Below are 115,343 nucleotides of genomic sequence, written 5' to 3'. Positions count from 1 at the left end.
CTGCGTCTCGCCTGGGCCGCGCAGGCCAATCCCACCTTTTTGCCGCTCTAGGTGTGTCCAACCACGCACGAGGCGAGTCGACATATATTCAAGCTGAGCAAGCTCTACCTGGAGCTTACCTTCATGTGTTCTTGCTCGTTGCGCAAAGATATCGAGGATCAAACCAGTACGGTCGAGTACTCGGCACTTGAGCTCTTGCTCTACATTGCGCTCTTGAGAGGGGCTTAAGCTATGGTTGAAGATCACCAGCTCTGCCTCATGAGCCGCGAGCAGTGCTCGCAGCTCTTCCAACTTACCTGACCCAATAAAGGTGCGCGAGTCAGGTCGGTGGCGGCTAGCAGTGAGTAGAGTCGCAGGCTCTGCACCAGCAGAGCGTACGAGCTCTAAAAACTCACCCGGGTCTTCACGTTTTTGTTCATCATGAAAATCGACGTGAACAAGAACTGCCGTTTCACCGGCGTCTGGGCGTTCGAAAAACAATCAATACCTCGTGGACTCTCTTGCTTCTCCAGCGGTGTTAAATCTCCGCATCCTGCTCTGCCGGGTCTTGCGCAGGCAAGCGTACGTTGCGAGATGGAACAACCGTGGAAATAGCGTGTTTATAAACCATCTGACTGACGGTATTACGCAGCAGGATAACAAACTGGTCAAACGATTCGATCTGGCCCTGCAGCTTAATGCCATTGACCAAAAAGATAGAGACCGGAATGCGCTCCTTGCGCAGAATGTTCAAGTACGGGTCTTGAAGGGACTGCCCTTTGGACATGTTGCTCTCCCTAAAACTGTCGTTGGGGTTAATTATCAAATGGCGTGCCCTACTGGTGCTACGCCGCACTATTTTATTACTGCCCGGAAGGCCGAATGATGCCCGAAGAGCCAAGTGACAATCGAAAGGCTCAAACACCCAGCCAATCGAAAACACACTACCTAAATTACTATCTTAGCGATCTATCTTACGCTAAGCACCGCTGTCACGCACGAGTTTCAGCACTTGATCCAGCGCATCAGAGCGCTGTGAATCTACCCAGTTAAGTTCTGGCCAGCTTCTCAACCAAGTTAATTGTCGCTTGGCTAGCTGACGAGTTGCGATCACGCCTCGCTCAACGAGAGAGGCATAGTCATACTCACCTTCCAGGTACTCCCACACTTGGCGATAACCAACACTCTTCATCGCCGGCAGGCCTAAATGTAAGTCATTACGCTTTTTGAGGGCGGCGACTTCATTTATCAAGCCCTCACCCAACATTACTTCGAAACGCTGAGCAATGCGTTGATGCAGCAAGCTGCGATCACTGGGCGCTAAAGCTATCGACAACACGCGCCAGGGAAAGGTTTCCGGCTGTTGCTCCGCCCACAGCTCACTCATTGGCCGACCACTGGCGTAGTACACTTCCAGCGCGCGCATGACACGCTGCGGGTCATTGGGGTGAATGCGCTGAGCGGATACCGCATCCACCTCTGCCAAGCGTTGATGTAGCGACAATAGACCTTCGTTTTGCCACTGTGCTTCAAGCCGTTGGCGAATAGCCGGGTCGGCAGAGGGCAAGTTTGCTACCCCCTCAACCAACCGCTTGTAGTAAAGCATGGTACCGCCGACCAGCAGTGGGACTTTGCCCGCCGCGCTGATTTGTCGCATAAGCGAAAGCGCATCTACACGAAAATCGGCCGCTGAGTAGGGCTCAGCGGGATCGCGAATGTCGATCAAATGGTGAGGCGCGCGGGCAAGCTCCGCCGCGCTGGGTTTGGCACTGCCAATATCCATACCGCGATATACCATGGCCGAGTCAACGCTAATCAGCTCATGCGCCAGGCGCTCGTGTAGCGCCATCGCCGCATCGGTTTTCCCAGCGGCCGTCGGGCCCATTAAAAAAATCGCCCAGGGGCGGGTATCAGCCATGCGCGGTTCCGTTAGCTACAAAAAAAGGTGATTACTGATCGCGCAGCTGTTGTTCAAACATCTATTGGCCGCGCAAGAAGAGCCGATCAAGCGCCTTGAGTCCCATCTGCGTCCAGGTGGGACGACCGTGATTGCATTGGTCGCTGCGCTCGGTGCGCTCCATGTCACGCAGTAGCGCGTTCATCTCGTCGATAGTAAGCCGACGGTTGGCACGCACGCTGCCATGACAGGCCATTGTAGAGAGTAGTTCATGTACCCTAGCCTCGACTTGATGGGTACGCCCATAGCGCGCCAGCTCTTCCAGCATCTGACGCACCAGTGCCTCAGGATCAGCCTGAGCAAGTAACGCCGGCAGTTGACGTACCAGCAGCGTCTCTGGCCCAGCTATATCCAACTCAATACCCAGCCTGGCGATCGCCTCTTGCTCACTTTCTGCCGTGGCCACTTCGGCCCGGCTAGCGGCAATGGCGACGGGCACTAGCAGCGGCTGCGCATCCAATCCTTTGGCGGCAGCTAGCTGTGTTTTCATGCGTTCATAGACGATTCGCTCATGGGCGGCATGCATATCCACCAGCACCAATCCCTCGGCGTTCTGGGCCAGAATATAAATGCCGTGCAACTGCCCTAGCGCAAACCCTAATGGTGGTGGCGCAGTGGGGTCGTTATCAGGCATCGCCAGGGGCGCTTCACGCACCTCACTATATCGCTCACTGGGAGGGCTCGGCTGAGGCGTTAACAGCGTTTCTTCGTGATTGGGGTGCAGCGCCTGATACCCCTGCATAAAGCGGCGCACGCGCTCAGCACCGGGGTGGCGATCCGGCGAGTGGGTCAGCGCAATCCCCTGCTGCTGCCAGCGGGGCTGTTCGGCAGCCACTTCTGAAGCTTCGCCCTGTGGCGATGCGCCTGACGTATCAGCCACCTCGGCATCATGCTCCTCGGCACTCTCGGCGGGTTTAGCTGACGCCAGAGAGTGGTGGAGGCTCGAATAGAGAAAATCGTGAACCATACGACCATCACGAAAGCGCACTTCATGCTTGGTGGGGTGGACGTTGACGTCGACAACGTCTGGATCAAGCTCCAGATAGAGCACAAAGACCGGGTGACGGCCGTTAAACAGCACGTCGCGATAGGCCTGACGCACCGCGTGGGCGACCAAACGATCACGCACCACGCGCCCATTGACGAAAAAGTACTGCTGGTCAGCCTGGGAGCGCGAGTGGGTGGGCAGGCCCACCCAGCCGCTTAGTCGTATACCGCCCGCTTCACGCTCGATATAGCGGGCGTGCTCGATAAAGTTCTTGCCCAGCAGCGAGGCTATACGCCGCTCCCGGGCCGCCGCAGAATGACCGGCGGGCAACTGGTGAATGACTTTCTGGTTATGGCGCAATACCCAGGCGATGTCGTAGCGGGATAGCGCTTGACGGCGAAATGCCTCTTCTACATGGGCAAATTCGGTCTTTTCTGTGCGCAGAAACTTGCGCCGGGCGGGGGTATTAAAGAACAGATCGCGCACGCCAACACTAGTGCCACGAGGGTGTGGCGCAGGTGTCACCCGTGCCTCCATACCACGCCCTTCCGCAACCACCCGCCAGCCATGGCGGGGGTCATCTTCGGCATTGGAGATTAGCTCCAGCCGTGAGACGGAGCTGATCGATGCCAGCGCTTCGCCGCGAAAGCCTAGCGAACTAACGCCCTCTAAGTCTTCCAGGCTGCCAATCTTACTGGTGGCATGGCGAGCCAGGGCCAGCGGCAAATCCTCTTCGCCAATGCCAATCCCGTCATCGCGCACTTTGATCAGCCGCGCGCCCCCCTGCTCGATCTCTACTTCGATACGCTGGCTGCCCGCATCGATAGCGTTCTCTATCAGCTCTTTGGTGACCGATGAGGGGCGCTCAACCACCTCACCGGCGGCAATCTGGTTGGCCAACCGTGGGTCGAGTACCTGTATACGTGGTGCAGTAGTGGTCATATCAGTCAACACGGCACCTCATGAACGGGGAATCTGTAACACTTGGCCAACGCGAATCACGTCACCATTCAGGTCATTGGCCTGCCGCAACTGATTAACCGGTACGCCATGACGCACAGCAATCGCTGACAGGGTGTCTCCCGACTGTATACGATACTCGTTACCTGAAGGGCGACGCTGATTATCACGCTGCCAGGCAAGCAGGCTGGCTGGCGGTGGGAAGCGCTCGAAATGCTCGCGCAAGCCGCTGAAAATAGCTTGAGAAAGCCCCGATTGATGGACTGGGTCGCGTAGCCGACGCTCTTCGTCAGGGTTAGAGATAAAGCCAACCTCGATCAACAGCGAGGGGATATCGGGAGACTTCAGTACCATAAACCCAGCCTGCTCGACCCGCGACTTATGCAGCCGGTTAATGCGGCCTAACTGCTCCAATACCTGACCACCGATCGAGAGCGAGTCATTCAGCGTGGCAGTCATGGTCAAATCCAACAACACGCCGCGCAGCACTTGGTCTTTATCACGCAAGGAGAGATTGCCATCGACGCCGCCGATAAGGTCAGAGCGGTTCTCACTATCCGCCAGCCACTGAGCAGTTTCCGAGGTGGCGCCGCGCTGAGAAAGCGCATAGACAGAGCTCCCTTGGGGCCTTGGGCTGGTGAAAGCATCGGCGTGTATCGAGACAAAAAAGTCGGCTTTCTGCTCACGTGCCAGGGCGGTACGCTGACGCAACCCTATATAGTAGTCGCCATCCCGCACCAGCACGGCCTTAAAGCCTTCGGTACCGTTCACTTCAGCAGCTAGGCGACGGGCAATTTCCAGCACTACGTCCTTTTCCCGTGTGCCTGAAGGGCCAATAGCCCCTGGGTCTTCACCACCATGACCGGCGTCGACGGCAATAATAATATCGCGTCTTGGGTGCGGCTTGGCTTCCTGCACTTCTGCTGGCGCTGCCCCGCTAGGCGGCGCCACGTTGTCTGGCATTTGGCCTTGAGCCGATGCCCGCTGGGCTTGAATTTCCTGATCCCGAATCATCGCCTCAATGGGGTCAATCGGATTCTCGACGGCGCTCTCACCAGGATATTCAAGATCAACGACCAGTCGGTGGCCGTACTGATCGTTAGGTGTCAGGGTAAAGTGGCGCGGCTCAATTTCTCGATTAAGCTCAAGCACAACCCTCAGGCCACCCCCCTCTCGTGTGCCAGTGCGCACCGAGCTAATCGCACTGTCATGTAAAGGCAGCGTACTGGGGTCGGTATCCATCTGAGTATCATCTAGATCAATCACCAACCGCGCTGGGTTCTCCAGCGAAAATACGTTGGCATTAGTCGCAGCGGAGAGATCAAACACCAACCGGGCATGATCTGGCGCCGCCCAAAGCCGCATGCTCTCTACGCTGGACGCTTGAACATTAAGCGCCGCCAGGGCAAAAAAACTGGCGGCTAACAAGCGATATACGCGTGCCGCTATGCCCCTCATTTCCATTGAATCACACCGTTCTCCAACTGACCGGAAGCTTCTTGACCTACCTTGCTTCGCAATAATTCAAGCATACGCTGACCGTTATCACTACCCGCAGCTAATGAGACCAAACGCCCTTGCTCCACTACTTCCAAGGTTAGCCGCAGGTCAGGCGCTGGCAACCACCCTTCACCGCGGCTGGGCCACTCAATAATGGTGACTGCATCGTCGGCCAGCACGTCTCGACCACCAATAAACTCAAGCTCCTCTGGATCCGCTAAGCGGTATAAATCCAGATGATAAAGCCGCTGGTCGTTCAGCTCATAAGGCTCTACCAAGGTGTAAGTGGGACTCTTAACCGCCCCTTGATGACCATAAGCCCGCAGGATGCCACGCGTTAACGTGGTTTTACCGGCACCTAGCTCCCCCTCTAGATAGACGAGCCCACGTCCTTGCAATACATGCCCGAGCGCTTCGCCAAAAGCGACCTGGGCCTCTTCGTTGTCTAATTGCACCTGCATTTGGGCTGCCTTCACGGATTAATCAATTTTCGCGCATAGGATGCCAGATCGCTGGCCAGCAGGCCACGCTCGCCTTCTTCCGCTGCCGCGCGATCGGCCGCTAACGCATGCACCATGGCACCTAGCCAGGCACTAAACTCCACCTCACCCCGCTGAGCAATCAACGCCCCAAGCATACCGCTGAGCACATCGCCCATGCCGCCGCTGGCCATACCGGGGTTACCGTAAGGGCACACCACCAAACCGCTAGGCCCAGCAATTAGACTGCCCGCGCCTTTCAATATCACCACACCACCCCGAGCGCGTTGCAGTGCTTGAGCAGCAGCGGGCCGGTCGGATTGGATATCGGCAACGGAACAGTTTAATAGCCGCGCGGCTTCACCGGGGTGTGGAGTCAATATCCAGTTATCACGGCGAACCTCCGGCCACTGGCGCGCCAGCAGGTTAAGCCCATCGGCATCTACCACCAGCGGGGTGTCTGACTGCAGTGCACTCTGTAGCACCGCCTGCCCCCAGGCAGCCTGACCAAGCCCTGGCCCTACCACCACAACGTCAGCGTTACTGGGCAACTCAGCGGCTTCAGCCCCTCCGCGTACGCTATGAGCCATCACTTCCGGGCAACGCACCAAACTGGCGGCAATATGTTCTGGGGCGGTCGCCAGGCTTACTTTACCCGCTCCCAAACGCGCGGCGGCTTGGCAGGCCAGTAGAGCTGCACCACCAAAACCTGGAGCGCCCCCCATCACCAGCACATGCCCCATGTCACCTTTATGGTTAGTGCGCAGGCGCGGAGCAAAAGCCTCTGCCAACAGCGAATCATCCAGGCGCCAGGCCGTAGGGGGAATGTCGAAATAGGCCTGGGCTTTGACACCCAGGGGACGAAAGTCGATCTCACCGGTATAAGCCGGTGCATCGCCAGTATGCAGCCCCACCTTATCGCCAATAAAAGTCACCGTGCAGGTAGCCTTTACAGCAATACCCGGTACCGCACCGGTATCTACAACCAAACCGGAGGGAGTATCAATCGCCAGTACCGGTTGACCTGCAGCATTGATCGTTTCAATAGCGCGCTTGAAGCGCCCTTCTACTTCTCCGGTTAACCCGGTACCTAGCAGTGCATCGACTATCACTTCACCGGAGAGCTCTATACCGGCGTGCCACTCCTCACACCCCACCCCCGCGGATGTTGCTAATTCTGCGGCACGGGCCGCATCGCCGCTGAGCTCTTCAACGGGTTTAAGGGTTATGCGCTGTACTTTGAGGCCCGACTGCATGGCTAGCGCTGCCAGCACGTGACCATCGCCACCGTTGTTCCCGCTCCCACATAGCACGCTAATGCTACGTGCTTGAGGCCAACGTGAGCGGAAGCTGTGCCAGGCGCTTGATGCAGCGCGCTGCATCAACGCAAATCCATCGATGCCACCCGCAATAGTGCGGCGATCGAGCTCCCGCACCTGGGCAGCTTTATAGAGGGGGCGTAGCATGGAAGTGTTCGGGACTGTCACGATCGCTCCTTTCACATGTTTTGATGGCTGCCAATGCGTTAGCATAGCGCGCTTAATGCCTTGCTGTTGATTGACTATGTCGAATTCCACTGCCTTTGCACGTTCAGATGGTGCAATGACCGACCAGAAACTTGCTCGCCTTGCCGACCTGATTAAAATCTGGGGGCGAGAGCTGGGTTTTCAGCAAGTGGGCATCACCGATACTGAACTGTCGGCTCATGAAGACCACCTCGACGCGTGGCTGGAAAAAGGCTACCACGGCGAAATGGGCTTTATGGCCAAGCATGGCACCAAGCGCACTCGCCCTGAGGAGCTGGAACCCGGCACTCAGCGCATTATCAGCGTGCGTATGGATTACCTGCCCGCCGAGGTGGAGAGCACCAAGGTGCTCGGCCAGCCCAGCCGCGCCTATGTATCGCGCTACGCCCTTGGCCGTGATTATCACAAGCTAATACGCAAACGGTTAGCCCTATTAGCAAAAAAAATTGAGCAGGAAGTCGGCGACTTCGGTTACCGCGCTTTTGTCGATTCAGCGCCGGTGATGGAGCGTGCTCTGGCCCAGAAAGCAGGGCTTGGTTGGTTTGGCAAAAACGCCATGCTGCTCAATCCCAAAGCGGGTTCGCTATTTTTTCTTGGCGAACTGTATACCGATCTACCTCTCCCCATTGACGCACCGTTTGAACACGAACACTGCGGTAGCTGCAGTGCTTGCCGCACCGCTTGCCCCACCGGCGCCATCGTCGACGATAAAGTGGTCGACTCCCGCAAGTGCATTTCGTATCTCACCATTGAGCTTCACGGGGCGATTCCGGTTGAGTTTCGCCGCGCCATGGGCAACCGTATTTACGGCTGCGACGACTGCCAACTGGTCTGCCCTTTTACTCGCTTTACCCATATCACCCAGGAAGATGACTTTGCGCCGCGCCATGACTTAGACCGCGCATCGCTTATCAGCCTGTTTGGCTGGGGCGAAGCGGAGTTTTTGGATAAAACTGCCGGCAGCCCCATTCGGCGCATTGGCTACCAGCGCTGGCTGCGCAATATTGCCATTGGCCTGGGCAATGCGCCCTGGAGCGAGGCTGTTGAAGCCGCGCTATGGGCACGTAGAGCCTACCCAAGCGCACTGGTGCGTGAACACGTCGCCTGGGCACTTGAAGAGCAGCGCAGGAAGCACGGTGAGCGCATTGCTACCGATACCTGCTCCTCTTAACTACTCTTCTTCGTCGCTGCTCTGATCAACGCGTAAAAACGTATTGCGGTAGTGAGCCAGTTCAGCGATGGACTCTTTAATGTCATCCATGGCCAGGTGCACGTTCTGCTTACTAAAACCCGCTAGCGCGCCGGGGTTCCAGCGTTTAGCCACTTCTTTAATGCTCGACACATCAAGGTTGCGGTAGTGGAAAAAGTTAAGCAGCGCAGGCATCTCACGCTCGAGAAAACGCCGATCCTGATGGATGCTGTTGCCGCACATGGGCGACGACCCCGAAACCGCGTACTGCTGCAAAAACGCCAGGGTTTGCTGCTCGGCTTCAGCAGTTTCCACTTGGCTGGCTTTTACCCGCGCGACCAAGCCTGACTCGCCGTGTGTTTTCTGGTTCCAGTCATCCATCTGCGCCAGCAGGCTATCGGGCTGCTTTACTGCAATCACCGGCCCTTCCGCCACCACGTTTAAATCCGCATCGGTGATCAGCGTTGCCACCTCAATGATGCGCTCCTTATTAGGATCGAGACCGGTCATCTCTAGATCAATCCACACCAGCAGATCATTCCGCGGCGCCGTTTTTCCTGCCGCTGCACATGTCGTTTCGTTGCTCATTACCTGTATTCCTTTGCCCGAATGACCATTAACATCATGCAAGTGTGCCTTAAATAGGCCTGCCAAGCAGCTACAAAGGAGAGCTTGGCCACTTGATGGCATCTTTGATAAGTACAATCACACCTTTGATAGGTACAATGACCTCTATTGTAGCGATCATCAGGTGGTCATGAGCAAACGTAAATTAAGTCGCCAGCAGCAGTGGCGAGTCGAGAAAGTCCAGGCGGAACGTGCCCAGCGCGCCGAAAAGCGCGACGTGCAAGACGCTGAAAAACTCGCCGCCGGTGAATACGGGGCCGAACAGCCCGGCCGCGTTGTTGCTCACTTTGGCCGCACCCTAGAGGTGCGTAATAGCGATAATGAACCGGTGCGCTGTCACTTACGCGCCAACCTGGACGGCCTCGTTACCGGCGACAGAGTGATATGGCGCGCTGGGCAAGAAGGCTCCGGCGTAGTGGTGGCCCGTGAAGAGCGCGACAGCGTGCTTAAACGCCCTGACGCTCGCGGCCTGCTCAAACCGGTGGCTGCCAATATTGACCAGCTATTGATCGTGTTTGCAGTGGAACCCGCCCCCCACGCCAATCTTATTGACCGTTACCTGGTTGCCGCCGAAGCCACCGGCATAGCGCCAGTGCTAGTGCTCAACAAAACCGACTTACTGCCAGAAGATGGCGGCGAGTTAGGCAAATTGTTAGAACGCTATCGCGACTTGGGCTACCCCGTCGTACGCACCACCACCGCTACCGAAACCGGGCTGGATGATCTGCGCAGCCAGCTTGAAGGCCGCACCTCGGTGTTTGTCGGTCAGAGCGGCGTGGGCAAGTCATCGCTCATCGATTTGCTGCTACCCGACGAAACCCTCCGCATTGGTGCGCTCTCGGAAGACTCTCGCAAAGGCACTCACACCACCACAACGGCGCGCCTCTACACCATGAGTCGCGCGGAAGTAGCCGACGGCGATCTCATCGACTCACCGGGTATTCGCGAGTTTGGCCTGGTGCACCTCAACGAGCAGGAAGTCACCGACGGCTTTATTGAGTTTCACGACTATATTGGTCACTGCCGCTTCCGTGACTGCCGTCACCGTAATGAGCCAGGCTGCGCTTTACTCGCAGCGGTCGAGGCAGGCAAGATTCATCCAGCACGCTTTACCAGCTACCGGCGCATACTTGACAGCTTGGATAGCTAGGATTTAAAGGAGTTACTCATGAGCACCGAAAGCCAATCGTCGGAATCCAACCTGCTACCGCTAATCGTTGACCCCGAACAGCTGCAGGATCATTTGGATGACCCACAGCTGCTGATTATCGATGTACCGGTCAACGGCGATAGCTATCGCCAGGGCCATGTGCCTGGGGCTATCTTCCTCGATTTTCGCTATTTGATGCGCGGTGAAGGGCCTGTGCCCAGCGACGTTCCCAGCGTCGAGGCGCTATCAAGGCTATTCAGTGCCCTGGGCTTAACCCGCGATACTCACGTGGTCGCTTACGACGACGAAGGCGGCGGCTGGGCGGCACGCTTACTGTGGACGCTAGACCTGATCGGCCACACTCGCTACTCCTATTTAAATGGCGGCATTCACGCCTGGCGCGATGCGGGCCTGGAAGAGAGCACAGAACCGACCGCCCCAACCCCCAGCGAATACCACGCTGAGTTTCTCAACCCCCAAGCCCTGATTACCTGCGACGAAATCAAAGAGAAGCTCGACGATAAGCAGTTTGCGGTTTGGGATGCGCGCTCCAAAGATGAGTACGATGGCGTACGCGGTAATAACAAGCACCTGGGCCATATTCCAGGGGCGGTCAATATGGATTGGCTCCATGCCATGGATCGCAACCGCGCGCTACGTATACGCGATTACGCCGAGCTGATCACCGAGCTAGGCGCCCTGGGCCTCACGCCCGACATGGAAATTGCCACCCACTGCCAAAGCCACCACCGCAGCAGTTTTACCTGGCTGGTGGGCAAAGCGCTAGGCTTTAACATGCGCGGCTATGCGGGTTCCTGGGGTGAGTGGGGCAACCGCGACGATACGCCAATTGAAAAGTAAAGAACACTCAGCGTAATTGTTTAAAGTAAATGCGCGCTCGACTAAGGGCGCCGGGGACAGGTCGTAGAGGGGGGTCATTTGCCATGGCCGGAAAATGTTCCATACCATTCCGGCATTTCCGCCATCCATGGCGGTCAGATGGCAAATGTAGCGCCCAGGGAAGGGTTCACAGCGCCCCCTCGTAGACCTGTCACCGGGGTAGCCCTTAATGGCAATATCCCACTACAAGCCACTGCCAAAAAGTAACCACTGTGACTCTTTCTCAAAAAGCCTTTTCGCTACTTCAATATCCACTGCCTCACCACGCGATCTCACGCCTGACTGGCCAATTCGCCCAGTGTGACAACCCCTGGGTGAAAAACACCCTGATCAAAGCGTTTATCAAGCGCTTTAACGTTGATATGACCCAGGCGCTGGAGCCAGACCCCACCGCTTACGCCACGTTTAATGACTTTTTCACCCGTGCACTCAAAGACGATGCCCGACCACTAGGCGATGGCATCCTCAGCCCCGCCGATGGCACGCTCTCACAATTCGGACGCCTACAGGCCGGACAACTGGTGCAGGCCAAAGGCCACACCTACTCCGCGCAAACCCTACTCGGCGGCGATACGGCACTGACAGAAGAGTTCTTAGGCGGCAGCTTTGCCACCGTTTACCTCTCCCCTCGGGACTACCACCGGGTGCACATGCCTACGACGGGTACGCTTAGGGAAATGATCTACGTGCCGGGGCGACTCTTCTCGGTCAACCAGGCCACTGCCAACTACGTGCCAGGCCTCTTCGCCCGCAACGAGCGCTTAGTGTGTATTTTTGATACCGAACACGGCCCCATGGCCATGGTGTTAGTCGGGGCAATGATTGTCGCTGCTATCGAAACCGTCTGGTCGGGGCAGGTGACGCCGCTTTCCGGTTACCCACAGCGCATGCAGTTTGGGCAGCCTATCGTGCTGGAAAAAGGCGCTGAGATGGGCCGTTTCAAGCTTGGCTCCACGGTCGTCATGTGCTTCGCCAAGCCGCCCAATTTTGCAAACAATCCGCTGGGCAGCATGGTGCGGATGGGGCAAACGCTGGGAGCTTATTGATGACCTTCCCCCTGAACGACCTAGGTCGAAGCACTAGCCGCACCTGAGAGGAAGAGCTCGACACAGCGTCGAGCTCGAGCGTTGCACCGCGTCTCATCAAGACGCACATGACGACCAAGCAGAGCGTCAATGTGCCATTCACCAAGCAACATGCCCACAAACATACCGGCCGCTTCACGCGGATCGTCGAGGTCAAGACGGCCGCTATCCACCTGCTCGCTTAAGTAAGCAGCTAGCGCCTGACGGGTCTGGTCGGGACCGCGAGTGAGAAACAGCTCACCAAGCTCCGGAGCCCGTTCGGCCTCAAAGGCTAAGCCGCGAACTAAGCGGATCACGCCAGGCTCGAACACCAACGTCAGCATTCGGCGGCCTAGCTCGTACAGCACCTGCTCGAGGGCTTGGTGATCCCGTCGCCCCTCCTCCAGCACTGCCCAAGCGGTGGCGATATGCCGCTCCATCGCCGCTGTGAATAATCCCTCCTTGTTACCGAACTGCTTATACAGCGTCGCCAACGATCCGCCGGCGCGGGCAACCACTTCGTTAACGCTGGCACCGGCATAGCCCTGTTCAAGAAAAACATCCCGGGCAGCATCCAGCAGACGTTCACGGCGCGCCACGCCGCGCGACGTTACGGCATCAGTTATGTTGCGACCGAGCATATCTGGCGCGGTTGAGCGTGGCATTGACACTCCTATAGAGGTATATAAAGAAGGATTAATTATAAAGACGCGGTGCACAGAAGTAATATTTTTCGCCCTGGAAATGTAATGTAGCATTCATTACACTATTTGTCTTTTTCCCAAAGGAGGTGTGTTTGCCTCACAGGGAGCCCCTAGCAGGGGCGCTATTGTCTTAAGGAGTGGTCATGACATCGAATACTAAGCCGGGCGAGCCCCCAGATGAGCGCCAAAGCAGCCATGCCGTCGCGGGTCAAGGTGCCCACTCCAGCGGCAAAACTAGCCGCAAGTTACTCGCTGTGGTGGCGGGGCTAATCGGCCTAGCGGCGCTATTCTGGTGGGGTGTGGGCTGGTGGCAAACCGGGCGCTTCATGGAAGAGACCGACAATGCCTACGTGCGCACCGACAGCGTCGCGGTACGCGCCGAGCTATCAGCGCGGGTCGTCGAGGTGGCGGTAGATGATAACCAAACGGTCAAGCAAGGCGATCTGCTGATACGTCTAGACGCCGAGAGCTACCGCGACCAGGTGACCCAGGCCGAGGCCCAGCAGGCAGTGGCCGCAGCCTCAATCGTCCAATCACACCGCCAGGTAGATTTGCAACAGGCGGCTATCGATCAGGCCACGGCTCAGCAGCAGGCGGCCCAGGCTAATCTCGACCAGGCGCGCCAGCATCTGGAGCGCTCCTCGTCGCTTGCCGCCAACAACTATGGCTCCCGTCAGCAGCGCGAAGACGACCAGGCCGCGCTGAGTGTCGCCCAGGCAAAGCTTGCCGAAAGCCAAGCCGCCGTTGTTTCGGCCAGGCGGCAGCTAGCCGTGGCCGAGAGCGACGTGACCCGCGCTGAAGCCAATCTGGACGCCGCCAGCGCCGATCTTGACTATGCTCGCCACCAGTTAGATAAGACCCGCATCGTCGCACCCCGGGATGGCGTGATTGGCAATCTACGCGTTGAGGTCGGCACCTTAGCGCAGCCGTCGCTGACGCTTTTGCAGTTGGTACCCATCGAGTCAGCCTACGTGGCGGCCAACTTTAAGGAGACCCAGCTCGAGCGGATTCGCGTCGGCCAGCCAGTCGCGGTGCATTTGGATGCCTACCCGGATATTACCTACGAAGGCATCGTCGACAGCCTGTCGCCAGCCACCGGCACCGAGTTCAGCCTGCTGCCCCAGGACAATGCCACCGGCAACTTCAACAAAATCGTCCAGCGGGTGCCGGTCAAGATCCGCGTCACCGGCCCCACCGAAGCGCTGAGCCAACTGCGTGCCGGGCTATCGGCCGTGCCCGAGATCGATACTCGTCATCTTGAACCACAAAATGACTCCCGCCCTGCCCAGCAGTTGGCAGCGGAGCGGCCCAAGTCATGAGCGAGACGGTCGCCGCCCCGGTGACGGGCGCTAACGACATGCCACCCTGGCCACAGCGCATTGGCTTCATTGCTGCGGTGTTTGGCATGTTCATGGCAATTCTGGATATTCAGATCGTCGCCAGCTCGCTCAACGAAATCCAGGCGGGGCTCTCAGCCAGCGAGGATCAAATCTCCTGGGTGCAGACCGCTTACCTGATCGCCGAGATTGTGATGATCCCGCTTTCAGGCATGCTGATGCGCATTCTCTCCACCCGAGTAGCCTTCACCCTGTCGTGCGTCGGCTTCACCCTGGCGAGCCTGGGCTGCGCGCTGGCCACCTCGATCGAGCAACTGATCGTGCTGCGCGCTATTCAGGGCTTTATGGGCGGAGCGATGATACCCATTACCCAGGCAGTTAGCTTTTCGATCTTTCCCCGCCGGGTAATGGGCAGCGTGCAGGCGGTGATCGGCATGGTTGTCACCATGGCACCCTCGGTGGGTCCCACCGTGGGCGGCTACATCACCGAGACGCTCAGCTGGCACTGGCTGTTCCTGGCCAACGTGATCCCCGGCGTTCTGGTCTGCTGGGCCGCCTGGACATTTCTCGATATCGACAAACCCAACCACGCGGTCGCGCGCCACCTGGACTTGATCGGCCTGGTATTGATCGCGGTGTTTTTGGGCTCGCTAGAGTTTGTGCTTGAAGAAGGGCCCGGCGATGACTGGTTTGCCAGCCAGCGGATCTTGCTGTTCAGCCTGACCTGTCTGGTGGCGGGAGCCTGGTTCTTCATCCGCACCCTGCGCAGCGACCACCCAATCGTCGATCTGCGCGCCTTTACCAACCGCAACTTTGCCATCGGCGCCGGGATGGGCTTTATCATCGGCATCGCGCTCTACGGGCTGGTCTACATCATGCCGCTGTTTTTTGGCTATGTGCGCGGCTATTCGAGCCTGCAAATTGGCCAGGTGATGTTCGTCACCGGGCTGACGATGTTTCTTTGCGCGCCTATTGTCGGTCAGCTGTCCAACCGCCTCGATCTGCGCATTATGCTGTTTATGGGCCTGCTGCTGGTCGGCGTGGGCACCATAATGAACGCCAATCTTACCGTGGAGTCGGGCTTTTGGCAGTTCTGCGTGCCGCAGATCGTGCGCGGCATGGGGCTGATCTTGTGTATCATTCCAGCCTCACGTATTGCCCTGGGCACCCTGCCACCGAGCGAGGTAGGCAATGCCAGCGGGCTTTTTAACGTGATGCGCAACCTGGGAGGAGCCATGGGACTGGCGCTGATCGATACGGTGCGCGACATCCGCGAGGACTATCACTGGAATCAGCTCATCCCTGCTATCGATACTAGCCGCGAGGTCGTAGTAGCGGAGATCGCCAAATACCAAGCGATGCTCGCCGGCTCGGTGCCCGATACCTATCACGCCGCCGTCGCCATGCTGGCGCAACGAGTCTCTCAGCAGGCACAAGTGCTGGCCTTTAACGACATCTTTACCTGGATGGGGCTGATCTACATTGCCAGCGTACCGTTGGTATTCCTACTGCGAAGGATTTCGGCTTGACGGCTTGCAGCCTGTTAGCGACTAGCCGCTAACAGCTGGGCGTTGAGAATGTAAGCACGTCTTCCAGGCGTGCTTTACCCAGTGCCAACTGAATCAAGCGATCTATCCCCAGCGCCACACCGGCGCCTTCGGGAATTCCGTGCTCAAGTGCGGCCAGCAGCCGCTCATCCACATCCACTTCCGGCAAGCCTAAGCGGCGACGTTCAGCGTTGTCTTCAGCAAAGCGTGTGCGCTGCTCAGTCGCATCGGTCAGCTCATCGTAGCCGTTAGCCAGTTCAATACCGTTAAGATAGACCTCAAAGCGGGAAGCCACCCACTCACCATCTGTATCTTGATGGCGTCGCGCCAGGGCTGCTTGGCTAGCCGGATAATCAACCACCACGCTTAACTCCTGCTGGCCTAATTGCGGCTCGATCACCACGCTCATTAACAGGTCTAGGCAGGTATCGCGACCTTCATCGGCTAAGGATTGGGCAGGCATTTGTGCCCGCTCGGCAGCTATCGCCCGCAGTCTCTCCAGCGAGGTCGTGAACGGATCAACCTCTACGTAGGTATGAAACAACTCCCGGTAACGGTAATGCACAAGCGGGCCGGGAAAGCTGGGCAGCAGCGACATAATGAGCGTCGCGGCCTCACCAATCAGCTGATCCAGCGTAAACTGCGGCCGATACCACTCCAGCATGGTGAACTCAATATTGTGGCGGGCGCCGATCTCGCCATCGCGAAAACTGCGCGCAAGCTGAAAAATCGGCCCACTGCCAGCCGCTAGCAGGCGCTTCATATGGAATTCAGGAGAGGTTTGCAGCCATAGACGGCGCTGCCCTTTGTCCGTGCGCGCCAAGGTGTGTAGCGAGACCAAGTGCACATCCGTGCTGCCTCCCTGCCCCAACACTGGCGTTTCCACTTCCAGCACGTCACGCTGGGCAAAAAAAGCGCGCACTTTGGCCATTAACCGCGCCCGTTCGCGCAGCGTTTCAAAGGACGCTGAGGGTTGCCAATCAATGGCCATAACGACTCCTTGAAAAAACCACCTTAAACAATAATGGCCACGCACAAAGCGTGGCCATTAAGACATGCAAGCGCCCTGAAAAGCGATCAAGCGCGGGAGACGTAATCCCCACTGCGTGTATCGATTTTCAACACTTCACCCTGGTTAATGAAGAGCGGCACACGCACCACCGCACCAGAAGACAGGGTCGCAGGCTTAGAACCACCCTGTGCCGTATCGCCTTTCAAACCGGGATCTGTTTCCACGACTTCCAACTCGATAAAGTTAGGCGGCGTCACGGAAATGGCCTTATCATCCCAAAGCGTAATGATATAGGGCACCTGCTCTTTCAGCCACTTGACGGTATCGCCTAGCGCTTTTTTCTCTACCGCATACTGCTCAAACGAGCCATCGGTCTTCATGAAATGCCACATATCGCCATCGGTGTAGAGATACTCCATCTCTAAATCCATGACATCGGCACCTTCCAGTGAGTCACCGGATTTAAAAGTCTTCTCACCTACGCGTCCAGTCATCAAATTCCGCAGCTTAACGCGGTTAAACGCCTGGCCCTTGCCTGGCTTGACCAGCTCGTTCTCAACGATCGAACAAGGATCGCCGTCGAGCATTACTTTCAGACCGGCCTTGAATTCGTTGGTAGAATAGTTCGCCATAATGTCTCTCAATCATCCATTTCAGTTATTTGTTTCAACAGGTGATGCGCGAAGCCACACTTTACCGCCGTCAGCAGGTTTATATACCAGTAGCGTTGCAAATGGCGTCGTTAAATAAGTGCGCGCATGATAACCCGAAGGAGGGCTTTTTTGCAGGAGAACATCATTATTGCCGCGTCTGAAACGCAAAGTCATCGCGACTCACTGGCACATTCCACTTGGCAGCAGCAGCTTTCTCATGCCATTCGTGACCCGCAAACACTATGCGAACGGCTAGGACTAAGCCACGACTGGTTAGCGGGCGCCAAGGCTGGACATGCACTGTTTGACGTATGTGTGCCTGAGGCGTATCTCAACAGAATAGCCTATGCCGACAAAAACGACCCCTTGCTGCGCCAGGTTCTGCCGCTGAGCGAGGAAGCGCTCACGCCAAATGGCTATGTCGTCGACCCGCTTGAAGAAGCCGAACATCGGCCCGCCAAAGGGCTTATCCATAAGTATGCTGGCCGGGTGCTGCTTATAGCCAGCCCCAACTGCGCCATCAACTGCCGCTACTGCTTTCGCCGCCATTTCCCCTACAGCGACAACTCACCCTCCAGGGCGCAGTGGCAGGAAGCGCTGGATTACCTGCGCGCTGACACCACTATTCACGAGGCGATTCTGTCTGGCGGCGATCCACTGGCCGCCAGCGATCGCCAGTTGGCATGGCTGGTGGAGCAGCTAGAAAGCATCCCGCACCTAAAACGGCTACGCATTCATACCCGCCTGCCGGTGGTGATTCCCGATCGGGTCGATGACGCCCTGCTCGGTTGGCTCTCCGCTACACGCCTGCAAAAAGTGGTGGTGCTGCATATTAACCACGCCAACGAAATCGACCAGGCGGTGATTGATGCCTGCGCGCGCCTTAAACAAGCCGGTACAACGCTACTCAACCAGAGTGTACTTCTGCAAGGCGTTAACGATAACGTTGCTACGCTGGCCGCGCTTTCTGAACGACTATTCGAAGCGGGTATTCTGCCCTACTACCTGCACGTACTGGATCCAGTTCAGGGTGCTGCGCACTTTGATGTGTCGGATGAAGAAGCGCACGAGCTGGTAGCTCAACTACGTGATCATCTTCCTGGATTCTTAATGCCACGCCTGGTGCGGGAAATTCCTGGAAGGGGAAGTAAAACGCCGTTGTGACGCATGTTGAAGAAACAGCGGCACTGAGACGCTTGAATAGCTCAGTGCTGAAGCCTTAAGCCAAAAGTTAGCTATACCCTCCGGATAGGCCCAGCATACTGAGCCACCAGCTCATCCGCAGTAAGCAGCAAAAATCCCTCAGCTTCTGCCTGGGCCACCAAAATTCGATCAAAAGGATCTTTGTGGATGATTGGTAAATGAGCAACGTTGAGTGTATGCAATGAACTGATAGGGAGTTCTAAATAGCCGTTATCTAATAGCCCGCGACGCAACAAGTGCGGGTCAACGTGAAAATCAGGGCGTTGCAGGCTGTTCTTAATGACCACTTCCCATATGCTGGCAGCGCTAAAATAGAGCCTGTTATCTTCGTCATTAATCATAGCTCGCGCATCAGCAGAAAGCCTCTCCGGCGCTGCTGCCGCCCAGAGCAAAACATGCGTGTCCAGAAGTAGATTCACATCAACCTCCAAACATCTCAGCTATTTCCTCCTGCCCCATACGATCAAAGTCATTAGGTATCTTAAACTGGCCTGCCAGAAATCCCAGACGCTTTTGCTGGCCAGAAGCAGGGCTATCAATGGCCGTCACGCGTGCCATCGGTTTGCCTGCTTTGGCAATAATAAACCCCTCTCCCTCGGCAGCCCTCGCCACCAGCTGAGACAAACGTGTTTTAGCTTCGTGAATATTGATAGCCTCCATATAAAATCTCCTAAAAATGCGACTTGGTTAGTTAGCTTAGTTTAATAGGTTTAGTTTAGCTGAGGCGCACGCTTTTACAATGCCTCCCCTTCATTGAATAAACAGCACTAGGTGTTGCTACAGTTAATCAAGACATGTCACCCAGATCGTAAAAATATCGTTTTCTGCTAAAGTTATAGTGCTAACGATTTCCGACGTTGAATTAGCCTCAACGTTGGGCATCCCACTCAGCAGGAGGCCATAGCGTTATGTCACCATCCCTCTCGTCCAGACCGGGCGCTCTCGTCCTCTTAATAGCCTCGCTTACCGGGCTTGCCATCGCTGTATATGCCTATTTCACACCACTAACCGGAGTCACTGGAACGCTCGGGGCACTGGTCGCCATTGTGGCCTGCATCGCCCTTGCGATGATGGCGTTACTCCTCTTTAAAGTTAAAGGACGTGGCGCTTCCATCGCCCTGCGGATACTCATCCTGATGGGGCTTGCCGGTACATTTTTCGCCGGGATGCTGCTGCATCAGTGGTGGATCAGTGCAGCCATGGTAGTCGGTCTGATCGGCTTGATTGTTGATATGGTTCGCGCAACCCATCACGCCCGTCTCACCCACACCTGAGGAGCCGCCCATGCCGACACTACTATCCACCCCGTTTAAATCGATAACTCCAGGCTTAGGCGCAGTCACCGCCCTGGCGATGTGTTTTACGCCCTTGCCGTTACTGGCTCAGGATAAACCCAGTGAGCAGGAGAATCCCGAGCAAGAAGAAGCGCCCAGTCGCGCTCCCATCCCGTTGGTGCCTGGCGAGCCGACCTGGGACAGCTTCCATGGCCAGCTTAATGCCCAAAAATATAGCCCGCTTGATCAAATCAATACTGATAACGTCGGCGAGCTGGAGAAGGTATGGGAAGTGCATACCGGCGATGTCGCGGATGGCTCAGGTGAGTTGCCAGCCACCGTTTGGTCAGCTACCCCGGTGTTTGCTAACGATACTCTTTATATTGGCACCCCCTTCTACCGCATACTCGCGTTAGACCCCGGTAGTGGCGAAGAGAAATGGAGTTTCGATACTCAATCATCCCTGGAAGCACTAACTCAACCCGCTTTGAAAAACCGTGGTGTGGCCTATTGGGAAGCCGACGATCCGGTAGCAGGCGAGCCCTGTCAGAAAATTATCTATATGGGCACCATGGATGCACAGCTGTTCGCGATCGACGCCGATAGTGGCGAACAGTGTGCCGATTTTGCCAATAACGGTGTGCTCGACGTCAACCAGTGGAACGACACCAACGACCGCTGGCCGCTTTCGCTATTACAACCCCCTACCGTGGTGGGAGACCACTTGGTGCTCGGCTGGGCGGGGATGGACTGGGCCTACGAACAGGCGCCACCCGGCACCGTTTACTCAATTAATGCCCGCACTGGAGAACGTGAATGGACGTTCCAGGCACTCTCAGATGAGATGCGCGATCAAAGCGGCACTGCCAACGTTTGGACACACATGTCTGCCGACGAGGAGCGCGGCTTAGTTTACTTGCCGGTTTCCTCACCCTCACCGAACTACTGGGGAGGCAATCGCACCGAAGAAGTGCCTCTGGGCACATCCACCACCGCCCTGGATATCGAGACCGGCGAAGTGGTTTGGTCGCGGCAGTGGGTGCATCACGATATCTGGGATTATGATATCAATGCCGCACCAACGCTGATGGACATCACAGTGGATGGTGAAGAAATACCGGCACTCATCCAAGCAACCAAGATGGGCTTTCTGTTCGTGGTTAATCGCGAAACAGGCGAAGACGTTTGGCCGATTGAGGAGCGCCCGGTACCCAGCGGAGACGGCAGCGTTGAGGGCGAAGTTTACGCGCCGACCCAGCCTTTCCCGACTAAACCGGCACCGCTGTTAGATCAATCTGAAAAGCCCAATGTCTGGGCGCTGGCCGACGCGGTTAGCTTTGGGGAGTGCTCTGCGCTGTGGGACGACCTTCACTATGAAGGTATGTACACCCCGCCCACTACCCAAGGCGAAGGCACGCTCGGCTACCCGATCAGTGCGGGCGGCGTACAGTGGGGCGGCGTGGCCTTTGATCCTAAAAGCCAGACGGCGATCGTCAACACTTCGCACATTGTGCAGTACATTAAGCTCTACAATCGAGAAGAGTATGAAAAGGCAGATAGCGGCTCCGGCAACGAAAGCGGCTTCGCCCCCCAGGAAGGCGCGCCCTACGGGATGCGTCTTGAGGTAGCACTTAATCGGCTAGGCATGCCCTGCTGGGAGCCACCCTTTGGCGAGCTTGTCGCTCTGGATATGACCAGCGGTGATATCAAGTGGCGTCGTCCGGTGGGTGCATCGCAACAGTATGGCTTTTATATGCCTGAGAGCTGGGGCTCGCCCACCATCGGTGGCCCGGCTGTCACAGCAGGCGATATTATCTTTATTGGCGCTTCCATGGATGCCAAGGTGCGTGCCTACTCCCTTGAAACCGGCGAGGAGCTCTGGTCGGATCAGACCGAAGCCCCCTCCGTCTCGAACCCCGCGGTCTACGAGTACAACGGTCGCCAATATGTCGCCTTTGTTTCCGGTGGCAATACCATCCTGAAAGATCAGGTAGGTGATCAGCTTGCGGTTTATGCGCTACCAGAATAACCCTTAGCGTAGATAAAATGATAAACGGGGTGGCCTCTGAGGCCGCCCCGTTTACGTTAACAACTACTTTCTCTCACTGCTTCAGCCAAGATCACGGGTCTGAGGCTTGGTACGCCTGGCTAACTGATTGTTTGCCGCCCTAAAGCATACCCGCATCAGCGGCACCAGCAGCCACAGTATCGGCGTGAGTAGCCAGCGGTAGATAAAGCGCGCAATGAAGAGTACTGGAAGTAGCACGATGAACCAGATAAGAAATTGGCCAAACCAAATTGGCCAGCCTAGCCAGGAAGAGAGGTTGGCGCCAAGTGCGCTCACAAGGCTTGGATGGCGAACCACTACATAGGCAGTGCCCGCCACCGCGGCTACTTTGGCCATACGTGGCAACGCCGCAAAACGCCCGCCACCACTCATTAACGCGCCTTGGCGCAAACCAGCACGAGTCCCCTGGGCTTCCACACTGCCCACCCGGGCAGCACGAGCGGCCTTGCCTGCCCGCAGCACCTTCACGGTGCTGGCCATCACGAGTAGATCGACACCGGCCCAGCCTAGATCGGCGGCGCCAATGTCGTCACCCCGCCGCCACTGGCTTTCCAAATCGCGTAGCCCGCTGGTGAAGAAATCGCCTAGGCCCGCAACCAGACGCTCACCCTGTAGCCACTCCACGTCGCCTTGTTCACTGACCACAAACTGGTTGAGCAGCGCGTGACCATTGGCATCCAGCAGCACAATGCCCATCTGCCCACGTCGATAAGGAGTAAACGCTGAATCCGCCTCTCCCTCCTCATCGCTCCACCAGCGGTTGAACTGCTGATAACGCTCGCCGACCCAGTGCTGCGCCCTCAGCGTGGCCACATCGTGACTGCGAAAGTAGCTAATGGGCAGAACGGCATCAGCCCCATAGCGCACCAGTACTCGCTGAAAATCGGGCAGTAAGCCGTACTCCACCAGTACATCGCGGGCTATATCACCATGGCGCAACATCGCCAAAGAGGCGCTCATCCACAGCGCCTGATCGTCAGCATAGCTGAGAAACAGCGCATTGAGCTCCGGTGTTTCCTGCTGTAGTGACGCCTCCAGCGAAGGCAGCGCCCGCTGAGCTTCCAACCGAACCAGTTTGGACTCAAACGGCTCATGGGAAGCTAAGGTTGCTGCTAGCCCGGCGATCACTATCGCGGTTACTACCACTATCTGCCAGGGCCGCATCGCACTCCACCTCACTTAATTGGTAACCGCAGGCTTACCCCAACGTCTCCGCCGTTACGTTGGCCGCCGCAGGCTGGGTCGAGTGGTGGCGATTGATCGCGCTCAATACCCCCTTCATGGACGCGCTGGTAATGCTTTCATCGTTACCGACACCGAATACCGCTTTGCCATCGATACGCACTTCCACGTAGGCAATGGCTTCAGCGTCGGCGCCCTGGCCACGGGAGTGCTCGTGGTAGTCAATAATCTCTACATCGTGACCTGCGGCTGCCAGCGCTTTAACAAAGGCCGCTAACGGGCCGTTGCCCTCGCCCTTTAACGTTTGCCGTGTGCCGTTCTCCTCAATCACGGCGTCCAGCGTAACTTTGGGGCTGTCAGGTTCAGACGACAAACGGTGGTTAACCAACGCAAAGGGCACTCGCTGCTCCAAATACTCATCCGAGAACGCCTGATAGATCATCTGCGAGGTGATCTCACGACCGGTGCGCTCTGCCACTTCCTGCACCACTTGGCTGAACTCGATGGAAAGCCGACGCGGTAGCTCAATACCGTGTTCCTGCTCAAGCAGGTAGGAAACACCGCCTTTACCCGACTGGCTGTTAACCCGAATTACCGCTTCGTAGCTGCGGCCCACATCCAGCGGGTCGATAGGCAAATAAGGCACATCCCAAACGGCATCCGGATTGGCGCGGCGATCCGCCATACCCTTTTTGATCGCATCCTGGTGGGAGCCGGAAAAGGCGGTGAACACCAGGTCTCCCACGTAGGGGTGGCGCGGATGTACCGGCAGTTGGTTGCAGTACTCCACTTCGCGCATGATCGGGGTGATATTGGAAAAATCGAGCTGGGGGTTAACGCCCTGGGTGTACATATTCATCGCCAGGGTGACGATATCAACGTTGCCAGTGCGCTCGCCGTTCCCAAACAGCGTGCCCTCAACGCGATCAGCCCCGGCCATCAGCGTCAGCTCTGCCGCTGCTACGCCGGTACCTCGGTCGTTATGGGGGTGAACGCTGACAATCAAGTGGTCGCGGTTTTTAACGTGGCGACAGAACCACTCGATCTGGTCGGCGTAGTTGTTGGGCGTGGCGACTTCTACCGTGGCAGGCAGGTTCACGATCATGGGCTTATCGGCGCGGGTGCCGTAAGCGTCCATGACCGCTTCGACGATTTCAACGGCAAAATCCATCTCGGTGGTAGTGAAGAGCTCCGGCGAGTACTGGAACGTCCAGTTGGTCTCCGGCGCGGCGTCCATCTGGGCGCGAATCTGCTGGGTTGCTTCGACGGCGATTTGCACGCACTCGGCTTTATCGACATTGAACACCACCCGGCGAAACATAGGATCGGTGGCGTTATAGACGTGGACGATGGCGTTTTTGGCGCCTTGTAGCGCTTCGAAGGTGCGCTCAATCAAGTGCGGACGCGCCTGGGTCAGCACTTGAATGGTCACATCGTCAGGAATTTTATCCTGCTCAATCAGCGAACGTACAAAATCGAAGTCAGTCTGCGAGGCGGAGGGAAATCCCACCTCAATCTGTTTGAAACCGACACTTAACAGCATGTCGAATAAGCGCTGTTTGCGCTCCTGATCCATGGGGTCGATCAGCGACTGGTTGCCGTCGCGCAGGTCAACGCTGCACCAGATAGGCGCCGTCTCGATACGCTTGCTCGGCCACTGGCGGTCGGGCAGATCAACGGCCACAAAGGGGCGGTACTTTTTGGCAGGATCAGTCAACATCATGGCGGCTCTCCTAAAATCAGTCAGTTGTGGGCTTGTCGCTGTGCTTACCGCCCGCGTCATTCTGGTGTGTGGGGGCTGTCGAGTATGCTTGAGAGAGCGCTGACTCCATGCGATCAAGCTGCGCTTTCAGCCCGCGAACATCATTGCGCAGCGACTGCAGCTCGGCTTCTTCACCTTCGCCGTTGTCCAGCGCCATTTGCGCGCTCTCTTTCTGCATCACGTCCAGCACAATACCAATCATCATATTGAGAAAGATAAAGGCGTTCAAAAAGATAAAGGTGAGAAAATAGATCCAAGCGTATGGGTAGACCTCCATGGCCGGATACAGCACAGCGGTGGCCCAGCTCTCAAAGGTCGCCACCTGAAATAGCGTTAGCATGGCCAGGGAAATATTACCCCATAGCCCCTCGTCTACATTGTGAAACAGAAAGCTCCCAATGGCGGCGTATATATAGAAGATGATAAACATCAGCAGTACCACATAGCCCATCCGTGGCACCGACTTCACCAGGGCGCTAAGGAGCATCTGAAGCTCTGGAATCATCGACACCAGGCGCAGTACCCGGAAGATACGCAGCAGCCTAGCCAGTAGCACCATTTCCGAGTCATCCATGGGGATGAGGCTGGCAGTCACAATCAGAAAGTCAAAAACGTTCCAGCCCTTTTTAAAGAAGTCGAGCAGGGTGCGCTCTGCAGCCATTCTGATTAAAATCTCAATCAGGAAAAATATCGTTACCGCAATATCGAGATAGAGCAGCCACTGCTCAACCTGAGTGGTTTCGTCATAGGTCTTTGCCCCGATCACCAGGGCAGAAATGACGATAATGGCGATCACTACCGCTTCAAAAAACTTGTTTGACCGCAGCTTTTCAAATCGGGACTGCCAGGTAGTAAAGGGCTCGCTCATGTAACAAAAAATCTCTCAACGGTTAATCCGCACACTTTATACTAAAATTACACGCCTGCTACACAAGTGATATCCTGTTGTTTCACTTGATGTATCCTACGCCACCAGAACGCCTCTTTAGACGCCCTGTTGGTACTCTTTTGACTTTTTTTACTTTAGCCGCTGGATGATCCCCATGACACTGCTTTGGATAGCCTTATTGCCTCTGCTAGGCGTACTGGTGCCGGCACTCACCGCACGGCGCGGGCGCGGTTTCTGTTCCCTTGCAACGGCGGTGCTGCCCGCTACCGCCCTAGTAATGACGCTACTCAACGTGCCAGCTCTTTTAGATGGCGAGCAGCTACGTTTTTCGGCTACCTGGATGCCGGAGCTGGCATTGAACCTGGCGTTCCGCCTGGATGGGCTATCGCTGCTGTTCAATCTATTGATACTCGGCATCGGTCTGCTGATTATTCTTTATGCTCACTACTATTTAGCCAAAGACGAACCCTATGGCCGATTTTACGCCTTCCTGATGCTTTTTATGGCGTCAATGGTAGGTATTTCCATGTCGGACAACCTGATTCTGCTCTGGCTGTTCTGGGAGTTAACCAGCCTCTCTTCGTTTTTGCTGATCGGCTACTGGTCGCACCAATCGGATGCCCGTAAAGGCGCACGCATGGCGCTCACAGTCACCGGCGCGGGCGGCCTTGCGCTATTGGCGGGCTTACTGCTGCTGGGCGACATGGCGGGCAGCTTCAACATGGGCGATGTGCTGGCTAGCGGCGATGTGATTCTGGCGGATTCCCGCTACCCACTTATGCTCGGTTTGGTACTGCTGGGAGCGTTCACCAAATCGGCGCAGTTTCCGTTCCATTTTTGGTTACCCCACGCCATGGCAGCGCCCACGCCAGTGTCGGCGTATCTGCACTCAGCCACCATGGTTAAAGCGGGCATTTTTCTAATGGCGCGGCTGCACCCCGCTATTGCGGGTAGCGAGCTGTGGAGCGTGGTGGTCTCTCTGGTCGGCATCGTAACCATGCTGTATGGCGCCTGGTTTGCACTGATGAAGACCGACCTGAAGGGTATTCTGGCGTTCTCCACCGTTAGCCATCTAGGCTTGATCACCGTGCTGTTGGGCATCGGCAGTCCCATGGCGATCTTGGCCGCGCTGTTTCACATTCTGAATCACGCCACCTTTAAAGCCGCGCTGTTTATGAGCGCAGGCATCATAGACCACGAGACCGGCACCCGGGAGTTAAAACAGCTAGGGGGTCTGAAAAAAGCCATGCCTGTGACGGCACTACTGACCACCCTGGCTGCAGCAGCGATGGCGGGCGTACCGCTATTTAATGGCTTTTTATCCAAAGAGATGTTTTTCACCGAGACGATAGCCACACCCGTTTTAGGTGGCCTAAGTTGGTTGTTACCCGCGTTAGCGGCGCTTGGCGGCATTCTTTCCGTGGCCTATTCACTGCGTTTAGTACACGCCGTTTTCTTTAAACCGGCTCGTGAAGAACCACCGAAATCGCCCCACGAGCCGCCACACCTCATGCGTTTACCAGTAGAAATATTGGTAGCCCTGTGTGTGATAGTGGGACTTTTCCCGGCCTTTATGGCAACGGGCTTACTTGAACTCGCCAGCCAAGCGGTGATCGGTAGTCCGCTCGATTTCCACCTGGCTATTTGGCACGGCGTGAATCTACCGCTCATCATGAGCGTGATCGCCTTCGTGGTGGGGATTGCACTCTATTGGCGCCATGCCGAGGTGCGTCGATTTACCCAGCAGTTTGCCGGGGTGGATGCCCGGCGAGTGTTCGAGCGTATTCTTGTCGCTATGGGCTACCGCGCCGAACAGTTTATTGCCGCGCTGGAAGGCAATTCGCTACAGCGTTACGTGGGCTGGCTCTGGCTAGGCGCATTAGTTATGGGTGGGATCGGCCTGGTTCAGATCACCGACTTAACGGGTGCTGCCGGCAATCAGGAGCTGGATGGTATCCTTATACTCGGGGCGGGAATGCTGATGTTTGGCGGCGTGGCCACCGCTGCCACTCACCGCTACCGGCTGATTTCTCTGCTGATGCTATCGGTCGTCGGGCTCTTTGTGGCGCTCACCTTTGCTCGTTTTTCGGCGCCTGATTTGGCACTTACTCAGCTTTCGGTGGAAGTCGTCACCATGATTCTGCTGATGCTGGCGCTATTTTTCTTGCCCCAGAAAACCCCACGCGAATCCAGCCCACTGCGCAACGTTCGCGATATGTTGCTAGCCGGCACCCTTGGCTTGGTGATTGCAAGCCTTAACTATGCGGTCATGACCCGCGAGACGCTGTCGATTTCCAGTTTCTTTGTGGAGAACAGCAAGCCCGGTGGTGGTGGCTACAATGTGGTCAACGTGATTCTGGTCGACTTCCGGGGATTCGACACCTTGGGTGAAATCACCGTACTCGCCATCGCAGGCCTGGCGATCTTTAAGCTGCTGAACCGCTTACGCCTGTTTATGCCGCACAGTGACGGCGAAGGCCGGGTATGGTCACCTGACCGCTACCCAGCGGTACTCACGTCAATTTCAATGACGCTGCTGCCACTAGCGCTGTTGGTATCTGCCTTTATCTTCCTGCGCGGCCATAACCAGCCGGGGGGTGGCTTTATCGCGGGGTTGATTACTGCGGTAGCCTTGATCCTGCTGTACATGGCCCGGGGTGTGGCGTGGGCGCAAGAGCGTTTGGACTTCCCTTTCCAACCGGTAGCCGTCATTGGGGTGGCGATAGCCACTCTAACCGGGCTGGGCAGCTGGCTATTTGGTCACCCGTTCTTAACATCCGCATTTGGCTATTTCAGCCTACCGCTCATCGGTACCTTTGAATTGGCCACCGCGCTGCTCTTTGATCTGGGTGTCTACTTAGCGGTGGTGGGCGCTACGCTTATGATTCTTGCCAACCTTGGTAAGGTCACCACCGCTCACCGCCCGGTGACCGAAGCAAGCGAACAGGATGCTGATGCCAACGCCGCCGCCACCTCTGCCAAGGAGCCTCGTTAATGGAACTGCTTTATGCGATGACCACCGGTGTATTGACGGCTTCTGGCCTCTATCTAACGTTACGCGGCCGTACCTTCCCGGTCGTGGTGGGCCTTACGCTGCTCTCTTACGCAGTGAATTTGTTCCTGTTTTCAATGGGGGGACTAACCACTGATGGAGCTGCCATTGTCTCCGAGGGTGCAGGTTTCGCCGACCCGCTGCCCCAGGCACTAGTGCTCACGGCCATAGTGATCGGCTTTGCGATGACGGCGTTTGTGGTGATCCTGGCCATGCGGGCGCGGAGTGAAGTGGGGAACGACCACGTCGACGGTAAAAAGGAAGACCGAGAATGATGCAGCATCTAATTGTTTTCCCTGTCGTTCTGCCGCTAGTCGCGGGCATATTACTGCTCTATCAGCGCCAAGGATTAGTGCGTTACAAGCGCACGGTGAGTGTTGCTGCCACAGTGCTACTGCTGCTGGTCGCGATAGGCCTATTACGCCAAGCCGCCAGTGGTGAAGTCACCTACTACGCACTGGGTGACTGGCAAGCCCCGTTCGGCATAGTGTTAGTGCTGGATCGCCTCTCGGCGTTAATGCTGCTGCTGACCGCCGTATTGGCTGTTGGCGCTGTGGTGTTTGCCTGCGCCGGTGACGATGAAAAAGGCAGCAACTTCCACGGCCTTTTTCAGTGGCAATTGCTAGGCATTAACGGTGCTTTTTTAACCGGTGATTTGTTTAACCTGTTCGTCTTTTTTGAAGTGCTACTGCTGGCGTCCTACGCCCTGCTGCTTCACGGCGGCGGCAAAGCGCGCATTCAAGCCAGCGTCCACTATGTGGTGCTCAATCTGGCGGGGTCCTCGCTGTTTCTGATTGCGGTGGGGATTCTGTATGGCGCTACGGGCACGCTCAATATGGCCGATATGGCGATCCGGGTAGCCGAACTACCCGAAGAGCGTGACGGCTTAGTGAGCGCTGGGGCACTGATGCTGCTGGTGGTGTTTGGGTTAAAAGCCGCCATTCTGCCGCTCTACTTCTGGCTGCCCAAAGCTTACGCCTCGGCCCCCGCGCCAGTGGCGGCGCTGTTTGCCATCATGACCAAAGTGGGTATTTACGCCATTCTGCGCGTCTACTCGCTCATTTTTGGCGATAGCGCTGGCGGTTTGGAGGCGCTGGAACAGCCCTGGGTATGGTGGTTATCGCTTGCCACTCTGGCGGCCGCTGGCGTTGGGGTAATGGCTGCACGGGACTTACGACTGCTGGTTGCTTATTTGGTGCTGGTATCAGTGGGCACGCTGCTGGCAGGTATCGGCATGCGCTCGCCACAGGCGGTCTCTGCGCTACTCTACTATCTGATTCACACTACGTTGATCACCGGTGGTCTATTCCTGCTAGCGGAAATGATTGGCCTCCAGCGCGGCAAAGCGGGCACTCGTATAGTCAAGGGCCGCCCAATGGTGCAGGGCGCAGCACTCGCCATGCTGTTTTTTGTCGGCGCTATCGCCGTCGCAGGCGTCCCGCCGTTCTCCGGTGCTTTCGGCAAAGCATTGATGCTCAATGCTGCCGAAGGTACCCAACGACTATGGCTATGGCCGCTGCTACTGCTAACCAGTTTAGCCTCGCTGATCGCCCTTTCCCGGGCAGGCTCTACGCTGTTTTGGCGAAGCCATCGGGGCACGATCAGCGGTACGCTGCTTTCCCGTTGTCAGTGGTTTGGGGTTATTTGGCTGCTGAGTGCAGCCCCTCTATTAGTCGCCATGGCCGGGCCAGTGAGCAGCTACACTCAAGCCACGGCTGAGCAATTAGCCAACCCCCAGGTGCTGATTCGCACGCTACTACCTGATGCTGGAGATGCCCAATGATTGCTCCGCGCTCCTGGCTACCCACGCCTGTTTTATCGATACTACTGCTAGTCGTTTGGCTGCTGCTGGTACGCAGCTACGCCTTTGGTCAATTCGTACTCGGTGGCTCGTTAGCCATTTTGATCCCTCTGCTGACCCACCGCTTTTGGGATGCGCGACCGCTTATCGCCAAACCTTTCGCGCTTTTGCGGTTTATTTTCCGGGTGCTGGGCGACATTATCACTGCCAACTTTGAAGTGGCTTACTTGATCGCCAACCCGTGGCGCAAACTTAAGCCTCACTTCATTGAATATCCACTTATGCTCGAAGAGCGCTTCACCATTACGCTGCTGGCCAGCACGATCAGCCTGACACCGGGCACCGTATCGGCCAATCTACGCATGGATGGCAAGTCGCTGCTGATTCACGCCTTAAACGTGGACGATGAGGAGGCGCTGATTAACCAGATTCGTGAGCGCTACGAACGTCCGCTCAAGGAGATTTACGAATGCTGAGCATTGCGCTTTATATCACCTTAGCTCTCGTGGTGATGGCACTGTTGATGAATCTCTACCGGCTGACCATCGGCCCCAGCCTGCCCGACCGGGTACTCGCCCTGGACACTATGTACGTCAACTCGATTGCACTGATTGTGCTGCTGGGGCTATGGCTGAACAGCAAAACCTATTTCGAGTCAGCGCTGCTGATCGCTATGCTAGGTTTCATCAGTACGGTAGCGGTGTGCAAATATATTCTGCGCGGAGATATTATCGAATGATGAACGTGATCATCGCCTCCCAAAAGAGGCAGCCGCAATGCCAGAAAGGATTATGCCGGGGGGCGTTATGTCAGGAGTAATAGAGGCGGTTATTTCGCTGCTGCTGGTTGCTGGCGGCATCTTTGTGTTTATTGGTTCGCTAGGGATGGCCCACTTGCGTGACTTTTATATGCGCCTGCATGGCCCAACTAAGGCCACCACTCTGGGTATCGGCTGTATGCTGATCGCTTCGATGATGTATTTCTGGAGCGTGGAGGGCAAACCCGATATTCAGGAAATGTTGATTACGCTCTTCTTGTTCATTACCGCCCCCGTTAGTGCCCACTTGCTGGCCAAGTCCGGCTTGCACCTGCGTTTAAAGCACGCTGATAAAACCCAGGGTAAGCCGGTAGAGCTGCGTCCAGAAGAAGTCGGCGATAAACCGGTTCCCCACCCGGATAAAGGCCATGGCTAAAAACGATAACAATAAAAACGCCTGCCTAAGTGAGCGGGACTTTAGCTCACAACCAACTGGCTTCCAGCATACATAGTCCCACAGTGGGAGGTAGCTTTAGCTCGCGACCCTTTAGGCTGATAATCTTGGGGAGCATTCTGCTCCCTTCGCCCGCTGAAGCGGCCTCCCACAATTAGCTTCCAGCCGCATTACATTACGGGGTTAAATCCTGCTGGTGATAGCCCAGTAGATAGAGCACACCATCAAGGCCCGAGGTTGAAATCGCCTGGCGTGCCTGGGCCCGCACCAAGGGCTTGGCCCGAAACGCAATCCCCATCCCCGCTTTGGCAAGCATTTTGAGATCATTGGCGCCATCCCCCACCGCAACCGTTTGATCCAGAGTAAAACCTTCTCTTAGCGCAATGGACTCTAATAGCTCGGCTTTTCGCTCGGCATCGACGATCGGTTCGCTTACCTCGCCGGTTACCCTGCCATTTTCGATAACTAGTTCATTGGCATGGATCTCATCAAAGCCCAGCTTCTTCTGCAAGTGGCGAGCAAAGTAGGTAAAGCCGCCGGAGAGAATCACAGTGCGATAGCCTAGGCGTTTCAGGTTGGCCATTAAGCGCTCTACGCCTTCCATAAGCGGTAGTTCCTCAGCGATCTCCGCCAGCACGGACTCATCCAAACCATCCAGTTTGCTCATCCGCTCCCGAAAGCTTGCCTTAAAATCCAGCTCGCCACGCATGGCACGCTCTGTGACTTCAGCGACTTCATCCCCCACGCCGTGGCGGCGGGCCAGTTCGTCAATCACTTCAGCTTTGATCAGCGTAGAGTCCATATCGAAACAGACCAAACGGGGCTGAACGTGATCGCGGGTATTCGCTTGGACAACAATATCGACACTCAGGGTTTCGCTCAGTACCAATGCCGCATTGCGGACAGCTTCAATATCCACCTCACCTACCAGACGGTACTCAATACAGTCGATGCACTTATTCTGCTGTAACGAGGCGTCGGCAAGGCGCTGGGTGCTCTTTTCTTGTAGGCCAAACTGCACGATCAGTGCATCTACCTGGGATTGAATATCTGCGGATAAACGCGCCGCTAATACGGTTAGGATCAAGTCACCGCCTGCCATCATTTACTCTCCTGCCTCTAAACGGTCAACTTTTTGGAACCCTCGGGGCAGCTTGCTGCCGCGTCGGCCACGCTCGCCGCGATAATAGGCCAGATCGTCGGCTTTTAGGGTTAGCTTGCGCTTACCGGCATGAATCATCAGCGCGTCACTAGCAGCAAGCACCACAATGCCGGTAACAAACTCCTCCCGGCGGGCGGCGCGTGGGCCAGGGATATCGAGCATCTTATTGCCTTTGCCTTTGGACATTTCCGGTAGTTGATCCAAGGGGAATAGCAGTAATCGGCCCTCGTTTGAAACCGAGGCAACCCACAGCTCGTCACCCTCTGGCACTTCAACCGGCGCCATCACATTGCAGCCTTTGGGCAGGCTAAGCACCGCTTTACCGGCTTTGTTTTTACCGATGAGCGTATCGAGCCGCGCCACAAAACCATAACCGCCGTCAGTGGCAAGCACGAAGCGCCGCTCCGGCGGTGCGAACATCAGCCCCGCCATTTTAGCCCCGGCGGCAACGTTAGCACGCCCGGTGACCGGCTCACCCTGGCCCCGCGCACTGGGTAGGTTATGCGCCGACAGCGTATAGGCACGCCCGGTGTCATCCAGCAGTACCAGGGGCTGATTGGTTTTACCTTTCGCCGCCAGTTGGAAGCTATCCCCGGCTTTATAAGAGAGCCCCTCGGGATCGATATCGTGTCCCTTGGCCGCACGAATCCAGCCTTTATCGGAGAGCACCACGGTAATCGGGTCGGCGCCCAGCAGCTCAACTTCTGAAAGCGCCTTGGACTCTTCACGCTCTACCAGCGGTGAACGACGCTCGTCGCCATGCTCTTTACCCGCCGCGCGGATCTCTTTTTCGATCAGCGTAGTGAGCTTGGCTTCGCTGCCCAGCAGCCCCTCTAAATATTTGCGCTCTTTTTCCAGTTCATCCTGCTCGCCGCGAATTTTCATCTCTTCGAGCTTGGCAAGGTGACGCAGGCGCAGCTCTAAAATGGCTTCCGCTTGGCGCTCGGAGAGATTAAAGGTCGCCATCAGCGAAGCTTTCGGATCGTCCTCTTCACGAATGATGCGGATCACTTCGTCCAGATCAAGGTAGGCGATCAACAAGCCTTCCAGGATATGCAGTCGGTCTTCAACTTTGCCTAAGCGGTGCTCTAAACGACGGCGCACCGTGCTGCGACGAAACTGCAGCCACTCACCCAGCATTTCCGGCAGCGGCATGACCCTTGGACGGCCATCCAGACCGATCACGTTCATGTTCACCCGCACGTTCTTTTCCAGATCGGTGGTAGCGAACAGGTGCGCCATCAATGACTCTACGTCAATGCGGTTGGAGCGCGGCTCAATGACCAGACGCGTAGGCTCTTCGTGGGTCGACTCATCGCGCAGGTCAGCCACCATGGGCAGCTTTTTGGCCTGCATTTGCGCGGCAATCTGCTCCAATACTTTGGCACCGCTGACCTGATAGGGCACGGCGGTGATAACAATATTGGCTTCTTCGCGGATGTAGCGGGCACGCAATTTGACCGAGCCACGACCGGATTCGTAGAGCTTCCGAAGATCCGCGGGCGGGGTAATAATTTCCGCATCGGTGGGAAAATCCGGCGCGGGCACGAATTCCATTAAATCGGCAGTCGTCGCCTTGGGATTGCGCAGCAGATGACAGGTAGCTTCAACCACTTCCGACACGTTATGAGGGGGAATATCGGTGGCCATGCCAACCGCAATCCCCGTGCCGCCATTGAGCAGCACATGGGGTAACTTGGCCGGCAGTACCAGCGGCTCCTGCATGGTGCCATCAAAGTTGGGCGCCCAATCGACGGTGCCTTGGCCTAGTTCACCCAGCAGCACTTCGGCGAACTTGGAAAGCTTGGCTTCGGTGTAGCGCATGGCGGCGAAGGATTTGGGGTCGTCGGGACTACCCCAGTTGCCTTGGCCGTCTACCAGCGGGTAGCGGTAGCTAAACGGCTGCGCCATGAGCACCATGGCTTCGTAGCAGGCGCTGTCGCCATGGGGGTGGAATTTACCCAGTACGTCACCGACGGTACGCGCCGACTTTTTGTACTTGGCATTGGCGTGCAGCGCCAGCTCGCGCATGGCGTAAATGATTCGCCGCTGCACGGGTTTCATGCCGTCGCCGATATTGGGCAAGGCGCGGTCGAGAATGACGTACATCGAGTAGTCGAGGTACGCTTTTTCAGTGTAGTCGCGCAGGGAGAGACGCTCGACGTCTCCTTCCGCTACTTGAATATCCATGTCGATCATATCCTACCTTGACAACAAAACCGCCCCTGTTGGGGCGGCTGATAAGCGGACACGCGGCCACTTAACATGGCTCGCTATGTTAATTGATACCTTTCGTTTGATGCATTAGATAGCGCTGCCGTAGATGACGATTCGTGAGAACTACCGTGGAACTCATCTAACAACCCTTTTAAGCGCTGAGCCTGTAACGACAGCTCATTGGCAGCACTCGCTGCTTCGCTAACCAACCCGGCATTTTGCTGCGTCACCGTATCCATTTGCGTGACCGCCCGGTTGATCTCATCAATACCGTTGGTCTGCTCGCCAGATGCTTGGCTGATTTCGCTAATACGTGCAGTAACCTCTTCAATCGCCACCACGATATCTTTCATGGCGGATTCAGCTGCTTGGGCATAGCCACTACCGGTGGCAATCTGCTCCGAGGTGGTTTTAATCAGCCCATTAATGTTTCTGGCAGAAGCAGCACTGCGCGATGCCAGCTCACGTACTTCGCTGGCCACTACCGCAAAGCCACGCCCATGTTCACCGGCTCGCGCCGCTTCCACAGAGGCATTTAACGCTAAAATATTGGTTTGGAAGGCAATATTTTCAATCACATCGACTATCGAAGAGACCTCAGTAGAGCTTGCGTTGATGGCCTCCATGGATTGCGCCAGCCGTGATACCTGCTCTCCACCCTGTTTCACTTTTTCTGCTGACTCTTTCGCGCGCTGATCCGCCTCTTGAGCGTTATCAGCATTGCGCTTCACCGTAGCGGCCATCTCTTCCATCGTAGAAGAAGTCTCTTGCAGAGAAGCCGCTTGCTGCTCAGTGCGGCTAGAAAGCTCGGTATTGCCCGCGGCAATTTCCGTCGACTCACTGGCAATGGCATCCGCGACACCACGCACGTCACCAAACAGACGCTGTAACTTCTCCGCGTAGCGATTAACGGCACCGCGTAGCTCGCCGATTTCATCATCGCGATAAATGGTCAGTTCACGGCTGGAACCGCCCTGGCCCAGTTGATCAATCTGCCCAGTAGTACTGCGAATCTGACGTAACAGGATACGCCCGCCCCACCAGCCTAGCGCCAGCAGCAGCGCCAACAGCGGTAAAATAAACATCAATAAATCACGCGTTAAGGTGCGCGCCAAGGCCGTTACCTGTTCGCTAGGCGTTACCAAACCGAGTGTCCAGCCAGTGTCTGGCATATCAAACAAACGCACTGCCGCAGGCTCATCTAAAACGCCCGCACTTTCGACATTGGCCTCCTCGCGGCCAGCCTCAACGGCCTCTACAACGGGCTGGAGCCAAGGCATGTCCCCCACTAAATCGCCCAGGCCGCGCATTTCATCCGACGCCTGCTCAACGCCCGGCAGGTCAATCACGTTGTGATCTTTATCCAGTACAAAGGCATAGCCGCCCGTTCCACCACCATTTTCGGCGAGAAACTCAGCAACACCGTTTAACTGCATATCAATGGTGGCCACACCGGCAAAGTCATTATCGAGGTAATAAGGCACGCTACAAGTCACCATCGCGACGCCGGTCGCCGGATCGCGATAAGCAGCAGACCAAACACACTGCCCTGGGGTGGCATCACGAGCACTGCTGTACCATGCCTCATCATGATAGGCGGCAATATCGCTTGCGTTATAGTCATCCAAAAACTCCAGCTCGCCCTGGGCATTGCGTGCCCAGAAAAAGCTAAAGCGCTCGACACCTGAGGAAAATGCGCCGGGTTCCGGCCAAATACCACCTCCCGCCACCGTGGCATTACCGTTGTCATCCACGACATTCGGCAAGGCCTCAAGGTAAATGGCTTCTTCACGGGGCAGCGATTCGGCCAAAGCCGCCAAGCTCGATGTATTACCTTCGACCCGGGCTAATTGGCCATTGAGCGCATTGACAATCGAGCCCCCCGTACGCTCTATCAATGACTGGCTCGCATCGATAACCAGCGGCTGACCTCGCCACGCCATAACGCCATAAATACTGGCCGCCATTAGAAGCATAAGTACAAGTGCAGACAGCGTTAACTGTCGAGATATCGTGTTAAACAAAAGCCTTCCCCCTATATATGAATGTATGTTTATTAGGTCTTTTAGTTTGTAAGCTCTACATTCAACTATCGGCTAAAGTACGCTTTACTGTAATAACGTCAATAACGCTTTGTTAACGCTTATCTGCTTTTACCTACACTTCGATATCGGCAAGATTACCGTAATCTTCCAGCCACTTTTTGCGATCACTGGCGCGCTTTTTGGCCAGTAGCATATCCATCATTTCCATGGTGCCGTCGCCCTCCGTTAAGGTGAGCTGCACCAGGCGCCGGGTTTCCGTCGACATGGTGGTTTCACGCAGTTGCAGCGGACTCATTTCACCCAAGCCTTTAAAGCGCTGTACGTTAGGCGTGCCGCGTTTGTTGGCCAGTTGCTTGAGAATGGCGGCTTTTTCGCTCTCATCCAAGGCGTAGTGCACTTCTTTCCCCAGATCGATACGGTAAAGCGGTGGCATGGCGACATACACATGCCCTGCATCTACCAAGCTCGGGAAGTGGCGCACAAACAGCGCGCAGAGCAGCGTGGCAATGTGCAGGCCATCGGAATCGGCGTCGGCGAGAATACAGATCTTGTGGTAGCGCAGTTTTTCCAGATCAGCGCTGCCGGGGTCGGCACCGATGGCAACCGCGATATCGTGAACTTCCTGGGAGCCATAGATATCGTGGGTTTCAACTTCCCAGGTGTTTAGGATTTTACCGCGCAGCGGCAGTATCGCCTGGGTCTCGCGGTTACGCGCCTGCTTGGCACTGCCGCCGGCGGAGTCCCCTTCGACCAAAAACAGCTCGCTCTGGGCAGGGTCTTGGCCTGAGCAGTCCGCTAGCTTACCGGGCAGCGCCGGGCCGGACGTGACCTTTTTACGGGCCACTTTTTTGGCTTTTTTCTGGCGGTTCTGCGCCGCGCTGATGACCAGCTCGGCAATCGCTTCGGCTTGATCCACGTGGTGATTCAGCCAGAGCGAGAAAGCGTCTTTAACGACGCCGGAAACAAACCCCGCAATCGTGCGTGATGACAGCCGCTCTTTGGTTTGTCCAGCAAACTGCGGGTCAAGCATTTTGACCGAGAGCACAAAGGAGGTGCGCTCCCAGAGATCATCGGCGGTGAGTTTGATGCCGCGGGGCAACAGGTTGCGGTATTCGCAGAATTCGCGCAGCGCGTCCAGCAGCCCGGAACGAAAACCGTTTACGTGGGTGCCGCCCTGGGGAGTAGGAATCAGGTTAACGTAGCTCTCCAGCAGCGCTTCGCCGCCTTCCGGTAGCCATTGAATCGCCCAGTCCACGCCGTGCTCATCGTCGTTGAAGTGGCCCACAAAAGGCTCCTTGGGCAGTACTTCATAACCATCGGTGGCTTCAACTAAATAGTCGCGCAAACCATCGGCGAACTCCCACTCGGTGGAGGTGCCGTCAGGTTCTACCAGCGTGACTTTTAAACCGGGACACAGCACCGCTTTGGCACGCAACAGGTGTTTCAACCGGGTTAGCGCTAGCTTGGGACTATCGAAGTAGCTCTCGTCCGGCCAGAAACGCACCAAAGTGCCGCTCGCCCGCTTGGGGGCTTTGCCAATTTCATGCAGCTCTTCGACTTTCTCACCGAACTCAAAGGCCATGGCATGGCGGGCGCCATCCCGGGTGACTTCTACATCTAACCGGCGCGACAGCGCGTTAACCACCGAGACCCCTACCCCGTGTAGGCCGCCCGAGAAACGGTAGCTAGTCGAGGAGAATTTGCCACCCGAGTGCAATTTGGTAAAGATCAGCTCAACGCCTGAAACACCGTGCTCCGGGTGTAGGTCGATGGGCATACCACGGCCGTTATCCTGCACTTCAATCCCGCCGTCGCTATGTAGCACGACATTGATCATGGTGGCGTGGCCCGCTAGCGCTTCATCGACGCTGTTATCAATGACTTCCTGAGCAAGGTGATTGGGGCGAGTTGTGTCGGTATACATACCGGGACGCTTACGTACCGGCTCGAGGCCCGACAGGACTTCGATGGAACTCGCGCCGTACTGAGAGGCATCAAACTGGGTCATGTAACGTCGGTTCCCTGAAAAATCGTACTTGGCAAATCGTGCTGAACAAACAATCCTGACAGCCGTGTTGGGTGTTAAATTGATCGTTAAAGAATCTTTACTAACAATGGTCGGCGGCGGCAGCCTGATAATGGCATCGGTGGGAGGTAGCTTTAGCTCGCGACCATTTCGGCTGCCAGCCTCATAGTCTTGGGGGTGCCTGCGGCACCCTTCGCCGAAGTGTCGGACCACCACTGACGCGGCCTCCCCCATAAGACAGCTCGTTTAGCGATTTCAGCTTAACCCGTGAGATTCAAAAGATGTTTCTTAATCTATATGAGGTAAAGAATAACCGAGCACATGATAGCGGAAAAGCAAAAAGCTGTATATCTAGCCATGCTTATCAATGGCAAAGTGGAAAGGGCTACTTCATCAATGAGACTTAGAGGGGCGCCTTTACTCACTCCTTTTCCGCCGCCCAAAACGCCTCAATCAATCCCTTACTGGAAGCATCCATCCGCGATAGATCTCCCTCATGGTCGATAATCTTTTGGGTATCCGTGGCAATCTGTTTGCCCAGCTCAACGCCCCACTGATCGAACGGGTTGATATCCCAAATCACCGCCTGAACAAAGACTTTGTGCTCGTAAAGGGCGATAAGCGAACCCAGGGTCGCAGGGGTAAGCTGGTCGAGCAGCACCGTCGTTGAGGGTTGGTTGCCACGGTAGCGCTTGTGTTCCGGCCGTGGCCCGTCATCTTCCAAAGCATCATCACCAAGCATAAGAACACGGGACTGCGCAAAGCAGTTGGCCAGTGCCAGGCGATGCTGGGTTTTAAGGTGGCGGCGGGTGTCCGGGTCTTCCACCTCATCGTACCGCTTGAGTGGCGCGATAAAATCACACACCACCGGTTGAGTGCCCTGGTGTAATAGCTGATAAAACGCGTGCTGGGCGTTGGGGCCCAACTGACCCCAGAGCACAGGGCAGGTGGAGTAGTTAATCGGCTGCCCTTGACGGGTAACCGACTTGCCGTTGGACTCCATCTCAAGCTGTTCAAGATAGGCGGCGAAATACTCCAAGCGCCCATCGTAGGGCAGAATAGAGTGCGCGCGGATATCCAGGAAATTGACGTTCCAGATGCCCGCTAACGCCAGCAGCACGGGCAGGTTCTCCGCCATTTCTGCCTCAGCAAAATGGCGATCCATGGCGTGCGCACCCGCTAAAAACTCACGGAAATTCGCCATCCCAACCACCAGCGCAATGGGTAAGCCAATGGTGCCCCATAGCGAGTAGCGTCCGCCTACCCACTCCCAGAAGGTCAACTGGTGATCGTCAGCGATGCCCCACTCGGTCATTTTCTCGGGGCTCGCCGACACACCAATAAAGTGCTGACGCACCACCAGCTCAGCGCTGATCGGCGTCGCACCATGCTGGGTCAAGCGGCTAAGTAACCACTCCCGAGCAGTGTTAGCGTTGGAGAGCGTATCGATGGTGGTGAACGACTTGGATGACAACACAAAGATAGTGGTTTCAGGATTCAATCGGCTCAAATAGTCCGCTAACTGGGAGCCGTCCATGGTGGAGGCAAAATGCACCTCAACCGGATGAATATCCTTGGGTCGGAAATCTGCCAACGCATGGGTCACCATTAATGGGCCCAGATCTGAACCGCCCACGCCCAGGTTAACCACATGCCGAATCGGCTTGCCGGTGGCACCACGCCACTGCCCTGCGTGCAGCCGGCTAACCAAGCGCTCCATTTGGGCAAGGCTTTCATGCACGGCAGCGACGATATCTTCCCCCTCAACCTCCAGCGTCGCATCGGCGGGTAAACGCAGCGCCGTATGTAACGCCGGGCGGTTTTCGCTGACGTTCACTCGCTTACCGCTCAGCAGCGCTTCAATGGCAGAGGGTACGCCCGCTTCACTGGCCAGCGTAAACAGATGTTCGAGGGTATCGTCATCCCAGCGCTGCTTGGAAAGATCCAGCGTCAAGCCCGCCACCTGGCGAGTAAAGCTTTCCCACCGGGAAGGCTCGGTGCCAAACAGCGTTTTCAAGTGAACGTGCTGCAGCGTTTCAGCGTGATGCTTTAACGTTTGCCATGCCGGTAACGTATCGGGTGTAGCGCTTGATGCTGAGGCCATTTAGCTTCTCCAGTGGCGTCGATCCTTGCAGCGAGGTTCATTAAACAGGTTAATAACCTTAAACAGGGCTGTTCTATACGAGTCTGTGCTAGACAGGCCTGTTCTCGTCAATTAAGGGCGCGTAAACTAGCACGCCTTTTCCATGATCCCGGCTTGCCCATGAGTGATGCATCTTACCGTGACGCTATCTTTTCGACACCCCTTGACCGAGTTGCGCGGTTCTCTTTCGATGAAAAGGTGGTCGCGTGCTTTCCCGACATGATTCGCCGATCGGTACCTGGCTACGGACAAATCCTTGGCATGTTGAGCTTAATTGCCCAGCGCCACCTGCGCCATGGCGCCCATGTCTATGATTTGGGCTGCTCGCTGGGCGCTTCCGGCCTTGCGCTGGCAGGGGCGCTGGCGCCTGACGCCTTTCGCTACACGGGCGTTGACCTATCGCCCGCCATGGTCGCCCAGGCTCGGCAAACCTTTGCTGACGAGTGCCCAGCGTACGCTATGCAGGTCGAAGAAGCCGACATTCGTACCCTTGAGTATGCGCCTTCGGGCATGATCATTCTCAATTTTACCTTACAGTTTTTACCCGCCGCCGACCGCGATGCGCTACTGGCGCGGCTTTATGCAGCGCTGGAACCCGGCGGCGTGTTGATTCTCTCCGAGAAAACCGTCGACGCCGACGAGCGCGACAACGCCTGGCGGGTAGAACGCTACCACGATTTCAAGCGTGCCAATGGCTACAGTGATCTGGAAATCAGTCAGAAGCGCACCGCTCTTGAGAACGTGCTGGTGCCGGATACCCTCGATGCACTTCATGACCGTTTGAAACAAGCAGGCTTTCCGCGCTCGATGACCTGGTTCCAGTACCTTAACTTTGCCTCGCTGATTGCGTTTAAGGAGGGTTAAAGGTGGCGCCACTACCCGACGATCATCGCGCAATTTATCAGGCGTTTTTAGATCAAGCGACGCTTGATGCCTCGCTAACACCCTGGCTAGCGAAGCTTCCCGAGCAGTTAGCTCACGGGCTTGACCGTAACCGCCACGGCGATTTATCCGCCTGGGAAAAAGCCGTAGCCAAGCTTCCGGCGCTGCCCGCCGAGCGACGCGTGGATTTAAACAGCGACACCATAAGCGTTGATCTTGATCTTAGCGATAGCCAGCAGCGCCAGTGTTTTAACCTGCTTAGAAAACTCGCCCCCTGGCGTAAAGGCCCTTTTCAACTGGGCGGCATTCATATTGATACCGAGTGGCGCTCAGACTGGAAATGGCAACGAGTGGCTCCCCACCTGGCGCCACTAAAATACCGCAAGGTGCTCGATGTGGGAGGTGGCAGCGGCTACCACGCTTGGCGGATGGCTGGGGCTGGGGCTGCTTTCGTATTAGTGATCGACCCTTCGCCGCGCTTCTACTGGCAGTTTCAGGCGGTGCGCCACTTCGTCGGCGATGCCGATGACGGCAGAACGCAGTTTTTACCCGTGGGTATCGAAGATGTGCCAGAGAACCTGGGCTTTTTCGATACGGTATTTTCCATGGGCGTTCTGTACCATCGCCCTGCCCCCCTTGAGCACCTTCAGCAGTTGAGAGCCGCCTTGGCGCCGGGCGGCGAGCTGGTGCTGGAAACCCTGGTAGTCGAAGGCGACGAGCAGACCGTATTTGTGCCCGGTGAACGTTACGCCGCCATGCCCAACGTCTACTTCCTGCCCTCTTCCACGGCGCTGTGCCACTGGCTGGAGCGCTGCGGTTTTACCAACGTGCGTGTGGTTGACGAAGCCATTACCACGTTAGACGAACAACGCTCAACCGAGTGGATGACCTACCAATCGTTGGCTGATTTTCTCGACCCCAACGACCGCACCCGCACCATTGAAGGCTACCCGGCTCCAAGAAGGGCAGTAATTCTGGCTAATAAACCGGGGTAGGCTCTGTTTACTGTCCGATTCACCGCCGTAAAATCACCAGCCAGCGCCCAAGATTCATGACGCTGGCCAGCGAGGCGGCCACGTAGGTAAACGCGCAGGCGGTGAGTACGTGTCGGGCACCGGACATATCGTAAGGCGGGACGTACTCTTTCAATAGCGGCAGCGCGCGGTTAAAGCTGGCATCGAACTCAACCGGCAGAGTCACTAGATGCACTAATGCCGCAGTGCCAAAGCTAATCACTGCCATGGCGATCACTATCGCCAGTCCACCCGGCAAGCGCGTTAGCAGAAATAGAAAAGGCGCGGCCATCATCAATAGTGCGCCGAGTTTTTCGGCTTTTTGGGCGACGCCGACTAAGCGGCTTCGGGCCAGTAGCGGTGCGTAGCCCTGGTGATGCTGAATGGCGTGCCCTACTTCATGGGCAGCCACCGTGACGGCCGTTAGCGAACGCCCATCGTAGTTATCCGGAGAAAGACGTACGCAGCGGGTTTCAGGGTCGTAATGGTCACCGAACTCAGTGCGCTCAACGCTGGCGCCCTCAATGCCATGTCGGCGCAGCAAATGATCGGCAAGTTCTGCACCCGTGCCCGGGTAATCGTCACGGCCGCGGGTATGGCGTTTAAGCACCCACTTGGCCCATACATTGGGGAGCACAAATACCGCCAGCGCAAAAATGATCAGCACAACAACCATGGCAGTCCCTATCTACAAACAACCGTCGTTAAACACACTTCTTTCGTAGCGTACTTTTACCATGGGGACTGACTTGGCAACAGCGTTATGCGGGATCGTTGCGATGCTCTTCCACTTCGCGCTGTACTGCCGCTAAGCCGTGGGCAGAGATATCGCCCTGGGCATGGGCGTGTTCGGCAATTAGCACGCTATCCGCGGCGAGCACTAAATCACACTGGGTGCCGACTAACTCATCCCGTAACCGCTGGATGGCCTGCTCGCGCTTGGGGTTTTTATCCACTCGACGAATGTAAATCGCTTTAATCCGATCCGGGTAGGCTTTCACGATCTCAATATAAACTTCTGGATCGTGCTGACCGCTGTCGCCAATGAGAATACACGGCATATCATTGTAAAGCGTCAACATGCGGTCGATCAGTTCGCGCTTATGCTCTTCTGCGCGGCGCGGCCACGGACGGCGCAAAGAGATGCCCCATTCGCGTAAAAAAATAATCGGCCCAACGGGGATGCGGTTGATCTGAAAAAAGGTTTCGAGCATTTCATATATCGCCCAAGGGCCACGGGATACATACAAAATGGGCCGCTCGGCGCGTTCACTAACGCCGCGATGTAAAGCTTGATAAAGTGGCGCAACACCAGGAAAGGCGGTGCGGCGATGAGGCTTTTTAACAAATAAGCGGTAAAGCATTTTGAGCTTTTCCGCCACCCCGGTAAACATAACGGTGTCATCGATATCACTGATGATCAGCAAATCCGCCTCTGGCGGAGGTACGTAAACTTCTACGTGAGTACGCACCGGCGTCTGCCCCGAGCAGTGCACTAGAATATCGGCGCGGTGCCAGGAGACATCAATGGGCAGGGTGTGACTAATCGGTAAGTGGACGTCGAAATAGCCATCTCGATCCGTGCCGACGCAGAGCTTGTTTTCGCCGATGTGAATTTCTACCTGCGCATTGGCCAGCCCCCGGCGTAAAACGCGCCGTGCCACGTCCGCAGTATCGCGTAGCATGCCATGGCGAGGGATGGCTCGGCCTAGTGCGGCTTGGCGAAACACCCTACCCATGACAAAAACTTCACGCTGGGAACCATAGCCGCGGTAAGGATGAACCACCATCCCGCCGCGGCTACTGTCTCCTTTGATGGGTTTGGCAATAACGTGGACAAGCCTTTTGACAAAGCTTGCCCACTGGCGCAATACGCTCATCAAGCGTGTTGACCGGAGTGACGCCCTTCCTGCAGCTCTTCGAGTAACTTGGCATTAAAGGCATCCAAGTCTTTCGGCGTCCGGCTGGTGACTAGTCCGCTGTCCACAACCACCGGCTCATCGACCCACTCGACGCCAGCATTACGTAAATCTTGCGCGACACTGGGTACCGAGGTCATGCGGCGGCCTTCAACCACGCCTGCATTAATTAAAATCCACGGCGCATGGCAGATAGCGGCGACAGGCTTACCTGCCTGAAAAAACCCTTTAACGAAACTCAAGGCATCGTCGTTGATGCGCAGTTCATCGGGGTTGAATAAACCACCCGGAAGTACCAAGGCGTGATAGTCAGACTCACTGGCATCAGCAAGGGCTTTATCGGCTTCATAGGTGTCGCCCCAGTCGGTTTCCGCCCAGGCGCGGATTCCTTTACCGTCGGGTGTCACTACGTGAACCTCGACACCCTCTTTCTGCAAGGCGGCGTGCGGTACGCTCAGCTCAGACTCTTCAAAACCATCTGCGGCTAAAATCGCAACACGTTTACCGTTCAGTGCTTGTTTCATCATGCTCTCCTTTTCGTGATGATTGGCGTTAGTAACGCCCCACTAGTGTGGCGTATATTGAATCAGGGTCAAGCTCTCCTGCTGACAGCGCAGGTCAAAGATTAGCGAATAGCGCGCTAGGCGTTATGCACAATCCTTCCTAGTTCAGCAATATCATAACCCCCCAGCTGTGTTGCCCTCTCGGCAAAACGCGCTTGCTGAGCAAACGCCAATAGTCGCTGTATTGAAGGTTCAAAATAGCTGCGCCGCTGCATAATTAAATCAAACGGTTCATCGCAAAGTGTCACGAAGCCGAGGTGCTGGCGATGGGCGGCAGCTTCAACCCCCAGCCCAACATCCGCCTCGCCCTGACCAATGCTAAGCGCCAAATCATCTTCACTTAAAGAGGCATGTGGTGCCCAGTTGACCGCAGAACTATCAATGCCTGCTTGCTGTAGCAAACAGTGCAGCAAGCGTGCTGCTCCAGCGTCAGGCTGGCGATGCGCCACGCGTACTCCAGGCCGTTTTAAATCATCCAGCCCGGTGATGCTCATCGGGTTGCCAGCGGGTAAAAGCAGACCTTGGCGTCGCTTTGCCCAGTGCACTATCAACAGATCACGCATGCCGCTTAAGCCAAGCGCGCTAGGCTCGTTATAGCGCTGAGTAGAAGCATCCAGCAGATGAATCCCCGCCAGCATCGCCTTGCCGTCAAGCAACCGTCGTACGCCGTCGCCACTGCCTTGGCAGAGCATTGCCAAATCAGAGCCGCTTTCCCGAATAGCCCACTCCAGCAGCGGATCCTGGCTACCGGCCGCTACTAGCGGCACTGATAAACGCTTCGCCTGATCGCCTTCTAAATGGTTCAGCACCCATAAATCGATCTGTTGGCGGGGAAACAGCAACTTTCCCGTGACCCGACTACAGGGGATCTGGCCTTGGCGTACCAAGTCATACACCTTGCGCTCTTTTAAGCGCAAATAGTCAGCGACTTCTGCGGTGGTCAGGTAAGCATGTGATTCAGACATCGCAAGGTAGCCTCACTGGGTAAAACGCAAACCCCTTCTTGTATTTACACTGCATAAGGCTGCATGAATTTCAGGACGCCGTGCATTAAGTCATTTTTCGTTACATCATGCCAACTATCGGACAACAGTTTCCTACAACAGCTCTGCATACAAAAGTGAAACCGACGCTCAATGTTCACCAGTGACAACGCTTTTAGTACGGCTCTCACCCTGATACTGAGTATGGATAGCGCGCTCATCTCCATAGTGATGCTCTCACTGCAGGTATCGCTGATGGCGGTATTGATTGCCAGCCTGATAGCCCTGCCTTTAGGCGCTGCTCTTGCGCTATGGCGCTTTCCTGGACGTAACGTCGTCATTGTCGCCCTTAATGCGCTCATGGGCTTGCCGCCAGTGGTCGCTGGGCTTTGCGTCTACCTGCTGCTTTCACGCGCAGGCCCACTGGGAGAATGGGGGCTGCTGTTTACGCCAACAGCGATGGTGATAGCCCAAGTGATTCTGGTAATGCCCATTATCGCTGCTCTTACCCGCCAGCAGGTTGAAGCGCTTCACGGTGAGTATGCCGAACAGTTGAACTCACTGGGGCTAACGCGCCTGCGCATGATCCCCACCCTGCTGTGGGACGCGCGCTTCGGGCTGTTAACAGTGATCCTGGCAGGCTTCGGCCGCGCCAGCGCCGAAGTAGGCGCGGTAATGATTGTGGGTGGGAACATCGACGGCGTCACCCGGGTGATGACCACCAGCATTGTGTTGGAAACCAGCAAGGGCAATCTGCCTATGGCACTTGGCTTAGGGATCATCCTGCTCGCCCTGGTTACCATGATTAACGCGATTGCCCACATGATCGGCGAAACGGCGAAAAGGCGGCTGGGATGAACGCTCATCATACGCCGCCCGTCGCCACCCTTGAGCTCGACAGCGTGAGCTTTATCCATCGCGGCCATACCCTGCTTAAACCGACTTCAATGCGCCTTGCAGGCTGCCAGCGAACGTTAATAATGGGGCCGAACGGTGCGGGCAAAAGCCTGTTAATGCGCCTAGCCCACGGCCTGATAACACCCACCAGCGGTTCGGTTCGCTGGCAAGGAGCTCAGCCTGCGCAAGCCATGGTTTTCCAACGCCCTGTACTGCTGCGCCGCTCTGCGCTGGATAATCTGACCTATGTGCTAGCCATTAACAAAGCGGCTCGACCAGAGCTGAAAGCATTACCTCGAAAAGCCCAGGCGATGAGTGCCCTTGAGAAGTTTGGCTTAGCACACCTAGCCAAACGGCCTGCGCGGGTGCTTTCCGGCGGCGAGCAGCAGCGTTTGGCGTTAGCACGGGCCTGGCTGCTCAACCCCCAAGTGCTGTTTTTAGACGAACCCACCTCGGCGCTCGACCCCGCGGCCATCAAGGCCGTTGAAGATGCCGTATTGGAGTTTCATCACAGCGGCACCCGTATCGTTATGACCACTCACGACTTGCACCAAGCACGCCGCTTAGCCAACGAAGTGGTGTTTCTGCATAACGGCGAATTGCTTGAACACACCCCTGCCCGCGACTTCTTTACCGCCCCCACCTCACCTGAGGCGGGGGCGTTTATTCGCGGCGAGTTGGTCTGGTAGCGCCAAAAGAAGTGAGCCCTAGGATTGAAGTAAAACGATTCATGAAAAGCGACCAAGGAGCAAAAATGAACAAAACTACCACCCTCATCACCGCAGGCACGCTAGGGCTGACTTTCAGCGCTACGCTGATGGCGGCCGATGACTACATTACCCTGGCCTCCACGACCTCTACCGAAAACTCAGGCCTGTTTGACGCCATCCTTCCCGCATTCAGCGAAGAGACCGGGATTGATGTGCGCGTGGTCGCTGTAGGCACCGGTCAAGCGTTCGAAATTGGCCGCCGTGGCGATGCGGATAGCCTGCTGGTTCACGATACCGCAGGTGAAGAAAAGTTTGTGGCCGATGGCTACGCCACAGAACGCTTGAATGTAATGTACAACGATTTTGTGATCGTTGGCCCGAGCGACGACCCTGCGGGCATCAGCGATAGCGACACCGTGATCGATGCCATGCAACGTATTGCCGAGAGCGAGTCTCCCTTCGCCTCACGCGGGGACGATAGCGGCACTAACCGCGCAGAATTGCGCTTGTGGGAAGATGCAGGAGTTACGCCACAGGGCGAGTGGTACCGCGAGCTGGGTAGTGGCATGGGCCCTACGTTGAATACCGCTGCAGGCATGAACGCCTATACGTTTACCGACCGCGCCACCTGGGTCGCCTTTGACAACCCACAAGACCTTACCTTGCTGTTTGAAGGCGATGAAGCGCTATTCAATCAGTATGGCAGCCTATTGCTTTCGGCAGAGCGTCACCCGCACTTGAAGCACGATCTTGCCGCCCAGTGGCACGAGTGGCTGGTTTCCGATAAAGGCCAGCAAGCGATTGCGGATTTTGAGGTGGATGGGCAGCAGCTGTTTTTCCCTAACGCTGAGTGATATTTGCCCCTTTAAACACAGCGGCACGCCTGGGAGGCGTGCCACTGTGTTTGGCATAATCGCGTTTTTATAACGCAATCTTAGCCTTTAAACAGTTCATCAAGGGAGTTGGCGGTCAGCATCTGGGTTCCCCACTCACCGAGCTGTTCGTCGGTTGCCGTTGCGAGTTGTGTGTCCACCCATGACGGCAAATCACCAAACTTGAACGCCAGCTGCATGCGAAGTAGCCCCGCGAAACCCTCTAGGCGCCCTTCTAGACGCTCTTTCTTTACTAGGTTCTCTAAGTTTTCTGCCAACATATCCTTATCCTCCACCAAACTGTTGAGCTGCCCCAGATTGACCTCAGCCCCAAGCCGTTGCAAGTGACGCTTGATCCAGCGGGTAACGATCCGGTCAATGCGCTCCTTGTTAGGATCCGCTTGAATGATAGCCACAATGCGATCCACCGCTTGTTGCAAGGCCTCCCAGCTTTCACCCGCATTCTCAACACTAAACACCCCACTGAGCGGCGTCCTTACTAGCCCTAACTGTTCATCAGTATAGCGCCCTTCATCAACTAGATAGTAGCGTAGTCGAGGCTGGTAAACCTGGAGAAAACCCGGCGGTTCTGGCGTTATCATGTCATAGATATCGGGTGGCGTTGTCCAGGACTTCGAGCCGTTATAGAGCACAATGGGCAAAATCGGTGGTAAGCCTTGACTAAATGTGGTGGCTTTTTGTTTAAGCAGATGATCGTAGAAGCAAGCAACGTAATGCATCAAACGAATCGGTATGGAGCGATCCACTGTGGACTGGAACTCCAGCAGAATATAAAGAAATACTTCCTGCGTCACACCTTCCCAAGTGACACTGACCGACCACACCACATCCTCGAACTTTTCCTCAAACAGCGGCGTAATGTAATTGCCGCTGTGGTTCTTCAACGTGGAGAAATCCATTAAGGCGGCAAGCTCGTCAGGCGCAAAGCCTTCAATCAGTTGCTGAACAAACTCCGGGTAGCTGAATAACTCTTTGTAGCCGGTATCGTGATGATTGATGCTCACGGATGCCTCTAATTAGCTGCGTTAGGCCATGAGGGGGCCTGGAGCGCCCCCTTAGCAAATCACAACGATTTTTAGCCTAACTGATTGCCCAGCAAACCACTGATATCTTTCGCTTCCCAGTGAGGGAAATGCTTACGCACCAGGGCATTCAAGTCACGCTCAAAGGCGGCCCAATCGGTGGTGTTTGAAGCATTGCCTGGGGCGCTTGCCGTGCCGCGGATCATGCCAGCGCCTACGGTCACGTTGGTCAACCGATCAATGATGATAAAGCTACCGGTGCCAGGGCTGGTGCGGTAATCATCCACTGGAATAGCAGCGGTCAGCTCCACGTCACAGCGGGCAATTGCATTAAGACCCAGCGAGTGAGTGGCATGTTTCTCTAGGGTATTGACGTCTATCTGGTAATCAATTGCACTGACCTGGCCGGAAAGATCGCGGGTCGCCAGCTTGAAATCGTAGAGCTTACCCGGCGTTAACGCCTCTTCCTGCATCCAGACAATATCGGCTTTAAAGGTGTTGGAGAGCGGCAGCTCGCTATCTGCTGCCACCAGCCAGTCGCCACGGGAGATATCGATCTCATCTTCCAAGGTCACAGTAATAGCCTGACCGGGATAAGCCGCCTCAAGATCGCCATCAAAAGTGACAATTCGTGCAACGCGCGATGTTTTACCTGACGGGAGTGCCTTAACGGCTTGCCCAGGACGTAATACACCCGCAGCTAAGGTGCCGCAGTAACCGCGGAAGTCCAGGTTCGGGCGGTTCACGTACTGCACTGGCAAGCGCAAATCGCTGAGGTTCTGATCGCGGGTAATCTCGACACTCTCTAATAGCTCGATCAGCGTTTGCCCCTGGTAACCATCGCTAAAATACCAGGGCGTTTGTTCGCTGCGATTGACCACGTTGTCGCCATTCAGTGCCGACATCGGCACAAAGCGAATGTCCGGTGCTTGGAGGTTAGTGGCAAAAGCGCGGTACTCATCGACTATCTCGTTAAAGCGTTGCTCGGAGAACTCCACCAGATCCATCTTATTGACCGCAATCACCAGGTGTTGAATACCTAGCAGGTCGGCAATAAAGCTATGGCGGCGCGTCTGGGTCTGCACACCGTAGCGGGCATCGATCAGAATAATCGCCAAGCTGGCGGTTGATGCGCCGGTGGCCATATTGCGGGTGTACTGCTCGTGCCCAGGCGTATCGGCGATAATAAATTTGCGCTTATCGGTAGAGAAAAAGCGGTACGCCACATCGATGGTAATGCCCTGCTCTCGCTCTGACTGCAGGCCATCGACCAATAGCGCCAGATCAACGTTATCACCAGTAGTGCCGCTGGTTTTAGAAGCTTGGGTAATCGCCGCCAACTGATCTTCAAAGATCATTTTCGAGTCGTGGAGTAGACGGCCAATCAAGGTCGACTTGCCGTCGTCGACACTGCCGCAGGTAATAAAACGCAGCAGGTCTTTGTTTTCGTGCTCGTGCAGGTACTCTTCGATATTATCGGCGATTAAATTTGACTGATGAGACATTAGAAGTACCCCTCGCGCTTTTTCTTCTCCATCGAACCCACCTGGTCGCGGTCAATGGCACGGCCACTGCGCTCGCTGGTTCGGGTCAGCAGCATCTCTTGAATAATTTCCGGCAGCGTTGCCGCTTCGGATTCCACCGCGCCAGTTAGCGGGTAGCAGCCAAGCGTTCTAAACCGCACCGACTTCATTTCCGGCACTTCGCCAGGCGCTAACGGCATGCGGTCGTCATCGACCATAACTTGCATACCGTCGCGCTCGACTATGGGCCGCTTGGCTGAGTAGTAGAGCGGCACGATGGGAATCGACTCTAAGTAGATGTATTGCCAGATATCCAGCTCGGTCCAGTTAGAGAGCGGGAACACGCGGATCGATTCACCTTTATTGACCTTGGCGTTATATACGTTCCAAAGCTCAGGGCGCTGGTTTTTAGGATCCCAACGGTGATACTTATCACGGAACGAGTAGACGCGCTCTTTAGCCCGCGAGGCTTCTTCATCACGACGCGCGCCACCAAAGGCGGCATCAAATCCATGCTTATCCAGCGCCTGCTTGAGCGCCTGGGTTTTCATGATATCGGTGTATTTGGCGCTGCCGTGATCAAACGGGTTGATATTGGCTGCGCGCCCCTCTTCGTTGGTGTGCACGATCAGCTCCATACCCGCCTCTTCGGCCATGCGGTTGCGGAACTCGATCATTTCGCGAAACTTCCACGTGGTGTCCACGTGCATCAGCGGGAATGGCGGTGTGCCGGGGTAAAAAGCTTTGCGCGCCAAGTGCAGCATGACCGACGAATCTTTACCGATGGAGTACATCATCACCGGGTTGGCGAACTCGGCGGCGACTTCACGGATAATATGGATAGACTCGGCTTCTAATTGCTTGAGGTGGGTCAAGCGCGCGGCATCAGGGGCATTAAAAGCCTCCCCCTGCGTCGCTGAAGATGAAGAACGCGTCTCTGAAGACCGCTCTTTTGACGACAATGTAGACAATTGGGTCATGGCCCCTTACCTCACAAGAACAAGCTCGTCACACAAGCTAAAATCAGCGTACGTTATAAATAATTGTACGTTCGAATGTGAGTAGGGTAACGCCGAGCCAGTAATAACCCAAAAGAATTAATAACTATCTTTTTATTCCTAAAAAAACTATCCAGAAATGAGAGAGCAATACACTTCTATTCAATGCGCTCAATCCAGCTCTGCCACTCGCTTCCCTGGGCATCGCTATACCCTAAATCGATAACCCGATAGCCAGGGCGAGAAGCTTCATCAATGGCAAACTGCTCGGCACCGGGCAAAAACTGATCGGCCATCGCCGGGCAGCCATAAACATCAATGGTCGCCTCACCTATGCCTCTACCTGCGCCTAAAATATGATGCTCGGCGTAAGCCTGGTGCGCGTGACCAAATAGGATGATCTTAACCTGCGGGTGTTTACTTAAAAGTTGCCAAAATGCGTCGCGATCTTGTAGGCCAATAGCATCCATCCACACCGCGCCGACGTCCACCGGCGGGTGGTGCATGGCTATCAGCGTGGGTCGGTCGTCGTTCTCTAGCTGTTCAGCAAGCTTAGCTAGCCGCTCGCTTCCCAGTTCACCGTGGGGTTTGCCCTCCACCTGGGTATTGAGCAGCAGGATGCGCCACGAATCCAAGTCCACTTGATCGACCATTGGCCGCTCGGCCGCCATGAACTCGGGCTGATCGTGATTACCCGGCAGCCAGTACCAGGGGCAAGGCAACTGCTCCAGCGCCTGTACCGCCAAAGCGTAGGAAGTGGCTGACTCATCCTGGCTAATATCACCGGTAAACAGCACGATATCGGGCTTTTCAGTGACAACCGAACTCAGCACCTGCTGAAACTGCCGCCAGGGGATGCCTGCCCGGGAACGCGCGGCGGTATCTGCATAGAGGTGGGCATCGGTGATCTGTACTAAACGCATTAGGGCATCTCCGGCACGTCAATGGCGTGACCGTGGGCAAGGCCGTGAGCTAACCACTCGCCCAAAAAGCGATTGAGTTGAAGCTTCTCATCCGGCTGATGCATCCGGGCATTGGGGTAGCGATAGCGGCCACTAAAGTGGCGCTCGCGCTGAAAGTCGGTCACTTCCGCCATGCGCACATCGTGATAGAGATGTACGCGCATACGCGGCCCTTCCAAAACGGTATCTAGTGGGCCGGTCTGAGAAACATTCACCATAGTGGTGTAAGGCGCCTGCTCTTGAATATAGAGATGCAGATCACCGAAATGCTGTTTATCGCCGCGTAGGGCAATATCACGGCGCTGGCCGGCCTCCATATCGCCCACCAGGCGCACCAGACGTAAATAGTTGGCGCTGCACTCCCCTTGGAGCGATTTTAAATCGGTGACATAGGCCGTTCTCGCCATGTTCACTCCTCGTCGGTTTCACTTTGCGTCAGCGCGCGCTGAGAGGCAGCACGCAGTGAGGCTCGCTGGCTATTAAGCCAATGTAGACCAATTAAACACATGGCGTTGTCGAGTCGCCCTTGCTCCAAGAGTTCCCAAGCGTTGGCAAAAGGCATGACGTGAACACGAATATCCTCATGCTCTTCATCTAGGCCATGAATCCCACCTAATCCATGGGTATCTACCAAACCACAAAATAGTGTCACTTGCTCGTTGCAGGCCCCAGGACTGGGGTAATAGGTGTGAAGTTTGGTCAGTTGGGCCACTTTACAACCTGCCTCTTCCCACGCCTCACGACGCGCCACATCTTCCAGCGATTCGTCTTTTTCGGCTAAACCGGCCACGAGTTCAAGCTTCCAGGGAGAAACCGCGTCATCAATGGCACCGGCACGAAACTGCTCGATGAGTACCAGTGAGTCGCGCTCGGGGTCGTAGAGCAGCACACCCACCGCATCAAAGCGATTATGCACTTCGCGACGCATGGGTTCGCTCCAGCCGCCTTCAAACAGCCGGTGACGAAGCTCTAAGGCTTCCAGGCGGAAAAACCCTTGGTGTAGCGTCTCCCGCTTAAGCAGCTCAACATCAGCACGCTTTAAGTCTGGAACGCTAAGCGCCGTGTTTTTAAAAGGAGAGCGCTGAAAAGGAAGATCGCGAACAGATGCGTTTTCGGAGTTGGACGCCATGAGGCACTCCCGGTGGTGATAATCGATCTATTATCAATGCTTGCCACCGGGAATGCCAATTCAGTGGGTGGATTACAACTGATTAAGCAGCTCCTCGGCATCGCGACGTAGCGCTTCATCGGAGACCTGTCGGTTGTCTCGAGCGGTGCCGTTAACCGCTCGTTGGGCGTGCTCGCGAGCGGCCTGCTCATTGCCCTCTTCTTTCAAAAAGGCAGCGTAATAGTAGTTAACATCGATGCCGTCTGGGCGGATTTCCAAGGCACGCTGGAACATGCGTTCAGCGGTATCGCTATCGCCAAAACCAATCAGTCCGCCGGGCACCCGGTCGTATAACGCACCGAGGGTTACATAGGCGGAACCATTCAGCCCTTGAGGGTCTATGGCCAAAGCCTCCTCTAACGCATCGCGCGCATCTTCCGCTGTGCCCAATGCCCCTAAGCCGCCACGCTCGCGGGCATAGGAAGCCAAAATGATGCCCTCCCAGACAAGTACGTCAGCTTCATCGCGGTGCTGCTCGGCCAACTGTTCCGCTTCACCTGCCAACGCCTTTAACGTGCTCTCCCGCTCGTTGGCGGGCATCTCAGTCACGGTATGCTCCCATCTGTTTTTAAGCGAGAAAAGCTCGCCTTCAAAGGCAGAAGCGGTTAGCGGAGACAGCATCAACGCGCTGCCAATAGCGGCGGCGATTAATGAGCGCGGTAAAAACATACGTGGAAAAGAGTGAGTTCGCATACATGCTCCTAACATTATTGTTGTCCTGCTCAGACCCACCAATGACGGGCCTCTAGCCCAATATAGCAAAAAATGTAACGAACGTTTGAATGATTTACCAGTAGTATGCTGCTTGGTTGCTTCGCGCAATTAACGTAAGGTGGGTAGCTCGAAACACGATGGGGAATAGGTAATGAAAGGCCGCAACATGACCCGCTGGCGCGATCCAGCCAAAGATCCGCGTCAAGCCCCTAAGAGCAACCTGATTACCCCAGAGGGGGCGGCCCGCTTGCGCGCTATTTTGGATCACCTTTCGCGGGTTAAACGCCCCGCTATTTCAGCGAAGGTCGGCGAAGCGGCCGCCCAGGGTGACCGCAGTGAAAATGCCGATTACACCTATAATAAAAAAGAGCTGAACCGGGTCATCGCCCGAATCACCTACCTGACGAAACGTCTGGACGAACTGCAAATCGTAGACCGCCTACCAGCCGATACCAGCAAAGTGTTTTTCGGCGCGTACGTAAGCCTGGAGGATGAAAACGGCGGAGAGGTGCATCTCAGGATCGTTGGCCACGATGAAATCGACACCAAAAAGCGCTGGATTAGCATCGATGCGCCCATGGCCAAAGCACTGCTCAGTAAACAGGTGGGCGATGAAGCAAAGGTGCTCACCCCTAACGGTGATACGTTTTATACCATCACCGCCATCGATTACACCGCCTAGCCGCTGCTCCTTTATCGCCCAATCTTGTAGAGGCTAATCTTGTAAGGAATAGTCCACCGTGGTGACGACGCGAACACGTTTGGTTTGCGGCGTGTAGCTGTCTAAGTCCTCAATGGAAAAATAGCCCTGAGTCGCCTGACGAATGTGGCCCACCTGACTACCAGAATCTTCGGCAAACTGCTGTGCGGCGTTGCGCGCATCAGCAGTGGCCGCCGCGATCATGTCAGGCTTGATCGCGTCAAGACCGGTAAACAGAAACTCCGTGCGGTATTCGTAGCTGGGCGAGAGCAGGACGCCCTCACGCACCAATGAAGTCGCACTGGGGATCGCCTCGATCACACCCTCAACATCAGGGGAGCGCAGCAGCAGCGTTGCTTCGGCGCGGTAGCGCTCATCAGGGCGCTGACCACCGTACTGATTGCTAAATTGGTCGGTAATCCGCGGCGGAGTGGAGCTAACATGCTCCGATGCAAACCCTTGTGCCTCCAGAAAATCGCGAATCGCCTGCTCGTCGCTAGACAACTGCTGCTCAAGGTCACTCAAGCTATTGGCGCTGACACTGTAATTGAACGGCCATAGCACCAAATCCGCCGGCACTTCGCGCTCGGCTAAGCCGCGCACTGTCACGCTTCGTGACGACTGCTGCCATACTTCCGCGGCGCCCTTGATATTGCTGCCGCTCCATACCAACCCCAGCGCCAGCAGCCCGCCCAGCAAAACGGCACTTCCCAATACCGCCGTATTTCGGATATTTCCCGCCATTTCCGCTACTCCTACCCACTACCGTTAAATTAACGACTACTTATTTGCATCATAGCCCTTAAAGGTAGGGTCGTCGGCGGCTGATTGTGGCAAGTTTGAGGAAATATCTATGCGTTAGCTCTAACGCCCTGACTTAATCGCACCGTAAACCTTGAAGCGGCGATTATCCGCCAGGGTCTGAAAATCCTGAAACGCCCGCTGCAAGTGGTCTGGGTAGGGCAAAAAGCCATTTGCCACCAGGATTAACCGCCCGCCCGCATTAAGATGCTCTGGCGCCGCGCTGATCAAACGCTGGCTGGGGCCATAGCTGATATCACGCTCTTTATGGAAAGGTGGGTTGCTAACAATCCAGTCAAACTGTTCACCCTCAAGCGCGCTGAACACATCACTGCAAAGCACCCGCCCCTCTAGCCCATTCGCCGCCAAGGTGCGCTGACACGCCTCCACCGCAAAGGCGCTAACATCCACAGCGGTCACATGGTGGCCACGCTGAGCCAACCAGGCGCTAATAATCCCGTCGCCACACCCCATGTCCAGCACTTTGAGCGGTTTTTTCGGCAAGCTATTCTCAATGCTCTCCAACAGCAACAGCGTGCCTTCGTCAACTTTGCCATGGCCAAATACGCCCGGGTGGCTGATCAGGGTCAGCCCTAATGTCTCGAATTTCTGCCAAGCACTATCGCTGGCTGCTTCTAGAGCAACGGTATAGGTGGCGAACAGCGAACAGCGGCGGGCGTTGTCGCGCTTATCCCAAGACATGCCCAGCTCTTCCAACATCTTGGGAACGCGTTTAATGCCGCCTTGATGCTCACCGACAATGTCAATGGGCGTCCCTTCGGGTAGCTGCTCACATAACCACTTGAGCCACCAAATACCTAGTTGGTGCGCCTTCGGCCAAAACAGCACCACTTCTTTACCGAATGGCTCGCCCGCCGCCAAGTTAAAAGGCGTTCGGGCCTGCTTGCCTTTCGCCTGCCACTCACGCAGTACGTCAAAATCGCCACTGACCACACCCGACGATTGATCAATAAGCCAGCTATCGATTGGCGGGCCAATGGCCCACAGCGCAGCATAGTTATCTTTTTGGCGCTCTAACAGCTGGCATGCTGGGGACTGGGCACTCATTCAACGATCTCCGGTTTAATTAATGTATAAAGCAGGTAGCGGCCCAGGCGCCAGTGGGGGTCATGGCGACAGTACTGTTTCTCCAGTGCCAACAGCGTTTCCGTTTCTGCGGGTGTGGCAGGAGGTTGGCGCAAGTAATCTTGAAAGACGCGAATACCCGCGACTGCGTCTATCACTAAGCCGTTATCCGCACTCCACTGCTCAATCTCGGCGTGACTAACGGGCGAAATAGGCGTCAATCGTTGGCGTTTGCCCTTCCCCGCTAAGCGGTCGCTCAACGCCTTCTCAAGATTGCCTTTGACCGCGTTGGAAAAGCGCAGTGCATCGCGATTAAACACCATCAAGCTAAGCTGGCCACCCGGTGCCAATAAATCGCTCAATGTGGACAGCCCTGCTTGCGGGTCACCTAACCACTCCAACACTGCATGGCAGGTAATCAGCGGCCATGGGCCAGGAGCCTGTTCTGTTAACCGTTGCAGGGGCGCCTGCAGATACGTAATGGCGTCTTCCGGTAACGTCTTAGCGTCCCGGTGCCAGACTTTGGCGTAGCTCAACATGTCCGCAGAGGGCTCAGTCATCGTGACATCGTGTTTGCGCTCAGCAAACCATGCCGCCTGCTGGCCCAGGCCGCCACCAACGTCCAGCACACGCTGCCCCTCTAGATTCAGCATTTCCGGCAACAGGTAGTTGAGCATAGCGAGACGCAGCTCGCCACGGGGCGCCTGGTAGAGCGAACGAGAGAACTTATCTGCCAGACCATCAAAATAGCGATCGCCAGCCTGGGTTAATTCATAGCTGCTCGGTTGAGCATGGATTGATGTGGGGTTTGAGGGCATGCCGCGGGCACCACTGTATAAGGAATCGGGCAGTTTACCTGATTATTCCCACCCGACCGAATAACCGCCCAGACTGCATCAAACATAAACAAAAGTTATCAAATCATTACAAATGACACTTAAAATAAATATAAATAGGTTTGCAAATAGGAGTGAAATAATAGCTAATCGACACAGGAAAAATCTCCTATCATGGTAGGAGTGACAAGCAATTAAACCATATAGCAGTCACCACCAAGTCGCTATAAATTATAACAAAATAAATACGGTGGGTTTTATATGATTATCGATACGGCGAAGCAAAACACCACTGGGCAAATAATACGATCTTTGCTCAAAAAAGAGCATACTATTTCTATTTTTTCAAAAGAAGCGGCTTACGCCATAGAGGCGAAGGCCATTAAGATAGAGCTGGACAGCGGTAAAATAACGTTAGCCATACACTACACAGGCAGCTCGCTTTCTCCTTATTTACAAAACGACACCATTTGCTTTGACATAGAAGCTTCCCACCCTACGCCGGGTATAGAAGAAGAAATTTATAATATTGAACAAGTGCCGGCGCACGTCATTAAAATAGATACCTGCACTTACCATTTAGAGTGCCAGCTTCCCGGCTCTATTTTCTCCTCCGATAATCGGAGAGCTTTACGTGTGCCCTTTATTCTGGGTATGTACGCACGTGTGCACTTGGAAGTATTTGCTCATGAGCTCAACGTGGAAGGCAAAGTGCGTAACCTTTCAGTAGGTGGCTGCATGGTGTATGTCAGGCTGGAAGATAGCATGGCTCTGAGCGTTAATCAGGCGCTGCCGGAGGTAACACTCGAGTTTCCAAACGGGGAAACATTCAACACCCAAGGACGCATTTGTCATATGCGGCCTTTTGGAAGCCATGACTATGCGGCTATCGGTATTGAATTTATTAATATGTCAGCCACGATGACCGAGACTCTTTTCCATTATGTATCGGAAGCTGAGTTCGAAGCAGCTTTTCGCTCAGGTATACAGGATAGCTCCTCTCGAGCTAAGTCACGGCTTTTCATAGCAGATGCGAAAGAGAAAAAAATGCAGCAAAAAGAAGAGCGCGATCAAACTAAAAATACCCAACGATCTCCACTGCTACGCGGTGTCCTTGAAGTCGCTCACCAGCTACAAGTTATGTTAATGTTTACTAAAAACAAGGATGTATTTCCGGAAGAGAGCCTCTATGAGTGTGTCGACAGCCTTCTTTATATGGTCACTCAAGACCGAAGAGGGCTTCAGTATGCGCTAGCTTTTCTGCATGATGAACCTGAGTGGGTTCGCCATGCTATACAGGTGAGCAGCCAGCTAGCGATGATCCTGATCAGTCGTGACCCATACGCGTCACAAACACGGGAAACAGTGGCGGGCGCCCTACTACACACCATGGGTAAACCACTGCTGATTAGCGAACAGCTCCCCTCACTTAAAATTCGCATGTCTCCATCGCAAGCCGAGCTACTCAAAGAACATGTAGTCGCACTGAATAACAGGCTAACGGCACTGAGCTGGGTCGCCAGCCCAGCCTGCCATGACATTATCCTCAATGCCAACGAACGGCTCGATGGCAGCGGCTACCCAGCTGGAAAGCAGGCTTCCAAGTTATCCGAAAGCGTTCGTCTAATCAGTGTTATTAAAATAATCAATAAATTAACCCATGAGCGAAACGGACAGCACCCGCGGCAACCTCTTGATGCCTACCGCTGGGTTAATAACTGCCCAGCTATTTATGAAAAGTCTTTGCTCGTAGAGTATATCCAACACTTTGGCTTATACCCTATCGGCAGCTTGGCAAAATTCTCAAACGGTTTTTTAGCATGGATAATTGATGTAGACGCAAAGGGAATGCCGTGTAAAGTTAATGTCATTAAAAATCTCTCCTTTAGAGACACCTCAATTGACACAGTTCTTGAAAATAGTGACTTTACTCAAATTGGACGCCTTGAGGGCACGGTAAATCCGACCGACTACAATATTCACATGGTCAATCACCCTTAGCGGCTCGCACGCCGTTGCTTTTGACCTAGCAAGCATCCAAAATTGAGCTGCCTTCATTCCGTTAATCACAATGTAGCGGAAGACACTATAACGAAAAGCACTATTTATTTAAGCACTCTACTTTAAGCACACTATGCCACCTACACCGCGCCGTTCCACCATTCTTGAAGTAGCCCGCCTCGCGGGTGCCTCTAAAACCAGCGTATCCCGCTATTTTGGCGAAGAGCGTGATCGGCTCTCGCCCTCACTTCAGGCACGCATCGCCCATGCGGCAGGCACTCTTGGCTACCAGCCAAATCAAATGGCACGTGGGCTAAAAGGTGGGCGCTCTAAATTGCTAGGCATGCTGGTCGCCGATATCCGTAATCCATTTTCAGTGGCCATCACTCACGGCGTCGAGCAAGCGTGCCGCCAATATGGCTACTCGCTGGTGGTGTGCAATACCGACAATGATCCGGAACAGGAGCGCCAGCATTTAGACCTACTTGGCGCCTATCAAGTAGAAGGTCTTGTGGTGAATGCCTCCGGCAGCCCAGAACGCCAACTGCACACCTTTATCAACCTGGGAACTCCCATCGTGCTGCTAGACCGCGAAGTCGACCATGTGAAAGCAGAAGTGGTCGGGCTCGATAATCACCTGGCGATTGATATGGCGCTCGAACACTTAGCCGATCAAGGCTACCAGGCCGTGCTGTATGTCAGCGAAGCTCCAGAGCAGTCAAGCACGCGACAAAAACGCTTGACCCGCTTTAACCACACCGCCGAGCAGCATGGGCTGAATTACGCAACCTCACTGCTTGCTACTGCAGATGACACTGTAACGCTTGGGGCGCTAAGCGACTTTTTAGCCGCTAATCAGCAACACGCCTGTGCCGTTTTATGTGGCAACGGCAATGCCACCCTCGTAGTGACCCGACTGTTTCAGCAGCTTGGTTTATCGCTTGGCAAGGTAGGCTTGATGGGGATTGATGAACTCGACTGGTGCGCCTTAGTCCCTCCTGGCATTACCACCCTAGCCCAGCCCACCGATGCAATGGGCAGAACGGCTGTCCAATGCTTGATGCACCGCATTGCGCCCCACGCATTATCAATGCCCACGGCGCTGAGTTTTTCACCTACCCTGATCGAACGAGGCTCTACCCAGCGCTAATTTTTTAAGGCAGTGCTAAAAAATTGTCGCAAAAATGGTATCGTTCCCATTGGATGATAATAAACAACTCAAAGAGATTATTGACCATGCCTCACTCCTTCACTAGCCCGCCAGCCATTCTGACCTTCGGCGAAGCCATGGCTATGTTTGTGGCCGATACACCGGGCGAATTATCCGGCATTGAACGTTTCCACCGCCGTTTGGCCGGTGCTGATAACAACGTCGCTATCGGCCTCTCCAGGCTGGGTTTTCACGTCGGCTGGTTAAGCCGAGTGGGCACCGATAGTTTTGGAGGTTTTATTCAGGCGGCTTTAAAAGCGGAAGGTATCGATGACCGCTATATTCACGCCGATGCACAGCACCCCACCGGGCTGCTCTTTAAAGAGCGCGCCCAGGACGGCGCCGACCCGCGAGTCGAATATTTCAGACGCGGCAGTGCCGCCAGCCATCTCACTATTGACGACGCTCGAAATGTCGACTTTCAGGCGCTGAACCACCTTCACGCGACGGGCATTACCCCGGCGTTATCTGAAAGCGCCCGCCAGCTTAGCCATCATTTGATGGAACAGGCACGCGCCCATGGCGCTACTATTTCCTTTGACCCCAATTTGCGGCCGTCACTTTGGCCCAGCGAAAACGTAATGCGCTCGACCCTCAATGAACTCGCCGGCCGCGCCGACTGGGTACTACCTGGGCTTTCAGAGGGCCAGCTTCTCACCGGACAGAAGACGCCTTACGACATAGCAGGCTACTATCTGGATCAAGGTGCCTCGGCGGTGATCATCAAGCTGGGGCCGGAAGGCAGCTATTACCGGGGCAACCTGGATGGACAAGAAGAGAGCTTTACCGTAGACGGCTGCCCTGTCGCTGAGGTGGTGGACACCGTCGGTGCAGGCGATGGCTTCGCCGTCGGCGTGATTAGCGCCCTGCTTGACGGAAGAACTGCGCGCCAAGCAGCCCAACGCGGCAACCTCATTGGCGCCCAAGCCATCCAGGTAGTGGGCGATATGGAAGGCCTACCGAATCGCGAACACCTACAAGCGCTTGAAGCCGAGCTTTACCCAGCCTGATGCACCTAGCCTTGCTTTTATTAGCAGGAGTTTAATGACAGGCTTTACACAACAGGATTTTCAGCAAGGGGATAACAATGCAAAAACGTTTAGTGGTTCAAGGACGACTCAGTGACACTCAGTTGGCTGAGCTTAGCGATTTGTTTGCGGTGGATGTGCTGCCGAAAACCACCGCGCTGGATGCCCCTGAAAATCGTGCTCTATTAGCGGAGGTGCACGGCATTATCGGTTCTGGCTTGGCGATCACTCCTCAGTTGCTAGACGCAGCACCCAACTTGGAAGTCATCGCGACCGTCTCTGTTGGCTATGACAACATCCCCGTTGATGAACTGACCAAGCGCGGCATTATGCTGTGCAATACGCCTGATGTGCTGACCGAAACCACCGCCGACACCGGTTTTGCACTGATAATGGCCGCCGCGCGTCGGGTAGTTGAATTAGCCGAGTGGGTCAAAGCGGACAAATGGCAAGCCAGCATCGGCCCCGCACTGTTTGGCAGCGATGTACATGGCAAAACTTTGGGCATGGTGGGGTTTGGACGCATTGGCCAAGCCGTTGCCAGGCGTGGTGCTCTAGGGTTTGGCATGCAGGTGCTCTACTCTAACGCTTCACCCAAGCCCGATTTAGAGAGTGAACTTGGCGCGCAGCGCCGCGAACTCAACGAGCTGTTGGCCGAGGCCGATTTCGTCTGTGTCACTGTGCCGCTTACCGCCGAGACCGAGCATTTGATCGGTGCCCAAGAGTTCGCGCTGATGAAGCCTTCCAGCATTTTTATCAATATTGCCCGCGGTAAGGTGGTCGATGAAAGCGCATTGATCCAGGCGCTGGAAAAGGGCGTTATTCAAGCGGCGGGGTTAGATGTATTTGCCCAGGAGCCGCTAGCCGCTTCATCACCACTACCGAAAATGAGCAATGTGGTCGCCCTGCCGCATATCGGGTCTGCCACCCATGAAACCCGCGACGCCATGGCCCAGCGAGCAGTGGATAATATTCGTCTAGCACTCCAGGGCGAGCGACCTATCAGCTTAGTCAACGAGGAAACCTATCAATGAAGCCTGCCACACCCCTGTGCTTACTGTTCGATTGTGATGGCACCTTGGTGGATAGCGAAATACTGCTTGCCGAGGTAATGGGGGATATTCTTCCCGAGTTCGGCTTACCCTTTTCAGCACGTCAGTATATGGATGAATTTCGCGGGGTGCGTTTCCAGACGATCGTGCAAACCCTGGAAAAGCGTTTTCAAACATTAGCAGAAGATGCCTTTCCCCAGCTTGAGGCAGGTATGCGAGCGCGTATGGAAGCCCGTATGCGTGACGAGCTGGTGGCGATTCCTGGTATGGTCGCCGCGTTGGAACAGTTAAGCAGCCACCCCAAGGCCGTGGTCTCAAATGGCCCCGAGCGAAAAATTCGCTGTGCGCTGGAAAGCACCGAACTAGGCCATCACTTTGCTGACAAGCTCTTTAGCGCCTATACCCTCAATGTCTGGAAACCCGACCCCGAGCTGTACCGTAAAGCTGCCGCCGCTATGGGCCATGCTCCTCAGCAGTGCGTAGTGATCGATGACGCGGCGGTGGGTGTAGAAGCGGGGCTAGCGGCGGGCATGCACGTGATTCACCTCAACCACTTCCCTAATGAAGAGCTCACCCCCGAAGGGGCGATTGGTATCCACCATGCCAGCGAGCTTCCCGCCGCCATTGCGCGCTTAACTATATAAATAACGGCGTAATGGGGGTGTCGCGACGGACAACACTTCAGGCACCTTTAAAAGACGGGCGCCATCTGACGACAGGCGTTATCGATGTCCACACTCGCGATGGTGGCAGTTCCAAAGATGGTACAGAATCTTTCAACACAAGCGAGTATCAGAGTAAAGTCAGTCTGGATATTCAGCGCGCAATACTCGCGCCAGGATCTAAAGTTGAAAATCTTGGCACGACACCAGCGAAACGTGTTCAGGCTATGACAGTGAAAATTATCGCCCCAATTTAGTCAGGAACAACGCAATAACGTCGCTTCCCGCCGGGACAATCCGTATTTGAGTCACCTCAACTAAGTGCAAATGGGCCAAACGCGAAGTCGACCGGAACCGGGCTATCGATAATATGGAGAGGGCCTTCGAGTTGCCCATCATCCGGCTTAATTCGAAACACTACGATGGTGTCCGAGTTCTGGTTGCCTACGTAAAGAAAAGTGCCTGAAGGCTCGATGTTCATGCCTCGCGGAATCTGGCCTTGGCTCTGGATCCAGCCTGCAGAAGTCAACTTCCCGGAACCGGTGTCAACCTCAAACATGGCGACGCTATCCATCCCTCGATTAGTGGCGTAGAGCCAACGCCCGCTCGGATGAATTCTGATTTCTGCCGTCGTATTCGTACCCGTTGGAACTTCACCTGGATTATCGGGATTGAATGATGGGCGGGTGTAAGCGGTATCTTGCGGCAACGTCGAAATTGACTGAAGCCAGACGAATGCTCCCCTTATAGGATCGAAATCGAACACATCTATAGTGGAAGAAAGTTCATTGGTGACGTATGCACGATTGTCATCGGGGTGAAATACTAAGTGACGACAACCACTTCCGGATGGCACGTTGGCATGAGGAACAGGACCCGGCACTAGCTTTCCAGTTGCTAGATCGAGTTCCCAAGCAAGAATCAAATCGCCACCAAGATCCACACCATAAACATGCTGAGCACCAGGGTTGGACAGCATCATGTGAGCATGTGCACCTTCCTGACGAACTGGATCAGGCCCGCTTCCATTTCCTGACGCCTGGAACTGATCACTCATAGGTTCAATTTGACCATCACCGCCGAGTGGGAATACGGAAAAGGTGCCTGTCCCATAGTTGGCTGCAAATAGATAGCCCCCAGAGGGATGAACGGCACAGTGGCATGGCCAAGAACCTGCAGTGAGCAATGTATTGATCAACGTCAGACGTCCACTCTGCTCATCAATCTTGTAAGCGCTGACGCGCCCTAACGGCGCACCTTCATCGTCCGCGCCAAGCTCGTTGACACAGTATAGATAACGCTTCGAGGGCGCCACTGCCAAGAAAGACGGATTGTCGTCCCTTACTGTCTGGACGTGGCTCAGGTTACCGGTTTCAAGGTTCATCTTGTAGACATAGATACCTTCGGCCTCGCTTGGGACAACGCCACCGGGTGCTGTGTTGGGTGACGAGTAAGTGCCGATATACAGGTACTGCCCATTCGCCAGCGAATCCGTCGAATCCGAGTTCTGTGCGAAGGCGCTATGAGCCGTTGCTGCCCAGGCCGCGCTCGCACCTATAGCCTGCAAAAACGAGCGCCTGGAAAGCCCGGTGTTGCTTTTTGGGATACTCGAGCTTTGTTGTTCTAGATCTTTTTGTACTTTCATCTCGATAGCTCCATTGAAGAGCGACCAGATACTATCTTTCACTAGCCGCAAGTTTTATAGGGAAAGCCATTTCACCAAGCCGTGGCCGCCCCTAATTAGATAAGCGACGAATCGCAGCTTCAACACCACGCAATTCAGCCAAGCCGCGCATGCGCCCGTAAAGTGGGTAGCCGGGTGCCGTATTGCGCTGTTGATCATCCAGAAGTTGGTGGCCGTGATCCGGGCGTAGCGGTAAACGTGCTCCTCCCTCTCCTTCACGTCTCCGCTCCTCTTCAACCAGCGCTTGAATAACACCTACCATATCCACATCACCTGCCAAGTGTGGGGCCTCGTGGAACGAGAGGGTATCCGCTTCGCGCTTTGTGGCGCGCAGATGAATAAAGTGAATATGCGGGGCAAAGTGGCGAGTCATAGCCACCAAATCATTGTCTTCGCGAACACCGTAAGAGCCGGTGCAAAGCGTCAATCCATTGGCGGGGCTGGGCACGCGATCAACAATCCACTGCGCATCCTCATGCGTCGAGACAACCCGGGGAAGACCCAGCAGTGGCCGCGGAGGGTCATCCGGGTGGATGGCCATACGGATACCCACCTCTTCTGCCACCGGAATCACCGCCTGCAAAAAGTAGCCCAGGTTTTCACGCAGCCGAGCGGCATCAATATCCGCGTACTCTTCCAAGACAGCGCGAAACTGCTCAAGGGTGTAGTGCTCTTCGGCACCCGGCAACCCCGCTATCAGTATATTGACTAGCTTATCGCGTCCTTCGCTATCCATTGCATCCAGATATCGACGTGCCTGGGCTTTCTCCTCGGCGCTGTACTCTTTCTCAGCACCTGGCCGCTGAAGCAGATAAAGATCAAAGGCGGCAAACGCCACCTGATCAAAGCGTAGGGCCAAAGCGCCATCGGGCAGTTCATAGGTCAGGTCGGTACGCGTCCAGTCCAGCACCGGCATAAAGTTGTAGCAAACTGTATCGATACCGCAGGCTGCCAGGTTGCGCAGTGTCTGGCAGTAGGTGGCAATCAGCGCTTCCCGTTCGGACAAGCCTTTTTTGATCGACTCATGAACTGGCACGCTCTCCACCACCGACCAAGTCAGGCCAGCCGCTTCGATCATTTGCTGACGTTCACGGATCGCCTCAACCGGCCAAACCTGATCATTGGGCACCTCGTGCAGGGCCGTGACGATACCGGTGGCGCCTGTCTGGCGAATCTCATCTAAGCGAATCGCATCATTAGGGCCAAACCAGCGCCAGGTATGCTCCATGGTGATCTCCTTTTATTAGTTGCGCTCAAGCGCTGCGAGCAACCCATCCAAGCCGTTTTGGGTCAACCTCTGATACGCGATCAGCACAGCCTGGACAAATCTCTTATCCGCTGCCAGCTCGCTCGGCACCACATCGTCCATGGCTAAATAGGCCGCTACCAGCGCGCTGGGATCGCTACCATGCCTCTGGTGTAGCTCTGCAAAGCGCTTGGTTAGTGGATCATCCACGGGGTAACTATTGCCTTGTAAGTCTTGACCCGCGGTATAGCGAATCCAGGCCGCCATCCCCAGTGCCACGCAGGGCGATGATTGACCAGCGTTACTACGCTCAAGCGCGCCAGAGAGCCAGCGCTGTGGGAGTTTTTGGCTGCCATCCATAGCGATTTGCTGCAGACGATGACGCAAACTGTCATTGGCAAAGCGTGCCAGCAGCGAGTCAGCGTAAGCGTCTAGATCGATTCCTTCGGACATCTCAAGGGTAGGCGCCGCTTCTTCAAGCATATATCGGCGCAACAGCGCACGAAGCTCGACGTGATTGATGCCGTCATAAACCGTTTCGATTCCTGCAAGCGCACCAAGATAGGCAAGCAAGGAGTGGCTACCGTTGAGCATGCGCAGTTTCATGGCTTCAAACGGCGCCACATCTGCCACCATCTCAACCCCCTCAGCTTCCCAGTTGGGTCGTCCCTGGGGGAAGTTATCTTCAACCACCCACTGTGTGAACGCTTCGCACACCACGGCGTTTGGATCGGTAACGCCTAGTGACGCTAAGCGTTCAAAATCGGCGTCGGTCATCGCAGGGACGATGCAATCTACCATGCTGCAAGGAAACGCCACTTCACTGGCAATCCAACTGGCCAATTCTGCGTCTCGATGCTCGGCCAGTTGCACCACCGCTTGGCGTGTTCGCTTGCCGTTATCCGGCATATTATCGCAAGAGAGCACGGTAAAGGGGGCAAGACCAGCATCACGCCGCTGAGCTAACGCTTCCACCAATAGCCCAGGAGCAGTTCGCGGCTGTTGGGGCGAGGCCATATCGCCGATGATCATCGGGTCATCGATTTTTAACTCACCGCTTGCGGGGTTTAAAAAGTAGCCCTTCTCAGTGACTGTTAACGTAACAACACGGGTATCCTCAGAGGCCATTCGCGCCAGCAGTGCCCCTCGGTCTCGGCCCCAGCGTTCCATACCTCCGTCGGCGCCATCGCGGCCCGAGAATAGCGTCTCTTCAATAACGCCAATTTCACGTAGCGTGATGCTTTCACTATCGGCGTACTCCGCTACATGGTAACGATGCCCTGCCGCACGTAAACCGTCGACTAAACCAACGCTAGAGCGTAAATTCGCGCTGCAAACACCCCATTCACAGTCACCGCTTCGTTGGCGATAACGCTCTAAATAGACCGCTTGGTGGGCGCGATGGAAAGCGCCCAACCCCAGATGAACAATCCCGATCTGGCCACTTCTTGGCGATGCTTCAATCAGCTTTGGCGCCATCATCAACTACTCTCCCATCAGCAAGTTAGGCAACCAAAGCGAAATTGCGGGCACATAGGTCACCAGCAACAGCACCGCCAAGTTGCACAGCAAAAAAGGCACGATGGCTTTTGCCACCGCTAACATAGGTAACTTGCCAATCCCCGCCACCACGAATAGGCACACCCCCACCGGTGGTGTTGTCAGCCCAATCATCAGATTCAACACCGCAATGACTGCGAAGTGCACCGGGTCAACACCAACCCCCGTAGCCACACCCACCAAGGCAGGGAAAAGAATAATCAGCGCCGCAATGGTTTCCATAAAAGCGCCGACAAATAGCAGAATCAGGTTAAGAATCAGCAGGACAATTAGCGGGTTGTCACTAATAGAGAGAATAAGCGCAGCAATCATCTGCGGGATCTGTTCGCTGGTGAGTATCCAGCCAAACAGGTTGGCTAACCCCACCATCAGCAGAAGTGCCGACGAGGTTAATACAGTATCTGACAAAATCGCCGGAAGCTTTTTCCACGACAGGCCTTTATACACATACATGCCGACAACCAAGGCATAGAGACAAGCCACAATAGACGCTTCGGTGGGGGTAAAGAACCCGCCAATAATGCCGTAGAGAATAATCACGGTCATCAGCAGTGCCCAGAAGGCCGTTTTGGCTTCGCGCAGCAGCTGCAAAAACGGTACCCGCTGCTCTTTGGGATACCCACGCCGAACGGCCAGGATATACACCGTAACCATCATGGCGAGGCCCATTAGAAGCCCCGGCACTGCACCTGCCAGGAACATACGCCCGACTGAAATACCGCTGAGAGATCCGGCAATGATCATGGGAACACTGGGCGGTATAATCGGCCCAACGGTTGACGAAGCAGCGGTAACCGCAGCGGCAAACGGCTTGTCATAGCCTGAGCGAGCCATACCGGGGATCATCACCGAACCGATGCTGGCTGAATCCGCAACCGCCGTGCCGGAGATACCACCGAAAATCATCGACCCTGCCACATTGGCCAAGCCAAGACCACCGCGAATGTGACCTAACAAAGCATTGGAAAAACGCACAATATGATCAGTGATATTGCCCACATTCATTAAATTGCCGGCCAACACAAAGCCGGGGATACACAGCAGCACGAAGGTGTCGATACCCGCATACATGCGCTGCGGAACGATGGTTAATGAAATACCTTCAAGCAGCAGATAGGAGAGCGAGGCTAGCCCCAACGCAAACGCAATGGGCATTCCCACCAAGAGCAAAACCAAGAAAACGCTAAAGAGGATAATAACTTCCATGCTTACGACTCCTGAAGGGAGGCAGAGGAGCGACACATTGCGATAATTCCCTCAAGACATCCCAGCAAGCTGTAAACCAGGAGAAGCGCAAAGGTGACTACCGTTGAGAAAAAGATATACAGCATGGGAACATGCAGCGTTGGCGAGGTTTGCCAAGCGCCGTTTTGCGCATACTGCCAAGCGTAAGGCAGCACCAAAAAGGCAAACAAGCCAATCAGCCCACAGAGCAGCACTTGAACCGCCGCCTGTACGCGTGGCCCCAGCAGGTGATGGAAAAGCTCAACGCTGATGTTTCGGTTCTGTCGCAGCACCACACCAACAGATAGTGCCACCATATAAATAAATAGATAACGTGAGAGTTCTTCGGTCCAGGCTATCGAAAACGGCAAAAACAGCCGCGAACAAATTTGCAGCAGTACCGTGGCGGCAATCGCAATCAGCGCAGTAACGGCCAAGGTCAGAAAGCACGTGTCCACCCAGCCAATCATGCGCCCAATGGAACCTTTAAATTTAGGCACCGCCGACATTGAATCCAGACTCTCCAACGCTTCCTTTTCAAGCGTTTTTTGATCCGAGTTCATAACCGTATCCTCATGGGCAAGCTGCTTGTATCGTTAGAAAATGGACTGGCGTGTGCCAGCCCATCGTCATTACCAATTGACTAAAATCCGACCTTACAGGTCTTGGATAGCGTCAAAGAGTTCACGCTGCTCTTCGGTTAAAGCCTCAAGGACAGCAGGACGAGCTTTCTCTGCAAAGGCGTCGACATCTACTTCCACGAACTCCATTCCACGCTCCTGAAGCGCTTGCTCAAGGCGTGCCTGATCTTCAGTGAACAGCTCAGCTTCATATGCCTGCATCGTCTGAGCAGCATCGCGAACGACCTTCTGGAGCTCTTCAGGCATACTTTCCAACTGATTACGCCCAATAACGACATAGATCCAGCTACGCACATGACTAGTCATATTGACGTAATCCTGCACCTCATTGAAACTGGCACTTTCAATCAAGCTGAGCGGGTTTTCCTGGCCGTCAAGAACATTCTGTTGAAGCGCGGTAAACACTTCGCTAAAAGCCATCGGCGTGGGGCGAGCCCCCATTGCCTGCCAGGTATCCACGAATAACGGTACGTTTGGTACGCGTAAACGCAGCCCATCAAGCTCTTCCGGGCTGCGAATCGGCCGGTTAGATGTCAGTTCCCGAGGGCCCCGTTCAAACCATGCCAGCGGCACAAGCTTTGTGCGTTCGATGATTTGCTCTTCAATTTCAGCACCGATCTCGCCATTAACTACCTCATGCAAATGTTCGGAATCTCGGAAGGCATAGGGTACGGCCATCATCGCGGCTTTAGGCGCCCAGTTCTGTAAGCTTTCACCGGTAATGGTCATATCCGCGGTACCCAGCTGAATACCATTAATGATATCCATTTCATTTCCTAACTGCTCACTGGGGTAGAGGCGTACCTCAATCTGGCCATCTGAATTTGCTTCGACTTCCTCTTTGAACTTCTCGGCGGCCTGGTGCCAAATATTCTGCTCATTGGCTAAATGGCCAAAACGCAGGGTGAAATCTGCCGCCATTAATGAGTGGCTGCCTAGCATTGCAGCTCCAATAACAGCGCTGGTGATAAGTTGTTTGATCATTGTCTTTCTCCTACACATGGATGTTGTTAATTATTGATTGCGGCTGTTAATTGCGCGCGGGTTGGCGTGGTTACCCTTCAGCACTGATTTGAATCAGTACCTTACGGGCCTCTTCTGGCCGATGATCAAGCATGTCAATGGCACTGGGCATGTCGATTAGCGGCACCCGATGGCTAACTAACGCCAACGGATCCAGCTGACCACCTGCCATTAGCTCAAGCACCTCCGGAAACTTACGGTTGTTGAGACGCGACCCCACCAGGGTCAGCTCTTTCTTAATCACTTCTAACTGCACTAGCTCGCTGGGCTGAACGCTAAAGCCCAACAGGCCGATGCGTCCTGCAGGAGACGCTAAACGCAGCATTTGCGGTACCAGCGCTGGCACGCAGGCCGCATCGGCAATCAGCGGTACGCCTTCACCCTGGGTTAAGGCAAGTACCTCTTTTTCCACATCCTGCTCGCGGCTATTCAATACCTGCGTTGCCCCAAGCTGTTTTGCCGCCACTAATCGCTCATTAATAACATCAGTGACGATGACCTCTTCGATCCCCTTAGCCAAGGCCATTTGCAGGATCGTAAGGCCAATAACGCCGGCGCCCAGAATCATTAGCCGATCACCCGGGTGGGGCTGCATGCGATCAAGCACGTTGGCGGCAATGGTGTACGGCTCAACCAGGGCAGCCGCGTCTAGCCCAATATGCTCGGGCAGGTGGTGCACGTTAGCCGCGGGGACAGCAACAAACTCTTCAAAACCACCATCGCGATGCACGCCAATCACTTTAAGCGAACTGCACACGTTGGGACGGCCAATCCGGCAGGGATAGCACTCACCACAGCTGATAACGGGGTCAATGCACACGCGATCCCCAACAGCTACGTCAGCCACCCCTTCCCCTACCGCTTCCACTACCCCGGCGAACTCATGGCCGGTGATGCGCGGAAAGCGCACAAAAGCGTTGTCGCCATGGATAATGTGCATATCCGACCCGCAGATACCGGCAAATGCTACGCGTACCAGCGCTTCACCAGCGGCTACCTTGGGCGGATCAACTTCCGCGACCTGGTAGTCATGGGGCGCCTTTACTTGAAATGCTTTCATTTAGATGGACTCCTTCACCAGTGCCACAAGGTGCCGTCTTCTAAACGGTTCACCGGCAGGCTGGCGCGTTTATAGGGGTACTGTTTGGCTAACTGTTCATCGATATCGACGCCATGCCCCGGCTTTTCACCAACAATGAAATGCCCATCTTCAAAGCGATAATCGTGGGGGAAGACCTCGTCAGCAGCGCTGGTATGCGGCATGTACTCCTGGATGCCGAAGTTGGGTACCCAGGTATCAAAGTGAATCGCCGCGCCCAGGCAAACCGGCGAAAGATCCGTTGGCCCGTGGAAGCCGGTACGCACGTGATAAAGACCCGCTAAATCGGCGATGCGGCGTACATGGGTGATCCCCCCCGCATGGGTTAGGGTGGCGCGGATATAGTCGATCCACTGATTTTCAATTAGCGCTTTGGCGTCATACAGGCTGTTAAAGACTTCGCCCACCGCCAATGGCGTGGTGGTGTGCTGGCGAATAAGACCAAACGCCTCCTGATTCTCAGCCGGTACGCAGTCCTCGAGCCAAAATAAATGAAAGGGCTCCACTTCTTTGCCTAAACGGGCGGCCTCAATGGGCGTCAGGCGGTGATGAACATCATGTAGCACGTGTAAATCATCGCCAAAACGCTCACGCACGGCGGCAAACAACTTGGGTACATGGTTTAAGTATTTGCTGGTACTCCAAACGTGCTCCGCGGGCAGCTCGGCATCGGCTGGCTCATATGGCTCGCCATCTTTTTTGGCAACCCCATAAATACTGGCAATGCCTGGCACACCCGCCTGAACGCGCACGGCTTTGTAACCCTCATCAACATGACGGGCGACCTCCTCCAGGCATGCTTCAATATCCCGCCCTGTGGCATGGCCATAAACCATCACTCGGTCACGGCTCTTGCCACCCAGCAATTGGTACAACGGCATGCCTGCAAGTTTCGCTTTGATGTCCCAAAGCGCCATGTCTACAGCGGCAATCGCGCTCATTGTGACAGGCCCACGCCGCCAGTAAGCGCCCCTATAAAGGTAGTGCCAGATATCTTCAATACGCTGAGGATCACGTCCGATTAACGCCGGGATCACGTGCTCCTCCAGGTAGGCCACTACGGCCATTTCGCGGCCGTTTAGCGTGGCATCGCCAATGCCATACTCACCCCGATCGGTCACAATCTTGAGCGTCACAAAATTGCGCCCCGGAGAGGTCACAATGGTATAAGCCTGTTCGATCTTCATTGGATCGTCTCCTGCTTCAAAACTGGGTTTTCTTGTTCTTCAAACCGTTGATTTTCTTGACCTTCAAACATGGCAGGGAAACGACGAACCAGGTCGGGCATAGAGACCAAAATTTCACGCAAATGCAGCGCCATTGTCTCTTCAGCCTGCTGAGCGTCCCGCGCCTCAATGGCAGCAACGATGCGCGCATGCTGATCCACAAGCCGTTCCAGCGGAGTACTATGGGGCACACTGAGGTAGCGTACCCGGTCAAGCTGGGCACGGACTTCTTCGATGACTTTCCATGCAGCGTGCTGCTTCACCCCCAGTGAAAGCGTGCGGTGAAAAGATTCATCAAGGCGGTAAAAACGCTCGTTATCATTAGGCTCAATACAGCGACGCTGCCGTGCTAACAGATCATGCAAATCTGTTAGCACTGCTGAACCAAGGCCTTTTTCGGCCGCCAGCCTCACCACGGCAACCTCAACCGCTTCACGTACAAATCGCGCCTCAAGCACCGCTCGCTGCGATATCTTGACCACATAGGTGCCGCGCTGAGGTTTCACCTCCACCAGGCCCGCTTCAGAGAGCCTGATAAAAGCTTCCCGCACCGGCTGACGACTCACAGAAAAGGTGTCGGCAAGCTCCTTTTCCGACAGTGCCTGCCCCGGGGCCAGTACCACCTGAATAATCGATTGCCTCAGCACATGAAATAGCCGCTGGCGAACCGACTCCCCTTCATGGGTTTCCTGCCATAGCGTTTGTAATGTCGTGTGCATTGCAACTAATCCTAATAAAGAAGTTCATGGCGGCATGGGCCACAACTGATATGACTAGTATGGTAGTTAGATGAAAATAAAAAAAGTCTTCGTGGTTTACTCTTTAGTCGCACAAGGGGTCGAACTGTTCAATGATCAATTTCGCACCTAGTTTTAAGAAAATATTACATAACACTATGGTTTAGCGTACATTTTGTACTATTGCTCAATAAATTGGCTGGCATTTATATGTAGGTATTTAACAAGCTAATCGCCTAAGATGGTTTGATACAAACGAATGAACACCAAGATCGCTACACGATGTGGCAAACGTTATAGAACAGCTAAGGCTGGGGCTGCTGCGAGCCAATAAGACTCAGGAGAGAAGAATGCGGGCCATTCAGACAAAGGATAATTCGAAAGACTTAGTCTTATCGACTGAATTACCTGCATTCTTGATAGCTGACCTAGTCAACTGCCCGACGCTGCCCACGCTGCCTTCGGTCGCTATCAACATTTTGAAAATAGCCCGCACCGAACACCCTTCCGTAAACGAGTATGCCAATGCCATCGAGCGTGACCCCGCCTTGACCATACGTATCATTACCCTTGCCAATAGCGCCTTTTTCTCGCGTAGCCATATAAAGGTGCACTCGTGCCAGGAAGCGACGGCCCGCCTGGGTTTAGACACCACCCTGGCAGCGGTAATGAGTTTCAGCCTGCTGCAAAGTAGGGGAGTAGACGTTCATTACCAGCGTGTGTGGATGCGCTCCATCATTGCCTCGTTAGCAGCACGTTACCTTGCCACCCGCCTTTGCCCCGATATGACAGGGCCTGTGTTTACGGCGGCTTTGCTCCAAGACATTGGCATCATGGCATTACGGGCAACATACCCTAAAGAGAGCAATAATTTATATTTGGAAACCGCCCTATCCCATCGGCAACTATCAGAGTCTGAGCAGCGGCTTTTTGGCTGCGATCATTCTCAAGTAGGCGCTTGGCTTGCCGCTAAGTGGGGAGTTCCAACACCGCTTGCTCAGCGAATCGGTGATAGTCATGGCGAATACGACATTACCACCCCCGATAAGATGTGCGTTCAACTATCAGGCCCCATCGCCGATGCCTGGCTCTCACCCCACCCAGCGCAGGCGCTAATGGCCGTTGTGCGAGAATTTGAAACCTATCAGGGCGCCCACGCGATATCTTTACGGCATTTGCTAGAGAGTATTCAGGAACGGTTGCCAGCGCTGGCGGACATGCTGCAAATGACGGCCCCTCCTTTGCAGAATAACGAATCGCTACTGGCCGAGGCCCAACAACTGTTGTTCCAACAAACGTTACAGCTCAGAGCGCGCCTTGATACGCACCAAGCGGAACTCACCTCTCTCCGCCAGCGTCAAGACGAGTTAGAAGAGCGCTCGCGAACAGACATGCTCACCGGCCTTGCCAACCGATCCTGGCTTGAAGAGCAGATGCATAAGCGCTTTGTACTATGCCAGGAACAGTCTCGCACCATGTCAGTGGTATTTATTGACCTTGACCATTTTAAGAAGCTTAACGATCAATACGGCCATCAAATGGGCGACAATGTGCTGCAAAAATTCGGCAAAACGCTACAGCTGATTATTCGTGAAGGCGACCTTGCCGGGCGCTGGGGCGGCGAAGAGTTTCTCATCGTTTTACCAGAAGAAGATGCACAGGCAGCCAAGGTATTCGCCAAGCGAATTGCCGAGCACCTGGAAATAACACCCATGGCACACGATGATCAGGATCCAATTCATGTATCTGTCTCCATCGGTATCGCCTGTTTAGCTGACGGCGGATTCGGCAGTGCTGATGAGCTCGTTGATGCGGCTGATAAAAGCATGTACTTCATCAAGCACACAGGGCGCGGCGGCATAGCGGTATACGGAGATCGTGGCGCCTCAGTTACGCCTATTAACGACTAGCCCTTTCATTACCCTCATCAAGACCCCTCTATAGCAATATATGAGTACTCCCTATGCTGGAACTTCGTCAGGTACATAAAACCTTCGTGACGCCACAAGGCCCATTGAAGGTGCTTGAAGATGTCTCCCTGCGCTTGGCCGCGGGGCAAAGTCTGGCACTAATGGGGGAATCAGGCAGCGGCAAATCCACTCTGCTGCATCTTGCCGCCGGATTAGATCTTCCCGACCAAGGTGTCATTACCCTCGGAGGCCAGAATGTCGAGTCACTCCCCGAGCCCACACGCGCCAAGCTACGCCGCGAGCAATTGGGCTTGGTCTTCCAGCAGTTTCATTTAGTCCCCAGCTTAACGGTGATCGACAATCTGCGCTTACAGGCGCGCTTAGCCCATCGCGACGATGCCGACTGGGCAGACCACTTGATTGAGCGGCTTGGGCTGAGTGGCATGGAAAAACGTTACCCGGAACAGCTCTCTGGCGGGCAGCAGCAGCGCTTAGCCATTGGCCGCGCCCTGGCGCCGCGCCCGCCTCTGCTGCTGGCCGATGAACCCACAGGCAATTTGGATGAAACCACCGCAGCTGAGGTGCTTGAACTGCTATTGAGCCTGGTTCGCGAAACTCAGTGCGCCCTGCTGATCGTCACCCACAGCCCCCAAGTGGCGGCACCGCTTGACCGTTGCCTATGCCTGAGCCACGGCCGTCTACTAGACGCGGCACCATGACTCGGGTGCTATCCACGCTACTTAGCCACTACCGGCGTCACCCCGGGCAGCTAATAATGCTGCTGCTCGGCTTATGGGTGGCTAGCGCCCTATGGAGTGGTATCCAGGCGATCAACGCCACCGCTCGCGACAGCTACGCTCGCGCCGATGCGCTGTTTGACACCCAGCTGGATCAACTTGAGCGGCGCGATGGCATGCCATTCAGTCGTGCCGAGTATCACGCCTTGCGCCAAGCAGGCTTGCCCGTTTCGCCCATGCTAGAGGGTGAAGTCTTTACCCAAGATGGCGCCCGGCTAACCCTGATCGGCATTGACCCACTGACCCTTTCCAGCGATAACGCTCTGGCTCAAGCCAACACCTCAGCGTCGTTAAGCGACTTTCTGAGGCCCCCGTGGCAAACACGTATAGCGCCTGACGCCCTGGCAGCCCTTGGGAAAGCGCATGAAAACGCATCGGGTGCCACCCCGACCTTGGCAGATGGCAAAGCGCTACCGCCGCTCGTTTTAGCACCAGCGCTCCCGCCGGACACGCTGATCATGGATATTGCGGCGGCGGCGCGATTGCTTGAAAGCGGCGACGAGATTACGCGCGTTGTGGCGGCACCGGGAGCTCTCGCTGAAGCGCCCACCGGATTAACGCTCACTCGCGCCACCACTCTCGCCTCCCCCGGTCAACTTACCGAGAGCTTTCACCTAAACCTTACCGCGCTGGGGCTACTTGCCTGGGTCGTGGGGCTATTCATCGTTCAAGCAGCGCTAGGGCTAGCATTGGAGCAACGCCTGGGCATGCTGCGCACCCTGCGGGTACTGGGTGTATCAGGGCGCAGTTTAGTGCTAGCGCTCAGCTTAGAGCTGCTTCTGCTCGGTTTGATCGGAGCGCTTGCCGGCATTGCCAGCGGTGTATTGCTGGCACGCTCGTTACTGCCCGATGTCGCAGCAACCCTAGGCTCACTTTATGGCGCAGGCGTGGGGCAAGAGCTCAACCTGCCCTGGCATTACTGGGTCGGCGGGCTGGCGGTTAGCCTTGCCGGACTGCTGCTGGCGGGCAGCGGCGTGCTATGGCGCGCGGCCCGCTTAAACATGTTGGAGTTAGGCCAGATGCAGGCCTGGCGTAGCGGTTACCGCCGCCAATTATCGCTAATGAGCATCGGCGGCGCCCTCGCCTTGAGTAGTGCGCTAGCGCTGTATGGCTGGCTTCGCTTTCAGCCCCCTGGCGATGGATTAGTTACAGGCTTTACGCTGGTAGCCACGCTGCTGTTGGCTAGCGCACTGTGGTTGCCGCCCTTTTTAGCACTGCTACTAAAAATGCTGGCACACCTAGCCCGGCGACGCCCGCTTACTCACTGGGCACTGGCGGATATGCAGCTTCAGCTACCCAGGCTGTCACTGGCCATGATGGCACTCCTTATCGCCTTGGCGACCAATCTGGGGGTCGGTAGCATGGTCGGTGGCTTTCGCCTGACGTTTTTAGACTGGCTCGATCAGCGCTTGGTAGCTCCCCTCTATTTAAATGCCCCCAGTGAGCAATATGCGGATATTGATGCTTGGCTGGATGAACGCCCGGAGGTCTTCGAGCGCCTCCTCACTCGGCGCAGCGATGCAACCCTGCAGACTGCCACTACGCAGGAAGGCAGCCGCTCTTTAGGCACGCCTATCGAGCTTTACGGCATTACCCCTGGCGAATCACTCACTCCGCACTGGCCACTGCTGGCAACCCAACAAGATCGCGCCTCTGCCTGGGCAGCCTTTGAAGATGGTGCAGTTTTTGTTAACGAACAACTTGCCAACGCAGAGAACCTCTCCCCCGGCGACCGGCTAACCCTAAGCGCGCCGGGCGCCAATGAAACGCTGACCATCTCCGCTATTTATCCCGACTACGGCAACCCCAGCGGTCAGGTGCTGATGGCATCGCCCCAGCTAGCCGCTCGTTTTGATGCACCACCTAGCTCCATGGGGTTAGTGCTGAGTAACGAGGCTGATGTAGATACCCTGCGAGCTGCCCTGCTCGAACGCTTTGACCTCGGCAGTGATGCGCTGAGCGATCAACGCGAGATCAAGCGTATCGCCACCGAGATTTTTGAGCGTACCTTTACCATCACCCGCGCCCTCAATGGTTTGACCCTGGCGGTAGCAGCCCTTGCACTGTTCACCAGTCTGCTGGCACAGGCACGCAGCCGACGCCAACAGCTAGCGCCGCTATGGGCACTGGGCGTTCCCCGGACACAGCTGGCCCAATTGAACCTGGCCCAATTGGGCGGCACCGCCTTGGTTACCGGCCTGCTGGCCATTCCGCTGGGTATTGCGATTACCTGGGGATTAGTAGCGATCATTAATGTGGCCGCCTTCGGCTGGCGACTACCGCTCTATCTATTTCCTGGGGAAATGGCCGTTACCCTGGCCACCGCCGTTGGCGTGGCACTATTGGCAGCGGCTCTGCCCACACTGCGTTTCTGGCGCGCCTCACCGCGGGCCTTACTGGCGGAAGAGGCAAATCAATGAGCTTACGTCGTTACTTACGCCCCTGCCTACTTATCGGCGTGTTACTGACGCTTTACGGCTGTGGCGAAGAGAATCAAACCGAAACCAACAGCACAGGCTTTGCCGGTTTAGGGCAAGACGCCGACGGATTTGAGCATGCCCAGCCCAGCCAAACGCTCATTTTTCCGCAGGATCATTCCGCCCATCCGGATTACCGTATCGAATGGTGGTATTTAACCGCTAATTTAGAAGACGCCGACGGTAAGCCACTCGGCCTGCAGTGGACGCTCTTTCGCCAGGCCCTGATGCCACCCAGCGAACGCCCTGCACCGACGCCTTGGGCAGCCGATCAACTCTGGATGGCCCATATGGCGATCTCCCAAGGCGAGCAGCATCAGGTGGCCGAACGTTTTGGGCGCAGCCACTCCCAAGCCGAACCTTCTCAACTCAACGATGCCCAGGCCGGTGTCATTGCAAGTCCGTTCCACGCTTGGCTAGACGACTGGCAGCTTAAAACGAATGAAGAAGCATACGGCACCGATTTTGATCATCTCACGCTAACCGCTTACAGCGGTGAAGATGAATCGCGTTTTGGCTATACGCTGGAACTGACTGCCGAAGGCCCTCTAGTGCTACACGGCGAAGAGGGTTTTAGCCAGAAAGCCGCCAATGGCCAGGGCTCCATGTACTACAGCCAGCCCTTCTGGCAAATAAACGGCGAAGTCACCATTAATGGCGAGACAAAAGCCGTTAGCGGGCACGGCTGGTTGGATCGTGAGTGGAGTAGTCAATTGCTTGATGCCCGCCAATCAGGCTGGGACTGGTTCTCGATCCACCTTGATGACGGCCATAAGCTGATGGCATTTCAGCTACGCGGTGGTGGTGATGATGGCAGCGCAGGGGTAGAACATAACGCAGACTACCGCTCAGGCACCTGGATTACCCCCCAAGGCGACGCCACCCCCTTAGCAACCGATGACATTACACTGACACCGCTGGTAACGTCGGCTGTCGCCGGTCGCAATGTGCCCACCCAATGGCGACTGGAAATACCGTCAGTGGCGATCGATATCATTGTTGACGCGCCCCATGCCAACCGCTGGATGACTACCAGCGTGCCCTACTGGGAAGGCGAAGTGGTGGTCAATGACCGCGCCAGCGGCGAACCGCTTGGCGAAGGCTATTTGGAAATGACCGGGTATTAATTAGCCAAGATCAAAAACCGCATATTCTGTATAGCGAATGTCGCTTTATGACAACTATTGTCTGCACACCGCGACACACTAGTAAGCGAATAAACTGCTGACTAGAGAGCACGCCATGAACCGCAATGTCATTCTCACCTGTGCCGTGACGGGCGCGGGAGACACCACCGCAAAAAATCCCAATGTGCCTGTTACACCCAAGGCCATTGCAGCTTCCTGCATTGAAGCGGCGCGTGCCGGGGCCAGCATCGCCCATATCCACGTTCGCGACCCGCAAACCGGCGGCATCAGCCACTCTTCTGAGCAGTTCCGCGAAGTAATGGAGCGCGTACGTGAAGCCGATGTGGATATCGTGATGAACATCACCGCTGGCGGCGGCGGCGACTGGATACCCGATGCCACCGATCCCACCCGCGGCGGCCCAGGCACCGATATCCAAACGCCCGCTGAACGTCATGCGCCGGTCGGCGAGCTGCTCCCCGAGCTGTGCACGCTGGACTGCGGCAGCCTCAATTTTGGCGATATGGTCTACGTAAACCCTGCGGACTGGCTGCGCGAGCACGCCCGCCTGGTTCAGGCCGCCGGCGTTAAGCCGGAATTGGAGTGCTTTGACCTTGGCCACGTCTGGTTTGCCCGCCAGCTTCAGCAAGAGGGCTTGATCGACGGCGACCCGCTCTATCAGCTCTGTCTGGGTATTCCCTGGGGTGCCGAAGCGGACACCGAAACGATGCTGGCCATGCGCAACAAACTACCCGCCAACGCTAACTGGGCAGCCTTCGGCATTGGTCGCCATCAAATGCCCATGGTCGCCCAAGCGGTACTGCTGGGTGGCCACGCTCGGGTTGGGTTGGAAGATAACCTGTTTTTAGAGAAAGGCGTGCTGGCTAACAACGGCCAACTGGTCGAGAAAGCCTCGACCATTATTGAAAACCTCGGCGCCCGAGTAATGACGCCTGCAGAAACCCGCACTCATCTCAAACTACGCGACCCGATGACCGGACGTACCATGGGTAACGCAGCCGGAGGTGATGTATGAGCCGCTTAGCTGTTATTGGTACCGGCGTGATTGGAAACGGCTGGATTGCCCGCGCCCTCGCCCAGGGGTGGGACGTCGTGTCCTTTGACCCAGATCCCAAAGCGCCAGCGCGTACTCAAGCGTTTATCGACAATGCCTGGCCCTCGTTAACCCAGCTCGGTTTAGCACCCGATGCTAACCCTGAGCGGTTAACCTTTGCAGATACGATTGAAAAAGCCGTGGATGGCGCTGACCTGATTCAGGAAAACGTGCCCGAGCGCCTACCGCTAAAGCAAGAAATTTTAGCCGCGATTGACGCTGCTGCCCCACCGGACATCATTATTGGCTCGTCTACCTCCGGCTTTAAGCCCACCGACCTGCAGCAGCAGTGCCAACAAGCGCCTGGGCGCGTGATCGTCGCTCACCCCTTCAACCCGGTGTATTTACTGCCCTTGGTAGAGCTGGTTGGCGGAGAGACCACCCAATCCATGCAGATCGCCAGCGCCCAAAGGCTGTATCAGGCCCTCGCCATGCGCCCACTGGTGGTTCGCCGTGAAATTGAGGGCCACATCGCCGACCGCTTAATGGAAGCGCTATGGCGGGAAGCTCTGCATCTGGTTAACGATGGCGTGGCGACCACCGAAGAGATCGATGCTGCCGTGGTTTACGGCTGTGGACTTCGTTGGCCGTTGATGGGCACGTTCTTAACCTTCCACCTAGCGGGCGGCGAGCCAGGCATGCGCCATATGCTAGAGCAGTTTGGCCCAGCGCTAAAACTGCCCTGGACAAAGCTGGAGGCCCCGGAACTCACCGACGAACTGATTGATAAAGTCGTCGAGGGGTGTGAGCATCAAGCGGCAGGACGTTCAGTGGCTACGCTCGACCGGCGCCGAGATGACTTTTTAGTCGAGCTGCTCGAGGTAGTGCAAAAATATTGGCCGGAAGCCGAAGGCTTACAGGGGCGCATTTAATGATTATTTATGAAACCCACGTCGCTCCCGAGTGGGTCGACTACAACGGGCATATGAACGACGCGGAGTACGCCCGCGTCTTCTCTCTAGCCTGCGAGGCGCTTATCGACACCATTGGGTTGGATGAAGCGGGCCGTGAACACTATGGCTACACGATCTATACCCTGGAAACGCATCTCTGCTACCGCCGTGAGGCCCACCAAGGCCAAGCGTTGAACGTCAACCTGACGCTACTGGATAGCGACGCAAAGCGCCTGCACGTCTTTTTCACCCTGTTCGATGACGAAGATAACCTGATAGCCACCAGCGAACAGATGTTGATGGGCATGAAACAAGCCTCTGGGCGCCCAAGCCCGTTTCCAGAAGCGGTCGCAAATCGCGTGACAGAACTACCCCAAGCCCATAAAGACGCCTGGCCGGAGCTTGCTGGCCGCACCATCGGCATTCGACGCTAAGGGTCACAACAAAGATGAACGTAGACGCCTTTATCCAGCGCTTTAGCGCCGGGCTGGAAAAGATGGAGGAGCTGTCATTACCTCAAGCACGGCGCACCTACGTTGAGCTTTGCCAAACGTTCGCCCCGCCCGACCCAGCCGGGATGCAGATCGAAAATAGCGCTTTGGGTGGTGTTAGCGTGCGCCGTTTTACTCCCCAGCAGCAAACGCCCGGCTGCGTGCTGTTTATCCATGGCGGCGGTTTTACCATCGGCTCAGCGGAGAGCCACCATGGCCCCGCCGCCAGCTTGGCCCAGATGCTTGAGCGTGAAGTGGTAAGCGTTAACTATCGGCTGGCACCAGAGGTAGATTACCCCACCATGTTGGCAGACTGCCGTACGGTGTTAGAAGCGATTTATCCTGTTGCGCTGGTGGGTGACAGCGCGGGCGGGCGATTAGCCATTGACCTTGCCCATCAGCAGAATGAAGCGCCGCCACTAGGCTTGATCTACCCAACTGTTGGCCCGCTTTCCCTTGAATGCTTGGGAGAAGATGCGCCGCTACTTACACGCGACGACGTGCTCAGCATTCGCCAACAGTGTCCTGACATCATTGCTACTCAGCGGGATCGCCACCCGCCTGCCGCAAGCATTGAAATGCTGACCGTGGAGAAGGATCCACTGACACTCCCCATCGAAGCCGCAATAGCCAATTGGCGTGAGGAAGGTGCCTCGGTAGGCTATCGCTGCGCCCCGAACATGGTTCATGCCGCCCTTCACGCCCACGCGCTGCTACCCGATATGAGTGTCGCCTGGCAGGACTTTTGCCAACAACTAAAACAGCGCCTTAATTAGGCGCTGTTTGGCGTTAATCACAGCTTAGGCTTTACGAGCCGTGCTATTAACGAATAACTATTAGGCTCTTCGTCATTCGGTATGGAATTATTTCTGCCAGTCTGACAGTTGACCTGTGGGAGGTAGCTTTAGCTCGCGACCGTTTAGGCTGCCAGCCTGACAACACCGGGGTACCTTCGGTACCCTTCGCCGAAGTGTCGGACCACCGCTGGAAGCTGCCTGCCACAACAGACAGTTGGCTTGGTGGTTTCTGTCTGAACCGTGAAACACAAAATGTGCCGGTTACTATTAAATCCACATTAGATGACGAATAACCAACTATTAAGAGTCGAACTGGGCTCGCACCTGCTCAATGGCGGGTTCGCCATCGCGGGTTTCAACACCCTCCAGCCACTCGGCAACGGTATCCAGGTTGTTTCCAATCCACTCATTAGCCACTTCATCCGCCGGGCGCTCTTCGTAGCTGTACTCGTGTACCCAATCGTTCTGGTCTTCGATATCGATCACGTACTGCGAAAGGAAACGGTGAACCTCAGGCGCTTCTTCCGCCAGGCTGGCAGGCGTAATCGTCCATACCGTGCTTTCAATGGAGGCCACGCCCGCATCATCGCTATCGGCTAAATAGGCCAGATCGAAGCTCACGTTCATCCAGTGAGGCTCCCAACCAACAAAGGTAACCCACTCTTCATCGGCCATTTTTTGCTCAGCCTGGGCCAGCATCGCCGAAGTGGAGCTTTCGCGGAGCTGCCAATCGCCCAGCCCCGCAAGATCATTATCGATGGCATTGAGAATCGCATCGTTAATACCGGTGCCCGCTTCAATGCCCTGGATTTCACCATCGAAACGGTCGTGATGTTCTGCCAGCTCAGCCACCGTGGTGACGCCTGCATCGTAAACATACTGGGGAACCACTAGCCCGGAATTGGCGCCGCGAATATTGGAAACCACTTTTTCGACCTTGCCGTCGGCCACTAAGGGCTCGACCATATCGGTCTGAACGGGATACCAGCCGCCTAAATAGATTTCCAAGTCGTTCTGCGATAAGCCTTCGAGGATCACGCTCACGGCTAAATCTTGCTGACGGGTCTCGTACCCCATGGCCTCAAGTAGCTGGGCCGCCACTTCAGACTTTACCGTCACCCCAGGCCACGGCGGCACCCCAAAGCGCAGTTCATCAAGCTCTGCCATGGCGGGAGTGGCTGCAAACGCAGCGAGTAAAAATCCCGCTGTCAACGACAGCGTCTTGGTAGTGGTAGGGTTGGTAGTGGCAGAGCTAGTGGTGGCGAAGCTAGTTGTGACCGACATTTGGCTAAACCTCTTTATTAGTTGGGTTTAGCTAGTATGCGCGGCTACCCTCCCATCACTAGACATTAAGCGACGCTTATCAGACATTAGGCGACATCTATTGCGCTTTAAAGGTCTTTGCCCGCGATGGCAGAACGCACCTGCCGAGGCGAGTAGCCGTAATGCGCCCGAAACGTACGCGCAAAGCTCGACGACGAACTAAACCCACAGGCCACGCCTACTTCTAATACCGCTAAGTCAGTCTCGGCCAGCAGCCGCTGGGCACGCTTAACGCGCAGCTGCAAATACCATTGACGCGGGGTCACGTTTAGCTCCTGCTCAAACAGACGCTGCAACTGGCGCACCGACACCTCTACTTGGCTGGCTATCTCGTCAAGCGGGAGCGGTTCTTCCAGGTTCTGCTCCATGAGCGCAACCGCCTCCACAACGCGCCGGTTATGCGTGCCTAAGCGCTTCACCAACGCCATGCGCTGCTGATCACTGCGGGTGCGAATCCGGTCATGGATCAGTTGCTCGGAGACATCGATGGCCAACTTTGCGCCATGGCGCCGGGCAATCAATTCCAGCGCCATATCCATCGCCGCTGCCCCACCCGCACAGGAGAAGCGCCGCTCGCCCAGCTCGTAAAGCTCATCGGTCGTATCAATTCCCGGAAAGCGCTCACGAAACGCGGGCAGGCTCTCCCAGTGCAGTGCCACCCGCTCGTGTTTTAACAATCCTGTCGCGGCAAGCAAAAATGCCCCGGTATCGATGCCGCCTAAACAGCAGCCTGCCTGATCCAATTGATGAAGCCAGGCCATTAACGGCCGGGTAAGATGCGCCTCGGGAGTAAAGCCGCTGCATACCGCCAGCGAAGGCAAATGATGTACATCCGCCGTCGCTTGATCGGCCATCAGCGTCATGCCGTTAGACGCCGTTACCGGCCCGCCGTCAGCGCTGATCAACGTCCAGTCGAACAGCGGGCGATGGGCAATGCGGTTGGCAATCCGCAGCGGCTCCACCGCCGCAAAGAACGCCATCATCGAATACTGCGGCAGTAGCAAAAAACCCACCATTTCAGGCAGCGGGCCCTGGTAACTAAGACGCATAGCAATGCCCAAGGTCATTTAGAGTATGTCGGTGTCAGGTCAACCCAAGCAGAGCTTCAGCCAGCTTAACGTCATCATAACGTTGGGTATCAGCATTCTCCGGCGCAAGATCTAGATCAATGATTTGAATACCCATTTCATCGCGTAGCGTCTCAATCTGATCAGCCGAAACACTCAGAAGCTGCGAATCAAACAGTAAAAAATCGATTGAAGATCGCTTAGACGATAAGGGCTCGAGTGTGCCAGACAAATGCGCATTGAGCACTTGCACCTGATCCACCAACGTCATGCCGAACGTTTCAAGATCAGTACCCAGGCTGGGCACATACACCTTGGGTGACGGGTTTTTAGCCAACGCCTTATCAACCCCCTTGGGCAGCAGGTTGGCAATGACACTGCTATAAAAACTGCCCGGCGGGAAAACCAGCAGCTCTGCCGAATCAATGAGCTTACGGGTCTCTTTACACACCTTGGAGGCATCCAAGGTGTCGATATCGTCCGCCTCGCCTGATAATTTTATCGCTTTGATAGGCGAATCGATTTGAGCCGTCTCTTTGCCGGTAAAGCAGTGTTGACCAATAATCGTTCGACCGCTCTCTAACAATACCTCCAGTTGAAGATTGGCATCCGTCGTTGTCCGAACGGTGCCGCGGGTCTTGATCAGTTGGCCAAAGAGAAAGGCGATCGGATCCAGGGAACGATCATGAATCAGATAACCGCCGGTCAAGATAAGGTTCCCCACGCTGGCGCCAGCGAGGTTAAAATCCTTTGGCATATGTTTGTAGAAGGCAGCGATATAGCTCTGGATCAGTGACCGCATGGGCTCAGCAATTGCCTTGAGCAGCGGGTGCTTAGCACTGACAAGGGCCTGCAGGATTTGCTCAAGTGCTGTCTTTGCCGTCGCGTTTCCCCCCTCCCTTGCCGATAGCCGATGTGAGAAAAGCGCAGCCACCTCAGGGTGCCCGGTGACTGAGTCATCAGCCAGAGCAAGCAGGCGCGCTCTTAGGTCGCCCACCGCAGGCATCGCGAACGCCCGGCGTAACTCTGCCGAGCTGCCTCCTGAATCAAAGGGGGTAACCAGATGAATGGAGTTATGGGTGTAGTCGGTCAACACCTCAGAAAAATGTCTCAGTGCCGTACCGCCACTAAAGAAGAGTATTTTCGGCCCTAGCTCGGGGGCTTTTCGGTATCTGGCCAGACGCAGATCCCGCCCCTTGCCAATCTCACGGGGCAGGCACATTCGGGTACCGATAAAACGTCTTTTTTTCATACAAGTCTTTGTACTGTAAGAAACATGTAACGTAAACGATGGCACTGTTATTTATACTGTTGACTCTCAGAAGCAGTAACCACCTAAGCGCACGTTATCTTGGTGAGGCAGCGTATCAATACGTCGATCTTGGAGCATTTCTATTTTCTACGATTCGAAGTTGAAAATCACTTTGAGTTAGTTGAAGTTTATGTGACCCAGCCAAGTGAAGCTGTTTCTCGACGTTTGATCAATCGCAAAGGCTATAGAAGCACGCTGTTAGAGAAAGTCGAGCTCGCCGTCGCCATGGATGTGCAGCGACGCAAAGTCGATGGGCAGGGTTTTCAACAATCCAAATCCCTTGAACGCTTAGCCCGACTGCTTGACCAGTTAGGCCACGCCTGCCTTGAATTCACCGCTATCAAGGCCCTAAAGCAGCTTCCCGATAAATCGCGAAAAGAGTACGCCAAGCTCATTCGATTGGTGGGTAAATCATTAAAGCTGGTGATCATTAATATCGATGATGCAAACACTCGCCAAGGCCTGAAAATTGGACGCCGAATACCCAAAATAACCACCCGTTTAACCACTGCTTTTGAGCCAGGCGCTTCGGGCATGCGTAATAGCGCCGTGGTGGATTTTCAGCTTCACCGCATGATCCATCTGCTTGCGGAGCTTGCCGACGCCCTGCTCGCCGCCAACTTCGGCCCTGCCGTACGCTTGCAAAACTACAAGCAGTTGCAAAATGCCGCTCACGCAATGACCGCCCAGAGTGACGACTTTACCGTTGAGCGGCTGGCGCTTACCCGCAGCGGCAGCACCATCGCCACACTGAAAGCCGAGCACGCCGCCTCTGGCAAAATGATGGCAGTCTACAAGGAGGGTGAAAGCCAGAAAGTCATTGAAGAGCTTTATGGGGTTGATCAATGGAAGCGGGTCTACCCCAAGGTGGCTCCCACGGTGCTCTCGCATCATGTCGAGCAGGGGGATGAGCTGGGTTCGATGGTGATCGAACACCTCCCCGGCCGTACGCTTGAATCACTGCTGTTAAACGGCCAGTGGAAATCAGCCAAGCAACTTACCCGTACACTCCAGCGAACGTTGAGAAAAATCTGGAAGACCTCAAGTACCAACGAACCTGCTCAGCCCGAGTATATGCAGCAGTTGCGTAAACGCATGCCCGAAACCCGCCACACGCATCCGACACTGTTTCTTACACACCAAACTATTTGCGGACTGCCCCGCCCCAGTTTTGATGAGTTGATCGATCGCGTAGAGCCCCTAGAGCGTCAGCTCAGGGCCCCATTTTCCGTGCTGATCCACGGGGACTTTAACGTCGACAACCTCATCTATGACGAGCTCAAAAATCGCATCTACTTTATCGATCTGCACCGCGCCTCCTATTCTGATTATGTTCAGGATTTATCCGTTCTAATGGCGTCGATTTATCGGCTGCCCATCATGGATGATGGCCCTAGAGCCGAGTTAATGGCATTGATCAGACAGCTCTATCAGTTTGCACGACGGTTCGCCAAAGAGAATAACGATGTAAGCTTTGATGCGCGGCTAGCCATCGCGCTAGGGCGCTCCTTTGCTACCTCTACGCGCTTTATTTACGACAAACTTTTTGCCAAACGACTCGCCCTTAGAGCGAGCTACCTGCTAGAGGCCATAACGCTTCTAACCCCTGAGAAAATAGAGAAGTACAGGCTTCCCCTAGAGGATATTTTTAGTGATTAATAAGCGGATTGCGGTCATTGGGATACCTGGCAAATGGTCGACCGAGGTCTTGGCGAATCATTTGGAACAGCGCACCGGCTACCGCTGCGTTATCGATATGGCTGACGTAGTGCTGGAACTTGAAACCGGCGAGTTACGTTATCGGGACACCCTGCTCAACGCGCTTGACGGCGTGATCATCAAAAAAATAAGCGAAACCTACTCCCCAGCCGCCGACGACCGACTGCGCATGCTCAAAACCCTTGAAGGGGACGGGGTGCGCTGTTTCAGCTCGCCAAGCCAGGTGGGGCGCCTGATTAATCGCCTTGAGGGCACCGCCGCTTTGGCATCAGGCGGCGTCCCACTGCCCGCCACGCGAGTAACCGAGAGCACTGATGCGGCGCTGGAGGCGATCCAGGCGTTCGGAAAGGCGATCCTAAAACCGCTCTACTCGACCAAAGCCCGCGGCATGGTGGTGTTAAAAGCGGCAGATGGTGTTAAAGCCAATACCCAAATACTGAATAAATTTAAGGCTAAGCATGGCCTTTTTTACCTTCAGAAGTTCGTTAACCTGGGCGGCCAGGATCTTGGCATGGTATTTCTAGGCGGCAAGTACCTGTGCACCTATGCCCGTGTCGGCGATGACAAGTCGTGGAATACAACGATACACAGCGGGGGCAAATATCGAACCTTCGATGCAAGCCCTGAGCTGATTGAGCTTGGCCTAAAAGCCCAATCATGCTTCGATCTAAGCTTTACCACTGTGGACATTGCATTGACCGATGAAGGGCCCGTGGTCTTTGAGGTTTCCGCCTTTGGCGGGTTTAGTGGCGCGCAAAAAGGCTGTGGTATCGATGCCGCTGAGAAGCTGTGTGATTATGTGCTTAGCCAGCTTGAGGCCGAGACAGTAGAGACAGCAGAGGCAGGTTAATGATCAACCTTTTTGATAATCAACAAATCAACGGGGCTAAGGCCGCCTGTACCTATGCGTTACCGCTAACGTTCAATGGTTTAACAATTCACGTGCTGGCCGACCATCCAGCCATTCTTGACCATCTTGAGGTTTACTATGCTGGTTTAACGGCGTCTGGTTTACTCCCGAAAGAAGTCCATACCATTGACCAGCCAGAGCTGCCGGTATGGCTGTTGGATCAGCAAGCGGATACCAGCGGCGGCGAGTGGACAGCGGTAAATCGGGCCAAAACCAGCGCTCTGGGGCTGAAAGAAGCCTACGTGGATACGCCTCAAGGGCGCTGGATTCATAAAGTACGCACGGGGATGGTGCTGTTCCAATCGTTAACGGCGCCGGTCGCGGTTGGCGAGTTAAACAAGCACCCATCGCAAGTCATCAACTTTATTAACAACCAGTTTCTCAATCATCATCAACGCGATGGTTACCTGCTCGGCCACGCCTCGGCCTTTGATATTGATGGCAACGTCACCGCCATTGCCGCCAGCTCCGGTGGCGGTAAATCCACACTGATGCTGAAGGCACTGGAGGCCGCCAAAGCACGCTTTCTCTCCAATGACCGGATTCTGTTCAAGCCCGAAAACGGCCAGGTAAGCGTTCTGGGTGTCGTCAAACATCCCCGCGTTAACCCGGGCACGCTGATCAATTCTGAGCGATTATTCGACATACTGCCCGCTGACGAGCGCGCCCGATTTACCAGCATGCCCAAACGCCAGCTATGGGATATTGAGCAGAAGTACGATGTATTGATTCCTAACGCTTATGGCGAGGGTAAAACCGCACTCTCCGGTACGCTAAAACAGCTGATCCTGCTGGACTGGGCATTAGACTCGACGGCGCCCACCGAATTAAGCGGTGTGGATATCGCTAAAACGCCTCAGGCGCTAGAAGGTTTACGCAAAAGCCCAGGGCCGTTTTTTCAGCGCGCCGATGGCAGCTTTCCCGCCGAACAAGCCCAATCTGCCGAGGTTTATGCCGAACATCTAGAGGGCGTTGACGTACTGCGCCTCACCGGTGCCATCGACTTTGAGCGTGCCATTGAGCTACTCCAAGCCCAAGGCATTCTCTAATGGTGGCACTGGCGCTGATTCGGCACGGTGAGTATTCACAATTAGCGAATACGCCCAGCGCCCTGCAGCCCTATCCTCTCACGGAAAAAGGTATAGCCGACGTTCGAGAGCAGGCGCGGCGCTTTGGCGAATGGCTGGCCACGTCAGGCTATCAGCTCAATGCGGAAATACACTGCTCGACGCTGTTAAGAGCGTGGCAAACGGCCGAAATCTACCGCGAAGAGCTCACGCCGCTGTTTGCGGAGCCACCCCGCTCACTCTGCTTTTCGGCCCTATGTGAACGCAGCGTTGGGGCGCTGGCCAATCTTAGCATTCAGGAAATAGAACGCATCGTTGCCCTCGACCCTCGCCTAGAGCCCTTACCTAAGGGCTGGAAATCAGCCAGCGATTTCAAACTGCCCTTCGACGGCGCGGAATCGCTATTAGAAGCAGGCGAACGGGTAGCTGCACATTTACAAGCACTTTTAGAGCCGCAGCTGCTTGAGACGGCTAAGCAACTTAAGCAAAGTAAGCAACTACAGCTGGTAGTGGGCCACGGCGCCTCCATTCGCCACGCGGGCTATCATTTAAATGTCATACCCTTCAGCGATATTAAACGGTTAAGTATGTTTCATGGTCATCCGGTCGTTTTCGAGCGGCATAACCAAGGCTGGAGCCGACTGTACGGAAACTGGAAACAGCGCCAGCCAGCAGACCCACTCGATTAAACGATAGCGATGAATAAGATGGCTTCTATGACCGCGTTCAATGTTATTCCAAAGGTAAGCAAGCAGCCGTATCACAACGCCATCTTGTCGCGTCTCCCGACGGAGTGGTCACCCTGGCCCGATGACGCCACTTCGGTGAACCACGATGAGGCGCTAAGCACCTTTGTAAAGCGCTCGCGAAAAAAGGGCTTCGCCTGGCCCAAAAAGCCCGTGGCATTTATCTCAGACCCCCATGCGGACGCCGAGGCATTTGAGGCTTCGCTAATTGCCGCAGGCGTTATCGAACGCGAAGGCTCCCATCTATGTGAGTATTCACTAACGAAATTTGGCAAAAAAGCCGAAATAGTCGTGGGCGGAGACTGCCTGGACAAAGGGCCCAGCAATCTGATGATGCTGCGCAGCCTGGCCCACTTATACCGCCTCAAAGCAGATATCACTCTGTTGGCCGGTAACCATGACCTCCGCTTGCTGATGGGGCTGCTTTCGTTGGAACGCGACACTGACGCCGGTAGCCAGCACCTTTTTGTGCGTATGGGTAAGAAGGTGATACCGCTGTTTAAAGAGGTATTCGATCAATACCTGGCCGATACCCAGTGGGACAAAGGTGTACCGTCCGAAGAGGCATGCCGACAGGCGCTGTTCCCAGGCAACGACTGGTTCGAGAACTTCCCCTTCTATGCCGCTGGGTTTCTCACCCCCGAGGGTATAGAGCGTGAAATCAGCAAGATGACCACCAAGGCACAGAGCTTCGAGGCGCACTGTGCAAAAAACGGCCTGACGCTCACCCAAGTCTACGCCGCCGCGATGAAGTGTCGTTCGCTATTTCTTAACAAATCGGGGGAATTTGGCTGGTTTTTCCGCCGCATGCAGCTGGTTAAAAAGCGCGGTTCCTTCCTGTTTCTGCATGCCGGCCTCGATGATCATATGGCCGAACTACTGGCCAAGTACGGCGTAAAACATGCCAACCGAGCTTTCAAAAAAAACCTAATGCACCAAAACCTGTTCAGTTTTTATTATGGCTCTCTGGCCAATACCTTTAGAACCAAATACCGTAAGGCCGATCTTCCCCTTACGCCGCGCGGCGCTTACGTTGCCCGGCGGGCGGGCATTCAGGTGCTGGTTCACGGCCACATCAACCAACACTTTGGCCAGCGGGTCACGCTCAAAAACGGGCTTATCCATATCGAAGCCGATATCACCCTGGACGCTCACTCGCGTAAAAATGAGGGGCTCGATGGTTACGGTGTAGGGGTAACGTTAATCGACAAAAACCGTGGAGTGGTCGGCCTTAGCTGCGATTACCCTCAGGCAAAAGTGTTCAATCCCGGCCGCCAAGGAAAATGGGTGGGAGCCGCTAAATGAAGTCAAACACGAAATTCAGTCACGATTCGCTGCTGGATCGTCAGTCAACCCAAGAGTTACTGATTACCCTGGCCAATGCGATCAATAAAGGCGAGTTAACCTTTCAGGAAAGTGAAGGTGAGCTGGTACTTTCCCCCCAGCAGTTACTGCAAGTCTCCCTGCGCGCCAGTGATGAAGGCGATAAACAGGAGGTGGAAGTAAAGATCAAATGGCGCACCAAAGAGAAAGAGTTTGCCGATACGCCTCCTAAAATTAAAACCAAAGCGGGTAAACGTTAAGTCTAGTGAATATCAAGACGCTCTGAGCGATATAACTGCCAAGCATTTTCAACCCGGCCATCAGGCAAGCGGCAGTAGCGGCCGGTGCCTAGGCTGCTTTCGCGAATTTCATTCTCCCCGCCGAGGCTTCTGCAGTATTCAGCCGCGTATTGGGTCATCAGATTTTGAGAATTGGGGTCTCCCCCGCCCGTGGCACAGCCGCCGAGCAGCAGTAGCGCTACGATTGGGCCGTAGCGGTATATAGATCCTGTTCGCATTGGAACCTCCCTCCCTGAGCATACAGTTCAGCGTCACTTTGATTCTGGTGAGTAACCGCAGACACATCAAGCAGGATATTACTGAGCAAGGGATATGATTATTCGATAGAGCGTTTGCTGATATGGAAAATGGTAGCTAGGCTGTAACTAGTCATCTTCGATGTACAAGCATTGTCTATGGCTATTATCAGTATTGAATCATAAGATCCATGTGGAATCATAAGGAGAGTGACGCTATGTCCAGCCCGGAACATAAGCAGAAGATCTGGAAGATGATCAAAGATATCAAAGTCGGCATGCTCGTGACGTTGGATCACGATACTCCACGCGCCCGGCCAATGCACCTGGTGCAAGATGAGTATGACGGCACCCTGTGGTTCTTCACCCGCCGCAGTGCCGAAAAGGTATTTGAAACCGAAAGCGACCACGATGTGTGCCTGAGCTTCTCCGACCAGGAAGATGGCGTCTACGTTTCGCTATCGGGTAAAGCCAACCTCACCGATAACCGCGAACTGATCGAAAAATACTGGAACCCCTTCATCGCCGCCTGGTTCCCGGAAGGTAAAGACGATCCAGACGTCGCACTGCTAGAAATTAAAGTGCAGATGGGTGAGCACTGGAAAGCCAAAGAGAGTAAGACGTTCCAGCTCTACGAAATTGCCAAAGCCAACCTCAAAAAGGACGCTACCCCGAACCTTGGCGAGAATGAAAAGTTCGGTGGGTAACCTCCTTCCCAAGCGCCCCGCTGCCGGGGCGCTTTACGGCCTGGCCGGTTATCGTGCTGCTCATGGGTTCATCCAGCTCATGGGGTAATGATCAGTCTCAGAGTGACAATGCTATCCCTCAGGGCGAATGCGAACTCAACGATCAGCAGCAGGCAATGCTGTCTCAAATCAACGAGGCGCGTAGCCAAGCGCGACAATGCGGCGACCAGCAGTATGAAGCAGTAGAGTCGTTAGCCTGGAGCTGCAAGCTTGAAGCAGCGGCCAAGAGCCACTCCGCAGACATGGCCGAGAACGACTACTTTAGCCATACCGGCCCGGAGGGCGCTGGTATCGAGCAGCGTGTGGGTAATCAGGATTACGTGTGGCAAGCCGTGGGTGAGAATATCGCCGCTGGGCCACACCTCTGTTTCTGCCGTGGTGGAAGGCTGGCTAGACAGCCCCGGCCACTGCCGCAACATCATGAATGACGCCTTTACCGAAATGGGCATGGCAAAAGCCGAGGATTCGGAGTCCCGCTACTCAACCTACTGGACACAAACACTCGGCAACCCGCGCTAAGCGCACACTAGTCAATTATTGCCCGCCTCCTAACTCACCGTAGTGGACAGCCGTAATCGCGTTTTTAGGCGAGCCATCAACCAGCTTGGTGCTATAGGTCAGGTACACAAAGGTCTGGGTTTCGGCGTCGTGCATGCGAACGACGCGCATATTCTTGAAAAGCGCCGAGCGACGTTGACTAAAAATCACCTCCTGCTCCTCTACTTCCGCAGAGTCGAAGACAACCTCGCCTGTCTGCCGACACGCCACGCTCGCCTCACTGGCCTCCTCAGCAAGCCCCACCGCACCGGTGATTCCGCCAATCTGTGAGTAAGAGAGGTAGCAGGAGATACCCTGAACCTTCGGGTCATCGAAGCGCTCCACTTCAATGGTGTTGTTCGGGCCCAGCAGCTTGAACTCGGTACGCACGCTGCCAATATGGGCATCCTGAGCGAATAGCGTGGGCGGCAATAGCGCAAACATAGCAATGAGCGACGTGAGGGCAGCGCGTTTTGGGGAAAGCATAGGGAACGTCCTTTGGGCAATAATCAGCCAGGAGATAGGCATGCAGAGAGGATACCTGATGCGCGTAATTGTTGGGGAATGAACGGAAAAATGAAGGTGAAGGGCGGAGGAAAAGCTAAGATATAATGGTTCCTGGCGTCCTGGCAGGATGAAAACAGAATAGCCATGCTGTTGTTTATAAAAAAATAAAATTATTATTGTAGATGTATACCAATTAATATACCAATTTGGCCTATCAATTTCTTATCGACTGTTTCAAGACTAGAGGCTTACTGTAGAGCCTAGGGCTTCGATTTTATCAGTGACAATTGGTAGATCAGAGAGTCCATACTGCTGATTAACTGAATTAATAACCTTATAAATCATAGAACTATTGTCCAGTAAGGGGTGTATATATACTGCATCTAGATAATCACTAAGACCTCGCTCACCAGGACAAATATTCAAAGATATACCATCCAGCTCCGGGTGTGGATCAATAAACTTTTCTTTTAATCTTTTCCTGGGATGAATAATAATTCTAACTTCATTTTCATATTCATAAATTGACGGTTTTATACTAAAAGTACCTATCCTAATATCTTTTCCAATACCTAGTTTTTTGATCAAACGACTGCGCAAATCCTTATCAGGATTCTTTAAGCCTTCAATATACTCAACATCAATTATTTGTGCATTCATGCTTTTTTCATTTAGCCAGCCAGCATTTTCTTGCAGTATTTCCTCTAACTTATTGATGTGTACACGAACAGCTACAGACTCCTCACTACCGCCATAGACATTCCACATAGCCAGTGACATGAAATCGGCTCGATTCCAGCAACTGATATAAGTGCATTCTCTTGCTACTGATACTTCTTCAACCCATTCACTAACTGTCTCGCTATGTTTATCATAATTTTTTAACCAAGAATTCAACATTCCTTTCAAATATTCATATCGCTTTTCAGGATAAACTGTAGTTAAGCCTAACAAAACATCACCTAAGACCGAATTCTTATCTTCACTTGATAATAACTTATAAGCAATCGCTCCTTCGGATAATATCCTATCTTGATCATTACCTGTTTTATCAAGCAATTCACTTAACCTATCTGCATGTACCTTAAGATTGCTCCAATGATTTTTATCTCCTAAAAGTACCGCATGTGCTATCCACTTCCCTTCTGAGCTATCATTAAACAAAGCTGCTTTAGGTAAAAATATGCTCTTAGAACTCACTAAATCAATATACTTAGCCAGAGACATATATCTCCACACGTAATCTCCAGACATACCCTCCTCCTTCTTAAATAAATGAATCTAAGCTTCTGTTTCTAAGGATTGAATTAACTCTTCAGGATAAGCTACTCTTTCATCTGCTTCAATCAGACGTACCCAAGCCTCACAAAATGCTGTGGACATACCTTTTTCATTAATTTTTGAAAAATCATCAGCATGCTTATTACTATTAGTATATCTATCTACTGAAGCTTGTAATTTCAGATATGCCGCAAAAATTCTTTGAAAGAATATTACACCAGTATGCCCTCTTATGACTTTTATACAATCTTCCACCTCACTTCCACTCACAAGCTCATAATTGTAAATATATCTACTTACGAACTCTACTGCAGCTACATTATTGTTTTTTTCAAGCCATTCTTGATGACCAAAAATTGGCACTGAATTTTCAATTTTGAAATCAGCCCAATGAATAGTACCTATGGGGTAAGTGCTTTTCTGGATATCATTTGCAGCCAAAGAAATCGCCGCAAGGATCCTGAAGCATTCATCCAAACTAGAAATAAATGCTTGCATTGCATCTCTTTTGAACTCAGACAAGCATAAGTAAAGATATGCATCTTGAATTACACGAGGGTAGAAAAAATAATTCTCAAATGAGTGCCCTACCGTTAACGACATATTATTATGGAAAAGGCTTCCCTTTTTCAGATCGCGAATGACTTGCTCTAGCTCAAACCCATCGAACTCTCTATCTAGTAGAAAAAACAAATTTTCATGGGATTGAGTATTTCTAGTAGCACGATGTACTTTTATAATTTTTGCTTTATTATTCTTACCTGTTAAATGGCAATCTCCTCTAATGCCCTCGGCAGTGTCGACCTTAATATTTCTGTTAGGAAGTTTGACATGTAATAGATTTTTAAAATGTTTCATGTCATCCGCGCCTTCAACTAAGACTCTAACCTTAGAGCTCATTCTTGTTTTTATAATATATTCAGCAACACTATAATTGAGAGCCATCAAACGAAACTCCCATCATCTTCATCAAGATAGTTATCGACTGACTTTTCAAGGCCTTCTTTAAAAATAGGAACTACCTCTTTCATGTAATCCCCATAGTCTCCAGCAATGGAAGGAGAATGTGTGCATACGATTATTTGACGGTCGCCTAACTGATCCATCATTTTACCTAGCAACTCTTCTTGCCAGTCAATATGTAATGAAATCTCAGGCTCATCAATTAAAACCGAAGTACTACCGCTCATTTTATTAACAGCGTAGAGCATAGTAAGCAACTGCCTTTCCCCAGATGACATAACTTTAATACTACTCCAGGTATCATCTGGAAACTTAAGCCCAACTTTAGTACTTCTTTTACCAGAACCTAACTCATAAGAAAGCTCTTTACCTTCCAAAAAACTATTTACGACTTTAAAATATGTTTCAATCTCTTCAAAAGCCTTTTTCTGAAACAATCTTCTTTCTTTTAGAGCGTCTCTATAAACTGCCAAAGCTCCAGAGGTAGAACCAACTAAAGATCCAGTTTGTGAGCTTCTTTCAAAAAGAGAATGAAGGTTTTTGTAAGCTTCAAAATTTTCTTCCAACGCTCCTAACCTAGTACTCTCTGTTGTATCTGTAAGCTCTAGAATTTCACTTAATAGCGTCTCAGAATCGTAGTTTTTTGGAGGGCCTTCAAGCAAAGCAGCGAAAACTTTTACAAAAGAATCACTAAAAATTGAGCTTTCAAATCTACCAATACTAATTTGAGCTTCTTTTATTTCATCTTTTAAACTTTGCTCAATATCTATTGGTGAGGGAAAATTTATTACAGGCAGGAAAGGGCCAAAAAGATCCCGAGAAAATGAGGTTATTTGTCTAGCGGGCACTCTGCTATTTCTAACAACTCTCCTATATGCCAACTCAGAAGCTTCTCGTTGAGAAGACCAAACTTCTAACATTGTTCTAAACGCAGGAAAATAAGAAATATCTACAGCTTTAAGATTATTTGAAGCAATAAAATCCCTTATCTCTTTAACTAGGGGTTGCTGCGAATATTTGCTAAAACTTTTTTCTATTTCTTTTTCTCTAATAGTCTCTAACGCACTACTTTTTAGAAAAGAAATAAAGCATCCATCATGAGTCAACACTTGTATTCTAACATCACTCTCAGTTTTTTCTTGAGCAATACGAATACTACTTCCATCAGAATAAGCTACTTTAATACTATCAAATTCTAGAAATGCGAATCTTAAAAAATCACAATTTGCCACATTAGCAATAATATGCAGAAGAGTAGACTTACCTGTACCGTTTTTGCCATGTAGCACACTTAAATTTTCATTAAAACTTATATCTAGATCATACCTTCTGTGTATATTACGCAGCTCAACATCTTTTACATATATAGTAGCCATTTATAACAACCTCTAAGATGAGATATTCTCTAAATACAACATTTAGCTCTAATGGCCTAAACCTTTAGCCACTCATAAAATACTAGTCAGAAGCAGGTTAGGATCACATTGACACTAAAGCCTCACACGTAGCAGCGAAATTGATGCAATTTCCTTTAGTTACAAATACCATGAATACTTAGGCTTTACCAGGATTTCAGAGGAGTAAGCTTTTCCTCTATCAGTAAGCTATGAACTCGCTTTTTCGATTCACTAGCTACCTACCATTAAAAATGCACACAAATTCGCATGATTTCGCATGGCTCCCATGCACCCAACTTCCACCCAAGCTCAGTAATGGCGGGCTTTAGACCTAATTGTGGAATGCATGAAGAATTACCCCACAAGCGAACACCGCAGGCGGGTGGGGGACAACGCGCCGTAGGGTGCGGCGGCCAGGGTGCAACCAGCTCATATAGCCACTGTAAGCCTCGCTAATGCCTTGACCTAACCATCGCAAGCACAGCCTCTCGGTTGATGGCAGGTATAGTTACGGCTAATGCATGAGTTACCGCATGCTTTTCCTTTGGAGCAGGTGCGACAGCATCCGCCCTGAGCAAATAAAAGCTCTTCGGGTATCGTATCAAACACTAGGTCACACTCGGTTTCTTCACCGCTCACGATCAGTTCGGCTTGGGTTATCCATTCACCAGACATGTCGGGCGTTTGTTCAGCGCTTGCCACACTGGCGAAACATAGCGCCAGCATCAACATCATTGCTTTGATAAGCACGGGCTTTCCCTTTAATTATTATTCGTCGATGCAGTATGGGGGTGGGAGCAATATCTACATAGCTATTACGCATCAAAGCAGGCAAATACTTGCCAACGCACATCATCACTAGATGTTAAGGAGAAAAAGTCAGGGGGGAATAATTCGCAGACAGCCCGTTAGCGTACCTCGCAGGCGTCTAAAAAATCACATAACAACATGATTTTAAATAATTTACTTAAAAAAAAAGAAATATACCAACTCATATCTCAGCTTCATCATTTGCAATCCGCCTACCTGCCTAACACGCCAACGCCCCGCACAAAGGCGGGGCATTGGACATACGCTGGCGGATGGCTAGATAAAGCTTAAGCGTCGCAAAATTGTATTGCGGTTCGATCCATTCAGCTGAATCAAAGCACCATGGCAGCGACCCAGCCGAACACAATCAACGGGATGTTGTAGTGCAGGAAGGTAGGCACAACGCTATCCCAGATATGGTCATGCTGCCCATCGGCGTTGAGGCCTGCGGTGGGGCCTAGGGTGGAGTCTGAAGCGGGTGAGCCTGCGTCGCCCAGGGCAGCGGCCGTGCCTACCAATGCCACTGTCGCCATGGGTGAAAAGCCAAAGTTCAGTGCTAAAGGCACATAGAGCGAAGCAATAATGGGAATGGTCGAAAACGAAGAGCCAATGCCCATGGTAATAAAGAGACCGACCAGCAGCATAATCAATGCGGCCAGCCCTTTGTTGTCACCGATAAGGTCGGCAGAACTTGCCACTAGCCCTTCCACCTCGCCACTGGCTTGCATCACACTGGCAAAACCTGCCGCTGAAATCATGATAAAGCCGACCAGGGCCATCATGCGCATCCCCTCGGTAAAGATACCGTCCTGCTCGTGCCAGCGGAAAACGCCGCTCATGGAAAGCAAGGCAAACCCAAAGATACCGCCAAGTACCATAGAGCCCGTCATCAGCTGCACGGTGACCGTACCTACCAGGGAAATAACCAACATGGCCTTTTGCCACCCGGCAAGAGAAAGCGCGGCCTCTTGGGGCGATTTATCACCATGGGCCAGCTCACGGTCTTGGTAATCTCGTCCATTGCGATAACTCCAAAACACCGCCACCGCTAACCCTAATGCCATTCCCCCAATGGGAATTGCCATCGCCAGTGGCACCATTTGACGGGTCACCTCCAATCCCAGCGCCGCGCCGCTTTCGTTGAGGTTCGCGAGCAGTATGTCATTCAGGAATATCGCCCCAAATCCCACGGGCAGTAACATGTAAGGCGCCGTGATACCGAAGGTAATCACGCAAGCCACCAGTCGCCGGTCAAGCTTCAGATGATTCATCAGCTTTAACAGCGGCGGCACCAGCACTGGGATAAAAGCGATATGGACAGGAATCAAGTTCTGCGAGCTGACTGCCGCGGCTAACAGCGCCGCCAGCAGCGTATAGGTAACCGTGCGGCGGCTCCCCCCTGACTCGTCTAACTGGAAGCGTTTAATGGCCCGGCTGGCCAGCAGCTCGGTGATACCAGAACGGGATAAAGCAACGGCAAACGCCCCTAACACCGCATAAGAGAGCGCGATGGTGGCGCCATTACCCAGCCCCTCATTAAAGGCGTCAAGGATCTCTCCAATAGGCATTCCCGCATATAACCCACCTACCAGCGTGGCGACGATAAGAGCAAACACAACCGAAACGCGAGCAAGACTCAAGCCGACCATCACTAGGATAGCCAGAACGATAGCATTCATGAAAAACCTGCTTTGTTGTTAGATGGTAATAACGCGTTCCCTGTGGCCTAGCGCCACAGGGAAGCATGAAACGCTCAGGAGCTTGTCGGACTTGACCGATCATCGAGAGAAGGCCGGGATTCACGGTAGATCAGCGTTAGTCCGACAGGCTGCTAGTGCTGGCTTGGCAACGTATGCGGATGCGCCAGCGGGCTTAAGGTGCGCTCACGTATTAGTTCGCTAGCGGCTTCGATATCGGGCGCGAAGAAGCGATCCTGCTTGTAGTGGCTGACCCGCGCACGTAGCAGTTGCCTGGCTTGCTCTAACGGCTGAGTAGTGGTCAAGCCCTGTCGCATGTCCAACCCTTGGCACGCCCCCAGCCATTCGATGGCTAAAATGCCGCACACGTTCTCCGCCATTTCCCACAACCGCTTACCGGCGGCAGGCGCCATTGAGACATGGTCTTCCTGGTTAGCCGAGGTTGGCAGGCTGTCGACACTATGCGGGTGCGCCAACGCTTTATTTTCACTCGCCAGCGCCGCGGCGGTAACCTGGGCGATCATAAACCCGGAATTGACCCCGCCGTTCTCGACCAGAAATGGCGGTAGCTGCGACATGTGCTTGTCCATCATCAAAGAGACACGACGCTCGGCAAGAGAGCCGATCTCGGCGATGGCTAGCGCCAGGTTGTCAGCGGCCATGGCTACCGGTTCAGCATGAAAATTACCGCCGGAGATAATGTCATCCTGCTCGGCAAATACCAGCGGGTTATCAGAGACCGCGTTGATTTCCGCCGCGAGCACCTCGGCTGTCTGACGGATCTGGGTTAATACAGCACCCATCACCTGTGGCTGGCAGCGCAACGAGTAGGGATCCTGGACTTTATCGCAGTTGGCATGTGAGTCGCCGACGGCACTCTTTTCACCGAGCAGATGGCGGTAAGCGGCGGCCGCGTCAATCTGGCCGCGCTGGCCACGCACTTCATGAATCCGGGCATCGAAGGGCGAACGTGACCCCAAGGTGGCTTCTACGGTTAGCGAACCACATACCGTCGCCGCTGCAAACAGGTCTTCGGCGTCGAATAGCCCCCGCAGGGCATAGGCAGTCGATACCTGCGTGCCATTCAGCAGCGCCAGGCCTTCTTTGGGCGCCAGCGTGATGGGCGCTAGGCCAGCTATTTCCAGTGCCTTTTCGGCGGAAACCCACTCCCCTTTGTAGCGGGCTTTGCCCTCCCCCAGCAGCACAACACTCATATGCGCCAGGGGCGCCAAATCACCGGATGCCCCGACGGATCCCTTAAGGGGAATATGCGGGTAAACCTCGGCATTGATCAGTGCCACCAGGGCATCCAAGACCTCACGGCGGATACCGGAGAAGCCTCTTGCCAGGCTGTTGACCTTGAGCACCATAATCAAACGCACCAGGGCATCATCTATCGCCACCCCCACGCCAGTGGCATGAGAAAGCACCAGAGAGCTCTGTAGCGATTCAAGGTCTTCGTTAGCAATGCGGGTCTGAGCCAATAAGCCGAATCCCGTATTAATGCCATAGACCGTACGGTTTTCACTGACGACCCGGTTAACGCAATCGACGCTTCGCTGGATATCCGCGTTGGCGCTTTCTGGTAACGTGACAGGCACATGCGCTTCGTGAATCTGGCGGGCCTGGGCAAGGGTCATTTTGCCAGGCTGAATTTCGAGATGTTTCATTTGTTCGCCTTTAAAGACAGGAAGGTGGTCATCCCACCTTCTCAACTGTTGTATTTGTGCGGGCTTTACTGATTAAGCATCGGCAAATCAAGACCGTTTTCCTGGGCGCACTGTTTAGCAATGTCATAGCCAGCATCGGCATGGCGCATCACGCCGGTGCCCGGGTCGTTGCGCAGCACACGGCCTAAACGGGCGTGGGCATCGTCGGTGCCGTCACACACGATCACCACGCCAGAATGCTGGGAATAGCCCATACCTACCCCACCGCCATGATGTAGTGACACCCATGTGGCGCCGCCTGCAGTGTTTAACAACGCGTTGAGTAACGGCCAGTCGGAAACGGCGTCAGAGCCATCCATCATCGCCTCGGTTTCCCGGTTGGGGCTGGCAACGGAACCTGAATCGAGATGGTCGCGACCAATAACGATCGGTGCTTTTAGCTCGCCGTTCTTCACCATTTCGTTGAAGGCCTGCCCAAGGCGGGCACGGTCTTTAAGCCCTACCCAGCAAATGCGTGCTGGCAGCCCCTGGAAGCTAATCCGCTCGCGCGCCATGTCGAGCCAGTTGTGCAAGTGCGGGTCATCGGGAATGAGTTCTTTGACCTTCTGGTCGGTCTTATAAATGTCCTCAGGATCCCCGGAGAGCGCCACCCAGCGGAAGGGGCCGATGCCCTGGCAAAAGAGAGGACGAATATAGGCAGGCACAAAACCCGGAAAATCAAAGGCGTTAGCAACCCCTTCTTCCATTGCCATCTGCCGAATGTTATTGCCGTAATCAAACGTGGGCACGCCCATCTTCTGGAAGTCGAGCATCGCTTGCACATGCACCGCCATCGATTGCTTGGCCGCCTTCACTGTGGCTTCAGGCTCAGACTTGCCCCGCGCTACGTACTCTTCCCATGTCCAGCCGGAAGGCAGGTAGCCATGCAATGGGTCGTGGGCACTCGTCTGATCCGTGACCATATCCGGTTTGATGCCGCGTTTAATCAGTTCCGGCAGCACATCGGCGGCGTTACCACACAGGCCGATAGAAATCGCCTTACCTTCGGCGGTATAGCGCTCAATACGCGCCAGGGCGTCATCAAGGTTGTCAGCCTGTTCATCCAGGTAGCGGGTACGCAAACGGAAGTCGAGGCTCTCCTGCCGACACTCAATGTTCAGCGAACAGGCACCGGCTAACGTAGCCGCCAGAGGCTGAGCGCCGCCCATACCGCCAAGCCCTGCGGTCAGAATCCAGCGCCCTTTAAGCTCACCGTCGTAGTGCTGGCGACCCGCCTCAACAAAGGTTTCATAGGTGCCTTGGACAATTCCCTGGGAGCCGATGTAGATCCATGAACCCGCCGTCATCTGGCCGTACATCATCAAGCCTTTGCGATCCAGTTCGTTGAAGTGCTCCCAGTTGGCCCAGGCGGGAACCAGATTTGAGTTGGCGATCAATACCCGGGGGGCATCCTTATGGGTCTCAAAAACGCCGACGGGTTTACCAGACTGCACTAGCAGCGTCTGGGTATCTTCCAAACGCTGTAACGTTTCGACGATTTTGTCGTAGCACGCCCAATCACGGGCAGCGCGGCCGATGCCGCCGTACACCACTAAATCTTCGGGGCTTTCGGCCACATCCGGATGAAGGTTGTTCATCAGCATGCGAAGCGGCGCTTCGGTCAGCCAGCTTTTACAGCTGAGTTCCGTACCGGTCGGGGCAATGATCTTACGTGAAGCATCGTGACGATTATCGTTGGTTGGCATGGCGTCATTCCTTGTGTTTCTGTTCATTATTCGTTGGTCTAAAGGCGTGCCCTGTCATTCATTCAGGGTCAGCAAATGCACGAGCCTAGCCGCCGCTCTGGCGGTGCGGCTGTCGATATCCAGGCTGGGGTTAAGTTCTGCCAAGTCCGCTAGGCGGAGCTTGCCGCTGTCACGCACGACTTCAACCAGCGGTTCAATCAAGGCAAGCGAAACACCGCGTGCGGCGGGCGCACTCACGCCGGGGGCTTCGGCAGCGGGGAGTACATCCAGGTCAATGGTCAGATAAATGTGGTCGCACTTGGCGATGAAGCGCTGTACGTCTCTGACGATAGAATCCAGGCGTAGCGCATCAATCTCACGATCTTCCCGAACCAGTGTTCCGAGCGCATCAGCGCGGGTAAATAAGGCGCGCGTATTCGCAGCGCGGCTTACCCCCAGGCAGGCGTAGCGAAACAACCAATCCCACTCTTGGCACTTATCTGCAATCTGGGCGAAGGGTGTGCCCGAGGAGCGAATATGCGCTGGATCGCGTAAATCAAAGTGCGCATCCAGGTTAATGATGCCAATCCGCGGTGGCGCCGTTTTTGAATCAGAGCCTTTTGGCATAAAAGACTGCGCCAGACCGAGCCAACTGGCATAGGCCACTTCATGCCCGCCGCCCAGCACAATGGGCAGGTGGCCAGCGGTTAATAATGACGTCAGACGGTCAGCAAGCGTCTGTTGCGCTGCCTCTAACCCATCATCAACACAGCGCACATTGCCGGCATCGTAAGCAGGCGCTGTGCGATGCCAAGCCAACGGCGCCAGCGCACGGCGTAACGCATTAGGGCCTTCAGCAGCGCCGGTGCGGCCCTGGTTACGCGCAACACCTGCATCACTTTCAAAACCCAGCAGTGCACACCCCGGCGCGGCGTTGTTGGCTAACGGCTGAATGCGCTGATGCCAACGGTCACTATCGGGTTCAGGATCCGTGCGCCCCTGCCAGAGCGCCATATCAATGGGCGTATCAGAGGCCATGGGTTAACTCCCCCTGATAGACACGCTGCCGTAGGCGACCTGGCTGCACCGCGTATGCCAGCTCAGCAGGTGTCTCAATATCCCAGACACACAGATCAGCCACCGCGCCTTCGTGAAGCTGCCCCTGCCCTTTCAATCCTAGTGCGGCAGCACCATTAGCGGTCATCCCCGCCAACGCTTCCTGGGGCGTCATGCGAAACAGCGTACAAGCCAGGTTGAGCATTAACGTGGGCATAAATAGCGGCGAGCTGCCTGGATTGGCGTCGGTGGCCACAGCCATCGGCACGGCCGCTTCGCGCAGCCCCGCAATGGGCGGCTGCTGCGTTTCACGCAGGGTGTGGAAAGCACCGGGGAGAATGACGGCCACGCTGCCTGCTTCGCGCATGGCAGCAATACCGACGTCATCGAGATACTCAATGTGGTCAGCGGACAATGCGCCGTGGCGGGCTGCCATCGCGGCGCCCCCCAAGTTTGAGAGCTGCTCGGCATGCGCTTTGATGGGTAAACCATGAGCTTGGGCGGCTTTGAAAACCCGCTCACATTGCGCTACTGAAAAGGCGATTTTCTCACAAAAGACATCGACGGCATCGGCCAGCCCCTCCGCCGCTGCGGCAGGAATCATTTCATTGCAGACCAGATCGATATATCCGTCGCTATCGTTCTCATACTCCGGCGGCAAGGCATGGGCACCTAATAGTGTCGTCAACACGCGCACTGGCAACTCTTCACCTAGACGCCGAGCAACTCGCAGCATTTTCAGTTCATTAGCCACGTCCAAGCCATAGCCCGACTTGATCTCGACCGTAGTGACGCCTTCTTCAACCAGCGCTTTAAGACGTGGCAAGGCGGCATTAAAGAGCGTTTGTTCACTCGCTTCCCGCGTCGCCAAAACGGTACTCAGAATGCCCCCGCCACGACGGGCAATGTCTTCGTAGCTGGCGCCTTCCAGACGCGCCTCGAATTCGTCCGCGCGGGCGCCGCCAAACACCAAGTGCGTATGGCAATCCACCAGGCCGGGCGTCATGACGCCGCCCCGCCCCATATCATGGCAGCCATCCGCCTGTGATTCCTCGAAGTCATTCATGGGCGTCATGGTGATAACACGCTCACCTTGAGTAATGACGGCCATGGGCTCCGGCAACGTTTTCAGACCATCGAAGACACTGATATCGCGCCAAAGGTAGCGACGTTTGTTATTAGCCATGGAGGTCTCCTTGGAGCAAACATAATGTATATACAATTAAGCCCACCCTCATATCCTTCGTCAAGCAGTGAATCAAGAAAAAAAGCCTCAATATAGGCCTTATTAAAACTGAGACAAACATGTAAAAAACACTAAATAACAAGTATTTAATAAATAAAAATGAATGAAATCATAAGTGCGTAGTGACTGCCAACTTAGACTAATGTCTATTTTTTAAGCGCTATACCTAAACGCTGCATAGGGGTAATTTATTGTATATACATAACAAGAAGCCACGGCCATGGCGATGACAACCAAACAACTAGAGGCGCCCCATGCACTCCATAGACCCACCCACTAAGCAGCGAGCCAACGCTGTCACCATCTTTAAACTCTTTGTGCCTAGCGCTCTGGGCATCCTGATCTTCTTTGTTCCCATCGAGCTAGGAGGACGCAGCACTATACTGCTTGACCATATGGTCACCGGACTGCGCTCTTTGATGGGGGAATACAGCGGCATTTATGCGTTAGTGATGATCGTGGCGGGCGCCGCCTACCCACTGCTCAAAGGCTATTGGCGGCGAACAGTGACCGAAGGCATTTTCAGCGTGCTGAAAATCATTGGTGTCGTTGTTGCCGTAATGGCGTTAACGGGTTGGGGGCCTGCGTTTCTGCACGAACCGGACATGCTGCCCTTCTTGTTCGAGAAACTGGTGATTCCGGTGGGTTTGATCGTACCAATCGGCGCTATTTTCCTGGCACTGTTGATCAGCTATGGGTTGCTGGAATTGATTGGCGTACTGGTTCAGCCGGTCATGCGGCCCATTTGGCGAACGCCTGGGCGCTCGGCAATCGATGCCGTTGCTTCTTTTGTAGGTAGTTACTCGATCGGGCTATTAATTACCAATCGGGTTTATCAAGCGGGACAGTATTCAGCCCGGGAAGCCGCCATCATTGCCACTGGTTTTTCCACGGTGTCGGCAACGTTCATGATCATCGTGGCCCGGACGCTAGATCTGATGGGCATTTGGAATTGGTACTTCTGGCTCACCCTGTTGATTACGTTCATCGTCACGGCTATCACGGTGCGGCTGCCGCCTCTGGCAAGCATGGATAACCATAAGAGTGATGGTGAACCGGAGCCAATACCGGGGAAACGCTTGAGCACGGCCTGGCAAGCAGGCACAGAGATTGCTGCCAAAGCGCCCAGCCTTCACCGCAGCGTAGCGCTCAACTTTAAAGAAGGCTTGATAATGGCCATCAGCATCCTACCGTCGATTATGTCGGTAGGCCTGCTCGGGCTTCTCATCGCCAAATACACGCCCTTATTTGAATGGTTGGGATGGTTGTTTTACCCCTTTGTCGCCATCTGGGGGCTAGATGACGCTGCGGCGCTAGCGCAGGCATCTGCTTCTGGACTGGCGGAAATGTTCTTACCGGCTCTACTGATGGCCGAGGCCGAATTCGTCGCCCGCTTTGCGGCTGGCGTGGTGTCAGTCTCCGCCGTGCTGTTCTTTTCGGCTTCCATCCCCTGCATTCTTTCTACCAGCATTCCGCTTTCGGTAGGCCGCATGTTGATCGTGTGGTTCATTCGCGTTGCCTTGAGTTTGCTACTCGCGATACCCGCGGGCTACTTGGTGCAGTCACTGATCAGTTGAATCCCAGTCCAGTTAAATATCCGCATTAACGACAATGCCACGAGGTCGAACAAACCAGCCCCGCTTGGCGCTTGCTTTGCGTCAGTTTAAGCGCTTTTTCTTTGCAGGGAGGAGCGCAATTTATAGCGGTCGCCAGGGTGGATCAGGCGCGCATAGCTAATCAAATGCTCTTCAGACCAAGTACGCCGCACCATGCTCAAACAAGGCGTCTGGGTATCGATACTTAGCCATTTTGCGGTTTGCTCATCCACTAGCACCGCCTCAACGATATGTTCCATATCCGTCATGGGACAGGCGGCGACCAGCACCTCGTTAGGCGTATGGCGTGAAAAGTCGGTATCAAGATAATCTGGCACCCAGCGTGGGTTAACGTAGCGGTTCTCAAGCTGAATCGGAATGTCATTCTCATAGTGCACCAAGAGAGTATGAAAAACCCGACTCCCTAGCCTCACGCCTAACCGCAGCGCCACTTCATCGTCTGCTTCAATCGCCTCTTGGCTGATCACTTTATTGCTGTATCGATGCCCTCGAGAAAGGACTTCTTCGGCAATGTTGTAGACCTCCACCAAAGAGGACTCAACCTTACGGTCGGTAACGAAGGTGCCGACCCCAGGTTGACGTACCAGGTACCCTTGCTGCACTAAATCTCTAATGGCTTTATTGGCCGTCATCCGGCTTACGCCAAAGTCTTTCGCCAGCCGCTCTTCCGTAGGTATCTGATGATTCAGCTGCCAATCACCGCACTGAATCTTATCCAGCAGATGTTGACGGATCTGCTGATAGAGAGGAGGACTAGTCATGAAACTCCTTTGTAATTAAGAGCGTTTGTCTATACAGACATCTTACTAGCCTTGGTTTCTGGATTCATAGAATAAATGCAGCACTTTGGATCACACAGAAACACCAATGGCCTGATTAGGCACTGTTTTCCTAAAGGTACTGACTTCCGAAAAGTGACCGATGCCGAGCTACGAGGTGTCGTCAATAAGCTAAACGATAGGCCAAGAAAGCGGCTGGGATACCGGATCCAGGTGTTTTTAGGTGAACACTCAGGAGCACTAGAAACCGCAGGTGCTGCACTTATTAGTTGAATTCAGGCTTTACTCCCAAAACGGGAGCATCTATAATCTCCCGAAACGGGAGGAAGCATGAGAGTCATAGCAAAGCGCACACTGAAAGAGTTTTGGGAGCAGGGCTATGACGACGCCAAGACCCCTTTAACCGAGTGGTACAACATGATGCTCCGAACATCCTGGGAAACCCCGCAACAGCTGAAGGCCGACATTGGAACCGCCAGCATCCTTAAAGGCGGCCGTGTTGTTTTCAATATCGGTGGCAACAAGTACCGAGTCATACTCTCCATTCGGTATGAGCAGCAAATTGCTTGGGTTCGTTTCGTTGGCACCCACGCCCAGTACGATAAAGTCAATGCGGAGACAATATGATGAACATTCAGCCTATCCATAATGATGCCGATCTTGACCGGGCGTTTGCTCGCCTTGAAGAGCTTTGGGCTGCTGAACCAGGCACTCCTGAAGCGGACGAGATCGAAGTGCTCTCAATCCTCATAGAGAAATACGAGGATAAACACTTTCCTATCGGGCCGTCGGATCCTATTGAGGCGATCAAATTCCGCATGGAACAGCAGGGGCTGACGCCGCGTGATCTTGAAGCATACATCGGCTCTAGCGGCCGAGTTTCAGAGGTGCTGAACCGTAAGCGCAAACTCAGCCTTCGCATGATTAAAAGCCTGCATGAGGGGCTTCGAATCCCTTATGAGAGTTTGATGAGTCAAACCGCTTAGTTGTCGGTTTTTGGTGTACCTAGGAGCGGCTAGGGGGGGTGATATGGCGTCCCTGGCAGGAGTCTAAAAAACGATATAACAACATGATTTTAAAAAACTAAATATTAAGTCAAAAAATACAATATACCACTATGTATACCAGCACTCCCACCTGCAACCCGCGAAAAACGTATCATTGGATAACATCAATCACTGGTAATTCTGTTTGTGGCACATATGGAATGCTTACTGCCAAGAGCGATATTCTAGGAGCCATTGATATAGCGTTTTAACGCTTCACTCACCGAAATTTTGGGAGTGAAGCGAGAAAAACTACCGAGTACGGTGACTTGTTATATCTAAATTCACAGTAGATTTGAGATTCCGGATGCATGATATCTAGCCATGTTAAATAGCTCTTTCAACGCAGGCGAATATTCCTCAATTTGCCATACAACAACCTCAGGTTCTAGGACAATACAAAAACCTAAATTCTCGGCCCAGTAAAACTCATCTACATCTGTAAAATGCTTATCTCTTATTTCATAGATACCAATGCGAGTTTCTTTATAGGTAGTTTCCAAGTACAAAGGCACATAGCTCTCAGTAGCTTGATTTAAAGAGTACGGTGGCGTTCGTGCTGACCAACGAACATGACCACTTATGGTCTCTCTAATTAACTGAGTAATTAATTGATCTTTTTGGTTATCGAAACTCATTAATCCCACCTTGTATCTTTTGCGATTTGTTGCAAATAAGTGACAACACCACTTAATTCACCATATATCTTCCACGAGCTATCTTCATCTAAAGATACTTCCAAAGTTTCTTTCGATGTTTTTATAAAATCGGTGATCTTTTCTTTGTTAGCCTCTGGTATTTTAAGTAATATACTCTCAAGTAAAGCTGTCGCTCGTTGTATTTTTTCATGTGCAGAGCGACTTTCTTCGCTATACTTTTTGAGATTTTCTACAAGCCCTTCGGCAATTCGATCTAAGTCAGTTACAATTTCAGGGATCCTAGCTTTTCTCATAAAAGAGTTTCTAATTTTCCTAGCTTCTATGAACAAAAAGCATGTCACAATAAAACCAATTATCGAGACAATCGAAGCTGTATCTATTAGCCAGAATGGTAAGTAACTATTCAAATTAATCTAACCTCCTTTCGTGGGTAACTCTGGTATATAACGCCAAAGCACACCGGCGCATTTTAGTGCGTCAGTGTGTCGCAACTTGTTAGATTTCTGGCTGAAAGTAATATTCACCCTTGGCTAAAAGCTCTTCGACGATGAAGTGAACAATTCGCATTTCATCTAAACCGTTTTTCATGTCAAAGTTCATAACCTCTAGCGAATGATTAGGTATCAGGTCTACCAGTTTCCAACTGGCTTCTTTCTTCTCCCTTTTCCTCAATGGGTTAGAGAATATTAAATTGAATGACTTTCTCCAATCCCAATGGTCGCTCAATTTATCTTTGTTTTTGTAGTCATAATGCCGGTGGTAAACGTTGGTTAGGATAACCGAATCTACGTTACTGTATTCCTTCGGAGGATGATAAGAACCTGGGGTTAGCAGACCCTGAAGGCCAAACATATAGAAAAACCAGGCTTGCATGCTCATTTGATCCGGGCAGCACACAACAAGAACATTTAGTTCATCCTCTTGGCAATCATCAGCAAACTTGCCGTGTGCTGACAGAAGAAAATCCTTAAGCTTGTTATCCATATGCTGTTGCTTAATCAAAGGCTTATTGAGATCGGCATTAGGATTCGCCTCGATATTGAACACTTCGCGCTGTAGGCTCTCCACAATTGACTGGTAGTCTTCCATTCTTCCGAATGCGCCAATCTTGAACGCGTGAGCTTCATCAATAGCTTGTTTTTTCGAATAGTCCGGGCATTTAATTTCAAAATTGAATGTGAATCCCCCCCTTTCAAAGGAACAATCCACATCTTTTGGAGGCTTGATCTTTCGCTCATAGACGAATGAACCGGGGAACATACAGCCAAGTGTCGCACTGATCGTAGTTTCGCACGCAGCTTGCAGGTATTTGGGTTCATTGAATGATGTGCCGCTCAACTGCAAGTCGGCCTCAATTGCCCGCTGTTGTTTTGGAGTCCAGTGTGGAGCAATATAGCCCAACGCCTTCCACAACCCCATTCGGTATTCAGCGGCATCGTAACCGATCAGGTAGTCATGACTAGGATTTGAGGATGTAATGAGCGTCTCCCTATATCTCAAGAAATCTAACGCCGCGCTCTGCGGCAAGTTTGAAGCGCAGCGGAAAACTAGTCCGACAGCAGCGCCTTGTTAGCTTTTACCTCGGCGTGTGGTAGAGCATAACCGCTAGCTTCACCACTCTATTTCTATCGCCATTTAAATGGAATTCATAGTTAAACCAAGTTTCATCTTTTCTATCAACGTATTTGAGGAAATTGCTGTGCTTGAGCGATGCTCCTTTGGCGGTTTCAACTACACTGCTAAAATCTTTATTTGGTACAAACATAATCACTGCCGCCTTTGAATCTCTCCATGTCAGGTAGCCCAAAAGCTGACTTATCGTAGATAAAAAGCTCTTCTCCCCTTTCCAGAACTTGCACTCGCCAATAAACACGTTTAAACCTTCATGTCTCAGCAATATATCGGTTTTTCCCGTTTTATTGAATGTTTCCCCAGTAGCAGAACCTTCGAAATTTGGCTCCAGCATCATTAAAAAATGATCTCTAAGATGCTCCTCTTCCTTGTCTGCATACAAACTCGGTAGCCGTTCAAATTCTTTTCCTACATCGTGGATTAAATTCAAAATATCAATATACGTCGACTGACCAAGGCTTGGCTCAGAAGTAAAGCCTGCTTCTTTTACTTCTGGTTTATTTAAAATAGGTTTTTTTCGTTTTTGTGAGAGTGGAATGGAGAATGTTTCTGGTATCGAGACTGATTTTTTAACTGGAACACCTAATGAAGCTAACACCCCGGAACTCTTTTGTATTCTTTGCTTTCGTGAGTTAAATATATTGCGCACATATTTTTCTAAACTAGCATTAGATCTATCGACCTCAGCAATCACATTTT

The 115,343-nt window shown here is 54.2% G+C and carries 109 protein-coding genes and 1 pseudogene (2 of these 110 running past the window's edge); 47 read left to right on the top strand and 63 right to left on the bottom strand.

The features are described 5' to 3' along the window. The 7 genes from hflX to KF947_RS19785 form a co-directional block, all read right to left on the bottom strand. Positions 1–480: the 5' end (the start) of a ribosome rescue GTPase HflX gene (gene hflX / locus KF947_RS19815; RefSeq protein ID WP_071692781.1), read on the bottom strand. 831 nt of this gene lie to the left of the window's left edge; the window shows 480 of its 1,311 coding nt (coding positions 1–480); its start codon is at positions 478–480; its stop codon lies off the left edge, out of view. Positions 481–517: 37 nt separating this feature from the next. Next, entirely contained in the window at positions 518–766 is a 249-nt protein-coding gene (gene hfq, locus KF947_RS19810) for an RNA chaperone Hfq (protein ID WP_007114649.1), read from the bottom strand. A 192-nt stretch (positions 767–958) separates the two neighbouring features. Next, the gene (miaA, locus tag KF947_RS19805; RefSeq protein ID WP_227404896.1) at positions 959–1,897 is read right to left on the bottom strand and encodes a tRNA (adenosine(37)-N6)-dimethylallyltransferase MiaA; all 939 of its coding nucleotides are present in this window, start codon (positions 1,895–1,897) and stop codon (positions 959–961) included. A 61-nt stretch (positions 1,898–1,958) separates the two neighbouring features. Next, on the bottom strand, positions 1,959–3,866 hold the full coding sequence (gene mutL, locus KF947_RS19800) for a DNA mismatch repair endonuclease MutL (protein ID WP_227406323.1): 1,908 nt from the start codon (positions 3,864–3,866) through the stop codon (positions 1,959–1,961). 18 nt (positions 3,867–3,884) lie between these two features. Next, positions 3,885–5,348, bottom strand: a complete 1,464-nt coding sequence (locus KF947_RS19795) for an N-acetylmuramoyl-L-alanine amidase (protein ID WP_133730413.1) — start codon at positions 5,346–5,348, stop codon at positions 3,885–3,887. Continuing rightward, entirely contained in the window at positions 5,339–5,845 is a 507-nt protein-coding gene (tsaE, locus tag KF947_RS19790; protein ID WP_133730412.1) for a tRNA (adenosine(37)-N6)-threonylcarbamoyltransferase complex ATPase subunit type 1 TsaE, read from the bottom strand. Before tsaE ends, KF947_RS19795 begins: the two co-directional genes overlap by 10 nt. An 11-nt stretch (positions 5,846–5,856) precedes the next feature. Then, positions 5,857–7,329: an NAD(P)H-hydrate dehydratase gene (locus tag KF947_RS19785; RefSeq protein WP_227406322.1), complete on the bottom strand. Its 1,473-nt coding sequence runs from the start codon at positions 7,327–7,329 to the stop codon at positions 5,857–5,859. 97 nt (positions 7,330–7,426) lie between these two features. Between KF947_RS19785 and queG the strand changes: the two genes are divergently transcribed. Beyond that, positions 7,427–8,560 (top strand): tRNA epoxyqueuosine(34) reductase QueG, encoded by a 1,134-nt coding sequence (queG, locus tag KF947_RS19780; RefSeq protein ID WP_413614113.1) that lies wholly within the window; start codon positions 7,427–7,429, stop codon positions 8,558–8,560. Here the strand turns inward: queG and orn are convergent, their stop codons facing one another. Next, complete coding sequence (orn, locus tag KF947_RS19775; protein ID WP_227404895.1) at positions 8,561–9,166, bottom strand: oligoribonuclease; 606 nt, start codon at positions 9,164–9,166, stop codon at positions 8,561–8,563. It abuts the gene before it with no gap. A 169-nt stretch (positions 9,167–9,335) separates the two neighbouring features. Between orn and rsgA the strand changes: the two genes are divergently transcribed. From rsgA to asd, 3 genes are all read left to right on the top strand, one after another. Continuing rightward, positions 9,336–10,355 (top strand): small ribosomal subunit biogenesis GTPase RsgA, encoded by a 1,020-nt coding sequence (gene rsgA / locus KF947_RS19770; RefSeq protein ID WP_022523982.1) that lies wholly within the window; start codon positions 9,336–9,338, stop codon positions 10,353–10,355. 18 nt (positions 10,356–10,373) lie between these two features. Next, on the top strand, positions 10,374–11,216 hold the full coding sequence (locus KF947_RS19765; protein WP_227404894.1) for a sulfurtransferase: 843 nt from the start codon (positions 10,374–10,376) through the stop codon (positions 11,214–11,216). A gap of 251 nt (positions 11,217–11,467) precedes the next feature. Beyond that, positions 11,468–12,301 carry an archaetidylserine decarboxylase gene (gene asd, locus KF947_RS19760; RefSeq protein WP_227404893.1) on the top strand — a complete coding sequence of 278 codons (834 nt, stop codon included), beginning with the start codon at positions 11,468–11,470 and terminating at the stop codon, positions 12,299–12,301. 20 nt (positions 12,302–12,321) lie between these two features. Here asd and KF947_RS19755 read toward each other — a convergent pair whose 3' ends face one another. Beyond that, positions 12,322–12,984: a TetR/AcrR family transcriptional regulator gene (locus tag KF947_RS19755; protein WP_227404892.1), complete on the bottom strand. Its 663-nt coding sequence runs from the start codon at positions 12,982–12,984 to the stop codon at positions 12,322–12,324. A 182-nt stretch (positions 12,985–13,166) separates the two neighbouring features. On the opposite strand from KF947_RS19755, the gene KF947_RS19750 reads away from it, so the two are divergent. Both KF947_RS19750 and KF947_RS19745 read left to right on the top strand, forming a co-directional pair. After that, entirely contained in the window at positions 13,167–14,342 is a 1,176-nt protein-coding gene (locus KF947_RS19750) for an HlyD family secretion protein (RefSeq protein ID WP_166650333.1), read from the top strand. After that, positions 14,339–15,889, top strand: coding sequence for a DHA2 family efflux MFS transporter permease subunit (locus tag KF947_RS19745; protein ID WP_133730407.1), 1,551 nt, complete (start codon positions 14,339–14,341; stop codon positions 15,887–15,889). Before KF947_RS19750 ends, KF947_RS19745 begins: the two co-directional genes overlap by 4 nt. A gap of 28 nt (positions 15,890–15,917) precedes the next feature. Here the strand turns inward: KF947_RS19745 and epmA are convergent, their stop codons facing one another. Both epmA and efp read right to left on the bottom strand, forming a co-directional pair. Further along, a complete protein-coding gene (gene epmA, locus KF947_RS19740) occupies positions 15,918–16,898 on the bottom strand; it encodes an EF-P lysine aminoacylase EpmA (protein WP_227404891.1) in 981 nt (326 codons plus the stop codon). A gap of 86 nt (positions 16,899–16,984) precedes the next feature. Further along, positions 16,985–17,551, bottom strand: coding sequence for an elongation factor P (gene efp, locus KF947_RS19735; protein WP_133730405.1), 567 nt, complete (start codon positions 17,549–17,551; stop codon positions 16,985–16,987). Positions 17,552–17,701: 150 nt separating this feature from the next. On the opposite strand from efp, the gene epmB reads away from it, so the two are divergent. Next, complete coding sequence (epmB, locus tag KF947_RS19730; RefSeq protein WP_227404890.1) at positions 17,702–18,736, top strand: EF-P beta-lysylation protein EpmB; 1,035 nt, start codon at positions 17,702–17,704, stop codon at positions 18,734–18,736. A 71-nt stretch (positions 18,737–18,807) separates the two neighbouring features. Here the strand turns inward: epmB and KF947_RS19725 are convergent, their stop codons facing one another. Beyond that, positions 18,808–19,194, bottom strand: coding sequence for a type II toxin-antitoxin system VapC family toxin (locus KF947_RS19725; RefSeq protein WP_227404889.1), 387 nt, complete (start codon positions 19,192–19,194; stop codon positions 18,808–18,810). Between the two features lies 1 nt (position 19,195). Further along, positions 19,196–19,435: a type II toxin-antitoxin system Phd/YefM family antitoxin gene (locus tag KF947_RS19720; RefSeq protein WP_022523990.1), complete on the bottom strand. Its 240-nt coding sequence runs from the start codon at positions 19,433–19,435 to the stop codon at positions 19,196–19,198. A gap of 248 nt (positions 19,436–19,683) precedes the next feature. Between KF947_RS19720 and KF947_RS19715 the strand changes: the two genes are divergently transcribed. Together KF947_RS19715 and KF947_RS19710 are read left to right on the top strand one after the other, a co-directional pair. Continuing rightward, complete coding sequence (locus KF947_RS19715) at positions 19,684–20,049, top strand: hypothetical protein (protein WP_133730402.1); 366 nt, start codon at positions 19,684–19,686, stop codon at positions 20,047–20,049. 10 nt (positions 20,050–20,059) lie between these two features. Further along, positions 20,060–22,078 carry a pyrroloquinoline quinone-dependent dehydrogenase gene (locus KF947_RS19710; protein ID WP_227404888.1) on the top strand — a complete coding sequence of 673 codons (2,019 nt, stop codon included), beginning with the start codon at positions 20,060–20,062 and terminating at the stop codon, positions 22,076–22,078. An 81-nt stretch (positions 22,079–22,159) separates the two neighbouring features. Here the strand turns inward: KF947_RS19710 and KF947_RS19705 are convergent, their stop codons facing one another. From KF947_RS19705 to KF947_RS19695, 3 genes are read right to left on the bottom strand one after another with little or no spacing between them, the layout of a single operon-like run. Further along, positions 22,160–23,281 carry a hypothetical protein gene (locus tag KF947_RS19705; RefSeq protein ID WP_227404887.1) on the bottom strand — a complete coding sequence of 374 codons (1,122 nt, stop codon included), beginning with the start codon at positions 23,279–23,281 and terminating at the stop codon, positions 22,160–22,162. Positions 23,282–23,315: 34 nt separating this feature from the next. Continuing rightward, a complete protein-coding gene (leuA, locus tag KF947_RS19700; RefSeq protein WP_227404886.1) occupies positions 23,316–25,022 on the bottom strand; it encodes a 2-isopropylmalate synthase in 1,707 nt (568 codons plus the stop codon). Between the two features lie 16 nt (positions 25,023–25,038). Next, positions 25,039–25,929 carry an ion transporter gene (locus KF947_RS19695; RefSeq protein ID WP_133730398.1) on the bottom strand — a complete coding sequence of 297 codons (891 nt, stop codon included), beginning with the start codon at positions 25,927–25,929 and terminating at the stop codon, positions 25,039–25,041. Positions 25,930–26,104: 175 nt separating this feature from the next. On the opposite strand from KF947_RS19695, the gene KF947_RS19690 reads away from it, so the two are divergent. From KF947_RS19690 to KF947_RS19665, 6 genes are all read left to right on the top strand, one after another. After that, positions 26,105–28,945 (top strand): monovalent cation/H+ antiporter subunit A, encoded by a 2,841-nt coding sequence (locus KF947_RS19690; RefSeq protein ID WP_227404885.1) that lies wholly within the window; start codon positions 26,105–26,107, stop codon positions 28,943–28,945. Then, positions 28,945–29,277 (top strand): Na+/H+ antiporter subunit C, encoded by a 333-nt coding sequence (locus tag KF947_RS19685; RefSeq protein WP_022523997.1) that lies wholly within the window; start codon positions 28,945–28,947, stop codon positions 29,275–29,277. The genes KF947_RS19690 and KF947_RS19685 overlap by 1 nt, the downstream gene beginning before the upstream one ends. Then, entirely contained in the window at positions 29,274–30,785 is a 1,512-nt protein-coding gene (locus KF947_RS19680; protein WP_227404884.1) for a monovalent cation/H+ antiporter subunit D, read from the top strand. The genes KF947_RS19685 and KF947_RS19680 overlap by 4 nt, the downstream gene beginning before the upstream one ends. Continuing rightward, entirely contained in the window at positions 30,782–31,279 is a 498-nt protein-coding gene (locus tag KF947_RS19675) for a Na+/H+ antiporter subunit E (protein ID WP_008958595.1), read from the top strand. Before KF947_RS19680 ends, KF947_RS19675 begins: the two co-directional genes overlap by 4 nt. Beyond that, the gene (locus tag KF947_RS19670) at positions 31,273–31,542 is read left to right on the top strand and encodes a K+/H+ antiporter subunit F (RefSeq protein WP_008958594.1); all 270 of its coding nucleotides are present in this window, start codon (positions 31,273–31,275) and stop codon (positions 31,540–31,542) included. The genes KF947_RS19675 and KF947_RS19670 overlap by 7 nt, the downstream gene beginning before the upstream one ends. A 67-nt stretch (positions 31,543–31,609) precedes the next feature. Then, positions 31,610–31,996, top strand: a complete 387-nt coding sequence (locus KF947_RS19665; RefSeq protein WP_133730710.1) for a Na+/H+ antiporter subunit G — start codon at positions 31,610–31,612, stop codon at positions 31,994–31,996. A 193-nt stretch (positions 31,997–32,189) separates the two neighbouring features. Here the strand turns inward: KF947_RS19665 and serB are convergent, their stop codons facing one another. The 5 genes from serB to pgi form a co-directional block, all read right to left on the bottom strand. Then, positions 32,190–33,116 (bottom strand): phosphoserine phosphatase SerB, encoded by a 927-nt coding sequence (serB, locus tag KF947_RS19660; protein WP_133730709.1) that lies wholly within the window; start codon positions 33,114–33,116, stop codon positions 32,190–32,192. A gap of 3 nt (positions 33,117–33,119) precedes the next feature. Then, a complete protein-coding gene (gene parC / locus KF947_RS19655) occupies positions 33,120–35,375 on the bottom strand; it encodes a DNA topoisomerase IV subunit A (protein ID WP_227404883.1) in 2,256 nt (751 codons plus the stop codon). Between the two features lie 74 nt (positions 35,376–35,449). After that, positions 35,450–37,417 (bottom strand): methyl-accepting chemotaxis protein, encoded by a 1,968-nt coding sequence (locus tag KF947_RS19650; RefSeq protein ID WP_227404882.1) that lies wholly within the window; start codon positions 37,415–37,417, stop codon positions 35,450–35,452. A gap of 133 nt (positions 37,418–37,550) precedes the next feature. Continuing rightward, positions 37,551–39,446 (bottom strand): DNA topoisomerase IV subunit B, encoded by a 1,896-nt coding sequence (gene parE, locus KF947_RS19645; protein ID WP_133730394.1) that lies wholly within the window; start codon positions 39,444–39,446, stop codon positions 37,551–37,553. Between the two features lie 439 nt (positions 39,447–39,885). Next, the gene (gene pgi / locus KF947_RS19640; RefSeq protein WP_133730393.1) at positions 39,886–41,568 is read right to left on the bottom strand and encodes a glucose-6-phosphate isomerase; all 1,683 of its coding nucleotides are present in this window, start codon (positions 41,566–41,568) and stop codon (positions 39,886–39,888) included. Between the two features lie 159 nt (positions 41,569–41,727). On the opposite strand from pgi, the gene cmoA reads away from it, so the two are divergent. Together cmoA and cmoB are read left to right on the top strand one after the other, a co-directional pair. Then, complete coding sequence (gene cmoA, locus KF947_RS19635; RefSeq protein ID WP_133730392.1) at positions 41,728–42,471, top strand: carboxy-S-adenosyl-L-methionine synthase CmoA; 744 nt, start codon at positions 41,728–41,730, stop codon at positions 42,469–42,471. Between the two features lie 2 nt (positions 42,472–42,473). Further along, positions 42,474–43,484, top strand: coding sequence for a tRNA 5-methoxyuridine(34)/uridine 5-oxyacetic acid(34) synthase CmoB (gene cmoB, locus KF947_RS19630; RefSeq protein ID WP_133730391.1), 1,011 nt, complete (start codon positions 42,474–42,476; stop codon positions 43,482–43,484). A gap of 19 nt (positions 43,485–43,503) precedes the next feature. On the opposite strand, the gene KF947_RS19625 is transcribed toward cmoB, so the two are convergent. The 4 genes from KF947_RS19625 to KF947_RS19610 form a co-directional block, all read right to left on the bottom strand. Then, positions 43,504–44,178, bottom strand: coding sequence for a zinc metallopeptidase (locus KF947_RS19625; protein ID WP_133730390.1), 675 nt, complete (start codon positions 44,176–44,178; stop codon positions 43,504–43,506). An 85-nt stretch (positions 44,179–44,263) separates the two neighbouring features. Beyond that, positions 44,264–45,382 carry an App1 family protein gene (locus KF947_RS19620; RefSeq protein WP_133730389.1) on the bottom strand — a complete coding sequence of 373 codons (1,119 nt, stop codon included), beginning with the start codon at positions 45,380–45,382 and terminating at the stop codon, positions 44,264–44,266. Next, positions 45,382–45,945: a type 1 glutamine amidotransferase domain-containing protein gene (locus KF947_RS19615; protein ID WP_133730388.1), complete on the bottom strand. Its 564-nt coding sequence runs from the start codon at positions 45,943–45,945 to the stop codon at positions 45,382–45,384. The genes KF947_RS19620 and KF947_RS19615 overlap by 1 nt, the downstream gene beginning before the upstream one ends. A 116-nt stretch (positions 45,946–46,061) precedes the next feature. Then, positions 46,062–46,949, bottom strand: coding sequence for a helix-turn-helix transcriptional regulator (locus KF947_RS19610; RefSeq protein WP_227404881.1), 888 nt, complete (start codon positions 46,947–46,949; stop codon positions 46,062–46,064). 171 nt (positions 46,950–47,120) lie between these two features. Between KF947_RS19610 and KF947_RS19605 the strand changes: the two genes are divergently transcribed. From KF947_RS19605 to KF947_RS19595, 3 genes are all read left to right on the top strand, one after another. Then, on the top strand, positions 47,121–47,825 hold the full coding sequence (locus tag KF947_RS19605; RefSeq protein WP_133730386.1) for an ABC transporter permease: 705 nt from the start codon (positions 47,121–47,123) through the stop codon (positions 47,823–47,825). Next, positions 47,822–48,553 carry an ATP-binding cassette domain-containing protein gene (locus KF947_RS19600; protein WP_227404879.1) on the top strand — a complete coding sequence of 244 codons (732 nt, stop codon included), beginning with the start codon at positions 47,822–47,824 and terminating at the stop codon, positions 48,551–48,553. Before KF947_RS19605 ends, KF947_RS19600 begins: the two co-directional genes overlap by 4 nt. 65 nt (positions 48,554–48,618) lie before the next feature. After that, entirely contained in the window at positions 48,619–49,428 is an 810-nt protein-coding gene (locus KF947_RS19595; protein ID WP_227404878.1) for a substrate-binding domain-containing protein, read from the top strand. 80 nt (positions 49,429–49,508) lie between these two features. On the opposite strand, the gene KF947_RS19590 is transcribed toward KF947_RS19595, so the two are convergent. The 7 genes from KF947_RS19590 to KF947_RS19560 all read right to left on the bottom strand — a co-directional run bounded on the left by KF947_RS19590 (position 49,509) and on the right by KF947_RS19560 (position 55,833). Then, positions 49,509–50,471, bottom strand: coding sequence for an Rpn family recombination-promoting nuclease/putative transposase (locus KF947_RS19590; protein ID WP_227404877.1), 963 nt, complete (start codon positions 50,469–50,471; stop codon positions 49,509–49,511). A gap of 71 nt (positions 50,472–50,542) precedes the next feature. Continuing rightward, positions 50,543–51,994, bottom strand: coding sequence for a sulfate adenylyltransferase subunit CysN (gene cysN / locus KF947_RS19585; protein ID WP_227404876.1), 1,452 nt, complete (start codon positions 51,992–51,994; stop codon positions 50,543–50,545). Continuing rightward, positions 51,994–52,992, bottom strand: a complete 999-nt coding sequence (gene cysD, locus KF947_RS19580) for a sulfate adenylyltransferase subunit CysD (protein ID WP_227404875.1) — start codon at positions 52,990–52,992, stop codon at positions 51,994–51,996. Before cysD ends, cysN begins: the two co-directional genes overlap by 1 nt. A 176-nt stretch (positions 52,993–53,168) precedes the next feature. Next, positions 53,169–53,933, bottom strand: coding sequence for a phosphodiesterase (locus KF947_RS19575; RefSeq protein ID WP_133730381.1), 765 nt, complete (start codon positions 53,931–53,933; stop codon positions 53,169–53,171). Continuing rightward, positions 53,933–54,379 carry a DUF1249 domain-containing protein gene (locus KF947_RS19570; protein WP_133730380.1) on the bottom strand — a complete coding sequence of 149 codons (447 nt, stop codon included), beginning with the start codon at positions 54,377–54,379 and terminating at the stop codon, positions 53,933–53,935. The genes KF947_RS19575 and KF947_RS19570 overlap by 1 nt, the downstream gene beginning before the upstream one ends. A gap of 2 nt (positions 54,380–54,381) precedes the next feature. Further along, positions 54,382–55,101 carry an NUDIX domain-containing protein gene (locus KF947_RS19565; protein WP_133730379.1) on the bottom strand — a complete coding sequence of 240 codons (720 nt, stop codon included), beginning with the start codon at positions 55,099–55,101 and terminating at the stop codon, positions 54,382–54,384. Between the two features lie 72 nt (positions 55,102–55,173). After that, the gene (locus KF947_RS19560; protein WP_133730378.1) at positions 55,174–55,833 is read right to left on the bottom strand and encodes a hypothetical protein; all 660 of its coding nucleotides are present in this window, start codon (positions 55,831–55,833) and stop codon (positions 55,174–55,176) included. Positions 55,834–56,005: 172 nt separating this feature from the next. Here KF947_RS19560 and greB point away from each other — a divergent pair, with 172 nt between their 5' ends. Beyond that, positions 56,006–56,536 carry a transcription elongation factor GreB gene (gene greB / locus KF947_RS19555; RefSeq protein ID WP_133730377.1) on the top strand — a complete coding sequence of 177 codons (531 nt, stop codon included), beginning with the start codon at positions 56,006–56,008 and terminating at the stop codon, positions 56,534–56,536. A gap of 33 nt (positions 56,537–56,569) precedes the next feature. Here greB and KF947_RS19550 read toward each other — a convergent pair whose 3' ends face one another. From KF947_RS19550 to KF947_RS19540, 3 genes are all read right to left on the bottom strand, one after another. Beyond that, the gene (locus KF947_RS19550) at positions 56,570–57,298 is read right to left on the bottom strand and encodes an SIMPL domain-containing protein (protein WP_133730376.1); all 729 of its coding nucleotides are present in this window, start codon (positions 57,296–57,298) and stop codon (positions 56,570–56,572) included. 120 nt (positions 57,299–57,418) lie between these two features. Then, entirely contained in the window at positions 57,419–58,423 is a 1,005-nt protein-coding gene (locus KF947_RS19545; RefSeq protein WP_133730375.1) for a methyltransferase, read from the bottom strand. Then, the gene (locus KF947_RS19540; protein ID WP_227404874.1) at positions 58,420–59,259 is read right to left on the bottom strand and encodes a methyltransferase domain-containing protein; all 840 of its coding nucleotides are present in this window, start codon (positions 59,257–59,259) and stop codon (positions 58,420–58,422) included. Before KF947_RS19540 ends, KF947_RS19545 begins: the two co-directional genes overlap by 4 nt. A 279-nt stretch (positions 59,260–59,538) precedes the next feature. Here KF947_RS19540 and KF947_RS19535 point away from each other — a divergent pair, with 279 nt between their 5' ends. The 5 genes from KF947_RS19535 to KF947_RS19515 all read left to right on the top strand — a co-directional run bounded on the left by KF947_RS19535 (position 59,539) and on the right by KF947_RS19515 (position 65,212). Further along, positions 59,539–61,278, top strand: coding sequence for an HD domain-containing phosphohydrolase (locus KF947_RS19535; RefSeq protein ID WP_227404873.1), 1,740 nt, complete (start codon positions 59,539–59,541; stop codon positions 61,276–61,278). A gap of 133 nt (positions 61,279–61,411) precedes the next feature. After that, positions 61,412–62,428: a LacI family DNA-binding transcriptional regulator gene (locus KF947_RS19530; RefSeq protein WP_227404872.1), complete on the top strand. Its 1,017-nt coding sequence runs from the start codon at positions 61,412–61,414 to the stop codon at positions 62,426–62,428. A gap of 86 nt (positions 62,429–62,514) precedes the next feature. Next, entirely contained in the window at positions 62,515–63,498 is a 984-nt protein-coding gene (locus tag KF947_RS19525) for a sugar kinase (RefSeq protein ID WP_227404871.1), read from the top strand. Between the two features lie 77 nt (positions 63,499–63,575). After that, positions 63,576–64,550 carry a 2-hydroxyacid dehydrogenase gene (locus KF947_RS19520; protein WP_227404870.1) on the top strand — a complete coding sequence of 325 codons (975 nt, stop codon included), beginning with the start codon at positions 63,576–63,578 and terminating at the stop codon, positions 64,548–64,550. Then, positions 64,547–65,212, top strand: a complete 666-nt coding sequence (locus tag KF947_RS19515; protein ID WP_227404869.1) for an HAD family hydrolase — start codon at positions 64,547–64,549, stop codon at positions 65,210–65,212. Before KF947_RS19520 ends, KF947_RS19515 begins: the two co-directional genes overlap by 4 nt. Positions 65,213–65,543: 331 nt before the next feature. Here KF947_RS19515 and KF947_RS19510 read toward each other — a convergent pair whose 3' ends face one another. From KF947_RS19510 to KF947_RS19470, 9 genes are all read right to left on the bottom strand, one after another. Continuing rightward, entirely contained in the window at positions 65,544–66,875 is a 1,332-nt protein-coding gene (locus tag KF947_RS19510; RefSeq protein ID WP_227404868.1) for a lactonase family protein, read from the bottom strand. 91 nt (positions 66,876–66,966) lie between these two features. After that, on the bottom strand, positions 66,967–68,142 hold the full coding sequence (gene uxuA / locus KF947_RS19505; protein WP_227404867.1) for a mannonate dehydratase: 1,176 nt from the start codon (positions 68,140–68,142) through the stop codon (positions 66,967–66,969). Between the two features lie 15 nt (positions 68,143–68,157). Next, complete coding sequence (locus KF947_RS19500; RefSeq protein WP_227406321.1) at positions 68,158–69,639, bottom strand: mannitol dehydrogenase family protein; 1,482 nt, start codon at positions 69,637–69,639, stop codon at positions 68,158–68,160. A 6-nt stretch (positions 69,640–69,645) separates the two neighbouring features. Further along, complete coding sequence (locus KF947_RS19495) at positions 69,646–70,926, bottom strand: TRAP transporter large permease (RefSeq protein ID WP_133730362.1); 1,281 nt, start codon at positions 70,924–70,926, stop codon at positions 69,646–69,648. A 2-nt stretch (positions 70,927–70,928) separates the two neighbouring features. Then, a complete protein-coding gene (locus KF947_RS19490) occupies positions 70,929–71,507 on the bottom strand; it encodes a TRAP transporter small permease (RefSeq protein ID WP_133730361.1) in 579 nt (192 codons plus the stop codon). A gap of 93 nt (positions 71,508–71,600) precedes the next feature. Then, entirely contained in the window at positions 71,601–72,569 is a 969-nt protein-coding gene (locus tag KF947_RS19485) for a TRAP transporter substrate-binding protein (protein ID WP_227404866.1), read from the bottom strand. 70 nt (positions 72,570–72,639) lie between these two features. Then, positions 72,640–73,668 (bottom strand): Zn-dependent oxidoreductase, encoded by a 1,029-nt coding sequence (locus KF947_RS19480; protein ID WP_227404865.1) that lies wholly within the window; start codon positions 73,666–73,668, stop codon positions 72,640–72,642. A 14-nt stretch (positions 73,669–73,682) separates the two neighbouring features. Next, on the bottom strand, positions 73,683–74,894 hold the full coding sequence (manD, locus tag KF947_RS19475; protein WP_227404864.1) for a D-mannonate dehydratase ManD: 1,212 nt from the start codon (positions 74,892–74,894) through the stop codon (positions 73,683–73,685). After that, positions 74,891–75,652 carry a GntR family transcriptional regulator gene (locus tag KF947_RS19470; RefSeq protein WP_227404863.1) on the bottom strand — a complete coding sequence of 254 codons (762 nt, stop codon included), beginning with the start codon at positions 75,650–75,652 and terminating at the stop codon, positions 74,891–74,893. Before KF947_RS19470 ends, manD begins: the two co-directional genes overlap by 4 nt. A gap of 368 nt (positions 75,653–76,020) precedes the next feature. On the opposite strand from KF947_RS19470, the gene KF947_RS19465 reads away from it, so the two are divergent. From KF947_RS19465 to KF947_RS19430, 8 genes are all read left to right on the top strand, one after another. Continuing rightward, entirely contained in the window at positions 76,021–77,580 is a 1,560-nt protein-coding gene (locus KF947_RS19465) for a GGDEF domain-containing protein (RefSeq protein ID WP_227404862.1), read from the top strand. Between the two features lie 53 nt (positions 77,581–77,633). After that, positions 77,634–78,299: an ABC transporter ATP-binding protein gene (locus tag KF947_RS19460; RefSeq protein WP_133730353.1), complete on the top strand. Its 666-nt coding sequence runs from the start codon at positions 77,634–77,636 to the stop codon at positions 78,297–78,299. Beyond that, positions 78,296–80,797: an ABC transporter permease gene (locus KF947_RS19455; RefSeq protein ID WP_227404861.1), complete on the top strand. Its 2,502-nt coding sequence runs from the start codon at positions 78,296–78,298 to the stop codon at positions 80,795–80,797. The genes KF947_RS19460 and KF947_RS19455 overlap by 4 nt, the downstream gene beginning before the upstream one ends. Then, entirely contained in the window at positions 80,794–81,981 is a 1,188-nt protein-coding gene (locus tag KF947_RS19450; RefSeq protein ID WP_227404860.1) for a lipocalin-like domain-containing protein, read from the top strand. Before KF947_RS19455 ends, KF947_RS19450 begins: the two co-directional genes overlap by 4 nt. A gap of 115 nt (positions 81,982–82,096) precedes the next feature. Beyond that, positions 82,097–83,017, top strand: a complete 921-nt coding sequence (locus tag KF947_RS19445; RefSeq protein ID WP_227404859.1) for a 3-keto-5-aminohexanoate cleavage protein — start codon at positions 82,097–82,099, stop codon at positions 83,015–83,017. Further along, positions 83,014–83,967, top strand: coding sequence for an L-carnitine dehydrogenase (locus KF947_RS19440; RefSeq protein ID WP_133730349.1), 954 nt, complete (start codon positions 83,014–83,016; stop codon positions 83,965–83,967). Before KF947_RS19445 ends, KF947_RS19440 begins: the two co-directional genes overlap by 4 nt. Further along, positions 83,967–84,422 (top strand): thioesterase family protein, encoded by a 456-nt coding sequence (locus KF947_RS19435; RefSeq protein WP_227404858.1) that lies wholly within the window; start codon positions 83,967–83,969, stop codon positions 84,420–84,422. The genes KF947_RS19440 and KF947_RS19435 overlap by 1 nt, the downstream gene beginning before the upstream one ends. 14 nt (positions 84,423–84,436) lie before the next feature. Continuing rightward, entirely contained in the window at positions 84,437–85,255 is an 819-nt protein-coding gene (locus KF947_RS19430) for an alpha/beta hydrolase fold domain-containing protein (protein WP_227404857.1), read from the top strand. A gap of 321 nt (positions 85,256–85,576) precedes the next feature. On the opposite strand, the gene KF947_RS19425 is transcribed toward KF947_RS19430, so the two are convergent. The 3 genes from KF947_RS19425 to KF947_RS19415 all read right to left on the bottom strand — a co-directional run bounded on the left by KF947_RS19425 (position 85,577) and on the right by KF947_RS19415 (position 88,918). Next, the gene (locus KF947_RS19425) at positions 85,577–86,560 is read right to left on the bottom strand and encodes an ABC transporter substrate-binding protein (protein WP_227404856.1); all 984 of its coding nucleotides are present in this window, start codon (positions 86,558–86,560) and stop codon (positions 85,577–85,579) included. Positions 86,561–86,667: 107 nt separating this feature from the next. After that, positions 86,668–87,648, bottom strand: coding sequence for a GlxA family transcriptional regulator (locus KF947_RS19420; protein ID WP_227404855.1), 981 nt, complete (start codon positions 87,646–87,648; stop codon positions 86,668–86,670). Between the two features lie 34 nt (positions 87,649–87,682). Beyond that, positions 87,683–88,918: a GAK system CofD-like protein gene (locus tag KF947_RS19415; RefSeq protein WP_227404854.1), complete on the bottom strand. Its 1,236-nt coding sequence runs from the start codon at positions 88,916–88,918 to the stop codon at positions 87,683–87,685. Between the two features lie 192 nt (positions 88,919–89,110). Between KF947_RS19415 and KF947_RS19410 the strand changes: the two genes are divergently transcribed. The 6 genes from KF947_RS19410 to KF947_RS19385 are packed head-to-tail and all read left to right on the top strand — an operon-like array spanning position 89,111 to position 95,003. Next, positions 89,111–90,637, top strand: coding sequence for an aminoglycoside phosphotransferase family protein (locus KF947_RS19410; protein WP_227404853.1), 1,527 nt, complete (start codon positions 89,111–89,113; stop codon positions 90,635–90,637). After that, entirely contained in the window at positions 90,630–91,547 is a 918-nt protein-coding gene (locus KF947_RS19405; RefSeq protein ID WP_227404852.1) for a GAK system ATP-grasp enzyme, read from the top strand. The genes KF947_RS19410 and KF947_RS19405 overlap by 8 nt, the downstream gene beginning before the upstream one ends. Beyond that, positions 91,547–92,656, top strand: a complete 1,110-nt coding sequence (locus KF947_RS19400) for an HprK-related kinase B (protein WP_227404851.1) — start codon at positions 91,547–91,549, stop codon at positions 92,654–92,656. Before KF947_RS19405 ends, KF947_RS19400 begins: the two co-directional genes overlap by 1 nt. Then, positions 92,656–93,363 carry a histidine phosphatase family protein gene (locus KF947_RS19395; protein ID WP_227404850.1) on the top strand — a complete coding sequence of 236 codons (708 nt, stop codon included), beginning with the start codon at positions 92,656–92,658 and terminating at the stop codon, positions 93,361–93,363. The genes KF947_RS19400 and KF947_RS19395 overlap by 1 nt, the downstream gene beginning before the upstream one ends. A 27-nt stretch (positions 93,364–93,390) precedes the next feature. Next, the gene (locus KF947_RS19390) at positions 93,391–94,725 is read left to right on the top strand and encodes a metallophosphoesterase (protein ID WP_227404849.1); all 1,335 of its coding nucleotides are present in this window, start codon (positions 93,391–93,393) and stop codon (positions 94,723–94,725) included. After that, positions 94,722–95,003 (top strand): amphi-Trp domain-containing protein, encoded by a 282-nt coding sequence (locus tag KF947_RS19385; RefSeq protein WP_133730339.1) that lies wholly within the window; start codon positions 94,722–94,724, stop codon positions 95,001–95,003. Before KF947_RS19390 ends, KF947_RS19385 begins: the two co-directional genes overlap by 4 nt. Before the next feature lie 2 nt (positions 95,004–95,005). On the opposite strand, the gene KF947_RS19380 is transcribed toward KF947_RS19385, so the two are convergent. Next, on the bottom strand, positions 95,006–95,260 hold the full coding sequence (locus KF947_RS19380) for a DUF333 domain-containing protein (RefSeq protein WP_227404848.1): 255 nt from the start codon (positions 95,258–95,260) through the stop codon (positions 95,006–95,008). Between the two features lie 236 nt (positions 95,261–95,496). Here KF947_RS19380 and KF947_RS19375 point away from each other — a divergent pair, with 236 nt between their 5' ends. From KF947_RS19375 to KF947_RS22155, 3 genes are all read left to right on the top strand, one after another. After that, positions 95,497–95,985 carry a pyridoxamine 5'-phosphate oxidase family protein gene (locus KF947_RS19375; protein WP_223288177.1) on the top strand — a complete coding sequence of 163 codons (489 nt, stop codon included), beginning with the start codon at positions 95,497–95,499 and terminating at the stop codon, positions 95,983–95,985. A 62-nt stretch (positions 95,986–96,047) separates the two neighbouring features. Beyond that, complete coding sequence (locus KF947_RS22160; RefSeq protein ID WP_264478613.1) at positions 96,048–96,452, top strand: CAP domain-containing protein; 405 nt, start codon at positions 96,048–96,050, stop codon at positions 96,450–96,452. Beyond that, positions 96,400–96,543 carry a CAP domain-containing protein gene (locus KF947_RS22155; RefSeq protein ID WP_319796381.1) on the top strand — a complete coding sequence of 48 codons (144 nt, stop codon included), beginning with the start codon at positions 96,400–96,402 and terminating at the stop codon, positions 96,541–96,543. Before KF947_RS22160 ends, KF947_RS22155 begins: the two co-directional genes overlap by 53 nt. A gap of 15 nt (positions 96,544–96,558) precedes the next feature. On the opposite strand, the gene KF947_RS19365 is transcribed toward KF947_RS22155, so the two are convergent. From KF947_RS19365 to hutI, 10 genes are all read right to left on the bottom strand, one after another. Then, positions 96,559–97,047 carry a CreA family protein gene (locus tag KF947_RS19365; protein WP_227404847.1) on the bottom strand — a complete coding sequence of 163 codons (489 nt, stop codon included), beginning with the start codon at positions 97,045–97,047 and terminating at the stop codon, positions 96,559–96,561. Positions 97,048–97,308: 261 nt separating this feature from the next. Next, positions 97,309–98,322 carry a DUF2971 domain-containing protein gene (locus KF947_RS19360; protein ID WP_227404846.1) on the bottom strand — a complete coding sequence of 338 codons (1,014 nt, stop codon included), beginning with the start codon at positions 98,320–98,322 and terminating at the stop codon, positions 97,309–97,311. A gap of 27 nt (positions 98,323–98,349) precedes the next feature. Beyond that, entirely contained in the window at positions 98,350–99,294 is a 945-nt protein-coding gene (locus KF947_RS19355) for a DUF4435 domain-containing protein (RefSeq protein WP_227404845.1), read from the bottom strand. Next, complete coding sequence (locus KF947_RS19350) at positions 99,294–100,688, bottom strand: AAA family ATPase (RefSeq protein ID WP_227404844.1); 1,395 nt, start codon at positions 100,686–100,688, stop codon at positions 99,294–99,296. The genes KF947_RS19355 and KF947_RS19350 overlap by 1 nt, the downstream gene beginning before the upstream one ends. A 486-nt stretch (positions 100,689–101,174) precedes the next feature. Then, complete coding sequence (locus KF947_RS19345; RefSeq protein ID WP_227404843.1) at positions 101,175–101,459, bottom strand: hypothetical protein; 285 nt, start codon at positions 101,457–101,459, stop codon at positions 101,175–101,177. A gap of 392 nt (positions 101,460–101,851) precedes the next feature. After that, entirely contained in the window at positions 101,852–103,198 is a 1,347-nt protein-coding gene (locus KF947_RS19340) for a Na+/H+ antiporter family protein (protein WP_227404842.1), read from the bottom strand. A gap of 152 nt (positions 103,199–103,350) precedes the next feature. Then, a complete protein-coding gene (hutH, locus tag KF947_RS19335; protein WP_227404841.1) occupies positions 103,351–104,886 on the bottom strand; it encodes a histidine ammonia-lyase in 1,536 nt (511 codons plus the stop codon). Between the two features lie 65 nt (positions 104,887–104,951). Then, entirely contained in the window at positions 104,952–106,631 is a 1,680-nt protein-coding gene (hutU, locus tag KF947_RS19330) for a urocanate hydratase (RefSeq protein ID WP_227404840.1), read from the bottom strand. A 54-nt stretch (positions 106,632–106,685) separates the two neighbouring features. Continuing rightward, positions 106,686–107,648, bottom strand: a complete 963-nt coding sequence (gene hutG, locus KF947_RS19325) for a formimidoylglutamase (protein ID WP_227404839.1) — start codon at positions 107,646–107,648, stop codon at positions 106,686–106,688. After that, entirely contained in the window at positions 107,638–108,852 is a 1,215-nt protein-coding gene (gene hutI / locus KF947_RS19320; RefSeq protein WP_227404838.1) for an imidazolonepropionase, read from the bottom strand. The genes hutG and hutI overlap by 11 nt, the downstream gene beginning before the upstream one ends. A gap of 314 nt (positions 108,853–109,166) precedes the next feature. On the opposite strand from hutI, the gene KF947_RS19315 reads away from it, so the two are divergent. Next, entirely contained in the window at positions 109,167–110,489 is a 1,323-nt protein-coding gene (locus KF947_RS19315; RefSeq protein ID WP_227404837.1) for a YjiH family protein, read from the top strand. An 86-nt stretch (positions 110,490–110,575) separates the two neighbouring features. Here KF947_RS19315 and hutC read toward each other — a convergent pair whose 3' ends face one another. Continuing rightward, the gene (hutC, locus tag KF947_RS19310) at positions 110,576–111,289 is read right to left on the bottom strand and encodes a histidine utilization repressor (protein ID WP_133730327.1); all 714 of its coding nucleotides are present in this window, start codon (positions 111,287–111,289) and stop codon (positions 110,576–110,578) included. An 87-nt stretch (positions 111,290–111,376) separates the two neighbouring features. Between hutC and KF947_RS19305 the strand changes: the two are divergent. From KF947_RS19305 to KF947_RS19295, 3 genes and pseudogenes are all read left to right on the top strand, one after another. Further along, positions 111,377–111,580: pseudogene (locus tag KF947_RS19305) on the top strand (IS30 family transposase); the annotation flags it as partial. 57 nt (positions 111,581–111,637) lie between these two features. Further along, positions 111,638–111,934, top strand: coding sequence for a type II toxin-antitoxin system HigB family toxin (locus KF947_RS19300; protein ID WP_133730326.1), 297 nt, complete (start codon positions 111,638–111,640; stop codon positions 111,932–111,934). Further along, positions 111,934–112,293 carry a helix-turn-helix domain-containing protein gene (locus tag KF947_RS19295; protein ID WP_133730705.1) on the top strand — a complete coding sequence of 120 codons (360 nt, stop codon included), beginning with the start codon at positions 111,934–111,936 and terminating at the stop codon, positions 112,291–112,293. The genes KF947_RS19300 and KF947_RS19295 overlap by 1 nt, the downstream gene beginning before the upstream one ends. A gap of 344 nt (positions 112,294–112,637) precedes the next feature. Here KF947_RS19295 and KF947_RS19290 read toward each other — a convergent pair whose 3' ends face one another. The 4 genes from KF947_RS19290 to KF947_RS19275 all read right to left on the bottom strand — a co-directional run. Beyond that, positions 112,638–112,991 (bottom strand): hypothetical protein, encoded by a 354-nt coding sequence (locus KF947_RS19290; RefSeq protein ID WP_227404836.1) that lies wholly within the window; start codon positions 112,989–112,991, stop codon positions 112,638–112,640. Beyond that, complete coding sequence (locus KF947_RS19285; RefSeq protein ID WP_227404835.1) at positions 112,991–113,419, bottom strand: hypothetical protein; 429 nt, start codon at positions 113,417–113,419, stop codon at positions 112,991–112,993. The genes KF947_RS19290 and KF947_RS19285 overlap by 1 nt, the downstream gene beginning before the upstream one ends. An 88-nt stretch (positions 113,420–113,507) precedes the next feature. Beyond that, the gene (locus KF947_RS19280; RefSeq protein WP_227404834.1) at positions 113,508–114,539 is read right to left on the bottom strand and encodes a hypothetical protein; all 1,032 of its coding nucleotides are present in this window, start codon (positions 114,537–114,539) and stop codon (positions 113,508–113,510) included. Positions 114,540–114,588: 49 nt separating this feature from the next. Continuing rightward, on the bottom strand, positions 114,589–115,343 hold the 3' portion of the coding sequence (locus tag KF947_RS19275; protein WP_227404833.1) for a hypothetical protein. 472 nt of this gene lie beyond the right edge of the window; 755 of the gene's 1,227 nt are visible here — the last part of the coding sequence; its start codon lies off the right edge, out of view; it ends in the stop codon at positions 114,589–114,591.

This window comes from Halomonas sp. FeN2 (assembly GCF_020595105.1).
In the GTDB taxonomy this organism is placed as follows: domain Bacteria; phylum Pseudomonadota; class Gammaproteobacteria; order Pseudomonadales; family Halomonadaceae; genus Vreelandella; species Vreelandella neptunia.
The sequence above is the reverse complement of the archived record's forward strand: the minus strand, read 5'-3'. Positions and strand labels throughout refer to the sequence as shown.

Bases quoted from the DNA above. Each gene is read 5' to 3' on its own strand.
- KF947_RS19575 (WP_133730381.1), bottom strand. From the start codon at position 53,933: ATGCGTTTAGTACAGATCACCGATGCCCACCTCTATGCAGATACCGCC.
- KF947_RS19455 (WP_227404861.1), top strand. From the start codon at position 78,296: ATGACTCGGGTGCTATCCACGCTACTTAGCCACTACCGGCGTCACCCC.
- parC (WP_227404883.1), bottom strand. From the start codon at position 35,375: ATGATCGACATGGATATTCAAGTAGCGGAAGGAGACGTCGAGCGTCTC.
- hutC (WP_133730327.1), bottom strand. From the start codon at position 111,289: ATGACTAGTCCTCCTCTCTATCAGCAGATCCGTCAACATCTGCTGGAT.
- mutL (WP_227406323.1), bottom strand. From the start codon at position 3,866: ATGACCACTACTGCACCACGTATACAGGTACTCGACCCACGGTTGGCC.
- KF947_RS19530 (WP_227404872.1), top strand. From the start codon at position 61,412: ATGCCACCTACACCGCGCCGTTCCACCATTCTTGAAGTAGCCCGCCTC.
- KF947_RS19715 (WP_133730402.1), top strand. From the start codon at position 19,684: ATGTCACCATCCCTCTCGTCCAGACCGGGCGCTCTCGTCCTCTTAATA.
- KF947_RS19315 (WP_227404837.1), top strand. From the start codon at position 109,167: ATGCACTCCATAGACCCACCCACTAAGCAGCGAGCCAACGCTGTCACC.
- KF947_RS19520 (WP_227404870.1), top strand. From the start codon at position 63,576: ATGCAAAAACGTTTAGTGGTTCAAGGACGACTCAGTGACACTCAGTTG.
- KF947_RS19290 (WP_227404836.1), bottom strand. From the start codon at position 112,991: ATGAGTTTCGATAACCAAAAAGATCAATTAATTACTCAGTTAATTAGA.
- KF947_RS19485 (WP_227404866.1), bottom strand. From the start codon at position 72,569: ATGATCAAACAACTTATCACCAGCGCTGTTATTGGAGCTGCAATGCTA.
- hutH (WP_227404841.1), bottom strand. From the start codon at position 104,886: ATGAAACATCTCGAAATTCAGCCTGGCAAAATGACCCTTGCCCAGGCC.
- KF947_RS19375 (WP_223288177.1), top strand. From the start codon at position 95,497: ATGTCCAGCCCGGAACATAAGCAGAAGATCTGGAAGATGATCAAAGAT.
- cysD (WP_227404875.1), bottom strand. From the start codon at position 52,992: ATGACCCAATTGTCTACATTGTCGTCAAAAGAGCGGTCTTCAGAGACG.
- tsaE (WP_133730412.1), bottom strand. From the start codon at position 5,845: ATGCAGGTGCAATTAGACAACGAAGAGGCCCAGGTCGCTTTTGGCGAA.
- KF947_RS19545 (WP_133730375.1), bottom strand. From the start codon at position 58,423: ATGAGTGCCCAGTCCCCAGCATGCCAGCTGTTAGAGCGCCAAAAAGAT.
- KF947_RS19620 (WP_133730389.1), bottom strand. From the start codon at position 45,382: ATGAGCGTATTGCGCCAGTGGGCAAGCTTTGTCAAAAGGCTTGTCCAC.
- hutI (WP_227404838.1), bottom strand. From the start codon at position 108,852: ATGGCTAATAACAAACGTCGCTACCTTTGGCGCGATATCAGTGTCTTC.
- rsgA (WP_022523982.1), top strand. From the start codon at position 9,336: ATGAGCAAACGTAAATTAAGTCGCCAGCAGCAGTGGCGAGTCGAGAAA.
- cysN (WP_227404876.1), bottom strand. From the start codon at position 51,994: ATGTCTCATCAGTCAAATTTAATCGCCGATAATATCGAAGAGTACCTG.
- KF947_RS19705 (WP_227404887.1), bottom strand. From the start codon at position 23,281: ATGCGGCCCTGGCAGATAGTGGTAGTAACCGCGATAGTGATCGCCGGG.
- epmA (WP_227404891.1), bottom strand. From the start codon at position 16,898: ATGGCCATTGATTGGCAACCCTCAGCGTCCTTTGAAACGCTGCGCGAA.
- KF947_RS19745 (WP_133730407.1), top strand. From the start codon at position 14,339: ATGAGCGAGACGGTCGCCGCCCCGGTGACGGGCGCTAACGACATGCCA.
- KF947_RS19300 (WP_133730326.1), top strand. From the start codon at position 111,638: ATGAGAGTCATAGCAAAGCGCACACTGAAAGAGTTTTGGGAGCAGGGC.
- KF947_RS19755 (WP_227404892.1), bottom strand. From the start codon at position 12,984: ATGCCACGCTCAACCGCGCCAGATATGCTCGGTCGCAACATAACTGAT.
- KF947_RS19685 (WP_022523997.1), top strand. From the start codon at position 28,945: ATGGAACTGCTTTATGCGATGACCACCGGTGTATTGACGGCTTCTGGC.
- pgi (WP_133730393.1), bottom strand. From the start codon at position 41,568: ATGGCCTCAGCATCAAGCGCTACACCCGATACGTTACCGGCATGGCAA.
- KF947_RS19690 (WP_227404885.1), top strand. From the start codon at position 26,105: ATGACACTGCTTTGGATAGCCTTATTGCCTCTGCTAGGCGTACTGGTG.
- KF947_RS19565 (WP_133730379.1), bottom strand. From the start codon at position 55,101: ATGGCGTCCAACTCCGAAAACGCATCTGTTCGCGATCTTCCTTTTCAG.
- KF947_RS19610 (WP_227404881.1), bottom strand. From the start codon at position 46,949: ATGTCTGAATCACATGCTTACCTGACCACCGCAGAAGTCGCTGACTAT.
- KF947_RS19720 (WP_022523990.1), bottom strand. From the start codon at position 19,435: ATGGAGGCTATCAATATTCACGAAGCTAAAACACGTTTGTCTCAGCTG.
- KF947_RS19465 (WP_227404862.1), top strand. From the start codon at position 76,021: ATGCGGGCCATTCAGACAAAGGATAATTCGAAAGACTTAGTCTTATCG.
- KF947_RS19570 (WP_133730380.1), bottom strand. From the start codon at position 54,379: ATGGCGAGAACGGCCTATGTCACCGATTTAAAATCGCTCCAAGGGGAG.
- KF947_RS19710 (WP_227404888.1), top strand. From the start codon at position 20,060: ATGCCGACACTACTATCCACCCCGTTTAAATCGATAACTCCAGGCTTA.
- KF947_RS19535 (WP_227404873.1), top strand. From the start codon at position 59,539: ATGATTATCGATACGGCGAAGCAAAACACCACTGGGCAAATAATACGA.
- KF947_RS19340 (WP_227404842.1), bottom strand. From the start codon at position 103,198: ATGAATGCTATCGTTCTGGCTATCCTAGTGATGGTCGGCTTGAGTCTT.
- KF947_RS19400 (WP_227404851.1), top strand. From the start codon at position 91,547: ATGATCAACCTTTTTGATAATCAACAAATCAACGGGGCTAAGGCCGCC.
- KF947_RS19355 (WP_227404845.1), bottom strand. From the start codon at position 99,294: ATGGCTCTCAATTATAGTGTTGCTGAATATATTATAAAAACAAGAATG.
- KF947_RS19540 (WP_227404874.1), bottom strand. From the start codon at position 59,259: ATGCCCTCAAACCCCACATCAATCCATGCTCAACCGAGCAGCTATGAA.
- KF947_RS19750 (WP_166650333.1), top strand. From the start codon at position 13,167: ATGACATCGAATACTAAGCCGGGCGAGCCCCCAGATGAGCGCCAAAGC.
- KF947_RS19385 (WP_133730339.1), top strand. From the start codon at position 94,722: ATGAAGTCAAACACGAAATTCAGTCACGATTCGCTGCTGGATCGTCAG.
- parE (WP_133730394.1), bottom strand. From the start codon at position 39,446: ATGACCCAGTTTGATGCCTCTCAGTACGGCGCGAGTTCCATCGAAGTC.
- KF947_RS19390 (WP_227404849.1), top strand. From the start codon at position 93,391: ATGACCGCGTTCAATGTTATTCCAAAGGTAAGCAAGCAGCCGTATCAC.
- KF947_RS19460 (WP_133730353.1), top strand. From the start codon at position 77,634: ATGCTGGAACTTCGTCAGGTACATAAAACCTTCGTGACGCCACAAGGC.
- KF947_RS19560 (WP_133730378.1), bottom strand. From the start codon at position 55,833: ATGCGAACTCACTCTTTTCCACGTATGTTTTTACCGCGCTCATTAATC.
- uxuA (WP_227404867.1), bottom strand. From the start codon at position 68,142: ATGGAGCATACCTGGCGCTGGTTTGGCCCTAATGATGCGATTCGCTTA.
- KF947_RS19615 (WP_133730388.1), bottom strand. From the start codon at position 45,945: ATGAAACAAGCACTGAACGGTAAACGTGTTGCGATTTTAGCCGCAGAT.
- KF947_RS19595 (WP_227404878.1), top strand. From the start codon at position 48,619: ATGAACAAAACTACCACCCTCATCACCGCAGGCACGCTAGGGCTGACT.
- efp (WP_133730405.1), bottom strand. From the start codon at position 17,551: ATGGCGAACTATTCTACCAACGAATTCAAGGCCGGTCTGAAAGTAATG.
- leuA (WP_227404886.1), bottom strand. From the start codon at position 25,022: ATGATGTTGACTGATCCTGCCAAAAAGTACCGCCCCTTTGTGGCCGTT.
- KF947_RS19435 (WP_227404858.1), top strand. From the start codon at position 83,967: ATGATTATTTATGAAACCCACGTCGCTCCCGAGTGGGTCGACTACAAC.
- KF947_RS19785 (WP_227406322.1), bottom strand. From the start codon at position 7,329: ATGCTACGCCCCCTCTATAAAGCTGCCCAGGTGCGGGAGCTCGATCGC.
- KF947_RS19695 (WP_133730398.1), bottom strand. From the start codon at position 25,929: ATGAGCGAGCCCTTTACTACCTGGCAGTCCCGATTTGAAAAGCTGCGG.
- KF947_RS19675 (WP_008958595.1), top strand. From the start codon at position 30,782: ATGATTGCTCCGCGCTCCTGGCTACCCACGCCTGTTTTATCGATACTA.
- KF947_RS19795 (WP_133730413.1), bottom strand. From the start codon at position 5,348: ATGGAAATGAGGGGCATAGCGGCACGCGTATATCGCTTGTTAGCCGCC.
- KF947_RS19425 (WP_227404856.1), bottom strand. From the start codon at position 86,560: ATGTCGGTCACAACTAGCTTCGCCACCACTAGCTCTGCCACTACCAAC.
- KF947_RS19360 (WP_227404846.1), bottom strand. From the start codon at position 98,322: ATGTCTGGAGATTACGTGTGGAGATATATGTCTCTGGCTAAGTATATT.
- hfq (WP_007114649.1), bottom strand. From the start codon at position 766: ATGTCCAAAGGGCAGTCCCTTCAAGACCCGTACTTGAACATTCTGCGC.
- KF947_RS19450 (WP_227404860.1), top strand. From the start codon at position 80,794: ATGAGCTTACGTCGTTACTTACGCCCCTGCCTACTTATCGGCGTGTTA.
- KF947_RS19395 (WP_227404850.1), top strand. From the start codon at position 92,656: ATGGTGGCACTGGCGCTGATTCGGCACGGTGAGTATTCACAATTAGCG.
- greB (WP_133730377.1), top strand. From the start codon at position 56,006: ATGAAAGGCCGCAACATGACCCGCTGGCGCGATCCAGCCAAAGATCCG.
- KF947_RS19765 (WP_227404894.1), top strand. From the start codon at position 10,374: ATGAGCACCGAAAGCCAATCGTCGGAATCCAACCTGCTACCGCTAATC.
- KF947_RS19680 (WP_227404884.1), top strand. From the start codon at position 29,274: ATGATGCAGCATCTAATTGTTTTCCCTGTCGTTCTGCCGCTAGTCGCG.
- KF947_RS19480 (WP_227404865.1), bottom strand. From the start codon at position 73,668: ATGAAAGCATTTCAAGTAAAGGCGCCCCATGACTACCAGGTCGCGGAA.
- KF947_RS19350 (WP_227404844.1), bottom strand. From the start codon at position 100,688: ATGGCTACTATATATGTAAAAGATGTTGAGCTGCGTAATATACACAGA.
- hutG (WP_227404839.1), bottom strand. From the start codon at position 107,648: ATGGCCTCTGATACGCCCATTGATATGGCGCTCTGGCAGGGGCGCACG.
- KF947_RS19430 (WP_227404857.1), top strand. From the start codon at position 84,437: ATGAACGTAGACGCCTTTATCCAGCGCTTTAGCGCCGGGCTGGAAAAG.
- KF947_RS19445 (WP_227404859.1), top strand. From the start codon at position 82,097: ATGAACCGCAATGTCATTCTCACCTGTGCCGTGACGGGCGCGGGAGAC.
- queG (WP_413614113.1), top strand. From the start codon at position 7,427: ATGTCGAATTCCACTGCCTTTGCACGTTCAGATGGTGCAATGACCGAC.
- KF947_RS19420 (WP_227404855.1), bottom strand. From the start codon at position 87,648: ATGCGTCTTAGTTACCAGGGCCCGCTGCCTGAAATGGTGGGTTTTTTG.
- KF947_RS19670 (WP_008958594.1), top strand. From the start codon at position 31,273: ATGCTGAGCATTGCGCTTTATATCACCTTAGCTCTCGTGGTGATGGCA.
- miaA (WP_227404896.1), bottom strand. From the start codon at position 1,897: ATGGCTGATACCCGCCCCTGGGCGATTTTTTTAATGGGCCCGACGGCC.
- KF947_RS19470 (WP_227404863.1), bottom strand. From the start codon at position 75,652: ATGCACACGACATTACAAACGCTATGGCAGGAAACCCATGAAGGGGAG.
- KF947_RS19550 (WP_133730376.1), bottom strand. From the start codon at position 57,298: ATGGCGGGAAATATCCGAAATACGGCGGTATTGGGAAGTGCCGTTTTG.
- manD (WP_227404864.1), bottom strand. From the start codon at position 74,894: ATGAAGATCGAACAGGCTTATACCATTGTGACCTCTCCGGGGCGCAAT.
- KF947_RS19440 (WP_133730349.1), top strand. From the start codon at position 83,014: ATGAGCCGCTTAGCTGTTATTGGTACCGGCGTGATTGGAAACGGCTGG.
- KF947_RS19495 (WP_133730362.1), bottom strand. From the start codon at position 70,926: ATGGAAGTTATTATCCTCTTTAGCGTTTTCTTGGTTTTGCTCTTGGTG.
- KF947_RS19525 (WP_227404871.1), top strand. From the start codon at position 62,515: ATGCCTCACTCCTTCACTAGCCCGCCAGCCATTCTGACCTTCGGCGAA.
- KF947_RS19295 (WP_133730705.1), top strand. From the start codon at position 111,934: ATGAACATTCAGCCTATCCATAATGATGCCGATCTTGACCGGGCGTTT.
- KF947_RS19415 (WP_227404854.1), bottom strand. From the start codon at position 88,918: ATGAAAAAAAGACGTTTTATCGGTACCCGAATGTGCCTGCCCCGTGAG.
- hutU (WP_227404840.1), bottom strand. From the start codon at position 106,631: ATGCCAACCAACGATAATCGTCACGATGCTTCACGTAAGATCATTGCC.
- KF947_RS19600 (WP_227404879.1), top strand. From the start codon at position 47,822: ATGAACGCTCATCATACGCCGCCCGTCGCCACCCTTGAGCTCGACAGC.
- KF947_RS22160 (WP_264478613.1), top strand. From the start codon at position 96,048: ATGGGTTCATCCAGCTCATGGGGTAATGATCAGTCTCAGAGTGACAAT.
- KF947_RS19515 (WP_227404869.1), top strand. From the start codon at position 64,547: ATGAAGCCTGCCACACCCCTGTGCTTACTGTTCGATTGTGATGGCACC.
- KF947_RS19625 (WP_133730390.1), bottom strand. From the start codon at position 44,178: ATGGTTGTTGTGCTGATCATTTTTGCGCTGGCGGTATTTGTGCTCCCC.
- KF947_RS19365 (WP_227404847.1), bottom strand. From the start codon at position 97,047: ATGCTTTCCCCAAAACGCGCTGCCCTCACGTCGCTCATTGCTATGTTT.
- KF947_RS19380 (WP_227404848.1), bottom strand. From the start codon at position 95,260: ATGCGAACAGGATCTATATACCGCTACGGCCCAATCGTAGCGCTACTG.
- serB (WP_133730709.1), bottom strand. From the start codon at position 33,116: ATGGCAGGCGGTGACTTGATCCTAACCGTATTAGCGGCGCGTTTATCC.
- KF947_RS19500 (WP_227406321.1), bottom strand. From the start codon at position 69,639: ATGGCGCCAAAGCTGATTGAAGCATCGCCAAGAAGTGGCCAGATCGGG.
- cmoA (WP_133730392.1), top strand. From the start codon at position 41,728: ATGAGTGATGCATCTTACCGTGACGCTATCTTTTCGACACCCCTTGAC.
- KF947_RS19665 (WP_133730710.1), top strand. From the start codon at position 31,610: ATGTCAGGAGTAATAGAGGCGGTTATTTCGCTGCTGCTGGTTGCTGGC.
- KF947_RS19510 (WP_227404868.1), bottom strand. From the start codon at position 66,875: ATGAAAGTACAAAAAGATCTAGAACAACAAAGCTCGAGTATCCCAAAA.
- KF947_RS19605 (WP_133730386.1), top strand. From the start codon at position 47,121: ATGTTCACCAGTGACAACGCTTTTAGTACGGCTCTCACCCTGATACTG.
- KF947_RS19490 (WP_133730361.1), bottom strand. From the start codon at position 71,507: ATGAACTCGGATCAAAAAACGCTTGAAAAGGAAGCGTTGGAGAGTCTG.
- orn (WP_227404895.1), bottom strand. From the start codon at position 9,166: ATGAGCAACGAAACGACATGTGCAGCGGCAGGAAAAACGGCGCCGCGG.